Annotated in this window: 84 protein-coding genes and 1 pseudogene (1 of these 85 running past the window's edge); 80 read left to right on the forward strand and 5 right to left on the reverse strand. The window is 44.7% G+C overall.

Annotation, left to right across the window (positions count from 1 at the left end; genetic code table 11):
* The 10 genes and pseudogenes from KHZ77_RS05025 to gndA form a co-directional block, all read left to right on the forward strand.
* A pseudogene (locus tag KHZ77_RS05025) lies at window positions 1–211 on the forward strand (hypothetical protein); the annotation flags it as partial.
* Window positions 212–733: 522 nt separating this feature from the next.
* Window positions 734–3,922, forward strand: coding sequence for an autotransporter outer membrane beta-barrel domain-containing protein (locus KHZ77_RS05030; protein ID WP_295196313.1), 3,189 nt, complete (start codon window positions 734–736; stop codon window positions 3,920–3,922).
* An 817-nt stretch (window positions 3,923–4,739) separates the two neighbouring features.
* Window positions 4,740–8,936 carry an ESPR-type extended signal peptide-containing protein gene (locus KHZ77_RS05035; RefSeq protein ID WP_295196315.1) on the forward strand — a complete coding sequence of 1,399 codons (4,197 nt, stop codon included), beginning with the start codon at window positions 4,740–4,742 and terminating at the stop codon, window positions 8,934–8,936.
* A 1,050-nt stretch (window positions 8,937–9,986) separates the two neighbouring features.
* A complete protein-coding gene (locus KHZ77_RS05040) occupies window positions 9,987–10,448 on the forward strand; it encodes an ESPR domain-containing protein (RefSeq protein WP_295196317.1) in 462 nt (153 codons plus the stop codon).
* Window positions 10,449–10,460: 12 nt separating this feature from the next.
* Window positions 10,461–16,496 (forward strand): hypothetical protein, encoded by a 6,036-nt coding sequence (locus KHZ77_RS05045; protein WP_295196318.1) that lies wholly within the window; start codon window positions 10,461–10,463, stop codon window positions 16,494–16,496.
* Entirely contained in the window at window positions 16,480–19,935 is a 3,456-nt protein-coding gene (locus KHZ77_RS05050; RefSeq protein WP_295196320.1) for a YadA-like family protein, read from the forward strand. Before KHZ77_RS05045 ends, KHZ77_RS05050 begins: the two co-directional genes overlap by 17 nt.
* Window positions 19,936–20,745: 810 nt before the next feature.
* A complete protein-coding gene (locus KHZ77_RS05055) occupies window positions 20,746–25,647 on the forward strand; it encodes an ESPR-type extended signal peptide-containing protein (RefSeq protein WP_295196322.1) in 4,902 nt (1,633 codons plus the stop codon).
* Window positions 25,648–25,936: 289 nt separating this feature from the next.
* Window positions 25,937–27,436 (forward strand): threonine synthase, encoded by a 1,500-nt coding sequence (thrC, locus tag KHZ77_RS05060; RefSeq protein WP_295196324.1) that lies wholly within the window; start codon window positions 25,937–25,939, stop codon window positions 27,434–27,436.
* A 57-nt stretch (window positions 27,437–27,493) separates the two neighbouring features.
* On the forward strand, window positions 27,494–28,348 hold the full coding sequence (locus KHZ77_RS05065; RefSeq protein WP_295196326.1) for a DMT family transporter: 855 nt from the start codon (window positions 27,494–27,496) through the stop codon (window positions 28,346–28,348).
* A 186-nt stretch (window positions 28,349–28,534) separates the two neighbouring features.
* Window positions 28,535–29,965: an NADP-dependent phosphogluconate dehydrogenase gene (gene gndA / locus KHZ77_RS05070; RefSeq protein ID WP_295196328.1), complete on the forward strand. Its 1,431-nt coding sequence runs from the start codon at window positions 28,535–28,537 to the stop codon at window positions 29,963–29,965.
* A gap of 217 nt (window positions 29,966–30,182) precedes the next feature.
* On the opposite strand, the gene KHZ77_RS05075 is transcribed toward gndA, so the two are convergent.
* Together KHZ77_RS05075 and KHZ77_RS05080 are read right to left on the reverse strand one after the other, a co-directional pair.
* Window positions 30,183–31,070, reverse strand: a complete 888-nt coding sequence (locus tag KHZ77_RS05075) for a fumarylacetoacetate hydrolase family protein (RefSeq protein ID WP_295196329.1) — start codon at window positions 31,068–31,070, stop codon at window positions 30,183–30,185.
* A gap of 24 nt (window positions 31,071–31,094) precedes the next feature.
* Window positions 31,095–31,499 carry a hypothetical protein gene (locus KHZ77_RS05080; protein ID WP_295196331.1) on the reverse strand — a complete coding sequence of 135 codons (405 nt, stop codon included), beginning with the start codon at window positions 31,497–31,499 and terminating at the stop codon, window positions 31,095–31,097.
* Between the two features lie 339 nt (window positions 31,500–31,838).
* Here KHZ77_RS05080 and KHZ77_RS05085 point away from each other — a divergent pair, with 339 nt between their 5' ends.
* The 16 genes from KHZ77_RS05085 to KHZ77_RS05160 all read left to right on the forward strand — a co-directional run bounded on the left by KHZ77_RS05085 (window position 31,839) and on the right by KHZ77_RS05160 (window position 50,406).
* Window positions 31,839–32,813, forward strand: a complete 975-nt coding sequence (locus KHZ77_RS05085; RefSeq protein ID WP_295196333.1) for a D-glycerate dehydrogenase — start codon at window positions 31,839–31,841, stop codon at window positions 32,811–32,813.
* Window positions 32,814–33,056: 243 nt separating this feature from the next.
* A complete protein-coding gene (locus tag KHZ77_RS05090) occupies window positions 33,057–34,730 on the forward strand; it encodes a glutamine--tRNA ligase/YqeY domain fusion protein (RefSeq protein ID WP_295196335.1) in 1,674 nt (557 codons plus the stop codon).
* Window positions 34,731–34,758: 28 nt separating this feature from the next.
* Window positions 34,759–35,400, forward strand: coding sequence for a hypothetical protein (locus tag KHZ77_RS05095; RefSeq protein WP_295196337.1), 642 nt, complete (start codon window positions 34,759–34,761; stop codon window positions 35,398–35,400).
* Between the two features lie 89 nt (window positions 35,401–35,489).
* Complete coding sequence (locus tag KHZ77_RS05100) at window positions 35,490–35,906, forward strand: DoxX family protein (protein WP_295196338.1); 417 nt, start codon at window positions 35,490–35,492, stop codon at window positions 35,904–35,906.
* Window positions 35,907–36,117: 211 nt separating this feature from the next.
* The gene (locus KHZ77_RS05105; protein WP_295196340.1) at window positions 36,118–36,714 is read left to right on the forward strand and encodes a DUF805 domain-containing protein; all 597 of its coding nucleotides are present in this window, start codon (window positions 36,118–36,120) and stop codon (window positions 36,712–36,714) included.
* A 287-nt stretch (window positions 36,715–37,001) separates the two neighbouring features.
* Entirely contained in the window at window positions 37,002–38,051 is a 1,050-nt protein-coding gene (gene hemE / locus KHZ77_RS05110) for a uroporphyrinogen decarboxylase (RefSeq protein ID WP_295196341.1), read from the forward strand.
* Window positions 38,052–38,061: 10 nt separating this feature from the next.
* Complete coding sequence (hemH, locus tag KHZ77_RS05115; RefSeq protein WP_295196343.1) at window positions 38,062–39,057, forward strand: ferrochelatase; 996 nt, start codon at window positions 38,062–38,064, stop codon at window positions 39,055–39,057.
* Window positions 39,057–40,430, forward strand: coding sequence for a protoporphyrinogen oxidase (hemG, locus tag KHZ77_RS05120; protein ID WP_295196917.1), 1,374 nt, complete (start codon window positions 39,057–39,059; stop codon window positions 40,428–40,430). The genes hemH and hemG overlap by 1 nt, the downstream gene beginning before the upstream one ends.
* A gap of 134 nt (window positions 40,431–40,564) precedes the next feature.
* Complete coding sequence (gene hemQ, locus KHZ77_RS05125; RefSeq protein WP_295196345.1) at window positions 40,565–41,419, forward strand: hydrogen peroxide-dependent heme synthase; 855 nt, start codon at window positions 40,565–40,567, stop codon at window positions 41,417–41,419.
* A 56-nt stretch (window positions 41,420–41,475) separates the two neighbouring features.
* Window positions 41,476–42,711, forward strand: coding sequence for an AI-2E family transporter (locus KHZ77_RS05130; protein WP_295196347.1), 1,236 nt, complete (start codon window positions 41,476–41,478; stop codon window positions 42,709–42,711).
* 140 nt (window positions 42,712–42,851) lie between these two features.
* Window positions 42,852–43,553 (forward strand): PepSY domain-containing protein, encoded by a 702-nt coding sequence (locus tag KHZ77_RS05135; protein WP_295196348.1) that lies wholly within the window; start codon window positions 42,852–42,854, stop codon window positions 43,551–43,553.
* Between the two features lie 248 nt (window positions 43,554–43,801).
* Window positions 43,802–47,593, forward strand: a complete 3,792-nt coding sequence (gene cydC / locus KHZ77_RS05140; RefSeq protein ID WP_295196350.1) for a thiol reductant ABC exporter subunit CydC — start codon at window positions 43,802–43,804, stop codon at window positions 47,591–47,593.
* Between the two features lie 238 nt (window positions 47,594–47,831).
* Entirely contained in the window at window positions 47,832–48,050 is a 219-nt protein-coding gene (locus KHZ77_RS05145) for a hypothetical protein (RefSeq protein WP_295196352.1), read from the forward strand.
* Window positions 48,051–48,316: 266 nt separating this feature from the next.
* Window positions 48,317–49,507, forward strand: a complete 1,191-nt coding sequence (locus KHZ77_RS05150) for a hypothetical protein (protein WP_295196354.1) — start codon at window positions 48,317–48,319, stop codon at window positions 49,505–49,507.
* 210 nt (window positions 49,508–49,717) lie between these two features.
* Window positions 49,718–50,104 carry a type II toxin-antitoxin system death-on-curing family toxin gene (locus KHZ77_RS05155; RefSeq protein WP_295196356.1) on the forward strand — a complete coding sequence of 129 codons (387 nt, stop codon included), beginning with the start codon at window positions 49,718–49,720 and terminating at the stop codon, window positions 50,102–50,104.
* 146 nt (window positions 50,105–50,250) lie between these two features.
* Window positions 50,251–50,406 (forward strand): YvrJ family protein, encoded by a 156-nt coding sequence (locus tag KHZ77_RS05160; protein ID WP_295196357.1) that lies wholly within the window; start codon window positions 50,251–50,253, stop codon window positions 50,404–50,406.
* Between the two features lie 161 nt (window positions 50,407–50,567).
* Here KHZ77_RS05160 and KHZ77_RS05165 read toward each other — a convergent pair whose 3' ends face one another.
* The 3 genes from KHZ77_RS05165 to KHZ77_RS05175 all read right to left on the reverse strand — a co-directional run bounded on the left by KHZ77_RS05165 (window position 50,568) and on the right by KHZ77_RS05175 (window position 52,697).
* Window positions 50,568–51,125 carry a DUF805 domain-containing protein gene (locus tag KHZ77_RS05165; RefSeq protein WP_295196359.1) on the reverse strand — a complete coding sequence of 186 codons (558 nt, stop codon included), beginning with the start codon at window positions 51,123–51,125 and terminating at the stop codon, window positions 50,568–50,570.
* A 201-nt stretch (window positions 51,126–51,326) separates the two neighbouring features.
* Window positions 51,327–51,836 carry an ECF transporter S component gene (locus KHZ77_RS05170; protein WP_295196361.1) on the reverse strand — a complete coding sequence of 170 codons (510 nt, stop codon included), beginning with the start codon at window positions 51,834–51,836 and terminating at the stop codon, window positions 51,327–51,329.
* 3 nt (window positions 51,837–51,839) lie between these two features.
* A complete protein-coding gene (locus KHZ77_RS05175) occupies window positions 51,840–52,697 on the reverse strand; it encodes a pyridoxamine kinase (RefSeq protein ID WP_295196363.1) in 858 nt (285 codons plus the stop codon).
* 254 nt (window positions 52,698–52,951) lie between these two features.
* On the opposite strand from KHZ77_RS05175, the gene KHZ77_RS05180 reads away from it, so the two are divergent.
* From KHZ77_RS05180 to lpxK, 54 genes are all read left to right on the forward strand, one after another.
* Complete coding sequence (locus KHZ77_RS05180; protein WP_295196365.1) at window positions 52,952–53,884, forward strand: ABC transporter permease; 933 nt, start codon at window positions 52,952–52,954, stop codon at window positions 53,882–53,884.
* On the forward strand, window positions 53,881–54,792 hold the full coding sequence (locus KHZ77_RS05185; protein ID WP_295196367.1) for an ABC transporter permease: 912 nt from the start codon (window positions 53,881–53,883) through the stop codon (window positions 54,790–54,792). Before KHZ77_RS05180 ends, KHZ77_RS05185 begins: the two co-directional genes overlap by 4 nt.
* The gene (locus KHZ77_RS05190) at window positions 54,789–55,925 is read left to right on the forward strand and encodes an ABC transporter ATP-binding protein (RefSeq protein WP_295196369.1); all 1,137 of its coding nucleotides are present in this window, start codon (window positions 54,789–54,791) and stop codon (window positions 55,923–55,925) included. Before KHZ77_RS05185 ends, KHZ77_RS05190 begins: the two co-directional genes overlap by 4 nt.
* A 3-nt stretch (window positions 55,926–55,928) precedes the next feature.
* Window positions 55,929–57,086, forward strand: coding sequence for an oligopeptide/dipeptide ABC transporter ATP-binding protein (locus KHZ77_RS05195; protein ID WP_295196370.1), 1,158 nt, complete (start codon window positions 55,929–55,931; stop codon window positions 57,084–57,086).
* A gap of 21 nt (window positions 57,087–57,107) precedes the next feature.
* Complete coding sequence (locus KHZ77_RS05200) at window positions 57,108–57,947, forward strand: serine hydrolase (protein WP_295196372.1); 840 nt, start codon at window positions 57,108–57,110, stop codon at window positions 57,945–57,947.
* A complete protein-coding gene (locus KHZ77_RS05205; RefSeq protein ID WP_295196374.1) occupies window positions 57,931–59,547 on the forward strand; it encodes a peptide ABC transporter substrate-binding protein in 1,617 nt (538 codons plus the stop codon). Before KHZ77_RS05200 ends, KHZ77_RS05205 begins: the two co-directional genes overlap by 17 nt.
* A 12-nt stretch (window positions 59,548–59,559) precedes the next feature.
* On the forward strand, window positions 59,560–60,489 hold the full coding sequence (locus tag KHZ77_RS05210) for an LD-carboxypeptidase (RefSeq protein ID WP_295196375.1): 930 nt from the start codon (window positions 59,560–59,562) through the stop codon (window positions 60,487–60,489).
* Window positions 60,490–60,642: 153 nt separating this feature from the next.
* Window positions 60,643–61,944, forward strand: coding sequence for a peptidase dimerization domain-containing protein (locus KHZ77_RS05215; RefSeq protein ID WP_295196377.1), 1,302 nt, complete (start codon window positions 60,643–60,645; stop codon window positions 61,942–61,944).
* 349 nt (window positions 61,945–62,293) lie between these two features.
* Window positions 62,294–63,850 (forward strand): ABC-F family ATP-binding cassette domain-containing protein, encoded by a 1,557-nt coding sequence (locus KHZ77_RS05220; RefSeq protein WP_295196378.1) that lies wholly within the window; start codon window positions 62,294–62,296, stop codon window positions 63,848–63,850.
* Between the two features lie 28 nt (window positions 63,851–63,878).
* Window positions 63,879–64,469: a GTP cyclohydrolase I gene (folE, locus tag KHZ77_RS05225; RefSeq protein ID WP_295196380.1), complete on the forward strand. Its 591-nt coding sequence runs from the start codon at window positions 63,879–63,881 to the stop codon at window positions 64,467–64,469.
* A complete protein-coding gene (gene folP / locus KHZ77_RS05230; protein WP_295196382.1) occupies window positions 64,438–65,271 on the forward strand; it encodes a dihydropteroate synthase in 834 nt (277 codons plus the stop codon). The genes folE and folP overlap by 32 nt, the downstream gene beginning before the upstream one ends.
* A gap of 1 nt (window position 65,272) precedes the next feature.
* Window positions 65,273–65,635, forward strand: a complete 363-nt coding sequence (gene folB, locus KHZ77_RS05235) for a dihydroneopterin aldolase (RefSeq protein WP_295196383.1) — start codon at window positions 65,273–65,275, stop codon at window positions 65,633–65,635.
* Window positions 65,635–66,099, forward strand: coding sequence for a 2-amino-4-hydroxy-6-hydroxymethyldihydropteridine diphosphokinase (gene folK, locus KHZ77_RS05240; protein WP_295196385.1), 465 nt, complete (start codon window positions 65,635–65,637; stop codon window positions 66,097–66,099). The genes folB and folK overlap by 1 nt, the downstream gene beginning before the upstream one ends.
* A 172-nt stretch (window positions 66,100–66,271) precedes the next feature.
* Window positions 66,272–66,625 carry a septum formation initiator family protein gene (locus tag KHZ77_RS05245; protein ID WP_295196387.1) on the forward strand — a complete coding sequence of 118 codons (354 nt, stop codon included), beginning with the start codon at window positions 66,272–66,274 and terminating at the stop codon, window positions 66,623–66,625.
* 96 nt (window positions 66,626–66,721) lie between these two features.
* Window positions 66,722–67,207, forward strand: a complete 486-nt coding sequence (locus KHZ77_RS05250) for a S1 domain-containing RNA-binding protein (RefSeq protein ID WP_295196389.1) — start codon at window positions 66,722–66,724, stop codon at window positions 67,205–67,207.
* Window positions 67,208–67,300: 93 nt separating this feature from the next.
* Window positions 67,301–68,185 carry a phosphatase gene (locus tag KHZ77_RS05255; RefSeq protein WP_295196920.1) on the forward strand — a complete coding sequence of 295 codons (885 nt, stop codon included), beginning with the start codon at window positions 67,301–67,303 and terminating at the stop codon, window positions 68,183–68,185.
* An 11-nt stretch (window positions 68,186–68,196) separates the two neighbouring features.
* A complete protein-coding gene (gene tilS / locus KHZ77_RS05260) occupies window positions 68,197–69,708 on the forward strand; it encodes a tRNA lysidine(34) synthetase TilS (protein ID WP_295196391.1) in 1,512 nt (503 codons plus the stop codon).
* The gene (hpt, locus tag KHZ77_RS05265) at window positions 69,705–70,256 is read left to right on the forward strand and encodes a hypoxanthine phosphoribosyltransferase (RefSeq protein ID WP_295196392.1); all 552 of its coding nucleotides are present in this window, start codon (window positions 69,705–69,707) and stop codon (window positions 70,254–70,256) included. The genes tilS and hpt overlap by 4 nt, the downstream gene beginning before the upstream one ends.
* A gap of 119 nt (window positions 70,257–70,375) precedes the next feature.
* A complete protein-coding gene (ftsH, locus tag KHZ77_RS05270) occupies window positions 70,376–72,310 on the forward strand; it encodes an ATP-dependent zinc metalloprotease FtsH (RefSeq protein WP_295196394.1) in 1,935 nt (644 codons plus the stop codon).
* A 101-nt stretch (window positions 72,311–72,411) separates the two neighbouring features.
* The gene (locus KHZ77_RS05275) at window positions 72,412–73,395 is read left to right on the forward strand and encodes a biotin--[acetyl-CoA-carboxylase] ligase (RefSeq protein WP_295196396.1); all 984 of its coding nucleotides are present in this window, start codon (window positions 72,412–72,414) and stop codon (window positions 73,393–73,395) included.
* Between the two features lies 1 nt (window position 73,396).
* The gene (locus tag KHZ77_RS05280) at window positions 73,397–74,164 is read left to right on the forward strand and encodes a type III pantothenate kinase (protein ID WP_295196398.1); all 768 of its coding nucleotides are present in this window, start codon (window positions 73,397–73,399) and stop codon (window positions 74,162–74,164) included.
* Entirely contained in the window at window positions 74,148–75,143 is a 996-nt protein-coding gene (gene dusB / locus KHZ77_RS05285) for a tRNA dihydrouridine synthase DusB (protein ID WP_295196400.1), read from the forward strand. Before KHZ77_RS05280 ends, dusB begins: the two co-directional genes overlap by 17 nt.
* Window positions 75,144–75,818: 675 nt before the next feature.
* On the forward strand, window positions 75,819–76,292 hold the full coding sequence (gene greA / locus KHZ77_RS05290; RefSeq protein WP_295196401.1) for a transcription elongation factor GreA: 474 nt from the start codon (window positions 75,819–75,821) through the stop codon (window positions 76,290–76,292).
* Window positions 76,293–76,327: 35 nt separating this feature from the next.
* A complete protein-coding gene (gene lysS / locus KHZ77_RS05295; protein ID WP_295196403.1) occupies window positions 76,328–77,851 on the forward strand; it encodes a lysine--tRNA ligase in 1,524 nt (507 codons plus the stop codon).
* Window positions 77,852–78,095: 244 nt separating this feature from the next.
* Entirely contained in the window at window positions 78,096–79,376 is a 1,281-nt protein-coding gene (gene serS / locus KHZ77_RS05300; protein ID WP_295196404.1) for a serine--tRNA ligase, read from the forward strand.
* Window positions 79,377–79,591: 215 nt separating this feature from the next.
* Entirely contained in the window at window positions 79,592–80,236 is a 645-nt protein-coding gene (gene fsa, locus KHZ77_RS05305; protein WP_295196406.1) for a fructose-6-phosphate aldolase, read from the forward strand.
* 42 nt (window positions 80,237–80,278) lie between these two features.
* On the forward strand, window positions 80,279–81,244 hold the full coding sequence (gene glpX, locus KHZ77_RS05310) for a class II fructose-bisphosphatase (RefSeq protein WP_295196408.1): 966 nt from the start codon (window positions 80,279–80,281) through the stop codon (window positions 81,242–81,244).
* Window positions 81,245–81,510: 266 nt separating this feature from the next.
* On the forward strand, window positions 81,511–82,770 hold the full coding sequence (murA, locus tag KHZ77_RS05315) for a UDP-N-acetylglucosamine 1-carboxyvinyltransferase (protein WP_295196410.1): 1,260 nt from the start codon (window positions 81,511–81,513) through the stop codon (window positions 82,768–82,770).
* Window positions 82,763–83,920, forward strand: a complete 1,158-nt coding sequence (locus KHZ77_RS05320) for a rod shape-determining protein (protein ID WP_295196412.1) — start codon at window positions 82,763–82,765, stop codon at window positions 83,918–83,920. Before murA ends, KHZ77_RS05320 begins: the two co-directional genes overlap by 8 nt.
* A 423-nt stretch (window positions 83,921–84,343) precedes the next feature.
* Entirely contained in the window at window positions 84,344–85,684 is a 1,341-nt protein-coding gene (locus KHZ77_RS05325; RefSeq protein ID WP_295196413.1) for a phosphodiester glycosidase family protein, read from the forward strand.
* Between the two features lie 73 nt (window positions 85,685–85,757).
* Complete coding sequence (locus KHZ77_RS05330; RefSeq protein WP_295196415.1) at window positions 85,758–86,060, forward strand: biotin-requiring enzyme; 303 nt, start codon at window positions 85,758–85,760, stop codon at window positions 86,058–86,060.
* Between the two features lie 13 nt (window positions 86,061–86,073).
* Window positions 86,074–88,239: a SpoIVB peptidase S55 domain-containing protein gene (locus tag KHZ77_RS05335; protein ID WP_295196417.1), complete on the forward strand. Its 2,166-nt coding sequence runs from the start codon at window positions 86,074–86,076 to the stop codon at window positions 88,237–88,239.
* 487 nt (window positions 88,240–88,726) lie between these two features.
* Complete coding sequence (locus KHZ77_RS05340) at window positions 88,727–89,488, forward strand: ABC transporter permease (protein ID WP_295196418.1); 762 nt, start codon at window positions 88,727–88,729, stop codon at window positions 89,486–89,488.
* Between the two features lie 16 nt (window positions 89,489–89,504).
* A complete protein-coding gene (locus KHZ77_RS05345; protein WP_295196420.1) occupies window positions 89,505–90,263 on the forward strand; it encodes an ABC transporter ATP-binding protein in 759 nt (252 codons plus the stop codon).
* Window positions 90,260–91,564 carry an MlaD family protein gene (locus tag KHZ77_RS05350; protein ID WP_295196422.1) on the forward strand — a complete coding sequence of 435 codons (1,305 nt, stop codon included), beginning with the start codon at window positions 90,260–90,262 and terminating at the stop codon, window positions 91,562–91,564. Before KHZ77_RS05345 ends, KHZ77_RS05350 begins: the two co-directional genes overlap by 4 nt.
* A gap of 15 nt (window positions 91,565–91,579) precedes the next feature.
* A complete protein-coding gene (locus KHZ77_RS05355) occupies window positions 91,580–93,058 on the forward strand; it encodes a TolC family protein (protein ID WP_295196424.1) in 1,479 nt (492 codons plus the stop codon).
* 125 nt (window positions 93,059–93,183) lie between these two features.
* On the forward strand, window positions 93,184–97,494 hold the full coding sequence (locus KHZ77_RS05360; RefSeq protein WP_295196426.1) for a translocation/assembly module TamB domain-containing protein: 4,311 nt from the start codon (window positions 93,184–93,186) through the stop codon (window positions 97,492–97,494).
* A gap of 257 nt (window positions 97,495–97,751) precedes the next feature.
* Window positions 97,752–98,384 (forward strand): sigma-70 family RNA polymerase sigma factor, encoded by a 633-nt coding sequence (locus tag KHZ77_RS05365; RefSeq protein ID WP_295196428.1) that lies wholly within the window; start codon window positions 97,752–97,754, stop codon window positions 98,382–98,384.
* Between the two features lie 258 nt (window positions 98,385–98,642).
* The gene (locus KHZ77_RS05370; RefSeq protein WP_295196430.1) at window positions 98,643–99,317 is read left to right on the forward strand and encodes a hypothetical protein; all 675 of its coding nucleotides are present in this window, start codon (window positions 98,643–98,645) and stop codon (window positions 99,315–99,317) included.
* Window positions 99,318–99,524: 207 nt separating this feature from the next.
* Window positions 99,525–101,678, forward strand: coding sequence for a BamA/TamA family outer membrane protein (locus KHZ77_RS05375; protein WP_295196432.1), 2,154 nt, complete (start codon window positions 99,525–99,527; stop codon window positions 101,676–101,678).
* Between the two features lie 2 nt (window positions 101,679–101,680).
* Complete coding sequence (locus tag KHZ77_RS05380; RefSeq protein WP_295196433.1) at window positions 101,681–102,955, forward strand: hypothetical protein; 1,275 nt, start codon at window positions 101,681–101,683, stop codon at window positions 102,953–102,955.
* 130 nt (window positions 102,956–103,085) lie between these two features.
* Window positions 103,086–103,616, forward strand: a complete 531-nt coding sequence (locus tag KHZ77_RS05385) for an OmpH family outer membrane protein (protein ID WP_295196435.1) — start codon at window positions 103,086–103,088, stop codon at window positions 103,614–103,616.
* Between the two features lie 18 nt (window positions 103,617–103,634).
* The gene (locus KHZ77_RS05390) at window positions 103,635–104,612 is read left to right on the forward strand and encodes a hypothetical protein (protein ID WP_295196437.1); all 978 of its coding nucleotides are present in this window, start codon (window positions 103,635–103,637) and stop codon (window positions 104,610–104,612) included.
* A gap of 16 nt (window positions 104,613–104,628) precedes the next feature.
* The gene (locus tag KHZ77_RS05395) at window positions 104,629–105,147 is read left to right on the forward strand and encodes an OmpH family outer membrane protein (protein WP_295196439.1); all 519 of its coding nucleotides are present in this window, start codon (window positions 104,629–104,631) and stop codon (window positions 105,145–105,147) included.
* 99 nt (window positions 105,148–105,246) lie between these two features.
* Window positions 105,247–106,278 carry a UDP-3-O-(3-hydroxymyristoyl)glucosamine N-acyltransferase gene (lpxD, locus tag KHZ77_RS05400; protein WP_295196441.1) on the forward strand — a complete coding sequence of 344 codons (1,032 nt, stop codon included), beginning with the start codon at window positions 105,247–105,249 and terminating at the stop codon, window positions 106,276–106,278.
* A gap of 8 nt (window positions 106,279–106,286) precedes the next feature.
* On the forward strand, window positions 106,287–107,195 hold the full coding sequence (locus KHZ77_RS05405) for a lysophospholipid acyltransferase family protein (protein WP_295196443.1): 909 nt from the start codon (window positions 106,287–106,289) through the stop codon (window positions 107,193–107,195).
* Window positions 107,196–107,465: 270 nt separating this feature from the next.
* Window positions 107,466–108,299 carry a UDP-3-O-acyl-N-acetylglucosamine deacetylase gene (lpxC, locus tag KHZ77_RS05410; protein ID WP_295196445.1) on the forward strand — a complete coding sequence of 278 codons (834 nt, stop codon included), beginning with the start codon at window positions 107,466–107,468 and terminating at the stop codon, window positions 108,297–108,299.
* A gap of 1 nt (window position 108,300) precedes the next feature.
* Complete coding sequence (gene fabZ / locus KHZ77_RS05415; RefSeq protein ID WP_295196447.1) at window positions 108,301–108,726, forward strand: 3-hydroxyacyl-ACP dehydratase FabZ; 426 nt, start codon at window positions 108,301–108,303, stop codon at window positions 108,724–108,726.
* A 185-nt stretch (window positions 108,727–108,911) separates the two neighbouring features.
* A complete protein-coding gene (gene lpxA, locus KHZ77_RS05420) occupies window positions 108,912–109,724 on the forward strand; it encodes an acyl-ACP--UDP-N-acetylglucosamine O-acyltransferase (RefSeq protein WP_295196449.1) in 813 nt (270 codons plus the stop codon).
* A 183-nt stretch (window positions 109,725–109,907) separates the two neighbouring features.
* Window positions 109,908–110,729 (forward strand): UDP-2,3-diacylglucosamine diphosphatase LpxI, encoded by an 822-nt coding sequence (gene lpxI, locus KHZ77_RS05425; protein WP_295196451.1) that lies wholly within the window; start codon window positions 109,908–109,910, stop codon window positions 110,727–110,729.
* Window positions 110,730–110,756: 27 nt separating this feature from the next.
* Window positions 110,757–111,902, forward strand: coding sequence for a lipid-A-disaccharide synthase (lpxB, locus tag KHZ77_RS05430; protein WP_295196453.1), 1,146 nt, complete (start codon window positions 110,757–110,759; stop codon window positions 111,900–111,902).
* Window positions 111,903–113,630: a lipid A export permease/ATP-binding protein MsbA gene (gene msbA, locus KHZ77_RS05435; protein WP_295196455.1), complete on the forward strand. Its 1,728-nt coding sequence runs from the start codon at window positions 111,903–111,905 to the stop codon at window positions 113,628–113,630. It abuts the gene before it with no gap.
* A gap of 3 nt (window positions 113,631–113,633) precedes the next feature.
* Complete coding sequence (locus tag KHZ77_RS05440; protein WP_295196457.1) at window positions 113,634–114,938, forward strand: 3-deoxy-D-manno-octulosonic acid transferase; 1,305 nt, start codon at window positions 113,634–113,636, stop codon at window positions 114,936–114,938.
* Window positions 114,939–114,982: 44 nt separating this feature from the next.
* A protein-coding gene (lpxK, locus tag KHZ77_RS05445; protein ID WP_295196458.1) for a tetraacyldisaccharide 4'-kinase crosses the window boundary here: on the forward strand, window positions 114,983–115,343 show its start. The gene runs 776 nt beyond the window's last position; only the first 361 of its 1,137 coding nucleotides appear in the window; it begins with the start codon at window positions 114,983–114,985; its stop codon lies off the right edge, out of view.

Here is a 115,343-nt window from a genome sequence, read left to right on the forward strand (position 1 = left end):
AATGGTTAGCGTAGGTACTTCTTACGGCGGTGGCGAAAACATGGTTAACGCCGGTGTAACATTACGTATTGGCGATGGCGAAACTCAGAAATACCCATCCAAGAAAGTAATGGCTCAGAAGATTAACGATTTGGAATCCGTAGTAGCAGACCAAAACAATAAGATTGAAGAGCTTACAAAACTTGTAAACACTTTGATTAACAATAAATAATTAAAGTTTGTATCATAAGTTAGTGCTAGTTCTGATTGATAGATACCATTCCATATGGGAAAAATCAAATAGCCTAATAAAAGAGTCGTGGCGACTATATCGCTGCGACTCTTTTGTTTTTCATAATTCATTAGTTTTAATAAAATAAAAATTTTTGAAATAGACTAATTCATGGGGAGGAAATGCCGACTTTATTGGTGTTTATATATGTCAGAAATTTAATGATTTAATGAAGTCTATAAGCTATAGTAAATGAAAAGAAGATGATTTCTTGATAGATTAATGTAAAATATGATAAAATTATATTGTTTCAAATATATAGATGAGTATTGAGTATACTCGAGAAAAAGGGATTATTACAAATAGCATAACGTAATTTGCTGACTTTTAATTATGAAAGAGTGGTTAAATTATAATGTGCGCTGGTAGATTTGTAATATATTTTTTTAGTCTTTTTATGAAGAAAAAGACGCTTGGGGATAATTTTAAGGGTGTTTGTTGATTAAGGAAAGGATTTAGTGTATGAAGAAAAGTGTTAAGATGACCCTGTTTGCTTTGGGCGTGGGGACGACTTTATTGTATGGTGGAATTGGTTCTGTGTATGCTGTTTATGATGAAGCCACTAATACTGATACGTTAACAAATCAGATGGTTAGTATTACTCGAGGAAACACGGCAATAGGTGATTTTAAATCCTATGATCATTCAGATCGTAATTTGGTAATCAATTGGAATCAAGAATCAAATACTTCTCGAGCAGATGGTGCAGCTATTCGCGACGCGGAAGTGACGGCTAAAAACTTGACGATTGATGCCAGTTTTAGAGGGAATAAATGGACGGATAAAGGGATAATCGGTGGAGATGCAAGACAAAATACCATCATCAATGTGAGCGGAGATATTAATGTTAAAGCCAATAATGATGCGGTGTATACTGAATCCGGAGGAAATGTAACTTTTGAAGGATTCAAAAATTTAAACGTTACATCTACTGGTGGTAATTTCGGTATGGTTGATAATGGACAAGGTATCACCGTTAAGGGGGGCGAAGGTAGTACGGTTAACATATCTGCTTCGTATTATCCGGCAATCGGAAATGGTATACGTGCTTCGTCAAGTTTTTTTGGAACTGAGCTTGGTAAAGGGATTTCTATTTCGGCAAATACTATTAACTTGTCTGCTCAAAATTATTTTTCTATATATGCCGGTAGAGGCACGAATGAAGATAAGTCGTTTAATGTTAATTTAGATGCCGATATCGTTAATTTAACTGGTGGCATTAGTGCAGCCAGAGGTGGGAATGTCGTTGTTAATTCCGAACGAAACGGTGTTGTCAAGATAGATAAAGCCGGCAGCTCTTATAGTATTTATGCAAGATCTGCAGAAGCTGTTAATAATATTACGTCAAAAGTATCAATCGGTGAAAACTCACGAAATACAGTACAGATAACGGGAACAATGCAGGCAACCAGTAAAGGAGCTTCCATTTTAGTTAATGCTATGGAATCTGGTTCCTTTATTCATTCCGGCGAAGAGGCATCTGAAACCGGTGAAGTAACTACGGATGCAATTCAAGCGGTTCAATACGGTGATGTTAGCGTACACTTGGGTGGTGCCGATTCTTATGTTTATGGCAATGTAATGGCAAATACTAATGGTGCGGCTAAAGTTTATATGAGTAATAGTGATTCCTATATAAACGGTAACTTAACAGCGAATAATAATGGGGGTGTGCTAGTTAGTGCATCTGGTAGCGATTCTTATGTAAAAGGAAATATTACTGCAAATAATGCAGGTACTGTAACCTTGGTTATGTCCGGTGATAATGCAAAACTTATCGGAGATATCAACGCAGCCAGAGGTACTGCTACGTATCCTGTACCGAAAGATGGTGCTGATATTTCCGTGAACCTTTCCGGTAACAATGCATCGCATGTAGGTGATATTATCGCAGAAGGGGATAATACGATTGATGCAGCTTATACCGGTAACGGTTCTTCTTTAACCGGTAATGTAGTTAACAGCGGCAATACTAATTTAAGATTTGCCAATAGTTCTACTATGACCGGCGATATCGAAAATACTCTCAAAGTATATACCGGTACAGCGGTTGAGCCGTATGAAGGACAGCTTACCGCAACATTTGAGGAAAAATCCTCTTTGATTGGAGACATCGATAGTACTACAGGTTCGGCCGAAGTTCTTTTCAACGGTAATAGTGCTTGGGCCGGTAACCTTTTTGTTGGTGGTGGTACGACTGCAATCAATTTAGATAACAGCAGCGTATGGAACGGTTCTTCTACGGGTATTGGTAATGTTTCGTTAGATAATGGCTCGCTTTGGAATATTTCGAAGGACAGCAATGCCAATAGTTTGACTTTGAGTGATGATAGTGTAGTGTCCTTGTCCGGTGAAGCTAATCATTTAGATCTCAACAGTCTTAACGGCACAGGTACATTCCTTATGGATGTAAGTTATCAGGGGGATGATGTAACTACCTATCGTGAAGGCGATGCCAGTGATTATATTGCTGCCCATGATGGTGATGGCAGTACACATACTGTAGTATTTAATGTAGATAAAAATGTAAACAGCATGGTTGATAATAGCAAACTTTATTTTGCTACAACGGCAGCTAATACATCTACTTTTGCATTGAATCAGGCAATTGAAATCCAGAACACCGATAAAATCTATAATAAACATTTAATTTTGAAAAACGAAACTGAAACAGGTATAGATGACAGCTATGAAGGCTATAATGATTGGTATTTAACTACTGACAGCTCCAAAGGGACTAACGGTAATACTATAAATCCGAATGGTACTGTACCGGGAGCAGCTTATACTGCAGCCTTTGCGCTTTGGCGTGATGATGATACATTGTTAAAACGTTTGGGTGAACTTCGTTTCGACCAAGCTGAACAGGGCATCTGGGCTCGTTTTATTAATAAACGCTTAGAAAAAGACGGAACTTACGGATTCAGCGGTAACTTCAAAACTATGCAGGTCGGCTATGACAAAATGAGAAAAAATAGCGATGATAGTACTTGGTATTACGGTGCGGCTGTTTCTCATACTTGGGGCGATTCTGATTATACCGGTGGTAACGGTTCTCAGAAGACCAATGACTTGTCATTATATGCCACTAAATTACAGGCAAACGGTAACTACTTAGACTTAGTAGCTCGTGTAGGCCGCATTGACTCCGACTACACAACTTCTTATGGCGATCGTGGCGAATTCGATAACTGGGCAGGCAGCCTAAGTACAGAATTTGGCCGCAAAATGCCGTTACAAAATGGTTGGAGTGTTGAACCGCAAGCTCAATTAACATATAGTTATTTGTGGGGCGACGATTATAATACTGCTAATGGTGCAAAAGTTTCACAAGATAGTGCAGACAGCTTAGTAGGTCGTGTAGGCGTTGTTTTAAGCCGAGACTTTGAAAGCCAGGCAAACAAATTAGGTCGTGTTTACTTTAAAGCGTCCTTATTGCATGACTTCTTGGGCGATGTGGATGGCCGTATAACGGATGATTTCACATTCACGAACTCTTCCGACTTAGGTGATACTTGGCTTACGCTTGGCTTAGGTACAAATCTACAGTTAGGTAAAGATACTAATTTCTACCTTGATGTGGAACGAAACTTTGGGGCAGAAGTTGAAATGGACTATCGCTTCAACACGGGCGTTCGTCTAAACTTCTAAGCCGCAAGTATAGTTGCGTATATATTTAAAACTAAATAGAGCAATATGTTGTGTATCATAGAATGGCACTTTACGTATTTTAATTAAAAGAGACTCAAGGCATCTATAGTGCCGGCTGAGCTGAACTTTTTCCGAGCAACCTGAATAGGTTGCTCGTTTTTTTATGGTGAATCTTTTATTAAACATGAAGCGATCAAAACATGAGGTGCTTATTAAACCACGTAATAGTTAGAACAATCTGGCACATATAATCACTTGTTAGAAATGATAATTAATCGATTAAATCGGAGAAGCTGTAGTTACAGTGTTTATTGTTGAATGTCCTTTGTATGAATACAAAATAGTATTAATAGTATATAGTTCAATTGTATAAGTCTTATTTTAAAATCCACATCCATAAAAGTGATAAAAACTTGATTAAAATATGATTTATGAAAAATTCATATGAAGAATTTATGAAGTTAAAATTTTAAATATTTCGATAAAACAGTAAACAACGGCGTTTTAATGCGATAAAATAAGGAGGATTGACACTGATTAAAATTTTTAGTGACGCCGTCAGTTTATGAATTAATGTTTTCTTCATTGACATTCGAAAAAAATCGATATAGAATGAATTGTGTAAGATGAGTTTGATGTTCGTTCGGAAAGAACATCAGAATAATAAATGATAGATTTTTTATAAATCTTAAAAAGAGATGAATGAAATGAATCTCTGCGCATGTATGTTGCGTAAATGGCTCATGAAATGCTCAGAGAATGAAAAAACAAAAGTGTGTTTTAAGTATTGTGTTTGATTAAAGGAGAGATTCATTATATGAACAAACAGTATAAAGTTATTTGGAGTAAAGTAAAAAATACATACGTAGTAGCGTCCGAATTTGCTAAGTCTAACGGCAAATCTGCATCTTCCAAGAGCAGTGTAGGTCGCAATTTTGGTGTGGCTTTAACTGTAATGGCTTTATCTTTGGGGGCAACCGGTGTTGTAAATGCGGCGGCTAATACAGAAGGTACCGGCGCAGGCGTTGCAGTTGGTACATCTTCCGAAGCAACCACGTATATGGCTGCAGCCATCGGTAATTCGGCGAAAGCAACCGGCTCCGCTTCAACAGCGATTGGCTATAATACTAAAGCGTCTGCTAATAATACAGTAGCTCTCGGCAGTAGTGCGGAGGCATCCAATACTTCGGCTGTTGCTATTGGTAATAGATCTAATGCATCGGGTAGCAGCAGTGTAGCTATTGGACCGAGTGCTGCAGCATCCGCGCGATACAGTACCGCCCTTGGAGCATCTGCGTCCGCAACCGGTGATTACAGCTCTGCTTCCGGTTACCAGGCAAATGCTTCCGGTAATTATGGTCTTGCTAATGGTTATCAGGCACAAGCAACCGCTTACTATACAACGGCTGTCGGCTACCTTTCTAAAGCAACCAGCTCCAGTGCATCCGCTTTCGGTAACGGTGCTACAGCTTCCGGTTCGTACTCTGCAGCTTTGGGCTACAACTCTGCTGCTGCAGGTAGTTCTGCCATTGCTATCGGTAACGCCGCTAACGTTGCTTCTACGGCTTCTAATTCTGTTGCTATCGGTAAAAGTGCAACCGCTACGTCCAGCAACTCTGTTGCCTTAGGTCAGAACTCTTTAGCTGATACTACCGGTGTTGCCACAACAGGTTATTTAACAAACGAAGCATTCTCAGCAAGTAACGGTGTTGTATCTGTAGGTAATGCTGAGTATACTGATGCAAGCGGTAAGACTGTGGCTGAAAACCGTCGTCGTATCACCAATGTTGCAGCCGGTGCTGACGATTACGATGCTGTTAACGTGGCCCAGCTTAAGGCATTGGAAAGCAACGTAAACACTAGCATCACTACCTTGAATACTGATTTAACTTCTAAAATTGATGCAAATAAAATCTCTTATGTTTCTATAAATTCTGCCGCAAGCGGTAATGCAAATAATGACGGCGCAACCGGTTCTAATGCAATCGCAATCGGCCCGACTTCCACAGCATCCGGCACATTAGCTACTGCATTAGGTGCGTCTTCCGCAGCATCTCATAACTATGCAACAGCCTTGGGTACTGCTGCGACAGCTAAAAACGCATCGTCCACAGCTGTAGGTTATAAAGCGACAGCTGAAGCTGTAAATGCGACGGCTGTAGGTAGCGATACCACGGCCAGCGGTTCCAGCTCAGTGGCTCTCGGTGATGAAGCCAGTGCAACCGAAGACTATGCACTTGCTTTAGGCTATAAAGCTGACGGTTCCGGCAACTCTGCTGTAGCAATTGGTCGTTCCTCAACGGCTTCTGCCGATCGTGCGTCTGCATTAGGTTATAGCGCTAAAGCGACCGGCCTTTACTCAACGGCTCTTGGTAACAGCACAACTGCCAGCGCTGAACGTGCGGTAGCTATCGGTAACCAGGCGTCTGCTACCGGTTTGAGTGCGATTTCTATCGGTAACCGTTCTTCCGCTTCCGGCGCTACGGCTATCGCTATCGGTTCTACATCTACAGCAGCTAACGGCGGTGTAGCACTTGGTATTTCTTCTAAAGCAACCGCTTCTTCCTCCATGGCATTAGGTCAAAACTCTTCTGCTACTGAGTACCTTTCTATGGCTCTTGGTAATTTTGCATCTGCATCTGCCAGAAATGCCATTGCTATGGGCTATTATGCAAAAGCGAACAACGTCAGCTCCACAGCTATCGGTAACCGTGCTGAAACAAACGGCATTTACTCCTTAGCTTTCGGTGACCGTGCGTATGTTGGTGCTGAATCCTCCGGTGATGGTTCCAGCTCCGATGTGTCCGTTCCTAACACTCGTAAAAATACGGTAAGTGAAGAACGTATGACAAATCCGCTTGAATCTGATAAATACAGCTTCTCCATGGCTTTGGGTACTGATGCGAAAGCATACGGTTACCAGGATACAGCGATTGGTGGCGGTGCTGAAGCTTACGACACTAACACATTGGCAGTTGGCTTCACAGCGAAAGCAAAAGGTCATTTCTCCAGTGCCATCGGCAGCCAGGCTTCTACAAGCGGTAAATATGCAACAGCAGTGGGCTTCTTGTCCAATGCATCTGCTGAATCTGCCAGCGCGTTAGGCGATCAGACTACAGCTAACATCGCAGGCGGTGTGGCTCTTGGCAGCAAATCCAAAACTAACGTAGCATCCGGTGTAATCGGCTACGATCCAAGTGGTACGATTACTTCCCAGGCTGATATCTTGGGCAGCAACCAGGCTACATATACACAATTACAGTCTGATATTGCAACTGCACAATCTACTGTAGACAGCTTGTCCAGCGAAGTAGTTGCTTTACAGACAGCTAAAAACACAGCAACTGGCGATGATTTGACTTCGATTAACTCTCAAATCACTGCAAAAGAAGCTGAGCTTTCTACAGCACGTGCTACATTGGCAAGCCTTCAGGCTCAGTCCAATGCGCTCATTTCCACATGGCAGTCCACAGGTGCCGCTGTTTCCGTAGGTAACAGTGAAACCGGCTTGACTCGTCAGATCACTAACGTAGCAGCAGGTACTTTAGATACTGATGCCGTTAACGTGGCACAGCTTAAAGCCTTGTCTACACAAGTGGCACAGAGCGTTGAAGCAATCACATTGGATGCCGGTAAAAATATCAATATCGACTCCGGTAATAACATCAACTTAAACGACAAAATTACTTTAAATAATGCAGACGATGCAACTAATCAGGTAACTGTTGACGGTACTACATCCACAATTAGTGCAGGTACTGATGCTAACGAAGTTACCATTAACGGTGGTAATGCAACAATTACAGCCGGTACTGGTGACAACCAGGTTACTATCGACGGCTCTAAAGGCCAGGTAGTTATTGGCGATGCAGCTAACGGCGGTATCGTAATGGGCAACCAGGAAGTGACTACAACTAACGGTTCCACTGAAAGCGGTAAATTCATTACCGGTCTCGACAACACAACTTGGGATCCTAACAACTACGTGGCTGACCGTGCAGCAACTGAAGGTCAGTTGGCTCAAATCGCAGGTAACATCAGCGATATCAACACAAGCATCGATACAATTAACAATGCAAAACGTGGTTTCGTAAGTGATTCCGGTGAAAAGATTGAACTTGGTAAAGATGATGTGTTGAACCTTAAAGGTGGCGCTGACACTTCCAGCTTGACTGATGGCAACATCGGCGTTGTAAACAACGAAGCAGGCAACGGCTTTGACATTAAATTGTCTTCCAAATTGTCCGGCCTTGACAGCGTAGACACTAAGACTTTAACTGCGAGCGAAAAAATTGCTGTAGGCTCCGGCGATACAACAACTTCTATTACCGGTGACACTGTGACAACTTCCTCCGTAGTAACAGGTAACACAACTGTAAATAACAGCGGTGTAACAATTAAAGCAACTGATTCCTCCAAATCTGATATTACACTTACAAACGATTCTATCAGCATGGGCGGCAATCAGGTTCACAACGTAGCAGCCGGTACAGCGGATACTGATGCAGTAAACGTTAGCCAGTTGAACAGTGCTGTAACCAATATTGGTGGCAACATGAACGTTATGAACAACCGAATCAATGATTTGGATAATCGTGTAGACCGTGTAGGTGCCGGTGCAGCAGCCTTGGCAGCATTACATCCATTGGATTACGATCCAACATCCCGTTGGGAAGTAGCTGCCGGTGTAGGTAACTACAAAGGCGCTAACGCCGTAGCAGTTGGTGCGTTCTACCGTCCAAATGGCGACACAATGTTCAGTATCGGTAGCTCTTACGGCGGCGGTGAAAACATGGTTAACGCCGGTGTAACAATGCGTATTGGCGCAGGCCAGACTACAAACTTGGGTTCCCGTTCCGAAATGGCTCGTGAAATCAATGACTTGAAATCGACTGTAGAAAAACAGAAAACTGAAATCAACGAATTGTCCGGCTTGAAATCCGTAGTATCCGAACAACAAGACCGTATCGAACAATTAACTCAACTTGTTAACCAGTTAGTTGCCAGCAAATAATATATACCAATAGTAATTGTTAAATAGTATATTCCCGACGGTACATGCCGATGGTATGTACCAACGGGATCATACTAACTAATAAATGCTAATAAGTACTTACTAAACAGTGAACGTTAAACAGTAAACACTTACTAGTAAATATTTTAATTGGTAAGGGCAGCGTGGTGCAGGGAGAGACATTGTAAGGTAACATATCGTAAGGGGCGATGTGTTGGGGGAGACTAAACGTAGTGATAACAACTAAATATAGTGGTAACAACTAAATATAGTAAACGATTAAATATAGTAGACGACTAAATATAATAGTAAAAACTATATATAGTAAAAGACTAATTATTGTGAAAACGATAATAGTTTGGGGTAAAGCGACAGCAAGTAATCTTGCTGTCGTTTTTTTGTGCCAAAAAGTAAGCAGGAAACATACAGAAATAATTATTACAGAAAAAAATATGAAACAGTCATTACTAAAAAAACATAAAATAATCATTACCGAAAAAACGTGAAATAATTGCAAAAGAAAATATGTAAATGATGAGAATAAAAGAATCGCATTAACAGTTGATAAAAGATGAATAAAATATGAAGCGATATCAAGGAGAGTTTGAAGAAAATATGAAAAAAGTAAAAATAAAATAATACACGTCTTTGAAAATAAAAGCGAAGAAACAAGTAAAATTAAGGAATGTTTGCATATAAATACATTGACATTGAATCGTCTTGATTATAGAATTAATTTAAAGAAAGGATGAAGATACACTGATAATAGACAAGAGCAATCAAAAAAATAAAGACGACTTGTTTGAAGTCGATGTTAAATCAATTAAGTTTTTTAATGCCGGCGATGAAGCTATATTGGCGGCAATTTTAGAATTCTAACAAGTTTTCAAAAGAATTTTGAACATTTTATCAAGAAGTGATAGGAATGATAAGAATGAAAAGAAGATAGAATGTGACAAATCAGTATCGATTCCGCGTTGTTAATTGTAGTGAAGGGAGAATTTTTAGCTTTATGTAAGCTGGAATTGAAAACGCATAGGGGGAAGTCAAATGAATAAGCAATACAAAGTCATTTGGAGTAAAGTAAAAAACAGTTATGTGGTAGTGTCAGAATTGGCAAAACAGAATGGCAAGAGTAGTTCGACACATAGTAAGTTTGGTCAAAAAATTGGTGTGGCATTGGCTGTCCTGGCTCTTTCTATCGGAGCGACAGGTTTGGTTAGTGCGGCCAATAATGCGGATGGTAGTGGCAGTGGTGTGGCCGTGGGGTCTGGATCCTCGGCTTCGGATGCTGCCAGTGTAGCTTTAGGTGATGGGGCGACTGTCAATGTTGCCGGTGGGGTAGCGCTTGGCTCTTCTTCTGTCGCAAATATTAGTTCCAATCAAATTGGTTATATTCCAAGTGCTACGACTTTTGATCGCACTGAAATATTTTCGCCTACATGGCGATCATCTTTAGGTGCTGTATCTGTAGGGTTTCAAACTGCCGGCCAATCGGCTTTAGTGACTTGACAAATTGTTGGCGTGGCTGCCGGTACTCAAGATACGGATGCTGCCAATATAGCACAATTAAAGAAATTAGATACTAAAATTGAAAAACACAGAGTCCATTACTTTGCCGTATCGACTACTGATAAAGACAATGATGAAAATGTTAATGCTTTGGGTACTGATTCTATGGCTATTGGCCCGAGTGCCAGAGCAAACCTTACTAGATCGTTGGCTATCGGTAAATCAGCTGGTGCCTATGTTAATGACGGCGTTGCTTTGGGGGCTAACTCATACAATATTGTAACATCCGGTATACGTGGCTATATCCCTACATCGGTAACGTTAACTGAAGAGCAACAAACTACGCCGACTTGGCGTGCTACTATGGGTGCTGTAGCCATAGGTATTACGGCAGAGGATTCTACAGGTGCGATTACAACAGCAACCGGAACGCGTCAAATTGCGGGCCTGGCTGCCGGTACACAAGATACGGATGCCGTTAACGTGGCTCAATTAAAAGCGCTCAATGACAAAGTTGATGCCAATAAGATAAACTATGTTTCCATAAATACTATTTCCAGCGGAGACAATGATAATAAAGATAATAGTGGTGCTACCGGTGATGATTCTGTGGCCATTGGTGTGTTTGCTGAGGCAACGAAACCTAATGCAACAGCTATGGGGGCTAAAGCTAAAGCAACTAATTATAATACTATTGCTTTAGGGGATTTTGCTAATGCGTCCGGTATAGGTTCTACCGCTGTGGGGGATTATGCTAAAGCGTCCAGTCATTCAACGGTAGCGGTAGGCAGTGATGCCAATGCAACAGGGCTGGAATCAATTGCTGTAGGTCATACAGCAAAAGGTACCGGCTATCAGGCAACCGCTGTTGGGAGTGAAGCTACGGCATCCGGTATTAATGCCTTGTCTGCGGGCTTTGGTTCTAGTGTAAAAGGTCAATTTGGCAGTGCGTTTGGTAGTGCGGCTGCAGCGGATGGAGATTTTGCCACAGCCACCGGTTATGGGGCTAAGGCAACGGCTAACTCGGCAACGGCCTTAGGTGAAAACTCAACGGCTTCTATTGAAGGCGGTGTAGCTCTCGGTAGCTATTCCAAAACAAATGTAAACTCAGGTGTCTTGGGTTACGATCCAAGTGATAAGATTACAACACAAGAAATCTTACTTGGCGATAATAAAGACACCTATGATAATTTGCAATCTGAAATCACTACTGCCCAGAGTAATGTATCATCATTAGCTAAACAAATCCTTGATTTACAAACTGAATACGATACAGCGAATGATACACGTCGAGCTGAAATTGTTAATAAAATAAAAGACCTTAATACACAATTTTTGGCAGCACGTGCGGATTTACAAGACAAAGAATCGGCAGCCAATAAGCTCGTATCTACCTGGCAGGCAACCGGTGCCGCTGTGTCTGTTGGTAATAGCGAAACGGGATTGACACGTCAGATTACTAATGTGGCGGCCGGTACACAGGCTACCGATGCGGTCAACGTAGCACAATTGACGGCCTTGAATGATAAGGTTGATGCTAATAAGATTTCTTATGTATCTATCAATACTAAAAAAGAAGCTAATAAAGATAATGATCAAGCAGGTGTGCCGGATGATAAGTCCAGTCGCGATGCGGCAGTTATTGGTTCAAATGACATTACGACAGGTCTCGGCAATTGGAATCTTGTTGCAACAGGTTTTGGAAATACCATAAAGGATATCTCCTATGATGCTAATACTGATAGCGTAACTGAGAAATTGGTGAATAACACCTATGTATATGGTAATGAAAATATTGCGCGAGAAGGTGTTGTTATTGGTAGAAGAAATATTGTTACCGGTAAAAGCAGCAGTTCTAGTAATGTTGCCATCGGGTTTAATAATAAGAATTACGGTGAACGCAGTATAAATCTTGGCAATTACACGTTAACAAACGGAGTAGATTCAATTGCTGTCGGCTTTAGTGCCAAAGCTCCTAAAACAGATGCTATTGCAATGGGCGGTGCAGCTCAAGCTAATCAAGTCGGTTCGATTGCTATCGGTCAAGGAGCAGTAGCCAATACCGGTGGTTTAGCATTAGGCTATAATAGTTTGGCAGATAGGAGTTCCGGTTCCATCGGTTACTTCACTACATTGGGTTCGACAGACCAAGCGGCTATAGCAGAAAAATTAGGTAAAACCGCTGAGTATAATCAGTTAGTGGACACGATTAACGGCTATTCCGACTTAGCGGCTCAAGAAAGCCAATACCGCGCTTATATTAGTGAACGACAGAATAATGAAGATTTATTAAGTGCTGAAATAGAAAATCTCTATAAGAATCCTGAAGGTAGCGCTGCCTATAATGCTAGTTTAGCTAAAATTAGAGCGTATCAGCAGAAGATTAAGGAAAATAATGATGGTGAAAACTCTTTAAGTAGTATTGTTTCGACAAACAACCCGGATTATGTGAAATTACAGGCGGCTCGTACAGAGTTGAGAAATATGTTTGCTGCATACATGTCGACTGCAGACGCTGTTTCAGTTGGTAATACAGAAAAAGGCATCTATCGTCAGATTACCGGGGTAGCTGCCGGTAGCGAAGATACAGATGCCGTTAACGTAGCCCAGCTAAAAGATGTTGGAACAACCGGCCTTAACTTCAAGGGTGATGATGGCACTACCGTTGTTCATCGTGATTTAGGTGAATCGCTCAATGTTATCGGCGGTAATACCGATGCCGATTCTTTGACGGATAATAACATCGGTGTAGTAGTTGATGCTGCAACAGGTACACTTAACGTTAAATTGGCTAAAAATTTAACCATGGGTGATGGTAGCATTACCTTTGCGCCTACCAGTGCAAAAGATGCTGAAGGCAAGGCTTTGGTCCAAGGGGAAGACGGTAAGTGGTACTCTGATCTATCTGATGCTACCTATGATGCAACGAATAATATCTATACTAAATCTGATGGTACTACTGTAAGTGCGGTAGAAAATCCGGTAATTTCAGCTGTTACGTTGACCAATACCGGTCTCGACAATGGCGGTAATAAGATTACTAATGTAGCTGCCGGTACGGTAGATACAGATATCGTTAATTTAGGTCAACTCAAAGGTAGTACGATTGGATCCAGTAAAGTAGAATACACAGATGCCGGTGCAGGTACTGTGACTTTGACGATGCAAGATGGCAAGGAAGTTAAGATTAACGGTTTGAAAGATACTTATGTTAAAGAAGGAAAACTTGAAAACAACACGTTAACCTTTACCCGCAACGACGACTCATCCTTTGAAGTCGGGAACATTGCGTCTAAGAGCGAAATGGATACAGCCGTTAAGGATGTTAACTTGAAGTTCACCGGTGATAATACGGATGAAGATGCAACAATCACTCGGAAAAATGGTGAAACCCTTAGTGTTCTTGGTGGGGCTAAGGAATTCACGGCGGCTGATAACATCGGTGTCGTAGCTGATACTGATAAGGGTACACTTAACGTTAAATTGGCTAAGAACGTTTCTATGGGTGACGGCAGTATTACCTTTGCTCCTACAGGTGCAAAAGATGCTGAAGGCAATACTTTGGTACAAGGCCAAGATGGCAAGTGGTATTCTGACTTGTCTGATGCTACTTACGATGCAACGAATAATGTTTACACGAAATCCGACGGATCTACTGTAAGTGCGGTAGAAAATCCGGTAGTTTCGGCCGTAACATTAACCAATACCGGTCTCGACAATGGCGGTAATAAGATCACCAACGTAGCTGCCGGTACGGAAGATACAGATATCGTAAACGTGAAACAGCTCAAAGGCAGTACGATTGGATCGAGTAAAGTAGAATACACCGATGCCGGTGCAGGTACTGTAACTTTGACAATGCAAGATGGCAAGGAAGTAAAGGTTAACGGCTTGAAGGATACCTACGTTAAAGAAGGGAAACTTGAAAACAATACCTTGACCTTTACCCGTAACGACGATACCTCCTTCGAAGTGGGCGACATTGCGTCTAAGAGCGAAATGGATACAGCCGTTAAGGATGTTAACTTGAAGTTCACTGGCGATGATACGGGTGAAACTGCTACCCTTACTAAGAAAAACGGAGAAACGCTCAACATATTTGGCGGAGCCAGCAAATTCACAGCGACTGATAACATCGGTGTCGTAAAAGACGGCGAAGCCCTTAAGGTTAAATTGGCTAAGTCTATCTCCATGGGTGACGGTAGTATCACCTTTGCCCCTACTGGTAAAGATGCTGACGGCAATACTTTGGTACAAGGGAAAGACGGCAAGTGGTATTCCGATTTAAGTGACGCTACTTACAATGCAACGAATAATGTTTACACGAAATCTGACGGAACTACTGTAAGTGCGGTAGAAAATCCAGTCGTCTCGTCCGTTACCTTGACGAATACCGGTCTCGATAATGGTGGTAATAAGATTACGAATGTAGCTGCCGGTACGGTAGATACAGATATTGTTAATTTAGGGCAACTCAAAGGTAGTACGATTGGATCCAGTAAAGTAGAATACACAGATGCTGGTGCAGGCACCATTACTTTGACTATGCAGGATGGCAGTAAAGTTACGATTGATAGCTTGAAAGATACCTACGTTAAAGAAGGGAAACTTGATAATAACAAGTTGACCTTTACTCGCAACGACGACACATCCTTTGAAGTCGGGGACATTGCGTCTAAGAGCGAAATGGATACAGCCGTTAAGGATGTTAACTTGAAGTTCACCGGTGATGATACGGATGAAGCTGCGACCCTTACTAAGAAAAATGGCGAAACTCTCAACATATTTGGCGGAGCCAAAGAATTCACAGAGGCTGATAATATCGGTGTCGTAGCTGATACTGATAAGGGTACACTTAATGTTAAATTGGCCAAGAATGTTTCTATGGGTGATGGTAGTATTACCTTTGCTCCTAATGCTAAAGATGCTGAAGGCAATGCCCTGGTTCAAGGTCAAGACGGCAAGTGGTATTCTGATTTGTCCGATGCTACCTACGATGCGACGAATAATGTTTACACGAAAGCTGACGGCACTACTGTAAGTGCGGTAGAAAATCCGGTAGTTTCAGCCGTTAAACTGACCGACAAAGGTCTCGATAATGGCGGTAATAAGATTACTAACGTAGCCGCCGGGACGGAAGATACGGACATTGTAAACGTGAAACAGCTCAAGGGTAGTACAATTAAGTTCAGCGAATTGGAATACACTGATGCAGGTGTAGGTACAATGACGTTGACTATGCAGGATGGCAGTACCGTTGAAATCGGCGGCTTGCAGGATAAATACATTAAGGGAGCTAGCCTAGATGGTAATAAGTTAACCATTACTCGTAATGATGATAAAAAATTTGAAGTAGATAACATTGCGACTACCGCTGATATCGTAGGTGAAAACAGCAAGGTTAATTTAAAATTTACCGGTGATGATACGGATGAATCTGCCACCCTTACTAAGAAAAATGGCGAAACCCTCAACATTCTTGGCGGAGCCAAGGAATTTACGGCAGCCGATAACATCGGTGTCGTAGCTGATACGGATAAAGGGACACTTAACGTTAAGTTGGCTAAGAATATTTCTATGGGCGACGGCAGCGTTACCTTTGCGCCTACTGGTGCCAAAGATGCTGAAGGCAATGCTCTGGTCCAAGGTCAAGACGGCAAGTGGTATTCGGATTTAACCGATGCTACCTATGACGCAACGAATAATATTTACACGAAAGCTGACGGAACTACCGTGAGTGCGGTAGAAAATCCGCTAATTTCAGCTGTTACGTTGACCGATACTGGTCTGGATAATGGTGGCAATAAGATCACTAACGTTGCTGACGGTACAGAGGATACGGACATCGTAAACTTGAAACAACTCAAGGGCAGTACAATTAAGTCCAGCAAATTGGAATACACTGATGCAGGTGTAGGTACAATGACGTTGACGATGCAGGATGGCAGTACCGTTGAAATCGGTGGCTTGCAGGATAAATACATTAAGGGAGCTAGCCTAGACGGTAATAAGTTAACCATTATTCGCAACGATGATAAAAAAATTTGAAGTAGATAATATTGCGACTACTGCTGATATCGTAGGGGAAAATAGCAAGGTTAATTTAAAATTTACCGGTGATAATACGGATGAAGATGCAACAATCACTCGGAAAAATGGTGAAACACTTAGTGTTCTTGGTGGAGCCAGTGAATTTACAGCAACTAATAATATCGGTGTAGTAGCTGATACTGACAAGGGGACACTCAATGTTAAATTGGCTAAGAACGTTTCTATGGGTGACGGCAGTGTTACCTTTGCGCCTACCGGTGCGAAAGACGCTGAAGGCAATACCTTGGTTCAAGGTCAAGATGGCAAGTGGTACTCTGATTTAACGGGTGCTACCTATGATGCAACGAATAATATCTATACTAAATCTGATGGAACTACTGTAAGTGCGGTAGAAAATCCGGTCGTTTCGGCCGTAACATTAACCAATACTGGTCTCGATAATGGTGGCAATAAGATCACTAACGTCGCAGCAGGTACAGAAGATACAGATATCGTCAACCTCGGTCAGCTTAAAGGCGGTCTGATTAAATCCAGTGACGTAACGTATGCGGCTGACGGATCGGGCACGATTAAATTGACGATGCAGGATGACAGTACCGTTGAAATTGGCGATCTGAAGGATACCTACGTTAGCAAAGCGAAATTTGAAAACAACAAGTTGACCTTTACCCGTAACGACGATACCTCCTTTGAAGTCGGAGACATTGCGTCTAAGAGTGAAATGGATACAGCCGTTAAGGATGTTAACCTGAAATTCACCGGTGATGATGTGTCTGAAGATGCAACAATCACTAGGAAAAACGGTGAAACCCTTAGTGTTCTTGGTGGAGCGAGTGAATTCACAGCAGCCAATAACATCGGTGTCGTAGCTGATACGGATAAGGGGACACTCAACGTTAAGTTGGCTAAAAACGTTTCCATGGGTGACGGCAGCATTACCTTTGCGCCTACCGGTGCTAAAGATGCTGAAGGCAAGGCCTTAGTTCAAGGTCAAGACGGCAAGTGGTACTCCGATTTAACTGGTGCTACCTACGATGCGACGAATAATGTCTACACCAAAGCTGACGGGACTACCGTAAGCGCCGTAGAAAATCCGGTTGTTTCGGCCGTTACATTGACCAATACCGGTCTCGACAATGGTGGTAATAAAATCACCAACGTTGCCGCCGGTACGGAAGACACGGATATCGTCAACTTGGGTCAGCTCAAAGGCGGTCTGATTAAATCCAGTGACGTAACCTATGCGGCTGACGGTTCAGGCACGATTAAATTGACGATGCAGGACGGCAGTACCGTTACGATTGACAGCCTGAAGGATACTTACGTTAGCAAAGCGAAATTTGAAAACAACAAGTTGACCTTTACCCGTAATGACGATACCTCCTTTGAAGTCGGGGACATTGCATCTAAGAGCGAAATGGATACAGCGGTTAAGGATGTTAACTTGAAGTTTACCGGTGATGATACATCGGAAGATGCTACAATTACTAAGAAAAACGGTGAAACACTAACTATCTATGGTGGTGTAGCCGCTAAGGATGCTGACGGTAATAGCTTGTTAACCGATGTGAATAATGTTGGTGTTGTAAAAACTGAAAATGGTTTACAGGTTAAATTGGCTAAAAATTTATCCGGTATTGATAGTGCCCGTATTGGTGGTACGGTGAAAGATGGTGCCATTAGCGGTGGTATTTACATTGCTAACCAATCCGTAACCTATACTAAAGATGATAAAGACGGTAAAACCGAAAGTGGATTATACGTCACCGGCCTGACCAATAAAGATTGGAATCCTTCAACGGATGGTATCGTAAGCGGTCGTGCTGCTACGGAAGATCAATTGAAAGCGGCTTATGATGGTCTTTCTTCGACCATCACAGCTAATAAGGTTGTAGCAGGGGATAATATTACCGTAACACCACTGGGAGATGGTTCAGGTACAAAAATTTCTTTAAGTGATAATTTAGCTTTTGGAGATAAAGACGGTAAGAACATAGCAATTAACGGCAATGACGCTATAATCAGTGCCGGCGATGGTGGCTCTAATAAAGTTGTCGTTGATGGAGCTAATTCGACGGTAACGGCTGGCACCGGTGCCAACCAAGTAGCTATTGACGGTACTAAAGCTGCTATTACAGCCGGTTCTGGAGATAATAAAGATGCTGTTGATGGCTCCAAAGGCCAAGTAACGATTGGCGAAGGTAATAGCACTATCGTAATGGGTAACCAAGATGTAGCTGTTACGAATGCTGACGGTACACCTAAAGTTGATGCTAATGGCAATGCTGTAACAGAAAAAGGAAAATTCATCACCGGGCTCGAAAACACGACTTGGAAGCCTGATGAAAACGGCTACGTTCCCGATCGTGCCGCTACAGAAGGTCAGTTAAACGATATCGTTGGCAAAGTGGATGGTAAAATTAATGGTATTAATAAAGATATTGAAACTATCAATAAGGCTAAACGTGGTTTTAACAGTGATACCGGTGAAAAAATTGAACGCGGTAAGGATGATGTATTGGACCTCAAAGGTGGAGCTGATACTACTAAGTTAACGGAAGGTAATATTGGCGTTGTAAATAATGCGGCTAGCAGTGGTTTTGACATTAAATTGTCTAAAACCCTCAAAGACCTTGAGTCTGTAACTTCGAATGCAGTAACGACCAATGAATTAACCGTTTCTGAAAAAGCCAATATTGGCAATGTTTCCATTAGTAACGACAATGTAACCATTGGCACAGGTGACAGTCAGACGGTTATTTCTAATAAGTCTGTTACGACCGGTTCCGTAACGACAGGTAACACAACTGTTAGTGACAGTGGTGTAACGATTAAAGCTACTGATTCTTCGAAATCTGATATTACTCTTACCAATGATGCAATCAGCATGGGCAGTAATAGAGTTCAAAATGTTGCTGATGGTGTAGAAGCAACGGATGCTATTAATAAAGGGCAGTTTGACAGTGCTGTAAATGCAATCGGTAACGGCATGAACCAACTCGGCAATAGTATTAACAAGTTGGATAATCGAGTTAATCGTGTAGGTGCCGGTGCAGCCGCACTCGCAGCTTTACATCCGCTGGAATATGATCCTGAATCGAAATGGGAAATTTCTGCCGGTGTAGGTAATTATAAGAGTGCAAGTGCCTTGGCATTAGGCGCATTCTATCGACCTAATAGTGACACTATGCTCAGCTTCGGTAGTTCCTATGGTGGCGGAGAAAACATGGTTAATGCCGGTGTAACCTTACGTGTAGGTGCCGGGGAAACTCTAAAATACAGCTCTAAACGTGAAATGGCACAGAAGATTAATGATTTAGAAACTGTAGTAGCTGATCAAAAAGGCGAATTAACAGATTTGAAATCAGTAGTGGCAGAACAAAAAGACCGTATTGAAGAGTTGACCAAACTTGTAAATGCTTTAGTTAATAAATAATTAGTGAGTGGTTAGAATAGAAGACGATAGGAACTGACAAGTAAATAATTTTAAATCGACCTCTTGAGGTTAGACGTAAAACGCTAACTTTGGGAGGTCGGTTTTTATATTAGGAAAAATTCTAAAATAGTTAACAATTATAATGCTTTGTTATCTATGCAATATAATTGTTTAAATATAAAAACGATGAAAACGAAGTAAATGAATTTTTATAACGAAGTGTGAAATTTTAATAGTGAGAAAGGAAGGATGATAGAATAAAGAGTATTTGAAATATATTTAATTTAAACGATTAATAATTATAAGAAACTATAATTAAATATAACTTAGTAAAAATTAAAATTAAATGAAGTGAATAGAGCGAAATAATATGAAGTAAATTATATATAATAAGATATCTGTTTTCGTTATGAGAATAGAGAAAATATTAAAATGTAACTCCGGTTTAATGATTAATCACGTTACTATATAAAAGTATCAAAGTAATATCGATAAAATAAGGATAGTTTTAAAAATAGATATTTAACATGGCGTGTAGAAAAAAGTGCTTTGAAAGTTGACATGTTAAAATTTTAAATATAAAATTAAGATGAATGTTAGATTAATTTTAATATGCAGTGATTGGTGAGGCGTGTTGTTGATAGAGGATGTTTAATAAGGAAAACAGGATTATTTATTTTAGAAATTTAGAAAAACTGAATAAGGTAGAAAACTGCAAACTGTAGGATTTAGCAAAAATGGATTCACTTTTTACTTTAACAAGAAATGTTGTTAAAACTTATATTTATTCGAGTTAAGGGAGGCGTTTGAATGAATAAGAATTACAAGGTTATTTGGAGTAAGGTAAAAAATGGTTATGTAGTAGTTTCTGAATTAGCTAAAAATAATGGCAAAGCATCACAGAGCAAAATGGGGCGTAATATAGGCGTAGCTCTATCGGTGCTGGCTTTGTGTGCAGGTATGACAAGTATTGGTTATGCGGCCGATACGGCAACGGGGACGGGATCCGGTGTTGCATATGGGACCAGCTCTGAGGCGACGGCGACTACGAATACTGCAATAGGGCGTTCGGCTAAAGCAACAGGTAGAGAACAGGCAGTTGCTGTTGGTAATACTGCGACTGCATCTGATGCATATACCACTGCTATTGGTAATGGAGCTAATGCAACAGCTTCTTTTGCTACCGCTCTTGGTTACAAAGCAGCGGCAACCGGTTCTTCAGGTACAGCGATTGGTAATCAAGCTGAAGCAGGGTATTTGGCTACGGCTCTTGGTAAAGGAGCTAAAGCAACTGGGAGTACAAGTATAGCTGTTAGTGATGAAGCTGAGGCATCCGGGAAGACTAGCATGGCTATTGGGAATAAGGCTAAGGCTTCCGGTAGTAATAGTATAGCTATCGGGGTGGGGGCAAATTCTTCAATTTCCAATGCTATTGCGATAGGGTTATCAACGGTGGCATCCGGTAGCAATGGCGTTGCAGTAGGGAATAAAACTGAAGCTACGGGTGGTTCTTCATCTGCTTTTGGTGTTGAGTCTAAGGCAACTGCTTCGGAATCAACTGCCATAGGTTTTAAGTCTACGACGGCATCTCGAGAATCACTTAGTATGGGACGTGGAGCTGTAATTGGTTCAAATGCTGACCGTGCTTTAGCCGTGGGGTACAATGCGTACATCGGTGATGAAGTTACGCCGAGTACGGCGGTTCATGATAATGGGGTAGCTGTAAGCGGTACAACAAAAGATACGGCACAGAACTATACTAGACTTAAAGACACTATTGCTATCGGGTCAGAGGCTAAAGCCTATGGTTACCAGAATATTGCGATGGGAGCCGGTGCTAATGCGTTTAATAATCAAACGGTGGCAATCGGTAGAAGTGCAGAAGCTCGAGGGGAGTATTCTTCTGTACTCGGTTATAAAGCTGCAGCCGATGGTAGAGCTGCCACTGCCTTGGGATTCGGGGCCCGTGCCTATGGTCGAGGTGCAGTAGCTATCGGTCAAGAAGCCATTACAAATACATTGGACGATTCCGCTGAGGTAGAATACAGTGTTGCTATTGGTAATAGCGCCCGTGCTGCCTCTAATTATTCCGTTGCCCTAGGTTCGCTTTCGTTAGCTATTATTGAAGACGATGTGGCGACAAAAGCATATTTGACTGATGAAAAGTTTTCAAAAAACAACGGTGTTGTTTCTGTCGGCAATAAAGCCTATACTTTAGGCACCCATGAATTTGAAGCAAATCATCGCCGTATTACTAATGTAGCCGGTGGTGCTGATGATTATGATGCGGTTAACGTGGCACAGCTTAGAAAAGTGTATGATAAAGCTACGGATAATGAAACCAAGATATCTAAATTATCAAATGGTTGGACGCTGGCTGTAGATAAAGGACCGGACGTTAAACAGGCTGCAGATGCCACTGCAGAAGGTGTATCGTATGATGTTACTGCCGATGAATTCGTTACTTTGCAGGCCGGTAAAGGTATCAAGTTAAAGCAAGATGGAGCTGATGTGCAAATCGGACTTAAATTTATCGACGTGTATGCGGGTGGCTATCCTGTTAATGATGCTAAAGCAACCGGTGCTGCTGCGTTGGCGGTAGGTCAAAACAGTGTTGCTGATGGGATGCAAAGCACAGCCGTTGGTTTTGATACTTATGCCGGTCAGTATTCTTTTGCTGGTGGTAATCAGGCAGAGGCCGATATGGGATCGGTTGCTATTGGTGCCTATGCGAAGGCAAAGACTGAGCACTCTATTGCTATTGGTATAGCTGATGAATTTGATGATGGTAGTGGTACAAAGGTTCGTAAAAAAGTTGATAGTAATTCTGCCATGGCCGTTGGTAGTTATTCCTATGTAGGTGAAAACTCTAAGGAATCTAATGCTATCGGTTTTGAAACAGAAATCACTAATTCGGTGAATTCAACAGCCGTCGGCAGTTATGCCAATATAGCTGATTCTACAGGTGCTAATGCTTTTGGGTATCTTGCAAAAGTAACTGGTTCAGATTATGGCACAGCATTCGGTAATTATGCGACTGTGACTAATGCCAAAAATGCTGTTGCCATCGGCGTATCTTCAAAGGTCGACGGGATTGAAAGTGGCGTTGCCTTAGGTGGATTCTCTGTGGCTGACCGAAGTGCCAGAGAATTTGGTTACGATCCATCGACAGGCACGACGTTTGTATTAACTCAGGAGATGCAAACTGCCTATACGGCATGGCAGGAAGCTTCAAAAGCATCCGTAGCTGATCCAGATAATGCAGATAAACTTAAAGCAGCTGAAGAAGCAGCGAAAGCATATCGAACCCTTGTCGGTGCTTGGGAATCTCACTTAGGCGCTGTTTCTGTCGGTGACAGTTCGCTTGGCGTTACTCGTCAGATTACGAATGTAGCTGCCGGTACATTGGATACTGATGCTGTTAACGTAGCTCAGTTGAAAGCAGTAAACAGTAAAGTTGACGCCAATAAAATTAGTTTCTTTAGCGTAAACCCTGAAGGCTTTGTTGTAACAAGCAATGAAGACAATAAGGGCGCTACCGGTGCTCATGCAATGGCAATTGGTGTAGATGCTTCGTCTAGTGGAATTCAAAGTATAGCGCTTGGTAAAGGTGCTGCAGCAAGTAGCGGGGATGCCATTTCTATTGGTACTCAAAGTAAAGCATCAGGTGGCACATCTACTGCTATAGGGGAACGAGCAGAGGCCACAAGTTCAAATACAATAGCACTTGGTTCAGGTTCTAAAGCAACCGATAATTATGGTATTGCTATAGGCGCGGTTTCGCAGGCAACAGATTTACAAACTATTGCAATAGGACCGTTTGCATCGGCTTTAGAGGAAGAGAGCATTGCTATTGGTTACTTCGCCACGGCATCAGAGGGGGCCTATGGTGGTGTTGCAGTTGGGCGTGGTGCCGGTGTTACGTCCGCAAATGGGTTGGCTCTTGGACGAAACGCTGTTGCTACAATGGCAAATGGAATTGCGTTAGGCTCATATTCTGTTACAGATCGTGATGGAAATTATCTTGGCTATGATCCGAATGTGGGTGGAGATTTCGTTTTTACTTCAGAAATGCAAGCTGCAATGGACGCTGCGAATGAAGCCATTTACAATCGTAATCAAAATCCAACGCCGGAAAATGATCAAAAAGCTCTAGAGGCTATGAAAAAATATCGTTTGGCTGTGGCTCCATGGGTATCCGGTACAAGTGCTGTATCTATTGGTAATAAAGAAGAAGGTCTTACTCGTCAGATTACCAATGTGGCAGCCGGCTCTAATGATACGGACGCAGTGAACGTGGCTCAGCTTAAAGCGTTAGATGCTAAAGTGACGAAGGCAGCTGCTGATAGTGCGCTAACAGCCGGTAAAAACATTCGAATCGACTCCACAACCGATGACAACGGTGTTAAGACTAACACTATCAACTTAGAAGATAAAATTACCTTAGGTGATACTACTGACACCGCTAAACAGGTAACCATTGATGGTAATGCAGCAACTATTACCGCAGGTTCTGGAGATAATCAAGTCGTTGTTAATGGATCTGAAGGCCAAGTGACAATCGGTGCCGAAGGTAGTCAACTTGTTATTGGGAAACAAGCCGATACGGCTACCGATAAAGATGGTAATTTGATTAATCCGAATAAGACAGGCAACTATATTACCGGTCTCGACAATACAACTTGGGATCCTGAAAAGAATGGTGTCGTTAGAGATCGTGCCGCTACTGAAGGTCAGTTGAGTGACATCGCAGGTACAGTCGGCGAGATTAGTGAAGGTATTAAAAACGCTACGAGAACAATTACTGGTGACGGTGACACAAAAGTTGTACTCGGTAAAGATGATGCTTTAAGTCTCACCGGTGGCGCCGACACAAGTTCATTAACAAACAATAATATCGGTGTAGTTAATAACGGCGAAAAAGGTTTTAGCGTTAAGTTATCCTCCAAACTTACCGGCCTTGAAAGTGTATCCACAAAGACATTAACGGCCAGCGACAGTATTACGGTAGGCTCCGGTGATGCGACGACGGTTATCAGCGGTAATACAGTAACTACCGGTTCAGTAACTGCAGGCGATACGACAGTTAACAGTGATGGCCTGACGATTAAAGATGGCCCATCCATTACGAAAGACGGTATTGATGCAGGTGGTAAAACTATTTCCAATATTGGCGAAGCTAAGAGTCCGACTGATGCAATCAATAAGAGCACGTTCGACAATACAGTTTCGAATATTGGTTCCGGCATGAATCAGTTAGGCAACCAAATCAACAAACTGGACAACCGCCTAGATCGCGTCGGTGCCGGTGCAGCAGCTCTCGCAGCGTTACATCCACTGGACTACAATCCAACGACACGTTGGGAATTTGCAGCCGGCGTTGGTAACTACAAAGGGGCTAATGCGGTAGCGGTTGGTGCGTTCTATCGTCCGCATAGTGATTTGATGTTCAGTATCGGCAGTTCCTACGGCGGCGGTGAGAACATGGTTAATGCCGGTGTAACATGGCGTGTTGGTGCCGGTCAAACTGTGAACTATTCATCTAACCAGGCTATGGCTCAGGAAATTACCAGCTTACGCGGCGTAGTAGACAGCCAGCAGTCCATGCTCAAGTCACAGAATGAAAAAATTGAAGCACAAAGCGTTCAATTGGAAGAGCAAAAACAACAGATTCAACAATTGCTGGAAGCTGTTGCGGAGTTAAGAAAATAATCTGAGAAATTAGTTCAAGCCGATGAGTTAGTATAATAAGTTAATAAGATGGTTTAACGAGAGACGTTACCGTAAAGGGCAGTAGCAAATACTGACCAATCAGTTGAGGCCGGGGCTTATGCTCCGGTCTCAATTATTTTTAAATATCAACTTGAATCGAGGCGGTAATGGGTAGCGAAAAACGAATATTTTCGGTATAATTAACTGAAAGCATAGTATAGATAAAGTGTATTACCAAGAGACTTTATTTGATCTGTGATTTCAGTTTAAGAGATATGAGGGTGGAGAGATGAAATATAGAAGTACACGAAGTGAAGAAACCGTAAATGAAACGTATGCTTTGCTCCATGGCTTGGCCGCTGACGGCGGTTTGTATGTGCCTGCGAGATTTCCTGAACGTTGTATCACCTATGATATGGTGGCGGATAAGTCTTATGAGGACATTGCGTATATGGTACTGCAGTATTTCTTCTCTGATTTTAGCGAAGCGGAATTGCGTTCTATGATTGCATCGGCCTACAGTAAGGCGAATTTTGCAACACCGGATATTGCGCCGCTTCATTCTATTTTAGAGAGAGTATCTGTGTTGGAATTGTTCCATGGACGCACTCAAGCGTTTAAAGACATGGCGTTGTCCTTGTTCCCGTATTTGTTGACCGCTGCGAAAGAGGCGGAAGGGGATACGAAGGAAACCTTGATTTTGACAGCTACGTCCGGTGACACGGGCAAAGCGGCCTTGGAAGGTTTCAAAGATGTAAAGGGCACGCACATTCAGGTGTTCTATCCTACTGACGGCGTAAGTCCAATGCAGCAGGAGCAGATGCAGAAGCAGGCCGGCGACAATGTAAATGTAACAGCGATTCGCGGTAATTTTGATGACGCGCAGCAATTTTTAAAACGCCTGTTCGTTGATGCGGATATGGCTGAGAAAGTGGCTGAAAAAGGTGTGGCATTCTCCAGTGCCAACTCCATTAATATTGGTCGCTTGACACCGCAGGTTGTGTACTATGTGGCAGCCTATGCGGAATTGGTAAATCAAGGGGCCATTCATCGTGATGAAGCGTTTAATGTGGTGGTGCCAACCGGCAACTTCGGTAATATTCTGGCGGCGTATTTTGCGAAAAAGATGGGCGTGCCAATCGGCAAGTTGATTTGTGCATCGAACCGCAATAATGTGCTTACTGATTTCTTTAAATCCGGTACATACGATATGAACCGTGATTTTTATACAACCATTTCACCATCCATGGATATTTTGGAAAGTTCCAACTTCGAACGATTCCTGTACTATGTGAGTGGTGAAGACTACGAACTTACGGCGCAGCGCATGAAGGACTTGAAGAGCACCGGCTCTATGAGCGTTTCTGACGAAGAGTTACAACGTGTACAGCAGAATTTCACCGGTCAATTCGTATCTGACGAAGAGACTAAGGCTGTTATCGAGCAAGTATATAATTCCTATGGATACTTGATGGATCCGCACACAGCGGTGGCCATGGGAGCCTATATGAAAGAACTTCAGGCTCATCCGGAAGACGGAGCACGCCACACGGTGATTGCCGCTACGGCACATCCGTTCAAGTTTCCTATGCCGATTTGCGAGGCGTTGGACATTCAGACGGGCAAGACGCCTTATGAAAGTCTTGAGCACATCAGTGCCGTTACGGGCGTAGCATTCCCGAAAGAACTGGCCGGACTGGAAGCGAAGGAGCTTCGTTTTACGAAGGTCATTGATAAAGAGTTGATGGGGAAAGAAATTCTTGATTTTGTCGACACATTTGGAAAATAATAGGTAGGAAGGATACTATTAGGCATTCGTTCCTATCATCTAGAAAGTAGTGACATAGTGAAGAAAGCTTTTTTCTATGCCATATCATCAGCGTTGGCATTTAGTATTATGAACGTGTTTGTAAAAATGTTGGGGCAGGGCATGCCGGCTTCGGAAATTACTTTTTTCCGCGGTCTCATCGGCACGGTAGCCGTGCTCGGCTACATGTGGGCGAAGAAAATTCCGTTCTCCACGGAGCATCGCGGCATGTTGACCATTCGCGGTATTTTCGGCGGTGTTGGTACATTACTGAACTTTATCGCATTGGCCTACATGAATCTGGCCGATGCGTCCATTTTGTTCCAACTGTCCGGTATTTTCGTATTCATTTTCAGTACCCTTGTACTGCATGAATCAATTCCGAAAGGTGCCGGTATATGGTTATTGGCGATTTTCGTGGCCGTTGTCATCATGGTTCGTCCATGGTCGTTCAATGATTTCCACTGGTATTCGTTGTACGCTATCGGCGGTGCCGCCTTTGCGGCCGCTGCCTATACGACGATTCGAAAATTAAGCCTCACCGGGGCACACAGCAGTTACGAAATTATGTTTTATTTCCTCGTAACGACCATGCTGGTGGGCGGAGCACTGATGTGGCAGAACTTTGTATGGCCTGACACACGTCAGTGGATCATCATCGCCATCATCGGCGGTATATCCGTGTTTGCCCAATTTTTCATGACCGGTGCGTTCATTGTTACCAACGCCGTTGTGGCACAGTTTTTACAATATATCGGCGTCTTCTTTAACGCCATGTGGGGCTTCCTCATTTTCGGGGAAACACTTACATGGATTACCGTAAGTGCCGGTGTGATTATGTTTTTAGCATCTGTCATGATTGCCCGATTAAAAGAGCAACATGCGGGGCAGTAGTTTTAACTTTGTACGGATTGCCCGGTCGAAGGCGCGGCAAGTTTGCATAGCGAACTTACCCGGTTGTAAGGGCAAATACAAAGCAATGATGTTTTTAAAGTATTTATAAGATTTTAAAACATTGAAAAGTAGTTGTAGCGGGCAGTGCCGTGGTGCGCTGTCAGGTTATGACGGAGGAGATGAATTATGGAAAACAAGAAGTATGAATTTGGTTTAGTCGGTTTGGCAGTTATGGGTCAGAACTTGGCTCGTAATGTGGCACATAAAGGTTTCAGCATTGCTGTTTACAACCGTACGCCTAAGAAAACTGATGAATTTTTAGAAAAATACGGTCATGAAGGAACTATCGGCGGTGCACACACCCCTGAAGAGTTCGTAAACATGCTCGAAAAACCTCGTAAGATCATGTTCCTCGTAAAAGCAGGTCAGCCTGTAGACGATATGATTGCCGCTTTCTTGCCATTCTTGGACAAAGGCGACATTTTAATCGATGGCGGTAACTCCTACTTTAAGGACACTCGTCGTCGCAGCCAGGAATTGGAAGCTAAAGGTTTCCGTTTCTTAGGCGTAGGCGTTTCCGGTGGTGAAGAAGGGGCTCTTAACGGTCCAAGCTTGATGCCGGGCGGTAACGAATCTTCCTACAAAGAAGTGGAAAAAATCTACACAGCTATTGCGGCACAGGTAGCAGACGGCCCTTGCTGCAGCTATGTAGGCGATGACGGTGCCGGCCACTATGTAAAAATGGTGCACAACGGCATCGAATACGGTGATATGCAGTTAATTTCCGAAGCATACTTCATGATGAAAGAATTACTTCACATGAGCGCTGAAGAAATGGCTGACGTGTTCACTGAATGGAATAAAGGCGTGTTGGACTCCTATTTAATCGAAATTACGTCTAAGATTTTACGCGTACGCGACAAAGAAACCGGCGAAGCCTTATTGGAAAAAATCCTCGACAAAGCAGGTCAAAAAGGTACCGGTAAATGGACCAGTCAGGAAGCGCTTGATTTGGGCGTGCCAATTCCTACAATTGCTGAAGCAGTATTTGCACGCGGCATGTCTGCTTACAAAGACGAACGCGTTGAAGCGGCTAAACAGCTTAAAGGACCTGAAGGCGAATACAAAGGCGACAAGAAAGCATTTATCGATGCGATTCACTCCGCTTTATACGCTTCCAAAATTTGTTCTTACGCACAGGGCTTTGCATTGATTAAAGCGGCTGCTAAAGAATACAACTGGAACATCAACTTCGGTGACATGGCGCTCTTATGGCGCGGCGGCTGTATCATTCGTGCCGTATTCTTGGAAGATATCAAGAAAGCTTTCGAACGCAATCCTGAATTGTCCAACCTCTTGTTGGATCCATTCTTCATCCAGGCGATTGAAGAACATCAGGCAAAATGGCGTGAAGCGATTATCGAAGCAAAACGTTTCGGTATCCCAACACCTGCATTCTCCGCATCCTTGGATTACTACGACAGCTACCGTCGCGGCAGCTTACCTGCCAATATGATCCAGGCACAGCGCGACTTCTTCGGTGCTCATACTTACGAACGCACTGACAAAGAAGGCACATTCCACACTGAATGGGAAGCTGAATTGGAAAGCAAATAATAAAATAAAAAGCTAAAAAGAAAACCGGCTCGAATATTTCACTTTACCCAAAAACGGATAGAGCGGAATGATACGAGCCGGGATGACATAGCTTATAATTAAAATCCCCCTCGCGGTATTCCGCAAGGGGGATTGTTTTTGTTATTAAGCTGTTACTATGTTCAAATCTTGCTGTGATACTGCTCCAGCATTATTTACGATTAAGCTTTTAACTTCATTAGCGAACCGGATTTTCCAAGGTTCCGATTTCAGGGATGGTGATGGACACCAAATCGTCTTCTTCGAGGAAGCGTTCCGGATTGAAGCCGATACCAACGCCGGCCGGTGTGCCGGTGGAGATGATGTCGCCCGGTTCCAACGTGATGCCTTGGCTGATTGTGTGAATCAGTTTAGGGATGGAGAAGATTAAATCTTCCGTGGAAGCAGATTGACGAAGTTCACCATTTACGTAGGTGCGCAATTCGAAGTGTTTCGGCTGTTTGTCACCAATGAGGATGGCCGGCCCCATAGGGCAGAAACCGTCGAGGCTCTTGCCTAAGAACCACTGTTGATGGCGGCGCTGTAAGTCGCGGGCTGTTACATCGTTCACGATGGTGTAGCCGAAGATATGTTCAAACGCTTCATCTTCAGGAATTTGAGAACCTCGTTTGCCGATTACGATAGCTAATTCGCCTTCGTAGTCTACTTTCGAGGTGGCATTGCGATGGAGTGGAATCGGTTGTTTAGGTCCGATTACGGTGCTTGGCATTTTCGTAAAGAAAATTGGCACTTCCGGTTCAACCGCTGTTTTGTCGTACTCAACAACATGGTCGTGATAGTTTTTGCCGACGCAAATAATATTGCGGCTTGGACGGAGTGGAGCATCCAACACAACTTCATCCAGATGGTACGGAATGGCAACCGGTGTTTCACGATGTTTTTCCAGCGCCGTAGCCAAGGCTAAGATGCCTTCGTCGCCGAAGCTGATTAATTCTTCGATTGTTTCCGGTAAAAATGTGAAGTACGCTTCTTCTAAATCGGCACTGCCGAGGATTGTTTGTGACTCATCATCGATTACGCCCCATTGTTTGAAGCCGCTGGGAGCGGTAAAACTTGCAATTTTCATGATGTCCTCCTTAATTCCCAAACCTTACTTTTCCAGTAATTTAATTTTTTTACTTAACCATTTAACACAACTTTCGCGGTCGTTAAAAAAACGTAAATCCCGTTCCAGGTTGAAATCAATGTAAAGACCATATACAAAAGGAATCGGTGTGTTTTCGGCAATGTTAAAGGTATCGATGGCGATATACGTGCCTGGCTCTTTCGTAGACTCCAAATTGCTGAAAGGGATTTCTTTGATAGAAAAGGCTTCTCCGTTGGAACGGCGGCGCATGCGTTTAGGCACTAGAGAAAAGGTTTTCTTAGTGCCGTCTTCTGTGATCGTAATCATCACAGGATTATTCATATTGTAGTCCGCCATAATCTTATTCAGCGCAGATTTGAATTCTCTCAGAGTTACCTCTTTTTCGGGTAATGTATCGATGATTGCCATAATAGATCCTCTTTTCAAAGTACAATGTTCTGTTATAAGTATAAATATAACAATAGGGATTGTTGAATTCCGACTATTATTTAATTCAACTATAACATAAAAAATAAAAATGATAAAGTAATACATTGAATTGAGAATAATAATACATGAGGTTACAAGATACAATTTATTCGTCGTTGGAGAATTGAATATTATATCTTATAACAAAGGAAATAATGTTATAATACTAAAATAGAGAATAATCAGATTTGGAACATGTTTTTTATCTGAAATTCGCTTTTCGAAGTTGGTTATCTATAGAATGGGGCAGGGCTCCGTTCAGAACCGGGAGGAATTAAAATGAGTAAACCAGTTGTTGTTGTACCGGGATTTGCAAGAAAAGATGCTTTGGCTTATTTAGGGGAGCATGTGACGATAAAACAATGGCAGGAACCGGGCGTAATGCCACGTGACTTGTTAAAGGAATGGTTGAAAGATGCAGACGCATTGTGGAGTGTAAACGGTGTTTCCGTTGATGCGGATTTGGTAGCTAATGCGCCAAACTTGAAGGTTATTGCTCAGTCTTCCGTCGGTTATGATAATGTAAATATTGCCGATTTGACAGCTGCCAAGATTCCTTATGGTAATACACCTGACGTTTTAACTGAAACAGTTGCAGAATTGGCATTCACATTGGTGGCAACGGCAAGCCGTCGCATTTTAGAAAACTACGAATTTGTAACATCCGGTCGTTGGGGCAATGGTGAGGCTCCAATTAAAGGCCGCGACTTAAGCCGCACTACATTGGGGATTATCGGCATGGGCAGCATCGGTGTGTCCATTTCCCGCCGTGCCCGCGCATTCGGCATGACTGTTATTTACAACAACCGTCATCCACGCAAGGACGATCATTTATATGTAACAACCTATAAGCCATTGGACGAATTGCTGGAAACCAGTGACGTAGTTCTCGTCATGGCACCGCTTACAGACGAAACCTATCATATGATTAATAAAGAAGCATTTATGAAAATGAAGAAGACCGCTCTTTTCGTAAACGTAGGCCGTGGCAAGATTGTTGATACGGACGCACTTGTATGGGCTCTTAACAATGGCGAAATCGAGTACGCTGCGTTGGACGTTACCGATCCTGAACCATTACCTGGCGACCATCCATTATTGAAAACCGGTAAAGCCTTAGTGGTGCCACATATCGGTTCTTACACTGACCGCACCCGTCGCGACATGGCATTCCTTACGGCGGATAACATTTTACTCGGTTTACAAGAAAAACCATTGAAGACTTGTGTAAATCCTGAAGTCAATTACAAATAGATTGCGTCTGTAGAAAATATAAACGATCATTGCTGTAAATACATGAAACTATCTATGACTATGAAGCTATCTATTACTGAAAAATTATAAAACTATTATTGTTATATATTGCTATAGAAGCGTAAAGCTATCTATAAAAATTAAAGCTTATTTATAAAAACATAAAGCTATCTATGGCTGTAAAAAAACGTGAAACTATGGTAAAATTATTTGATAGATTACTTATAGAAAGGATGATGGTTCGTGGAAGCACCAACTAATGAAAGTGTTAATTTTATAGAGGCGATTATTAATAAAGATAATGAAGAAGGAGTGTACGGCAATCGTGTACACACTCGTTTCCCGCCTGAACCGAACGGCTATTTGCACATTGGACACGCTAAGTCCATTTGCCTGAACTTTGGCCTCGGTGAAACGTATAAAGGCCTGACGAATCTTCGTTTTGATGATACAAACCCTGTTAAGGAAGATGTGGAATATGTTAATTCCATAGAAAATGATGTGAAGTGGCTCGGCTTCGACTGGGAAGACCGCGAATATTTCGCATCCGACTATTTCGACACCATGTATGACTACGCCGTGGAATTGATTAAAAAAGGCCGCGCTTATGTGGATGATCAGACACCGGAACAGATTAAGGAAAATCGTGGCGATTTCTCCAAACCGGGCGTAAACAGCCCATTCCGCGACCGCTCCGTTGAAGAAAACTTGCGTCTTTTCGAAGAAATGAAGGAAGGCAAGTATAAGGACGGGGAAAAAGTACTCCGCGCTAAGATCGACATGGCTTCGCCTAACATTGTAATGCGCGACCCTGTATTATATCGTATTTTACATGCATCCCATCATCGCACGGGCGACAAATGGTGCATTTATCCGATGTACGACTACGCACATCCGGTAGAAGATGCGATTGAACGCATTACGCACTCCGTATGTACGTTGGAATTCGAAGTGCATCGCCCGCTATACAACTGGGTTCTTGAAGAATGGCCTGACAAGGAAAAACCACAGCAGATTGAATTTGCCCGTTTGAATATTACTAACATGGTAATGAGTAAACGTAAGCTTCGTCAGTTGGTTGAACAAAACCTCGTAAGCGGCTGGGACGATCCTCGTATGCCTACCATTTCCGGTTTGCGCCGTCGCGGCTATACGCCGGCAGCGATTCGTGACTTCTGTCAGCGCATCGGCGTGGCAAAAGCGGACAGCGTGGTAGATATTGCGCTCTTGGAATTCTGTATCCGCGAAGACTTGAAATTGAAAGCACCTCGTCAGATGGCTGTAGTAAATCCGGTGAAAGTGGTTATTACTAACTATCCGGAAGGCCAGATTGAAATGGTGACTATCGAAAATAACCCTGAAAATGAAGAAATGGGCACTCGTGAAGTTCCATTCGGTCGTGAAATTTACATCGAACAGGACGACTTCATGGAAGTACCTGTGAAGAAATTCTTCCGCATGACGCCTGGTAAAGAAGTTCGTTTAAAAGGCGCTTACATCGTTATGTGCGATGAAGTGATTAAGAACGAAGACGGCTCCATTAAGGAAATTCATTGTACCTATGATCCTGAAACGAAGAGCGGCAGCGGCAGTCAGCGCAAAGTAAAAGGCACGCTTCACTGGGTAGAAGCATCCACGGCAGTGGATATGGAACTTCGTTTATATGATTACTTGCTCAAAACTGATGATGAAGAAGTGGACAGCAAGGACTTCTTGGCGCAGCTTAATCCAAACTCCCTTACTGTAATGCATGGTAAAGGGGAACCGGCTTTTAAAACAACAAAACCGGGCGATCATTTCCAATTCTTGCGTCAGGGCTACTTTGTAACTGACTTGGACAGCACAGAAGATCATATCGTGATGAACCGCATTGTGGGTCTTCGCGACAGCTGGGCTAAAATGCAGAAAAAAGGATGATTTCGTATAACCAAAGAGGAGTTAAGGTATGAAAATTAAGTTGTGGGGAACGGCGCTATTGCTGTCCTTGGCACTCAGTGTTTCCGCTGTAAGCTTTGCGGCGAGCAACAAGGTTGTTGATATACATTCCGTGAAAGTGCCTGCAGGTGTGACGCTTCAAAAAGGAGCGCAAACATCTCTGTTAACCAATAAACAAGATATTAATACGTATTTATTGGGCTGGGGCGTATTGGATACGGAAGTGTATCAGTTGCGTTACAAGCAGAACAACGAGTTTCGCTATGGCGTAATTGCTGATATTCGCTTGGGGGCTACAGGTTTGCAGTTCTTTGGTATTGACGGTACCATGCCTGTTATTTCCATAAAAGGCCAAAAAGATAACGATGCGAAGTATGTAGCGGAAGTGGCTGAATACATTAATGACAATGGCGATAATCCGACTCGTCCTTATACGGTAGTTACGCCGCTTACAAAGCAGAAAAACGGTTCTTATGCAGGGACTGTACGCGTAGATACGTATGAAGATTTGAAGACGTACTCGGATACATTGCATGTAGTTGTATATGATAACTTGTATTTCGGTACGAGCATCCGCGTTATCGGCTTGAACAGCGGTGACGACAGCGACTTGTGGCCGCGTTTGGCAGACTTTGCAAAAGTATATAAATAAGTATTATAATTGCCATAGCAGCGCTTTGTTGCTATGGCAGTTTTTTACTGAAAAACTGCATACAGGTTTTTGAGAAAGGACTTATCGTAATGAACATTTTATTTCATAATTTATTCCGCCATCAGGATGCAGGCTTGTTCTTCTATCGCATCGTGTTCGGCCTTTCTATGATTGCTCATGGGTATTTTAAATTTGCCGGCGGCAGCAAAGTTTTATACTCCGTAGGATCTGCTATGGCTCAGTTCGGTGTACCGGACGGATTTTTACTCCTTGGCACCTTGGCGGCAGCCCTCGAAATTATCGGCGGCATCTTAGTCATTTTTGGCTTCCTCACACGACTCGGCGCCCTCATGATTGCCGGCACCTTGCTCGTGGCCACCTTGGTAAAATTGGACAGCGGTTTCTTCGCGTGGGACTATCCATCTCAGATGATGTTCGGTGCCATCATGTTGTTTATCGCAGGCCCTGGCCGTTATAGCGTTGATGCTATGTTTGTGAAACGATAAAAAACTGAATATTTTCGTATTTATGAGACTATACTTGCTGTATAAAATGTAGCAAGTATAGTCTTTTTATGTATCTTGATTAAAATCTAATTTATCGATAAAATGGATATATATGAATTTAAAATGAATAGGGGATTATCCTGAATCCAACAAATGGGGACCACCTTCAGAGTAGTTAAGTTGAGTATAAGATTTTTCAAAAGGAGTAATTATGTTTTGTGAAAATTGTGGACAAAAATTAAAAGATGACGCTCGCTTCTGTAGTAAATGCGGAACTCAGGTAAGCTCTATTGGAGAAGCAAATCCTAATCCGAACATTACGCCTAATCCCAATGTGGCAAATCCCAATGCTAACGCAGCTAATGCGACCACGACTGAAGCACAATCTGAAGAAAGTTTCAGCTGGACGGATTTGTTTAAGGATATTCCGGGCCGTTATAATCGAAGTGAGTATTGGTGGCGTGCGTTAGGATATTTTTTAATTTTCGCTATTGGTTTGTTGTTAATAGCCGATATGACTGATCGGGAAATAAAACGCAGTCTTGGGACTATCGGTTATTATATCGTGTTGATTGGTCTCTTGGCTGTTCTATGGGGCTTTGCAAGATGTGTCGTTAAGAGATTCCACGATGCGAACTATTCAGGCTATTATTTGGGTGGCTATTATCTAGTTGCTAAATTAGCGACCAATTTATTTGATATAGAGTCTACCGCTGCTTGGATATTTCTTTATACCTTACTTCCTTATATTATAGGATTGGTTTTGCCAACCCATGGAGCCTCTAATGAATGGGGCGATCCAAAATAAAATTTACTTACTGTAGATAAGCAGTGGCTGTTATATATTAGCGTTTAAATTCCGAGTTGGTGCACGTTAGGTTTTTAATTCCGAGTAATCTGAATGGTTGCTCGGAATTTTTTATACCCTTAAGGAGAGAGTGCAACTGTCAAAAAAATCAATCCCAAAAGAATGGCAGGGGGTATTCTTTTTTATATAATTAATGGGGCAAAACACATAAAGATATTTTATTTTATGCGCATAAAATGGTAAACTTAATTATATGACCGTAATCTAATAGAAAGAAGACATAATTAATGAATTTGACATATTTAAAAACTATCCAAGGGGAGAACACTACGCACTGTCCGGTGTGGTTTATGCGCCAGGCGGGCCGTAGTCAAGCTGAATATCGCCGAATTAAAGAGAAGTATTCTTTGTTCGAGATTACACAACAACCGGAACTTTGCGCGTATATAACGAGGCTTCCTGTTGAGGAATACAATGTGGACGCCGCTATTTTATATAAGGATATTATGACGCCGCTGTTGCCTATCGGGGTGAATGTGGAACTCAAGTCCGGCATCGGGCCGGTAATCGACAATCCGATTCGCACGGATGCTGATGTGGAGGCACTTCGTCCGCTCGTTCCGGAAGAATCATTGCCGCATATTTTAGAAACCATTCGATTATTAACCGAAGAGCAGCTCAATGTGCCGCTTATTGGTTTCTGTGGTGCCCCATTTACTTTGGCCAGCTACATGATCGAAGGAGGCCCTTCGAAAAACTATCAGAAAACACGTCAGATGTTGGTATCCCGTCCTGAACTGTGGGATGCGCTGATGGAAACATTGACCGACATGAGCATCGTTTATTTAGATGCGCAAATTAATGCCGGTGCGAAGGCCGTTCAAATTTTCGACTCCTGGGTAGGTGCCGTAAGTGCTTTGGAATATGAAGCGCGCATTTATCCATTTATGAATCAATTGGTAAGTACTTTAAAAGCGAAGCATCCGGAGGTGCCGGTAACAATGTTTGGCGTAGGTACGTACCATTTATTGCCGCAATGGAAAACATTGCCTCTTGATGTGGTGGGCCTCGACTGGCGTTCGCCGATTTCCGATGCTACTAACATGGGGATTACGCAAACAGTGCAGGGCAATCTTGACCCGGCCTATTTATTTGCGGACTGGTCAATCATTAAAACGCAGATTGATCGCATTCTTGAAGAAGGTCGTCGCCATAGCGTCGCTGTAGGTCGCGAAGGCGCTCATATATTTAACTTGGGGCACGGTGTTGTGCCGGAAGCAAATCCTGATGTGTTGAAGCGGATTGTGGACTATGTTCACAGTGTGACCGCACGATAGGCGGGGCTATATGAAACGAAGAGTAGGATTGTTGGTTATGTCCTATGGCACGCCTCGCAAGGAATCAGATATTTTGCCTTACTATACACATATTCGCCGCGGTTATCCGCCTACCGAAGAAGAGGTGGAGAATCTCAAGCAGCGATATGCGGCCATCGGCGGCTTGTCGCCCTTGGCAAAATTAACGGAAATTCAGGCTCGTGAGCTGGAGCGTCAATTAAATGAAAGTGCGCAAGATGTGGAGTATGAGCTGTTTATCGGCAACAAACACATTGAGCCCACCATTGAAGACGCAGTGACTCAAATGCATGAGGCGGGTATTACGGAAGCGGTGGCGATTGTCATGGCACCGTATTTTTCCATGTTTGCCACGGCCTCCTATTTTGAGCGCGCCCGTCGGCGAGCTAACCGATATGATTTGAAACTTTACGAAGTACCTGCGTGGAACGATGAACCGGAGTTTATCGACTACTGGGCAGGTGCGTTAACGAATGCTCTGCATGAAGCGGCGCAAGGGAACAATGCAGCTCGTGAGCAGCTAGAGACTGTGTCTGAACCGCAAGGGAACAATGCGCCACCTTTGCGGGGGGAGCAAATTGGAGTTGTGTTTACCGCTCACAGTTTGCCTTACCATGTAATTCACATGGGCGATACATATCCGCAGATTGTGGAAGAGACCGCTCATACCATTGCACGCAAGGTAGGAATTGATTCTTATAAAATGGCCTGGCAAAGCGCCGGTGTACGTGGTGACTGGCTCACGCCGGATGTGTTGGACGTGACGAAGGAATTCAGCGATACGGTGACGAAACTTATTTATGTGCCTATCGGCTTTGTGTGTGACCATTTGGAAATTTTATACGATAATGACAAGGTCTGTAAGGATCTTTGTGATACACTGGGACTCGCGTACAAACGAGTTCCAATGCCTAACGGGGACGGGCTTTTCGTAAAAGCCATGGCCCAGGCGGTTAGGCGGCAAATGAACAGTAACGAGGTGAAATGATGAGGAGAGTAGCGATTATCGGCGGAGGATTGACCGGTTTGTCAACGGCCCATTACCTCAGCCAGGCGCAACCGAATTGGCAGATTCATTTATACGAAAAAGACAGCCGTTTTGGCGGTAAACTCAAGACAAAGCGCGTGGACGGCTATGTGGTGGAAGTAGGTCCTGACTCTTATTTGGCGCGCAAGACGGCCATGACCGACTTAATTAACGAGTTGGGCTTAGGCGATACGATTGTAACCAATGCGACCGGTCAGGCTTATATTTACAATGAAAACCGCATGTTCCCGATTCCGGGCGGCTCTATCGTAGGGATTCCTACAGAGTTTATTCCGTTTGCAAAGTCCACTTTGCTTTCGTGGCCTGCTAAAATCAGAGCCGGTCAGGATTTCTTCAAGAGCCCGTATCCAACGGATGGCGACGTGTCTATCGGGGAATTTTTCAAATACCATCTGGGTAGTGAAATGATGGATAAGTTGATCGAACCGCTCTTGTCGGGGATTTATGGTGGCAATATTTACGAATTGAGCCTTGATGCCACGTTCCCTGAGTTTCATGCCATGGAACGAAAATACGGCAACATGGTAAAAGGTATGTTGGCGGCCCGTAAACAGCGCGGTACGTCAGGAACTAAGCCGAGCGGCCAGTTCCGTCAGCTTACCGGCGGTTTGGAATCGATTATCGATGCTTTAGTGGCACAGATGCCGGCCAATGTGACATTATATAAAAATACGGATGTAACAAGTATTGAGAAGACTGATGCAGGCTATGTGTTGGGCGGTACGGCTAAAACTCCGTATGACGAATTGATTATTACGACGCCGCCGCAAAGCTATGCACCATGGTTCCGCCATGATGCGGCGTTTAACGAATTGATCGATATGGATTTATCGTCCTGCGCCATCGCTATTATGGGCTTTGACAAGGCCACCTTTGACGCCAAACTGGACGGCACGGGCTTTGTTATTACCCGTAAATGCGACACGCCGCTTACGGCCTGCACATATATTAGTGCGAAATGGCCGCAGACGACGCCGGATAATCGCGTAGTGCTCCGCGTGTTCATGGGCAAGCCGGGCGATGATACGGTGCAGCGCTTGGATGAGGAAGGTTTGAAAGTATTGGCCTTGGAAGAAATCCAGAAAATCATGGGCTTTACGGCAAAACCTTTGTGGGTGGAATTAACCCGACTCAACAAGAGCATGCCGCAATATAAGGTAGGACATCGTGACATGATTGAACGAGTTACTACCTATGCAGCGAAAGCCTACCCGGGTCTTCACATGATCGGTACACCGTTTGACGGCGTCGGTATGCCGGACGGAGTACGTCAAGCAAAAGCCTTAGTTGATAAACACTTTTTAAAACGATAATGTTAAAAGCAAGTTAAAGCGTTAAAATTGTTAAAACTGTTACAATTGTAAATGCTATTAAAGCGAATAACGCTATAAACTGTTAAAGCTATTTATGCTATTCAAACCCATAAAACGATAAAGGAGGAAGTCCGATGGAAGAACAAAAGATTCATCACGGTATGGGAATTCACAATTCAAATTTGGCAGATGCAGGCCACGCACATAAAGGCGGTCATGGTCACGGACATGGTCATGGTCAGGAAGACGGCGAAGTAAAATCTCCGGCTGTTCTTACTTACGAAGGCTGGTTCAGCATTCATGCTACGTACCGCATTGATTTTCAGGCTTGGAAATCCTGGGAAGCTACAAAACAGGCGGCTGCACTGAGCGAATTCAAAGCGTTCATTGCAGAATTGGAAAAAGGTCATGAAGCAGAAACTTCAAGCTATGCCTTATATAATGTGGCCGGTCAAAAAGGCGATTTACTGGTATGGTTCTTAGAGCCTACATTGGAAGAAGTAACGGCTCGTGAAACTCAGCTTCGCAAATTGGCTATCGGCGCCGTGTTGATTCCAACAGCATCCTTCGTGTCCGTAATTGAAGTAAGTAACTATTTTAAAGCCGACATTAATCATCCGAAAGTACAGGCTCGCCTGTATCCGAAAGTTCCTCGTTTAAAATACATGTGCTTCTATCCTATGAGCAAACAGCGTCATTTGACAGATAACTGGTACATGACACCGCGTGAAGAACGTGGCCGTATGATGCGTTCTCATGGTCAAATCGGCAAGAAATACGAAGACACCATTAAAGAATTCACTACCGGCGCTTGCGGTCTTGATGATTGGGAATGGGGTATTACACTCACGTCCGATGATCCGGTTCAGTTCAAAAAAATCGTAAACGAAATGCGCTTTGACGAAGTAAGTGCCCGATTCGGTATTTTCGGACCATTTACAGTAGGCACCATTTTAGATGAGGCTTCATTAGATCATTTATTTGCATAAAAGTAGTTTCGTATCCTTTGTAAGAGGAGTACGCTAGAAAAAAGAGTGACATAAGTATGAATCCATTAAAAGAATATAAACACATTGTAACGTTAATTATTTTGGCGGGCATTGTTTTCCTCATTGCCATCCGATTTGACTCATTACTGGTTATATTGCGCACCGGCGTTAACGCGGTTATGCCGCTTGTGTGGGGCGTTTTAATTGCTTTTATACTCAATATCATAGTAAAACGTTTTGAACAAATCTATGCACCGAAGAGTACCAATAAATGGGTCGTTGAATCACGTCGTCCCGTATGTATTATATTGGCGATTTTAGCCGTATTGCTGGCAATCATCATTGTTGGCTGGATGGCGATTCCACAGCTGGTACATTCCTTGAGCATTATCGTACAGGCTATTCCGGGACTGTATAACGATAGTATGAAGTATATTAACAACTTCATCAGCAACACACCGGCGTTGACATCGTCCGGCGTAATGAATACGATTGCACCGGAAAATTACGCAGATAATCTTCGTAAATTCGGCGCCGACAGCGGTCGTTATATTGTGCAGACCATGAGCGATACGGTGGAAATGGTGTTCAACTTCGTAATTGGTCTTATTTTTGCCATTTATGTATTGTTGGACAAAGAAAAACTTCGTTCCCAATTGGGCCGTTTATTCAGAGCCTACGGAAGAGAATATCGAGTTGGTCAGTTGTCTCATATTTGGCGCACGGCCAGTCAGGTATTCAGCAGTTTCTTCATCGGTCAGTTTTTAGATGCTCTCATCCTGGGCGTTATGGTTGGCGCAGGTCTTGCCGTTTTCTCCGTACCATATGCATTGACTATCGGTTGCGTAATCGGTTTGACTGCATTGGTTCCGTTATTGGGCGCCTATATTGGCGGTGCCATGGGCCTTATCATGCTCTTGTCCGTGAGTCCGATGGATGCGTTGATTTTTATCATTGTTCTCGTAGTGATGCAGCAATTGGAAGGTAACTTCATTTACCCTAAAATTGTGGGCAGCTCCGTGGGATTGCCGGGCATCTGGGTATTTGCGGCTATCACCATTGGTGGTACTTTGTACGGTGTACCGGGCATTTTACTCAGCGTGCCAATTGTGGCTACGGTGTATAAATTGGTGCGCGAAGATGTGGACGAACGTTTGCAGCACAAGGCGCAGCATGATGAATACGTAGAACAGCGTAAAAAAGAACGTCAGAAAGCTGAATCTAAAATTGAGGTTCAACAGGTGGAAGTGAAAATTGTTGAAACCCCAGCGGCGGATAGTGATAAAAAATAAACTGCAGGGAGATACTGTTTAACGTAAATCAAAAATTGTATTAAAACTGATGTTATATGCGATATACATATAAAATGTCTCATTGAGAACCAATACTCTATGTGATATACTAAAGTATATTTGTATATAGGAGGTCTATAATGAATAAACGAGTAATGTCTCTGGCAGTTGCCGGAGTTATGGCTGTAAGCGCTTTTTCGCTTAGCACCATGGGTACTGTATCTGCAGCTGATGCAACGAAGTCCAACGGTGTAGCTATTGATATAAAATCTGATGCACCGGCACAGACTAACACGAACACAGTGCAGTTGACTAACCGTGAAAACAATCAGTCCATGGTTCTCAGCATGCGCGAAGTAGCCGGTATCTTCTTGGCAAAATATCCAAATTCCGCCATTCACTCCATTTCTTTGCAACCTGCAAAAGGTCGTTTCTATTATGAAGTAGTGGGCTATACGGTTAAAAATACATACAAATTACAGATTGATGTTATTACATCTAAAATTATTAAAGAAACTGTAGAGCGCAAGGAAAAAGATATTCCTAACCGCATTTTCAATCCATTGAATGTAATGGATCCTAAGAAAGCGGAATCGATTGCTGTTGCTAAGATTGGTCAGGACGCTCTTAGCAAAGGTTGGATTTTATCCACTGAAAATGGCGAAACTACTTATGTAGTGGCTGTATATCGCAATGGCGAAAAAGTTGATATTACGCTGAATGCCATGACCGGTGAAATCACCTCCGTAAGCGATCCTGTACCGATGATCATCAGCGATGACGGTGCAGATGCTGAAGTAAGTGATGAAGATACTTGGTTCGTACCACAAATGTTCAGATAAGCAAAATTAAAGCACATGCGCCGCATGTGCTTTTTTTGTGATATAACGCATTTTGTTAGATTTTGTACTTACCATAGTTTGTATTTGCTATGATTTGTATTTATCATAATTTGCATTTACCTTTTTTATTTACTATAATTTTTATTTACCATAGTTTTTTATCATAGGAGGCCTATGTGATAGTTAAAACTGCTCGGGATGAGCTAATTCGTTTAAAGGGAAAGGCTATAAAGCTAGGGAGTTTTAGCTTGTTAGGAACGTTGGCAATTGTAGGCCAGGCCTGGTTCTTTGCCAATTTAATTAATGAGACCTTCTTTGAAGGGAAGAGTCTGGCGGATGTGCAGGCTACAATACTTTGTTTGTTAGTAGCCATTGCGGTACGCCTCGGAGCTACGTACCTGCAGGAGCAGGTAGCGCAGGATTTGGCCGGTGAAGCTAAAGAAGAACTGCGTCATCGAATTTGGACACATCTGATGCGGCTTGGACCGTTTACAGGGGAACGGCATGGTGATGTAGTTCACTTGATGACGGACGGACTGGAAAATGTGGAGGCGTACATTGCGCGGTATGTGCCGCAAATGCTCTACGCCGTTATGATTCCTATCGTGATGGCCATTGCCATTATTGATGCGGCGCCATGGGTGTCCATTATTTTATTAGTTACGTTCCCGCTCATTCCGTTCTTTATGATTCTAATCGGTCGTAAAGCGGAGTCCATGAATAAAGAGCAGTGGGAGCGTATGAGTTTCTTGAGCGGTCACTTCCTCGATGTGCTGCAGGGAATTGTAACTCTTAAATTGTTCGGCCGTTCAGAAGAACAGGTCAGCGTCATTGAGCGTTTGTCTGCAGAGTTTAGAGATTCCACACTTCGTGTACTGCGCGTGGCCTTTTTGTCCGCTTTGGTGCTGGAACTTATCAGTACAATCAGTACCGCACTAATCGCGGTGTACATGGGCGTAGCGTTGCTATACGGACAGGAAATATTCCTGCCTGCCTTCTTCGTTCTTTTATTGGCGCCGGAATTTTACGCGCCGCTCCGTCAGTTGGGCGCAGCCTTCCATACAGGCATGGCCGGACAGGTCAGCCTGGCAAAAGTAGACGAATTCCTCGCACTACCTGTGCAGGAACCGGTTTCGGGCTCTTTTATGCCTGAAAACCTGATAGAAAAAGTGGAGTTTGATGCTGTAACCTATGATTATGGAGCAGCTAATTCTAATAAGACTATATCGTCCAACTCTGAAAAAACTGCATCGTCTAACTCTGAAACGATTGCAAAAGATAATGGTAAAGAGAATGTAGGGGTTAATTCTAAACATGTTGTGGCGTCTGACGCTAACAAGGACTTATTGGAAATCAATGAACATGCTGATTTTCTTCTTCAAAATATTTCCTTTACCTTGGCACGCGGTCACGTAACTATGCTGGTAGGGCAGAGCGGTGCGGGCAAGAGTACGATTGCTCACTTACTGCTGCGTCTCATGGCTCCAACGAAAGGCCGTATTTTAGTAGACAGTACTGATTTGCTGGACGTAAACGCGAGCCGTTGGCGTCAATTGGTTACCTTCGTGCCGCAGCAACCTCATTTGTTCCAAGGTACGCTTCGCGACAACATTAAAATGTCTTCAGATGCCGATGATGAGGCTATTTATGAAGCCTTACGCCAGGTGGAAGCGGAATCTTTCGTGAGAGAACTTCCGAAAGGTTTGGATACGGTAGTTGGTGAAGGTGGTCTGGGATTGTCGGGCGGTCAGAAACAGCGTATTGCATTGGCTAGAGCATTCTTAAAACAGGCGCCTATTCTTGTACTCGATGAAATTACGGCTCACCTCGATGTGGCAACGGAACAGAGTTTGGCGAAAGCCTTACAGAATTTGATGAAGGACCGCATTGTTTTGATGATTGGTCATCGTCTGCAAACTATGCGTTGGGCCGATCAGCTGTTAGTTATGCAGAACGGTATTATCGTAGAACGAGGAAATTTTGACGAGCTGGTGCAAAAGGGCGGCTATTTCAGCCACCTTGTAGCGGCCGGCATGGGACAGCCGCTTGAGGCTGTTCGCGAAGAAGTAACTACATCTATGGCGCATCGTTCTGACGAAACGAATGCGGCTTATGTAGTGAATGAGGCACGCGCTGAAGTTACAATTGGAAGCGCAACCGAAATTACAGCTGAAACTTCAACTGAAACTACAGCTGTTGGAAACATTATTACAGCTGACGGAACTTCCGCAGCAGGAGATATTAAAAGTCAGCAATTTACAAGTGGTGTGAAGAAAGAACACTCCACAGGCGAATTGTTAAGTCGCTTGTTTGCCGTATTAGGGCCGGCACGCAATTCGTTATGGCTCAGCTTATTGTTCTCGTTCCTCACCGTGTTTATGAACGTAGGCTTGTTGACTGCATCGGCCTGGTTGATTACAGAGGCCGCGCTGCAACCTGAATTGGCTGCGTTGAGTTTGGCTATCGTAGGGGTTCGCTTCTTCGGTATCAGCCGCGCCGTGTGCCGATATATTGAACGATATGTGTCGCATCACATGGCATTCCAAGGGTTATATGGCCTTCGCGTATGGTTTTATAAAAAGCTGGAACCGTTGGCTCCGGCCGTATTTAACCGTTACAGTACAGGCGAAATGCTGGGCCGCATCATGGCGGATATTGAAACATTACAGTTCTTCTACTTGCGCGTAATTATTCCGCCCGCAGGGGCTGTATTATTGACCATTATTGGCGTGTACTTCTTAGGACAGTTCTCTATGCATTTAGTATGGCTGTTGCTCCTGGCATTTTTCTTAGGTGCTGTAGCGATTCCTTACAGCGTGTATTTACATAATCGGGTGGCTATTGACGAATCGCTGATGCGCCGCAGTGCGGTGAAGAATACGATTGTAGAAAGCCTGGCCGGTATTATGGATATTCTGACTTATCAGCAGGAGCGTAATGTAAGTACATATGTAAACGGTCAGTTCAAACAGTTGAGCCGGGCACAGCATGTGGTAGAGCGCGGTGTTAACCTGGGCGATACCATGCTGTTAGGTCTTACACAACTGACGATGGTAGCGGGGGCACTCATCATGGTGCCGCTGACCCATAATCAGCAGGAAGGCGTATTCATTGCTGTTGTGGCCATTTCCCTGCAGTCCTATTTTGAAGCCTTAGGCCCATTGGCGGTCGCTTGGTATCACGGTCGTGAAAGCAAGGCTGCGATTCGTCGCTTAGTGGACTTGGCAGAGCAACCGGTGGCCGTTGAAGATTTGGCGGCGGAGAAAGCGGCTGTGAATGGTGAGGTATCATCAAATATTGATGTAAATCCGGCACCGGTGGGGATTGCGTTTAAAAACGTAAGCTTTGCCTATGATGCGAAGCCGGTGTATGAGAATTTATCGGTTGCCATTAAACCGAAAGAGAAGGTGGCGTTAGTTGGTCCGAGCGGATCCGGTAAAACCACATTACTTACGTTATTGGAGCGTTTTTACTCCTATGAAGGTTCCATTTTCTTAGGCAATCATGAGTTGCGTGACATTACGATTAGCCAAGCCCGAGATTTTTATGGCAGCTTAACGCAGGATACGTATTTATTCCATGCATCCATTGAAGATAATATTCGATTGGCAAAGCCGCGAGCAACTGCTGAAGAGCTTGAGAGTGCGTTGAAGTTTGCCAAGCTTGATGAATGGGTAAACGGCTTGCCTAAAGGGCTTAAAACGATTATCGGCAGCGGCGGTATGGGCGTGAGCGGCGGTCAACGCCAGCGTATTGCCTTGGCCCGTTTGTGGCTTCGCAACAGTCCTATACTCTTGTTGGATGAACCGTTGGAAGGCCTCGATCAGGTAGTGCGTCAGGAGATTCAGAACTCCCTGTACAGCCTGATGGAAGATAAGACAGTTATCTGTGTAACACATCATTTAGGCGGTTTAGAAAATATGGACCGCATTTTGTTCATGGATAAAGGACGCATTATAGAAGACGGTACTTACGAAGAGTTGATGGCGAAGAAGGGGTCCTTCTACGCTTATCGCAAACTGTCTATGGAAACGCTGTAGTTTTACAAACTCTCCATGGAAAGGCTATAGTTTTGCAAACTCTCCATGGAAAGGCTGTAGTTTTGTAAATTCTCCATGGAAATGCTGTAGCTTAAAGATTCCGTAAGGCTTTAGTAAAGCTTTTGTAGGTCCTATTGCATTTTGACATGATTCAGTTACAATAAAATTAAGAAGGGAAGCGCCGTTATAGGGTAGTTGCAAGCGAGGCAACACTCTTCTGACGGCGTTTTTCCATAAATTGAATGATTCAAACTTTTTACTGGGCTGCTACAAAGGCAGAAAGGAATCGGTGAACGGTATGATGAAAAAGGCAAATTTGGGTATGATGGCAATGCGTGGTTCAGAAAGACGCTTAAGAGCGACCGGCTGTACACAAGTAAACGCAGTTGTTCACGATACCCCGATTCGAGCCTTTGAAACGAAAGCTATGCGCTTTAAACTGAAGGATCCGATATAACTGTGTCATTTATGTTCGTATAATATGGTGCAGGCACTTTTCCGGTAATTCGCAAACCAAGCTTTTTGAATAAGCACTTACACTCATACAGATAGACTCATGCAAATAGACTCATGTAGTCCTCCTAACCTTGCGGATTCCGAATACCCGGCAATACAACTTCATAGGCACATACTGACCTGACCGAAAAGGTGCAGTATTTGAAAATAAATCCTTCTGTGGTATAATTGCAATATTAAGAACATATTAAATCCATAGGGGGATTTATGAGTAATATAGTAACACGTTTATTGGAGTTAGCAGAGAATGTAACCGCTAAGACTCGTAAACATGCGTTACCGGCAGTGGCTCCTGAGGAAGCAGATATTGAGACAATCGAATGCAACTCGGAGGCCAATAACTTATACGATCATCGTATCATCAGTGTGGAAGAGGATGCGATTAATCGCATAATCAAGGCGCAATTACGAAATCACTGGTTATTTTACTCTGTTACTTTTGAGTTTGAACCTAATAATAAAGTATATTTAGGCATAATTACCACGTTGGGCAATGTTATCAACATCGAGTATTCTATTGAAGACTTATGGTTTGACGACTATGCAACGGGTTTTTCTATAAAATTAAATATGTCAGATGTGGATATGGGCGGTTTTATCTTAAACACCATAGTTCACCTCTTAGGCAATTGGAGCTTAAGCTTATTGGGCACCTTCTTCAATCCTTTTGAAATTGGTGACGACGGCTCCACTGTGCGATTTGAGAAAAAGGGGATTATTCGCTTCGACCTGGCACCGGACAGTCAGATTCGCCGCCTCATTCCTTGGCCGGCCCGTTCTCCGGAAGCCAAAGGTCCTGCGTTGTTGATTAATGCGAAAACCGAGCAATCTGCCCTTCAGTTGGAGTACTATGCATTCCGCGACGAGGTGGAGACTCATAATCTTACAGATATTCCGGTAAAAACAAGCTGGGTTCGTTCCGTTGATATGGCGGCCGTATTGCTGTTGCCTATCGGCGTATGGATCAGTTTCGTAATTTTACATCACTATTTACCGACGGAAACGATTGAATTCTCGTTCTCCACGTACTTCTTAATTTCTCTGGGCATTTTGTGCATCAGTTTTATTGTCATGAACATACCGCGCTATATTTATATGTATTTTGACTCTCGTAAAAAGTGGCAAAGTGCATTTGTTCATAACAACATTAAGATTCAGATGCGTAAATTGCAGCGCCGTATTACCATTCAACAGGCATCGCTGAAAAAAGACGGCATGACCATGGATGAAAAATGTCAGGCCAGCATTCGTGACCTGCTTCTGCAGATTCGTGATAAGCGCTTCCTGGCACAGCGTTTGCGCATTGCCGACGAAGATCGGGACCGCAAACAGAAAGTTAAGTTTATCATTGCCTACATCGTATGTACCTTGTTGGAATGGATTTTGTTAATTAGATAATAAACGGCTTCTTAAAATAATCTAATTAAGAAGTTCGAAAAAATATTAAGAAAGGATGCTCTATATGTCGAAAAGAAACAATTCAGACAACAATCAGGAAAAAGTTATAATTACATCTAAAAACTCTGAAGATTTGGCTAAACGAATGAAGGCTTTATCGGCAGAAATCCTTAAGAGAAACCAAAATTTGTATAAAAGATTGGAAAATAGATGAATAAAATCATACATTTATTGATCGATGACATTATACAGTTTCATAAGGATTTAGAAGCATCGTCAGTTATGAAATCAGGTATTCATGACTTAAATTTATTGGAATCAGCTGTTAATACGCCATTTCAGACATTTGGCGGTGAAGATTTATACCCTACCATTTATGATAAGGCGGCACAACTTTGCTATGGATTAGCAAAAAATCATGCATTTACTGATGGAAATAAGCGAATAGCTTTTCATTCGATGCAGATATATTTAGCGTTGGAAGAGATTAATTTGTCTTATTCGGATGATGAAGCGGAAGCGTTAATTATTGGGGTAGCAGATAATTCAGTATCAGTGAGTAAGCTGAAAGAATGGCTTATTAGTCATTCGGTTTAGTCAATGAATTATAAAATGACAAATTATATATTGTTGAGACTTCAGGCCTCTTTATAGAAGACAATTCTGTAAAGAGGCTTTTGTGTTGGCTGAAATTGGTTGACATACTCACTTTTTCGTAATGTATAGTAATGAGGAGGTGGAGTATGGATGATGTGTTGACGGCCGCTGCGAATTACGGCTTTCCTATGGTAGTAGCGTCTTACTTGTTGTTGCGCCTGGAGCACAAGATGGACTCTTTGAGCGCGTCCATAACGGAGCTTGTTATTACCTTGCGAAACAGTAATCAGAGCCGGTCTTGAATGTATGTAAAACCATATGCGACAATTAAATTCCCCATGTAAAAAGAACCCTTTGAAATGATTGTGTTTCAAAGGGTTCTTTTTGTTTATTAGTTCCTATTTATTACATCATGTGTAATATTTTTTTTATTTTTTTATTTTTTTATTTTATTGACGTTGTATTATCCCTGCATGGATCGTTCAGAACGACGAGTTCTTGCACTTCGAGATTTTTTACTGCTTGATGATTTAGGCCAGTTAGGCGGAAGTCCGTACGGATTGGCTGTGGTTTTGCCCGGAATGAAGAGGAGTAAGCCGTTCACTGTCCACGCAATTAAGAGAAAGAAAAAGTTCCATGATTTTATATTGGTGTATGGATAGGTGAAGGCCATGAAAAGGCACCACAGGATACCGAATAATCCGTGAATGGACATGTCCTGAAAGCGTCGCGCATAGAGCACATAGAAGAAAGATAATAAAATGCTGTGTCCCGTAAAGGCGAAGAATCGAATGGCCCAATAGGCGACCAGTACGACTACTTTTTCGGTAAGCAGTGCAATGAGGTTATCAAACAGGCTCGATATGAGGGTGAGCCCGATGAGACCGATTAAAAACTGCAAGCGGTTAAGACGGCCCTGAACCTGCAGAATTTTAATGTTATTAGTATGGGCCCAACGCGTAATGGAGAAGGCTACAATCCCCATGAGAAGCGCTACGCCTATATTATACAAGATGTCCATACTATCGTCCTTTTCTAGTAAACTTTTTAATTTAATTATTATAGCACAAAAACGATGGGATTTAAAGGGAACGGGGACGAACCGCAAGAAAGGCCTGAAAAATAACGTTTTAAATGCAGTTTATTCCTCGAATAGAAGGTTATTGGGGAATAAAAAACGACTTGAGATAGTACAGTCTCAAGTCGTTTGTTTGTATTCATATTATTTTCTAATGTTCCGCAATGCAGGAATGAGGAACATGGCAATAAGAAGACCGACGCCGCTGGTAATGAAGCTGGCCGGTAAACGAACGATTGCCATATCATAGCTGTTCAATACATTTGCCCAAGCTACGAAGTAACCGGCTGCTGTCCAGATAGCGCCTACGATAATGGCCATAAATACACGGCCCATGGAAACTTCACGGAGTTTCTGACGATTTGGCCAAAGACCAATTACCATATAGCCTACCATAAGGCCGCAAAGCCCTTTGATAATGATAGAGTAAACGGTATAAACATAGTTGCCGGACAACATGTCGAAAATGGCTGAGCCGAGCGCTGCGGACAAGCCGCCGTAAACGCCGCCGAATAAAGAGGAAATGGTGAAGAGGGCGGCGGAGCCCAGATGCGCCATAGCACCGGCCGGCAATGGAACGAAAATAAAGGTAGCCAATACCATAATGGCCGATAACATGCCGATGTAAACAATGTCGCGAATAGAGAATTTCATTTGTTACGCCCCCCGTTTTACGAGTTTAGTCAACTCCCCAAGGAGTGGCTCAAACAATAAACCATTGCGCATGGAGCCGATTGTGTCATGCGTAAATTTAACCGCGTCAGTTGTAAAATGTGCAGCTAACGAAGCACTTTCATAAGTGGAATAGCCCTGCAATAAGCAGCCGGTCAACACGGCGGTGAAAATATCGCCTGTGCCGTGGGCTTTTACAGGAACAAGTTTCGTCTTAATCATCTGCAAGGATTGGTCTTCGCCGTCATAAATGGCTACAACCGCATTTTCAGGATCAGGCACGCCGGACATGATAACGTGGCGAGGGCCCATTTTGTGAAGCTCTTCGCAGATTTGTTGTACTTTGTCAGGTGTTACATTTTCCGGTTCATATGGTAAATCCAACAGGAAGGTTGCTTCCGTGTAGTTAGGTTTAATAATATGAGCGTGGCCCAACAAGGTGCGCATTTCTTCAATCATTTTCTGATTGTATACGGAGTATAAATGACCGTCGTCCGCCATGGCCGGGTCAACGATAATCGGTGTATTTTCAGTTCCGAAACGTTTGATTGCTTCGATAACGATGTGAATTTGTTCAGGTGATGCGAGGAAACCGCTTTGAATTGCATCGAAGGTAATGTCATTTTTTACCCAGCATTTCATGAATGGATCCAAATGGTCGGAGAAGTCCACCATTTCGTAGTGCTCATATTCCAAGTGGTTGCAAAGCAACGCTGTTGGCAATGGAGCGGCCTGCGAGCCGAGAGCGCTGATGATCGGCACTGCTACTGTGAGGGAACAGCGTCCGATGGAGCTCATATCTTGAATCGATAAAATAGTCGGTACAGGATTAACAGGTTTCATAAGTAAGCCTCTTTTCTAATATTTTTTCTAAGAGTATTGTAAGAAATATCCTGTCATGTGTAAATGTACAGAAATATAAAAATGAATAGGACAGTTTGAATTATGAGTCAGTTTCAGTTGAATGTTAACATAATGTATTTTCATGTATTATGTATTCTCGTTGTTTTCAGGGGCAAAATATGCTGTAAATAAAAATCTTTCATGTATAATAAGGTTATGAGTTTTTTCATTTTCCACAAAGGAGTGTGACGAGTGTGACACAGTATATTATAAAGCGTCTCTTAGGCGCCGCTGTCGTGATGTGGGCTATTATAACCATAACATTTTTGCTTATGCGGGCCATTCCGGGCGGACCGTTTACAGAGGAGAAAAAGTTGCCTCCACAGATTAAGGCGACCATAGAGAGCACATATCATTTGAATGATCCCTTGTGGAAGCAGTATACGGATTATATGAGTCATGTAGCGAAGCTTGACTTAGGGCCGTCCTATAAGTACATCGGCCGCAGTGTAAATGAAATTATCGGCGAATCGTTCCCCGTGTCCGCGCAATTGGGCCTGGGGGCTTTAGCATTCGCATTGGTAGGTGGCATCATTGCCGGCGTGGGCAGTGCACTTCGTCCTAACACATGGCTGGACTATCTCATTACCATCGGATCCACTATCGGCATTTCAGTGCCTACCTTTATCATCGGCGCCGTGCTGGTGTACTGGCTGGGCTTCGTGTGGCCTATTTTCCCGGTAGCCCTGTGGAAGGGGCCGGCTTACATGGTGTTGCCTATTTTAACTTTGGGCGCACAGCCGATGGCCTTCATTGCCCGTTTAACACGTACCACTATGATTGAAGTGTTACAGCAGGAGTATATTAAAACGGCGCGAGCCAAAGGGCTTTCTAAGTTTCAGATTATCGTAAAACATGCGCTGCGCAATGCTGTATTGCCGGTGCTGACTTATATTGGACCGCTGGCGGCGGCGCTGTTAACAGGCAGTTTCATTGTGGAAACGATTTTTGCCATTCCCGGATTGGGGAAATTTTTTGTTACGTCTATTTACAACCGCGACTACACGGTTATTTTAGGGGTGACTATATTTTATAGTGCCCTTGTAGTTGCGTTTAACTTGCTGATCGATATTTTATATCCTTTAATCGATCCGCGCATTACGATGGAAGAGGAGGATGACCTATGAGACAGGTAAGACAGGCAGATGATTTTTTACCGCTCATCGACCGGGCGTCCGCACAAGTTGAAGTGTATATTAAACGGCCGTCCGCATGGGCTCGTTTAAAAGAAAATAAATTGGCTCTCTTAGGGCTTTGTATTATTGTATGTATGATTGTGTTGGCCATTGTGGGGCCGTGGCTCTCGCCCTACACCTATGCAGATCAGAATTTAACGCAGGCCAATCAAGCACCGTCCGCTGCGCATTGGTTCGGAACCGATACGCTGGGGCGCGACTTATATGTTCGCGTTGTATATGGTGCGCGTATATCCTTGGTCGTTGGGTTTGTAGCGGCGGCCATTAACCTGGTTATCGGCGTTGTGTACGGCAGTATTGCTGGCTACATGGGCGGCAAAGTGGACCGACTTATGATGGGCTTTGTAGATATTTTGTACGGTATTCCTTTATTGTTATATGTTATTTTACTCATGGTTATTTTATCGCCGGGCCTTACATCCATTTTCCTGGCCTTGGGGATTGCCTATTGGCTGACCATGGCTCGTATTGTGCGCAGTCAGATTATGGCCCTTAAAAATGAGGAATATGTGCTGGCCGCTCGTTCTATGGGCGTGCCTAGCTGGCGAATTTTATTCCGCCACATGTTACCGAACTGTGTAGGCCCTATTGTAATTACCATGACATTGGCTATTCCGGAAGCTATTTTCACGGAAGCCTTTCTCAGCTTTATCGGTCTTGGTGTAAGTGCACCTATGGCCAGCTGGGGCGTGTTGGCTGCGGAAGGGATTAACTCCATGCGATCTTATCCGTTCCAGCTCATTGCACCGGCCGTGGCGATTGGCGTTACCATGTTGGGCTTCACCTTTTTTGGAGACGGTTTGCGCAATGCATTGGACCCTAAGGAGAATGTGAAATGATGGAATCTATGAATACAAAGACTGCCGGTCATGCGCCGCAGGTGCTGTTGCAACTGGAGAATCTGTCCGTAACATTTAATACATTTTCCGGTCCTGCCAAAGCCGTGCGCGGTGTGTCTTTGCAGTTAAACGAAGGCGATGTGCTCGGACTGGTAGGCGAGTCGGGGTGCGGCAAATCCGTAACACTCCAGTCCCTCATGGGCCTGTTGCCGAAACAGTATGCTACGGTGCAGTTGGATTCGTTGAAAATTGAAAGTCAGGAATTGAAGGACGCATCCGAGGAAACTTGGCAGCAATTGCGAGGCACTACAGTGGCCATGGTCTTTCAGGACCCTATGACCGCATTGAATCCGCTGCTTACCGTGGGAACGCAGTTGAAAGAATCTGTAGAGCTTTATAAAGCGCGTTATGGTGCGACAGGGACCGCCAGAGCCGGTTCTGATGTGTCCGCATCTAATCCGTCAGCTGTGGATGGGGCAGGTAAATTGAACTCTGATGCGGAGGCATCCGGTGCGTCCGGTTCGCCGGCAATCGTTGATACGGATGCGGAGTGTGTAGAGCTACTTCGCAAGGTGGGCATTGCCGATCCGGAGCGGCGTTTGAAGCAATATCCTCATGAGCTCAGCGGCGGTATGCGTCAGCGTGTTGTTATCGCCATGGCCTTGGCCGGACGTCCTCGCATTTTATTGGCCGACGAACCGACTACCGCATTGGACGTAACGACGGAAGCACAGATTTTACTATTATTAAAAGAGCTTGTAGCGAAAGAGCGTATGAGCATGATCATAATTTCTCACAACTTGCGCGTTATTGCCCAAGTTTGTGAACGGGTATCTGTTATGTACGCAGGGCAGATTGTGGAATCGGGCACGGTGGAAGAGTTGATTAATACGCCGCAGCATCCGTATTTGAAAGGACTGCTCGCTTCGCTGCCTACGAAGGATAAGAAAGAACTGCAGGCCATTGGTGGACAGCCACCGAATACATTGAGCCTGCCTGATGGTTGTGCCTTCTATCCTCGTTGCTCTCAGGCCATGAATATTTGTACCCGCGAAGTACCGGACCTGACTGTACAGAACGGACGGGCTTTGCGTTGCTGGCTTTTTGCAGCCGGTGAAGGAAAGGAGGCCTGACACATGAGTGAATCTGGTAATCATCATTTACAAAGTGAAACTTCTAATAGCAAATCCGTGACAAACAGCGAAGTGAAAAGTAGCGAAGTGAAAAAAAGCGAAGTGAAAAGTGGCGAAGTGCAAAGTAATAAAGTAAAAAGTAGCACAGTGAATAGCAACGTAATGCCCGGCAGTTCAATGATTAGTGAGTCCGCATATGACAGGACTGCTCAATATATTTGGGAAACGGAAAAGCTGTCTAAATATTTTCCGGTGAAGAAGCACTTTTTTGACCGCACACCGCATCGGGTGCGCGCATTGCAACAGGTGAGTCTTCGTCAGAAGCCCGGAGAAACTCTCGGTATCGTAGGGGAGTCGGGCTGTGGGAAATCCACATTCGGACGTACGTTGATGGGCCTCTATCCTAAGAGTGAAGGGCGCATTTGGGTGACCGGCAAGGAAATAACATCGCCTGCCGATAATGCTCATGTGCTGAAACATATTCAAATGGTGTTTCAGGATCCTTACGCATCTTTAAATCCTCGCATGACGGTGCGGCAGATTTTAAGTGAGCCGCTCACATTGCACAAAGAATTAAGCCGTGCAGAAGCGGCAGAGCGCGTAGAAGCTACGCTGGCACAAATCGGCCTTACAAAGGCGCAGGGCGAATCGTACCCACACGAATTCAGCGGCGGGCAACGTCAGCGTATCGGCATCGGTCGCGCGATTATTAGCGAACCGCAATGCATAATCTGCGACGAACCGATTTCCGCTTTGGACGTATCCATTCAAGTACAGATTATAAAATTGTTACAACAATTGCAGGCGGAGAAACAAATCGGTTATGTGTTTATCTCCCATGATTTGAATATGGTGCGCTACATGAGTCAATCCATGGCCGTTATGTACTTAGGTCATGTGGTGGAAGAAGGGCGCACGCAGGATGTGTATAACAATCCGCAGCACCCATATACGCAGGCGCTCATCAAGTTAAATGCACCGTTGGCGGCGCCAATGTCTATCGGTCCGGTGTTGACCGGCGAAGTGCCGAGCCCGCTCGATGAGATTAAAGGCTGTCCATTTGTAGGACGTTGTCCGGAAGTACAGCCTGTGTGCAGGGAAAAGATGCCTGACTTGAAAGATACCGGAGCGCAGCGTGTAGCTTGTTGGCAACGTATGTAGTATCCGGGAAGAGGAGTGGCTATGGAACAGAGTTGGAATGAACGAAACCTTGAATATCAGCTCTTGCAGCTGATTCAGTCAATGGCTCCGGCCGGAGAAGTTTCGTATATAGTAGTAAAATTGAATGAAGAAGGTGGATTTACGCCTATCCTTTCGCATAATGAAAATATGGTCCACGCTTCGGCCAGCATGATTAAAGTGCTCATTATGGCTACTTTATTTCACGAGGCGCGGCTGGGCTACAAGGACCTTACGGAAAAAATCGATCTGTGGTCCATGCCGCCGGTTATGGGTGGCGGTGCGCTGCAGGAATTGATAGAACCGCATCATTTTACCTGCCTGGAATTATGCCGGCTCATGATGGTGCTCAGCGATAACTGGGCGACTAATCTGTTGATTCAGCATCTGGGCTTTGACGCCATTAATGGCTATTCGAAGAGTATCGGCATGGAACATACAGAGTTGAAGCGGTTTATGATGGATAGCGAAGCCCGCAAGGAGGGCCGTGAAAATCTGATGACCGTATCCGACTTGATGAAGTTGTATGAAGCACTTTATATACAGCGCCATGATGAACGAATCGGGCAGGAAATGTGGAATATTCTCGGTCGTCAGCAATTTCGTGATAAATTGCCGTTCTACTGGGGGGAAGATACACGATTTTATCATAAAACCGGATCGCTTGAAGATGTGGAACATGACGGCGGTCTCTTGCCTCTCGGTGATGAAATGTTCGGCATTGGCGTATTTATTTCGAAGGTACCAAATCCTGTGGGGATTGCTATGGGCGCTACCATGGGTGAACGTATAAAAGCATTCTTGGAGGATAGAAGGGGGCCGGCACATGGAAACAGACACTAAAATGCACAAAGTCCTTCGTTGGATTGTGGCATTACTCATAATCAGTCTGGCGCTCTTGGGCCTGTTCGGCTGTACGCGCAGCGACTCTACGCCGCCAAATACATTGCGCCTGGCTCTTGAGCAGGAGCCGTCTTCGCTGGATCCGGCCAAGTCGACAACCTTGCCGGAGTCTATCGTGGAACTGGCTATCTTTGACGGCTTAACCCGTTTGAATGATAAGGACTTGCCGGAACCGGCCGTGGCGCAGTCTTGGGATATCTCTCAAGACGGACTTACTTATGTGTTCCATTTGCGACCTGATGCAAAGTGGTCCGATGGAAAACCGGTCCGTGCGCAGGATTTTGAATATGCGTGGAAGCGCGTGTTGAATCCGAAAGTGGCGGCCGGCAATGCGTACATGCTCTACGTCATTAAAAATGGCGAAGCTTATAATACGGATAAGGCGACAGCTGATGAAGTAGGTGTTAAGGCTTTGGATGACCATACGTTGCAAGTCGTGCTGGAATCACCGGCTCCTTATTTCTTAGGGCTTACGGCGTTCCATGCATACTATCCGGTGCGTGAAGATATTGTAGAAAAGGCGCCTGATACATGGGCCACCAAGGCTGAAACATTAATCGGCAACGGTCCGTTCGTGCTTACCAAATGGATTCACAGCGGTGAATTGAATTTTGTGAAAAATGAAAAATATTGGGATGCCGGCGCAGTAAATTTGGAAGCCATGTATTGGCCTATCAGTGAATCGCAGAGTACGCGTCTTACCTTGGCTGAAGGCGGCGCGGTGGACATGATGGTAGAACCGCCTGTACTGGATCAGAAGCGGCTCACTGAACAGGGTAACTTTAAAGTGGCGCCGTCCTTGGGCACCTACTATTATGTATTTAACGTAACGGCACCGCCATTTGACGATCCCCGTGTGCGCAAAGCATTTTCCTTGGTTATAGACCGAAAGGTGATTGTAGATACTATCGTTCATGGCGGTAAAACACCGGCATATGCCTTCGTACCGCCCGGATTGATTGACGAACAGAGCAAAGCAGATTTCCGTGCTACCGGCGGTGACCTGGTAGCGTACAATGTGGCGGAAGCGCAGGAACTTCTGAAAGAAGCGGGTTACGGTCCTGATAAACCACTACCGAAGGTAACGATTTTGTATAATACAAATGAACTTCATAAGGCCATTGCGGAAGCGATTCAGGCTATTTGGAAGGAAACACTTCATGCGGACGTGGAATTGCAGAATCAGGAAACGAAGGTATTCATGGCGAACCGTGAAGCCGGTCACTACCAGGTGGCGCGTGCGTCCTGGGTTGGGGACTACGTAGATCCGCAAACATTCCTGGACGTGTTCTTTGATGAAACGAATGACGCGCAGTATCACAGCGCCCGTTATAACGAAGTGATGACTGCCGTTCACAATACAACGAATCCGCAGGAACGCTTGGCGCTTATGCACGAAGCGGAACAGATTCTCTTTGACGACAGCGTAGTGATTCCGATTTACTTCACTACAACACCATATGTGGTGAACGATGCAATCGGCGGCTACTTCTGGTCAAGCTTGGGCATTGTGGATTTTAAATCTGCTTATAGAAAGTAAGGAGTAATGGCTGTGGAATGGATAAAACCGAATCGAATTGAGCCGGGCATGACCTTAGGTTTTCTTGCCCCCGCATCAAGTACGAAAGAGTCGCTGGAGCGCATCGAGAAGATTGCTACGCAACGCGGCTATAAGGTACTGTTTGCCCCTTCCTGTTATCGCCAAGGCCTTTACGGCGGTACGCCTCAGGAGCAGGCGGCGGAGTTTAACGATCTCATGACCAATAACAGTTGTGATGCGGTTATCGCTTTGCGCGGCGGCTACGGTTGCGCCCGCTATGTAGATTTACTCGATTATGAGGGCATTCGCAAGGCTCACAAACCATTTGTGGGGTACAGTGACTGTACGGCCTTGCATTTAGCTATTCAGCGATACAGTCGACTCATAACCTATCATGGACCGATGGGCGTGGATTGGGTGAAGCCGGACCGCGAAACAGATTTGGACCATCTCTTCGAATTGTTGGAAGGCCGCGCTACAGTGGTGGAACCGTTACCGGAGCCGCCACGCGGCTTTATCGGCGCACAAATGGAAGAGGGGCGTTTATTGGGTGGCAATTTGGCTATTCTTTGCAGCTTGGCGGGCACTCCGTACACGTTGGAATCCTCCGACTGGGATGATGCTATATTGTTTATTGAAGATGTAGGCGAGCCTCCTTATAAATTAGACCGCATGTTGCAGCAATTGCGCTTGCAGGGAATTTTAAAAAAAGTAAAAGGGGTAGCTCTTGGCAATTTCCTCAACTGTGAAGACGAAGATGAGCCGGATTATGATATCGGCGTAGCTGTGTTGGACTATATGCAACAGGGCCGCGACTCAAGCAGATCGGAGCCGTTTGTGTGCTATGTGCCTACCGGTCATGGCGCGCCTCATTGGGCATTGCCGTTGGGGCAATATGTAAGCTTCAGAGCCATATCCAACACACTGGTTATATTGGACTAGTGGCTTGATTACGTAGATACACAATCTAATTTGAATGGATAGATAAAGATTCTGATTAGATTGAGTAGATAAGCAATCAAATCAGAATGATAGGTTACATCACCTGATTCAATCGAATAGAAGTAAAATTTTGTGTAAGTAGAAAGGTTTGTAATGACGGAAGAAATAAAGTTGCAGATTGAACGGGCTCATAAGGCCATTGATGATGCGGCTTCAGATTTAGTAAATACAGCGATATATTTGCATGACCATCCGGAAACAGGCCTTCAGGAAGTACAGGCAGTGGCGTGTATCAGTGAGGTCATGAAAGCGTATGGATTTGCGGTGCAACAGGATGTGAGCGACGGTAACATTGCGGAATTGAAAACGTCCTTGCGAGCGGATAGAGATCCTGCAGGTGACGTGACTTCTGAACATAATAAAGTGGTTCGGATTCATGAGGACGGCGAAGTGCAGCATCATAAGAGCAGTGAAATGCCGACTCATGAGAACGGTGAAGTGCAGAATCAACTGCAAGGGCAAGTTCCTTTTAAAATGGCTTTCCTCGGTGAATACGATGCACTGCCGGAGCTCGGTCACGGCTGCGGTCATAATCTGATTGCGCCTATGAGTATGGGCGCGGCTATCGGCTTTGCGGCAGCTCGGCCTGATGCGGTAACTACGTTCTTCGGCTGTCCGGCTGAGGAAACTGTAGGGGGCAAGGTGTACATGGCGGAAAGCGGCGTCTTTGCGGGGTATAATGGCGCTTTGCTCACACATCCGGGCGATGCTAATGAACTGGGTGGTTCGTCCTTGGCCAGCCATCCGCTGGAAGTGGTGTTCCACGGCAAGGCGGCACACATTGCGGCGCCTAAGGGGAGCGGCATTAATGCACTGGATTGCCTGGTGACCTACTACGGACGAGTGAAGGCACTATTGGACACTTGGGGCGACGAGGCGCTCATCGGCATTATGATTACGGAAGGGGGCGCGGCACCGAATATTATTCCGGAAAGGGCGGCCCTTCATATGACGGTGCGCGCAAAGCATGTGGAGTTTTTAGAAAACACAATGCTTCCGGCGTTGCGTCAAACGGCACAGGCGTGTGCTGAACAATATGGAGCCACCGTTACCTGCCGCCATTATGAGCCGCTGTTTAAAGATTTGCGGGAAGACAAAACCTTGCAGTATATTGCATTTCAGGTAATGACGAAATATGGTGAAATGCCTCAAATCTTACCGGATGATATGGCGGAAGGCAGTACAGACATGGGCAATGTGTCTCATGAGATTCCTACGTTACAGCTGACCTTGCAAATCGGACAGGACTTAGGCCTTCACACACCTGCGTTTGTAGCGGCGGCCAAATCGGACAAAGCGCTGCAGCAGGTGATTAAGGGTGCCAAGATGATGGCGGAGATCGCCATTCTCTACGGAGCTTGTGAGGCTGATGGGGCGCGTATTAACAAAGCTTAACAGGTTAAGTGTGCTATGTTGCAGTACGCGTTAGATCTATGGCGAGATGCTAATTCAGTAAAGCGTAAAGTCCATGAAAATTATGTTTAAAAATTGAGATTTTTCGTAGAAAAGTGCAGTTTTTGACATACTTTTAAAATAAATGTAAAATATAATCGTTAAAGCGAAGCCGTCTTTAAAGACGGCTTTTCCATTATGTAGAAAGAGACCGGGCTGTATATGGAAGAATGCCAATACATATGGGCACTGCGAGGTACCGTTGTATAAAGGGTACAACAGCGAAACCGGTGAACGGATAGGAACGGCTTAGGTATAGGCCGTCACATTGTTTAAGGCTGGGAGATGACGAATGAGCGTATTAACTGTGTCGCATGTAACGCATGGATTTGGAGCGCGTCAAATACTGGATGACGCTTCATTCCGCCTGTTAAAGGGTGAGCATGTAGGTTTAATCGGGGCGAACGGAGAAGGGAAGTCTACCTTCTTAAATATCATTATCGGCAAAATTTTACCCGATGAAGGTACGGTAGCGTGGTCTAACAAGGGCACGGTAGGCTATCTGGATCAGCACAGCGTACTCGCCGAAGGGCAGACTATTCGCGATGTATTGCGCGATGCGTTCAGCGACCTCTTTGCCATGGAAACGCAGCTGCAGGATGCGTATAATGAAATGACGAGCTGCACGGAAGAGCGGATGAACGAATTGTTGGAGTTGACCGGCGAATGGCAGGAAGAGCTGGAACAGCGCGGATTCTATGAAATCGATGCCACTATTGAGCGTACCGCGCAGGGCCTGGGCCTTGTGGATATCGGTTTGGATCGTTTGGTAAATGAGCTCAGCGGCGGTCAACGTACGAAAGTATTGCTTACAAAGCTCTTGTTACAGAAACCGACCATTCTGTTATTGGACGAACCGACCAACTATTTGGACGTGGAACATATTGATTGGCTCAAAAATTATTTACAGAACTATGAAAACGCCTTTATCCTCATTTCCCATGATATGGAGTTTTTGAATTCTGTAGTCAATGTAATTTATCACATCGAGCAGGCAAAGCTGACCCGATATACAGGCAACTATGAACAGTTCCTGGCCGCCTATGAAGTGCAGCGTCAACAGGCGATTAAAGCCTATGAGCGCCAGCAACAGGAAATCGGCCGCATGGAAGATTTCATTGCCCGCAACAAGGCGCGCGTAGCGACGCGGGGCATGGCGAACTCCCGTGCGAAGCGCTTGGAAAAGATGGAGCTCCTGGAAAAACCGAAGGTGCATTTGAAACCGTCTTTCGGCTTCAAAGAAGGACGTACGCCGAGCCGCTTTATCGTGGAGGCGGAAGATTTGGTGTTGGGCTACAATGAGGCGCTCACCAAACCGGTTAAAGTTGTATTGGAACGTGGTCAGAAAGTGGCGGTTCGCGGCGTGAACGGCCTTGGTAAAACGACCTTGCTCAAGACGTTGCTGGGCATGATTCCCGCATTTTCCGGAAAAGTGGAGCGCGGCGATTTCTTACAGGTTGGCTATTTTGCCCAGGAAGATGTGGCCAATAACGACATGACCGCTCTCGATTACATTTGGAATGCCTATCCGTCCATGACGAATAGCGAAGTGCGTGCCGCGTTGGCTCGCTGCGGTTTGACAAATGAGCATATTACCAGCCAGATGCGCGTGTTATCCGGTGGTGAAAATGCGAAGGTACGCCTGTGTAAATTGATGCAGGAACAGTACAATGTGCTCGTATTGGACGAACCGACAAATCATTTAGATGTGGACGCAAAAGAAGAATTAAGTGAAGCTTTGCGCCGTTTTAAAGGAACAATCTTACTTGTAAGCCATGAGCCGGAATTTTACCGCTCCTGGATTACAGAAGAATGGAATGTAGAATCCTGGACGACCAAGATTGTATAAACCTTAAAGATTGTATAGGAGATAAGTTATGAAGGAAAAGGCTCAAGCGGGGATTGCTCAATTTCTCGACGCATTGGGGGTTGACCCAACATCGGACGTGATGAGCAAAACGCCGGAGCGCGTAGCTTCGTTGTTTGCCGATTTTTTTTCCGGCGTCAATAAAACAACGGCAGACGTGTGGGGCGAAACATTTACATCGGAATACGAAGGGCTCGTGGCGGTTACCGGCATTGCCTACCATTCCGTATGTGAACATCATCTGATGCCTTTTTTCGGAACGGTGGATATTATTTATCAGCCCCACAAGGGGCGCGTCGCCGGCATCAGTAAGTTCGGCGATGTCATAGATATTTTAGCTCATCGGCCGCAGATTCAGGAGCGATTGACGAAGCAAATTGCGGATGCAATCGAACAGGAACTGGGCGCCGACGGCGTATTGGTCAGAATTCGAGGCACTCACATGTGTATGCTGGTGAAGGGTGAGTTTCCTCAGGGCACCGTTGTGCAGACATTGGAATGTCGCGGTGTGCTGGGTGAAAGCGGCCCCCTTCGCGAGGAAGCCTTGACGATGTTAGGAGGAATAACAGATGCTCAAACGGCGCAGCTATCAGTGGAGTGACGGTAAGCGATTGGAGCTTCGCAACCGAACCTTGATTATGGGAATTTTAAACGGCACACCGGATTCATTTTCCGACGGCGGCAAATACAACACACCGGAGACGGCGGCCGCATGGGCGCGCGACATGGTAAATCATGGCGCGGATGTTATCGACTTGGGCGTAGAGTCTACTCGTCCCGGTCATACGCAGATTTCCGTAGCGGAAGAAATCAGCCGCATGGAATTGTTGCTTCCGGCCGTGTTGGAAGCGTCTTCTGTGCCTGTATCGATTGATACGTATCGGGCGGAGACAGCGGATTACGCATTGAGTCACGGTGCTCACATTTTGAACGACATTTGGGGCCTTCGCTATGATCCTGATATGGCGGCCGTAGCGGCGAAGCACAATGTGCCGGTTATCATCATGCACAATCAGGAAGGCACGGAATATGGCGATATTATTGAAGATATGAAAGCCTTTTTCTTCTCCTCCGTGGACTTGGCTCTGCGGGAAGGTGTAAAACCGCAAAATATCTGGCTTGATCCGGGCATCGGCTTCGGCAAGACCGGTGAGCAGAATATTGAAGTTATGCAGCGCCTTGGTGAGATTATGGCATATGAGTATCCTGTACTTCTCGCCGCCAGTCGCAAGCGATTCATCGGCACCATTTTAAACGGCGTGCCACCGGAAGAACGCGACGAAGGAACTGTGGCCGCTTGTATTACCGGCGTATTGCAGGGCATCGACATGGTGCGCGTGCACAATGTGGATATGCATAAGAAAGCATTGGCTGTAGCGGATGCATTATTACGAGGAGAGTAAGATGGATAAGATCGTACTAAAAAATATGGGCTTTTATGGCTATCATGGTAATTTGGCATCTGAAAATGAATTGGGTCAACGCTTTTTCGTAGATGTGACGGTGTTAACTGATTTAACGAAGGCCGGTCAGTCTGATTTATTGGAAGATTCCATTAACTATGTGGAAATTTATAATACAGTGCAGGCCATTGTGACCGGTGAAGGTCAAAAACTTTTGGAACGAGTGGGCACCTTGATTGCGGACGAGCTGTGGAATAAGTATCGCGGCATTGTCGGGTTAGCTGTGGCTGTTCGTAAACCGGCCGTACCGATTCCGGGCATGCTCGACTATGTGGAAGTGACAATTACGCGAGGACAAATCTAGTGTATACGTATTATTTGAGTGTAGGGTCCAATATGGGCGACCGTGCGGCTTATCTGAATCAGGCAGTGCTGCGCTTAAAAGAGCATCCCCGCATCGCGGCGGTGCAGGCCTCTGCATGGCTCGAAACAGAGCCGTGGGGCAATACAGATCAAGATGCTTTTTTAAATGGAGCGCTGAAGCTGACGACGGATTTGAAGCCGGAAGAGCTGCTTGACTATATGCAGCAGCTGGAGCAGGAAGCCGGCCGTGAGCGAAAAATTCACTGGGGACCGCGCACGTTGGATCTGGATATTATTTGGTGGGAAGAGGAAGACGGCCAATGCCTCACCTTCTTTTCCAATCGTGTAACCATTCCTCATCCGTACTTTTGGGAGCGCAATTTCGTGCTTTTACCGTTAAAGGAATTGTATCCGCAATTTACCTATAATGGTGAATCAATTGATGAGCGTCTTAAAAAAATATAAATATATGAGCCGGTTCTTATAATAAGGGCTGGCTCTTCTTCTATGTAACAGGTATAATATTAGTAACAAGAATTTTTTATGTAAAAATATAAGCGGAGTACACATAGGACGGTTATTTATAGTCGTCCTATTAAAATCGCCGCTATACAATGTTTATAGTGAGGCAGTTCGTATGGGACAGGAACAAAAACGCAGACGCAGCGGGCGCAGCCCGGAAAGCGAAACGCAACATAGGTCTAACAGCGCCGGTAAGAAGCAGGGGAACGATACCTTTGTGGTTGTTCTGCGATGGATAAAGATTATCGTCGTAGTCATCGGCGTATATGCGCTTATTCATGCCGCTTATGACTGGTGGGCTATTTCGCAACAACAAAAACAGTTACAAATTCAAATTGAAGAACTGCAGAAGAAGAACGAACAGTTAGAAGAAGAAAAGAAGCAATTGCAAGATCCTAAGGCCATTGAACAGGTGGCCCGCGATGAGCTCGGATTAGTAAAACCGGGCGAAGTTCCTTATGTTAAATAAGTGTTGACAAGGCTTTTTATAGTTATTTATAATTAACTGTGTATGTTAAATTAATGCATTTCAGTATTAGAAAAATTAGGAGGACATCGGGTTAGCATGGCCATCGAAGTAGGTAGTGTTCTTGAAGGGACAGTTACGGGTATCACAAAATTTGGAGCCTTTGTAGATTTAGGCAACAAACAGACGGGATTAGTTCATATTTCCGAAGTAGCTAATGAATATGTTGAAAATATTCAGGATTTTCTTAAAGAACAAGATACGGTTAAGGTAAAGGTTTTAAGTATTGATGAAAAAGGTAAGATCAGCTTATCTATAAAGCAGACGCAGCCGAAAGCGCCTAGCGCTGCACGAGCACCAAAGACGGAAGCTCGTGAACAGAGAGAAATGCGTCCGCGCAACAATGACAACTTTAATCGAAATTCATTTGATGGTAATCGTCGTAATTCAGCAGGCCGCAAAAATAATGGTCTCTCCTTTGAAGATAAGATGAGCCGTTTCTTGAAAGACAGCGAAGAACGGTTGACCAGTTTAAAACGCAATACAGAATCTAAACGAGGCGGTCGTGGAGGTCGCAGAGATTAATTGCTGAGATGATGCGAAGCCCGCATCATCTTTTTTATTTTTTCCTATGATTTAGGAGGATTTAGAGTGAGTAATTCAGCAGAGCCTATGGGCTTGAAGGTAGCGATTGTAGATATGGGATCGAATTCATTTCGATTGTTGATGGGCGAGTATACGAACGGAGCCTGGCATAATGAGCCTAAAATTTTGTGGCGAACCCGCTTGGGTGCACGAGACAGTGCAGGGCTAATTACAGACAGTTCCTGGCAATTGGGGATGGATGCACTCCGGGAAATTCGTCAGAAGATTGAGGCCTATGGAGCTACTGTCGTATTGGGCCTGGCTACCAGCGCGATTCGAGAAGCGGGCAATGGGAACGATTTCATGGAAGCGGCCCAGTCTGTTTGCCCTATGGAAGGCCGCATTTTATCCGGTGAAGAAGAAGCCTTATACGGGTTTCAAGGTGCCGCCGGCGAGTATTTGGCTGATGGCCGCCATTATGCGATTATTGATATCGGCGGTGGCAGTACGGAGCTGGCTCTAGGCGACAAGGATTCCGTATATTGGAGCCGGTCCTATCCGATTGGGGCGGTTCGTCTGCAGGAGCGCTCCGATGAAGATCCACAGGCCGTGTGGGAAGAAACGACGCCGTGGTTCCAAGAGTTGCCGATTGCAGGTCCTTTCGGTGAATTTATCGCCATCGGCGGTACGGCGACCACCTTGGCGTCCATTGATTTAAAAATGGAAACTTATGATGCGTCCCGCATCCAAAATCACAAGCTTACCCGTGAAGCGGTGGAAGTGATGATTATGGATATGCGTCAAATGACGCTTGAAGAGCGCCGCCAAGTGCGTGGCTTGGAACCTAACCGGGCCGATATCATCGTGGCCGGCGCGGAGATTCTCACGTCGATTATGGATTATTATCAAATCCCTTATGTCGTTGTCAGTGAACGGGACGGCATGGAAGGTATGGAGGCAACCCTGACGTTGTCATAAAGGAGTTTAGTATGGATGTACAGCATGTGCAGGATGATTCTGCGAAGACGCCGCAAACTGTGGCGGCCTTTGTAAAAAAAGTGAAGGCCTATGAACGAAGTCATAAGACGATTGGACGGAACAGCAGCGTTCTGGTGGCCTGTTCCGGCGGTCCCGATTCGGTGGGCTTATTGTTCTGGCTGGCCCGGTATAAAAATCGGGAACCTCGTATGAATCTTCGCCTGGGCATTGCTATTATCGATCATTCCCTGCGCGTGGAAAGTAAGGCTGAAGTGGAGCTGGTAAAATCTTACGGCGTTCAGTTGAACATTCCTGTGTATGTGAAGGTAATCGATGCAAATAAGGAAGCACAGCTGCACAAGAAATCCGTAGAAACTATAAGCCGGGAATTGCGCTATGCATTTTTTCACGAAGTAATGGCCAAGGAAGGATACGAATATTTGGCCACCGCTCATCATTTGGACGACCAGGCGGAAACGATTCTGGCTCATTTGCTGCGCGGCACCGGCACGAAAGGATTGACCGGTATGTATCCGCTTGTCGATTATAAGTGGCGCCCTTTTTTGGGGGTTACGAAGCAGGAAATTTTTGAATTTGTAAGTGCTCTGAATTTGGAAGTAGCCTTCGATAAGACCAATGAAGAACCTACGTACAGCCGCAATCGTTTGCGGTTGGAAGCCATTCCTTATCTGCGGGATTACAATCCTAATATTACTAACGGCCTGGCTCGATTGGGCGAAGCCATGCAGGACGATGAAGATTATCTGACAGAACAGGCCATGAAGGCGTTGGCGGACATTACCGTCATGTCACCGTATGATGAAGAAGCAACAGCAGCCGGTAATCATAAAAATAACGCAGCCGGTTCACCGGTCACTCAGGAGCATGGCGAGTGGGTGTTGCAGCGCGAAGCGTTTCACAAATTGCCAAATGCTTTATATTTCCGCATTTGGAGGCATATCATGTCGGACCTGAATGTAGGTGGCACGTTCAGTATGGCGCGGGTTAAACAACTGCGTTCTGTAACAGGCGGTAAAAAAAGTAAACAATTTCACCTTGCACAGGTGAAGGTTATAGCACAATATGGTATAATACGAGTTGGACGTTTTACGTCAGAGATAACATCGCCTACAGATGCTGAACTTAAGAACATTGTTTATCGTATAGATCAGCAGCGATTAGTAACTTGGCATGGACCTGAGGAAACGGTACCGTTGCAGCCCGGTGAGTGCATTTTAATTCCTCGTGAATCAGCACCGTCAGGACCGGTTTTACGGAAGCGACTGGCGGGAGACCGCATAGCCCTGCGCGACGGGAACGGCAAGATTTGGGGCCATAAGAAGTTAAAAGATTGGCTCATTGATCGTAAAATTCCGCAAGAACAACGAGATGATTTGTGGTTTTGCTGCGCTGAGCAGCTCGTATTCGCTCCGGTGGATACGATGAAACACAAGCCCCTCATTGTATGGGACGAACAGGCTGATACGTATTGGGCCTGCTCAATTAAGGAGGAATTCGTATGATAGACTCGACAACTATTAAAGAAGTATTAATTTCTGAGGAACAACTTCAGCAGCGTGTAAAGGAACTGGCTAAGCAAATTTCAGATGACTATAAAGGCGAAGAAGTAGTATTGGTTTGCGTATTAAAAGGGGCCGTAATGTTTTTTGCCGATTTGGCCCGCTATGTTGAAGGGGATGTTTCATTAGACTTTATTTCATGCTCCAGTTATGGAAGCAGCACTGTAAGTAGTGGTGTGGTTCGCATTATGAAGGACCTTGATAAGCCGGTAGAAGGCAAGCATGTAGTAGTGGTGGAAGATATTGTGGATACAGGCAATACCCTTCATTACTTATTGGAAAATCTCAAGTCCCGCAATGCGAAGAGTGTGCGCCTCGTGGCGCTTTTGAACAAACCTGATCGTCGTACGGCAGAAGTAAAAGTTGACTATCAGGGCTTTGAAATTCCCGACTACTTTGTAGTAGGATATGGGCTTGATTTCGCAGAAAAATATCGTAATTTACCGTTTGTAGGAATTTTGAACGAAAAAGTGTATCAGGATAAAGTATAATCATTGTATATAATGTAATTTTGTGATAATATGTTTGTCAGATATATTTTTATAAGTTTCGATATAATGTTAATTAATTCATACATTATAAGTTAATAAGACTTGAAAGGGGTAAGAGATTGGGCCGATTTATGAAAAACGCGCTGTTGTACGTGCTGATCATTGTAGCCGCGGTTACAGTAATTAACTCGTTCTCCAGTTCGAATTCAACAAGATCAGAAATCAGCTATACTGGTTTTTTACAACAAGTAAATACTGATAAGGTAGCTAAAGTTACCATTACAGATAACCATGCTATTGTAGGTGTGTTGAAAAATGGTACTGAGTTCAGTACATATGCACCGACCGACCCTACATTAATGACCAATTTGCTTCAAAAGAATGTGGAAATTACTGCAAAACCACCTGAACAACCTTCCTGGTGGATGCAATTGTTAAGCTCCATTTTACCGATCTTCTTATTGATCGGCGTGTGGTTCTTCATTATGCAGCAGACTCAGGGCAGCGGCGGCCGCGTTATGAACTTCGGCAAAAGCCGTGCTAAGATGCAAGGTGAAGGCAAAGTAAACGTAAGCTTTAAAGACGTTGCCGGTGCAGATGAAGCTAAACAGGAATTGGAAGAAGTAGTAGAATTCTTGCGCAATCCTGCAAAATTCAATGCTATCGGTGCGAAGATTCCGAAAGGGGTATTACTCTTCGGCCCTCCGGGTACAGGTAAAACTTTATTGGCCCGTGCGGTTGCAGGGGAAGCGAAAGTTCCTTTCTTCAGCATCAGTGGTTCCGACTTCGTAGAAATGTTCGTCGGCGTTGGTGCGTCCCGTGTGCGTGACTTATTCGGTCAGGCTAAGAAAAATGCGCCTTGTATCATTTTCATCGACGAAATTGATGCGGTAGGTCGTCAACGTGGTGCCGGTCTCGGCGGCGGTCACGATGAACGTGAACAGACATTGAACCAGTTACTCGTTGAAATGGATGGCTTCGGTGCTAACGAAGGCATTATTACGATTGCTGCAACTAACCGTCCTGACATTTTGGACCCTGCTTTATTGCGTCCGGGTCGTTTTGACCGTCAGGTAACCGTAGATAAACCGGATTTCCGCGGTCGTGAAGCAATCTTGAAAGTTCATGCGCGCAACAAACCGTTGGCGGATGACGTTAATTTACAGATTATTGCCAAGAAAACACCTGGTTTCACCGGTGCGGACTTGAGCAACTTATTAAACGAAGCTGCTTTATTGGCTGCTCGTCAAAACCGCAAGAAAGTATCTATGGCGGATTTGGAAGAAGCCAGCGAAAAGGTAAGCTACGGTCCGGAACGCCGCAGCCATGTAGTGAGCGACAAAGAACGCCGCTTGACTGCGTATCACGAATCGGGCCATGCCATCGTGGCACACTTATTGCCTGATGCAGATCCTGTACATAAGGTAACAATTATTCCGCGCGGTCGCGCCGGCGGTTATACAATGATGCTCCCTGTAGAAGAGCAGAACTATATGACTCGCAGTCAGTTGTTATCCCGTATTCGCGTTGCCTTGGGCGGCCGTTGTGCGGAAGCTCTGGTTCTTAAAGAAATCAGTAGCGGTGCATCCGGCGACTTGCAACAGGTTACGAATATTGTACGTCACATGATTACTCGTCTCGGTATGAGTGATGAATTGGGACCATTGGTATTCGGCGAACATCAGGAACAGGTATTCTTGGGCCGCAGCCTTGGCCATGAACGCAACTATGGCGAAGCTGTAGCAGCTAAGATTGATGCGGAAATGCATAAAATTGTTTCTGAAGCTTACAACGACGTTATGCAGTTGTTGGCTGATAACGAACAGTTCCTTCACAATATGGCGAACGCTTTGTTGGAAGAAGAAACTATCGATCATGCTCAGATTGAAAACCTTTACAAATATGGCACTTTGACTGATCCTACTGAAGGTGAAGGCGAAGATGGTGCTAAAAGTGAAGTGAAAAGTGCATTGGAAGCTGCCGGAATCATTGTTCCGGACTCCATTCACGGAAATGAAGCAAAATCAGTTGATCCAGATACTGATAAAAAATAATACTGATAGAAAAACGTCAGTATAAAGTCATCGGTATAGGCCGATTGGCATAGAGCCGCCGGTAAGGCGGCTCTTTTTCTTAAAAGGAGGCGGTAGTCCCGATGCGAGATGCCATTTTAGAGTTGCTCAAAGAGCATAAAGGGGATTTTGTATCAGGCCAAATGATGTCTGATACATGTAATGTGTCGCGCACGGCTATATGGAAACATATTGAAGTGTTGCGCCGCTATGGATACAAAATTGAATCATTTACAAAGAAAGGATATCGGCTTGTCAGTGAGCCGGATCTGGTGAGCCCGCTGGAAGTGGAACCGTTTTTGAAAACGAAGACTTTCGGCCGTCGTTATGAATATGTAGACTCCTTGGCGTCAACCAATTCCAAAGGTCGTGAATTGGCGTTGGAAGGTGCGCCTGAAGGGACTTTGATAGTAGCGGAAGAACAGAATGCCGGACGGGGACGCATCAATCGCGGTTGGTACTCTCCTTACGGTAAAGGGCTGTGGTTCAGTTTAATCTTAAGACCGTCTTTCTTGCCGGTGGAAGCGTCGAAGTGCACGCTTATGGCCGCTGTAGCTCTGATTAAAGCATTTCGCAAGTTAGGACTGAATACGGCAGGTATAAAATGGCCGAACGATATTTTAGTGGGACAGCGCAAGCTGGTAGGGATTCTCACTGAAATGAGCGGCACCATAGAAGAGATTTCTTATATCGTTATGGGCATCGGTATTAATATCAGCACTACGGCTGATGAAATGCCTGAGTATCTTCAGGGTGTGGCAACCTCGCTTGCCATTGAAGGCATCAAAGTGGATCGCCGCAAAGCCTTTGCAGTCATTTTAAAAAGCTTGGAAGAGCAATATGAAAAGGTGTTGAAGGAAGGTTTCGACAGCACTTTGGAAGAGTGGAAAGAGTTCAGCATTACGCTGAATCAGGATGTGCTGGTTAAAGCACCGGGAGAAAGTTACAACGGCAGAGCTATCGATATTGATAGGGATGGAAATTTATTGGTAGAGCGGCCGAATGGTCAGGTTGAGAGAATTATGGCGGGCGACATTTCGATTCGTCCGGCTAAAATTGGAGGATAAAATGTTATTAGTTATTGATGTGGGAAACACCAATATCGTACTGGGCGTGTATGACGGACAGAATTTAGTTGGTCATTGGCGCATTTCAACGGATAAAGGACGTACAACCGACGAATACGGCGTGTTGATTATGAACTTGTTCTTCCACGACTATAAGGTGGAGGCGAAGCATATTGACGCCATTATTATTTCATCCGTAGTGCCGCCGTTGATGCCTACATTGGAGCGCGTATGCTTGCGCTATTTCAATGTAAAACCGATTATTGTAGGGCCCGGCACTAAGACCGGCATGGCCATTAAATATGATAATCCTCGCGAAGTAGGGGCGGACCGTATTGTAAATGCGGTGGCTGCTTATGATAAATATGGCGGACCGGCGATTATTATCGACTTCGGTACAGCCACTACATACTGCGTTATTTTAGAAAACGGCGATTACATCGGCGGCGCTATTGCACCGGGGATTCAGATTTCCGCGGAAGCCTTGTTCCAGCGCGCTGCCAAATTGCCGCGTATTGAAGTGAAAAATCCGGGCCAGGTAATTTGCCGTACAACGGTAAGCTCCATGCAGTCCGGTGTATTATTCGGTTATGTAGGTCAAGTGGAAGGTATTGTAAAACGAATGAAGGAAGAACTGCCTAAGGAAACCAAGGTTATCGCCACAGGCGGCCTGGCACCGTTAATCAGTTCTGAAACGTCTGTAATCGACCATATTGAACCTATGTTGACCCTAGAAGGATTACGACTATTATATGAAAGAAACAAATAAAATCTGGCATATAGGGAAGGTAGTTATAGAGGGACAGGCTATTTTAGCGCCTATGGCGGGCGTGAGCGATATTGCGTATCGTCTGCTGGCCAAGGAGCAGGGAGCCGCTTTGGTGTGCACGGAGATGGTGAGTGCCATGGGCATTCAGTACAAGAACGAGCGCACGGCGGATATGCTCTTCATGGAGGCGGTGGAACATCCTGTATCCATGCAGATTTTCGGATCCAAGCCGGATGCCATGGCAAACGCGGCACGCGTAGTGGAGGAAGCCGGTGCGGATATTGTGGATATTAATATGGGCTGTCCCGTGAAGAAAGTTGTTTCTTCAGGGGACGGCTCCGCCTTAATGAAGACCCCTGACCTGGCCATGGAAGTGGCCAAGGCGGCCGTAGAGGCTGTTCAGGTGCCGGTAACGGTGAAGATGCGCCTCGGCTGGGACGACAATTCCATTAATGTACTGGACTTTGCGAAGCGCATGGAGTCTGTGGGCGTTGCGGCCATTGCAGTGCACGGGCGCACACGGGAGCAGATGTACATGGGCAAGGCGGATTGGTCTTATATTAAAGCTGTTAAGGACAGTGTGTCCATTCCGGTAATCGGCAATGGAGACATTACGACGGCGGAAGATGCAAAGGCTATGATCGATGCCACCGGATGCGACGCGGTTATGATTGGCCGCGGAGCACAGGGCAATCCATGGATTTTCGGTGAAGTGAATCATTACCTGAGCACCGGCGAACTGCGCCCTCGTCCGTCAGCCATCGAACGGTTGCGTATGTTGAAACGTCACTTTGATCTGCTTTGCAAATATAAGGGAGCAGGCACAGGTGTGCGCGAAATTCGCACGCACGCCGGCTGGTACATTAAAGGCCTCCCTGAATCGGCCCGTTGGCGCAGCCGTATTAACGTGCTCCATACCGTCGGATCGTTCAGTGAGCTCTTGGATGAGTATGAGCAGGAATTGTTGCAGTACGAGTAGGGTGTTGCAGTTACTGTGCAGTAAAATGTAACCTGAAGAGACCGGGGCATTTTTGAAGTGGCACAGGTAGTACAGGTTCTCTGTTTTTATGTAAGTAGTCGCGTAATGCATACGAGAAGTTGAATGAACGTGAAACTTGAAAAAACACGAAATGTGTAAACTTCGTATAAAATTACAATTTACGAACAAATTACAAAGTGAGTTTTCAAGAGAAAACGGGAGATTACGGCGTCGATAAAATGTAAAATCAGCACGAACATGTGTGCACGGCGGTTCAAATATGATGAACTGATGAAATAAATGGCAAAAAATCGATTATAAAGCGTTTGATTGCTATTCATCGGACTTGAATAAAATAGGAATGTCTGCACAGCAAAAATACCTGTGTTTTTGAATTTGACATTATGAATTCTTATTGTTATAATACTGTAAACAATCAGAAGAGATACAGCTGAATAATAAGACTTGGAAGGTGTCAGTTATTGGCACTTTTCTTTATAGGCAGTAAAAATAATAAGACAAATTTGGTTGTTTTTAGTTATTAACATTTCAAGGAAATATAACTTGAAATACAATACTATGTTTGTAAATCTAATTATTCGAAAAATGAATTCCAACACCATTTATTTATTTGAATAATTAGAGTACAATATTAATTAAAGGGGTTAAGTATTAATGGCAGAAGTTAAAGAAACTTTATTGACCGAAGAAGGTCTGAAAAAGCTGGAGGAAGAATTAGCTTACTTCAAATCTGTAAGAAGGATTGAAGTGGCTGAACGCATCAAGATTGCGATTGAATACGGAGATATCAGTGAAAACTCCGAATACGATGATGCGAAAAACGAACAGGCCTTTATTGAAGGTCATATTATTGAATTAGAGAATAAGATTAATACAGCAAAAATTATCGATAAAAATACCCGTAAAAATGTTGTTTCAGTTGGTAGCGAAGTCAAGTTACTAGACACGGAATTCGATGAAGAAGTGGATTACGTAATTGTTGGCTCTTCAGAAGCCGATCCATTTAATAACCGCATCTCTAACGAATCTCCATTGGGCAGCGCCATTATCGGCAAGAAAAAAGGTGCCAGTGTCGAAGTAAATACACCTGACGGGGTAGCGACTTATAAAATTTTAGCTATCAATTAAACATAAACGCTTGTATTATGTTAGGAGGAAACGTTATGAGTGAAGAAAGAGTTTTAACAACACAAGAGCAAGAAAGAGAGTTAAACAGTCAGATGTTGGCCCGACGAGAAAAATTGGCTCAATACGAAGCTGATGGTATTTATCCATTTGGTCAACGCTTTGTAGTTCAGTACCATGCTGAAGACATCAAAAATGATTTCAAGAATTTTGACGGACAGCCTGTAACAATTGCCGGTCGTTTGATGACAATTCGTTCCCATGGTAAGACTGCATTCGCTAACCTTCGCGACCTTTCCGGCGATATCCAAGTATATTTCCGTGAAGATGAATTAGGTGCTGACGATTATAAACATGTTCAAATGTTGGATATGGGTGATATCGTAGGTATCGAAGGTCATGTATTCCGTACCCACATGGGTGAAATTACTGTTAAGGTTAATAAGCTCACTCTTCTTTCTAAATCACTTCGTCCTCTACCTGAAAAATGGCATGGTTTAAAAGATACAGAACTTCGTTACCGTCAACGTTACGTAGATCTTATCGTAAACCCTGAAGTACGTGAAACCTTCATAAAACGAGCTAAGATCGTTTCCAAAATGCGCGAATATTTAACAAATAACCACTTCATGGAAGTTGAAACTCCAATGCTTCATGCTATTCCTGGTGGTGCCGCAGCTCGTCCATTCATTACGCATCACAATGCTCTTGATATGGATATCTACCTTCGTATCTCCCCTGAATTACACTTAAAACGCCTTATCGTAGGTGGTTTGGAACGCGTATTCGAAATTAACCGTTCCTTCCGTAATGAAGGTGTAGATAACCGTCATAACCCTGAATTCACTATGATGGAATCTTACCAGGCTTATGGTAACGTAAACGATGCTATCGAACTTACTGAAAATATCATCGCTTACTGTGCTCAAGAAGTACTTGGTACTACTAAAGTTAACTACCAAGGCACTGAAATCGAATTCCGTCCACCATGGAATCGTATGACTCTTCAAGAAGGTATTAAAAAATACACAGGCGAAGATTTCGACGCTATCGATACTATCGAAGAAGCACGCGCTATTGCTGACCGCTTGAACATTGAATATCAACCTGCAGACGGCATCGGCAAAATTATCAACTACTGCTTCGAAGAATATGTAGAAAAGAACTTAATCGAACCAACTATCATCTATGGTCATCCTGTAGAAATTTCCCCATTGGCAAAACAGAACCGCGAAAAACCATTAACTACTGAACGTTTCGAAGCGTTCGTATATGGTCGTGAAATTGCCAACGGTTATTCCGAATTAAATGACCCTATCGATCAGTTGCAACGTTTCGAAAACCAATTGAAAGAACGTGAAGCAGGCGACGATGAAGCACATCGTATGGACCATGACTTCGTAAACGCTCTTGAATATGGTTTACCACCAACAGCCGGTCTTGGTATCGGTATCGACCGCATGGTAATGTTCTTAACAGATACTCCATCCATCCGCGACGTATTGTTCTTCCCATTGATGAGACCTGAAGACGGCTCTGCAAGCAATAACGACGAAGAATAATTAAGACTCACGGTGACGAGTTATTAAGTACTCAAAATAGTAATTAATGCTCAAGGTGAAGAATAATTAAGTACTCAAAGTACTATATAAAGACTGAGGACCCCGGTCCTCAGTCTTTTTTTGTACGCCCCCTATGGTAATCGTGGTAAAAATTTACTATATGTGGTATGATGAGGTGTAAATAAAAGTAGAATTTCCTAGATTTTATTATTTTCTAAGTAAGATTATGTAAGAGGTTATAATTATGTTAGATTTACGATTTGTACGAGAAAATTTAGACTTGGTACAGCAAAATCTTGATAATCGCCACACCAGCGGTGATTTGAAGGAATTTGCCACTCTTTATGATGCGCGTAAAGAGTTGATTCAGGAAGTAGAACAGCTAAAAGCAGAGCGCAATGCGGTAACAGCTGAAATCAGCGTGTTAAAACGCAACAAAGAAAATGCAGATGATAAAATTGCGGAAATGAAAAAAGTAGGCGACAAAATCGCCGAATTGGATAATCAGGTGCGCGACACTGAAGCAAAATTGGAAGGTATCGCTTTGATGCTCCCAAATATGTGTGACGCGTCTGTACCTGTTGGGGCTGACGAAAACGACAACCCTGAACAACGTCGCTGGGGGAAACCACGTGAATTCGATTTCCCTATTCAAGCTCACTGGGACTTGGGCGAAAGCTTGGGGATCCTTGAATGGGAACGCGCCGCTAAGGAAAGTGGTGCGCGCTTCACAATTTATCGCGGCTTAGGTGCTCGCCTTGAACGTGCTCTCATCAACTTCATGCTCGATTTGCACTGTGATAAACAGGGCTACACTGAAATGATGACACCATACTTGGTAACTCGTCAGACTATGACCAACACCGGACAACTTCCAAAATTTGCGGAAGATATGTACAAGGTGGAAGGGGAAGACTACTACTTGATCCCTACAGCGGAAGTAACATTGACGAACCTTCACAGCGGTGAAATTTTAAGTGCCGATGAACTTCCTAAATACTATACAGCGTTTACGGCTTGCTTCCGTGCCGAAGCCGGTTCCGCCGGTCGCGACACACGCGGTCTTATTCGCCAACATCAGTTCAACAAAGTTGAAATGGTTAAATTCGCAAACCCTGATACATCCTTCGATGAATTGGAAAAATTGACTGACAATGCGGAAGAAGTATTGCGCTTGTTAGAACTTCCTCATCGTGTCATTACTTTATGTACCGGTGATATCGGATTCGGTTCCGCTAAAACTTACGACGTAGAAGTATGGATGCCTGGTCAAGGCTGCTACCGTGAAATTTCGTCCTGCTCCAATATGACAGATTTCCAGGCACGCCGCGGTAACATTAAATTCCGTCGTGACGCGAAGAGCAAACCTGAATTCGTACATACATTGAACGGTTCCGGTTTGGCTGTAGGCCGTACAGTAGCCGCTATCCTCGAAAACAATCAGGAAGCTGACGGCTCCGTACGCATTCCTAAAGTATTACAACCTTACATGGGCGGCGTAGAAGTAATTACGCCTGTAAAATAGGTTATTTTCACGAGGCACTATTTCTGCAGACAGATGTAGAGGTCTAATCCGGTGTTCTGACATTTCGGTGTCGGGGCGGGAGAACCCTGGTGCATCTGACGCAGGAAGAGGCTGATGTGTTAAAATATACATAGAGATTTAATCCGACTCCCTGCATTTGCGGGGAGTACGGTTTGAATAGTGTTAACAACGTTTAAAGGTTGAAAGGAGATTCTATGAAAATCTTTATTGACACTGCTAATTTTGATGAAATTAAAGCAGCTTATGAAATGGGCTTTATTGCCGGTGTAACAACCAACCCTTCTTTAATTGTTAAAGAAAAACGCGATTTGAAAGAAGTTATTAAACAAATCGCCGCATTAGTAGACGGCCCTGTAAGCGCTGAAGTTATTGCTACTACTGCACCTGAAATGATTGCAGAAGCACATGAACTCGTTAAACTCGGTTCCAATGTAGTAATCAAAGTTCCTATGACGGAAGAAGGCTTGAAAGCCGTAGCCGCTCTTGCAAAAGAAGGCATTAAAACTAACGTAACTTTGATTTTCAATGCTAACCAGGCATTGTTGGCTGCCCGCGCCGGTGCATCTTTCGTAAGTCCTTTCGTAGGCCGTATTGATGACATGAGCATGGACGGTATTACATTGATCGAAGACATCGCTGAAATCTTCATGATTCACGATATTAAGGCTGAAATCATTGCCGCCAGCGTACGTACACCAATGCACATGATTCAATGTGCTAAAGCCGGTGCACACATCGCTACTGTACCTTACAAAGTGTTGACTGCCTCACTTAAACATCCATTGACGGATGCTGGCCTTGCTAAATTCTTAGCTGACTGGGAAGCTGCCAATAAATAAGACTCATTATAACAATCCCATCATTTTAAGGAGGAACAAACAGTGGATAGAACATTAGCCTTGGAATTCGTACGTGTAACAGAAGCGGCGGCTCTTCGCAGCGGTCGTTTACTTGGTCGCGGTGAAAAAGACGGAGCCGATCAGTTGGCCGTTGACGCTATGCGCCAAACTTTTGATACAGTGCCAATTTCCGGAACAGTTGTAATCGGGGAAGGTGAAATCGATGAAGCACCAATGCTTTACATCGGTGAAGAAGTAGGAGCCGGCGGAGAACCGGTAGACATTGCAGTCGATCCTATTGAAGGGACTAACCTTATTGCAAAAGGGCAAAATGGTGCTATTGCCGTACTTGCCATCGCTCCTAAGGGCGGTTTATTGCACGCTCCTGACATGTACATGCAGAAGCTTTGCGTAGGCCCTCGTGCGAAAGGCGTTATCGATTTGAATGCAAGCGTAGCTGAAAACCTTCGTCGCGTAGCTGAAAAAATGGAACGCGGTATTGACGATTTAACCATCGTAATGCTTGACCGTCCGCGCCATGAAGAAATTATGCGCGAATGTCGTGAAGCAGGTGCCCGTATCCGTCTTATCACCGACGGCGACGTAAATCCGGCCATGGAATGTGGCTTGGAAGGTTCCGGTGTTCACATGGTTATCGGTACCGGCGGTGCGCCTGAAGGCGTATTGGCTGCCGCTGCATTAAAATGTACAGGCGGCGATATGCAGGCACGTTTACTTCCTGGAAATGAAGAAGAAGTTCGTCGTTGTCATGCTATGGGCATTACTGATTTGAACAAAGTATTGACTATTGATGACTTGGTACATGGGGAAGACGTAATTTTCTCCGCTACAGCCATTACAGAAGGTAATATCCTCAATGGCATTAAATATTTTGCCGGCGGCGCCCGTACACAGTCCGTTGTAATGCGTTACAAAACAGGTACTGTACGTTTCGTAGATACAATCCATCGCTTAGATCGCAAATTAAAATCTATGAAGGCAAAATAATCGCAACAATGAGGGGTTGAACAACTCTTCTTAATAAAGTGAACTGTTTCCTATATATATGTATATATAATAGGAAGCAGTTCATTTTTTGTTCTGCAGAAGTATATCATATGGGCTTTTTACGGTTTATGCGGAGAAAAATAATATCTATCCCCGGTGGTGAGTACTTGAAGTCATATACTGACTTATAGTATATTATAGAGTAGGATTTATATATGCTATTGAAGATTCAGTCTTTTAAATAGATTGCAGTTGGAGGGAATATTTTGGAAAAGCTCATCATTAACGGGAAGAAGCCGTTGAATGGTCGCGTTCGTGTAAGTAGCGCTAAAAATGCGGTGCTGCCTATTATTGCAGCCACCATGTTGGCATCTACGCCAAGTCGTTTAGTGGAAGTTCCACATTTGGAAGATGTGCATACAATTTGTGATGTTATTGCTTCTTTGGGGGTGAAAGTAACTCACGAAGGTACCGATGAAATCGTTTTTGATGCGGCAACAATTACGGCTACCGAAGCCCCTTATGAACTGGTTCGCCGTATGAGAGCGTCGTTCCTCGTAATGGGTCCTTTATTGGCTCGTCGCGGCGAAGCGCGCATTTCCCTGCCTGGCGGTTGCGCTATCGGCAGCCGTCCTATCGATTTGCACTTAAAAGCGTTCGAAGCATTAGGGGCTGTTATTGAAATGGGCGACGGTTATGTGCAGGCCACTGCACCTAACGGTTTGAAAGGCACTCAGATTTACCTCGATTTCCCAAGCGTAGGTGCTACGGAAAACATCATCATGGCGGCGTCCATGGCGGAAGGTAAAACTGTAATTGAAAACGTGGCTCGTGAGCCTGAAATCGTTGATTTAGTAACATACTTGAACAGTATGGGTGCCGATATTCGCGGTGCCGGTACTAACGTAATCCGCATTCAAGGGGTAAAAGAATTAAAAGGTGCTACACACACCGTAATTCCTGACCGCATTGAAGCGGGTACATACTTGATCGCAGCGGCTATGGCCGGCGGCGATGTATATGTAGAAAACGCTTTATCGGAACATTTAAAACCGGTTGTGGCTAAGTTGAAAGAAGCGGGCGTTGCGGTTTACGAAGACGTAGACGGCATCCGTGTCGTATCTGACGGCCAGGTAAAAGCCGTAGACATTAAAACATTACCATATCCGGGATTCCCTACAGACATGCAGGCGCAGTTCATGGCATTGACAACGATTGCCAAAGGAACCAGCACTGTAATGGAAACTGTATTCGAAAATCGCTTCATGCATGTGGACGAATTGAAGAAAATGGGCGCTGAAATTCGCATTGAAGAGCGTCGTGCCATTATTGACGGCGTAGCTTCCTTAAAAGGCGCCAAAGTGCGCGCCACTGACCTTCGCGCCGGTGCAGCTCTCGTTTGTGCGGGCCTGGCGGCGGAAGGAACTACGGAAGTTACCCAATTGTCTCACATCGATCGAGGCTATGATAATCTCGTAGGCAAATTAAAAAGGCTAGGTGCTGATATTGTTCGGGTGGATGAATAAGAAAACAGTTAATCGTGCGGAAGTAAGAAAGAAGCGCGAAGAACGTCGTAAAAAAAGTACACAGCCTATTGCGACTACAACACCGACGAAAGCACAGAAACGCAGCAGCGCAGGCATTTCACTCTTTGAACGCCTCGCATTGTGGTGGGCGTATGACATCGGTATTGATCTTGGCACAGCCAACGTATTGATTTACGTGAAAGGCAAGGGCGTCGTTCTGGATGAACCGGGCTATGTGGCGTGGAATTCCAGAACTCATGAGGTTGTAGCCGTAGGTGACGATGCGCGCATTATGTTGGGGCGCACACCGGAAGAAATTGAAGTCATCCGGCCGTTGCAGGACGGTGTTATTACCAATTACGACATGACCGAATTTATGCTTCGCTATTACATTCGCAGCGTGATTCCATCGTCATCACTCTTTAAACCACGCATTGTAGTATGTGTGCCATCCGGTATTACACCGGTGGAAAAGCGTGCCGTAATCGAAGCGGTCTTACAGACCGGGGCGCGCAAAACAGTACTCATTGAAGAACCGTTGGCGGCTGCGCTGGGCACAGGCCTTGATAAGGCTAAATCAGCCGGTGCTATTGTAGTCGATATTGGCGGCGGTACTACGGATATTGCCGTATTGTCCAATACAGGCATCGTAGTAAGTAAGTCGCTCCGCATGGGCGGCGATAAGTTCGACGAAGCGATTATTAACTATATTAAGCGCCGTCGTAAAATGCTTATCGGCCATCGCACAGCGGAAGAAATTAAGATTGCGGTAGGTACAGTTGACCGCAAGGCGGCGGTTGAGGAAATTAAAGTGCGCGGTCGCGATATGGTGTCCGGCTTGCCTCAGACCATTACGGTTACGTCTAAAGAAGTGCAGTTGGCGTTGGAAAAACCGATTAACAGCATATTAGAAGGCATTAAAGATATTTTAGAAAAAACGCCGCCGGAACTGGTGGCGGAAATTGCAGACCACGGCATTCTTTTAACCGGTGGTGGCGCATTGATCAGCGGGTTGGAACGACTCGTAACCCGTTCCATCGGCGTTGCGGCCTACCTGGTAGACAATCCGAGGTACTCCGTAATCCTGGGCACAGGACGGGCCTTGCAGGAAATGGATAAACTCCAGGACAGTTTGGAAGAACTGCAATAAACTTGAAAGCGTTGCAATAAGCTTGACAGAACTGCAAGTAACTTGAACTGCAAGTAACTTGGCAGAAGGGCCATAAACTCAACAGAATTGCAATGAGTTTAGGAAGACTTGCAATACATACAAACTACAAATCATACCATGAGCATGTTATTCGCTTATAAACTAAGGGATAACAATTTGCTCATGGTATTTTTATTTTTAAAATGATAAGTCATGTTATAATAAAAATAATAGATGATAATAGATTGGTAAATATTGAGCCGGTTACTGTTGATATGCCATCAACATTTGTATTCCCTTTAACTTTGACATTCAGATGTTAAACTCTTTTTAAAATCACAGGGATTGGGCTTGATATTAATTTGAAATTTGATAATATTAAATATTGAAACATGATGGTTTGTAGTTAAGTAAGGAGGCCCTATGACAGGAAAATTTAAAGCAATAACACTGGTGCTTGCAGGACTGGCAATGCAACTTACCGCTGCCGAGGCGGCAGATGTGACGAGCTTACGGGCACTCAATGAAGCGGGGCATACGCGTGTAGTATTTGATATGAAGGGACTCCCCGACGGGTGGAGCTCCATTTACAATAATAAAAATGAGCAGGTAAAGCTTCACTTGCCGGGAACGACGAATGTAATGACCGGGCCGGTAGATTATAACCGCCGCGATACAGGCGTACTTCGCGGTGTGGAGCTGCAAAGTAAGGGCGACGATTTGGACGTAACCTTGACGGTGAACCAGAGCGTGCGTCACCACATCTTTTCCCTTACCAACCCGGACCGACTTGTAGTGGATCTGTTTACCGATTATAATCAGAAAACGACCCGTACCGTTGGGGAAGGAGTTACTTTTTCCAAATGGGATACGAGCAGTGAAAACGGCCGTGTAAAGGCATATGTGATGGAGGCTAATCCAAATGTGCCGATGCGTATCGGTGATGCGGGTACGGTAGGCAAAAGTTTGGCCAATGTGCAGCCGCCGTTCATCAGTGCTATCGGCCTGGAAAAAGGACAGTCGAAAACAACGAATGCTTTGGCGGCCGGTGCTTCTAATACGTCCTATAAGCAATGGGAACCACAGGCCCTTTTGAAATACGTACCGGAAAAAGGATACAGTATCAGCTTTGCTTTGCCGCGGTTGGAAGTGAATGAAGGCAATGACACCTTGGCAGTAAGCGGTGTTAATCGGGAACGATTAAGCGACGAATTGATTTTATACACTCGCAGTTTCGGCAACTCCACACGCACCAATGTGTACGGTCAGGAAGTTACCATTAAAGACAACGTAGTGGTGAGCAAGAAGAACAATAATTCGCCACTCACTGCGGATTCCATTGTGCTTTCCGGTCACGGAACAATGGCTAAGAAGTTGGAAGCGTTGAAGGTGGGCGACACTGTTCGCTTAACGGCAAAACCGGATGTGGTAAAAATCAGCAATAACGCAGCCGTTGTTTATTCCGGCGGACAACAGATTCTGGCGCAGGGTACTGTGATGGGCCAAAATGACGGCATTCTTACAGGGCGCACGTTTATCGGCGTCGACAGTTCGGGACGCCTCATCGTATTGGCTATTGACGGCAGTCAGGGCGTGTCCGTGGGCGCTACCACATCGGATGGCGCAAATATGTTAAAATCCTTAGGTGCAACCGACGGCATCGAGCTCACAGGACAGGGCGCCGCCGATATGTACAGCAACACATATCTCCATACAGGACAGAAGGATCCAAGTTTATATCAAAAAAATTTAGTCTTAGGGTAAGCAGAATTGGTTAATTCATGTTATAATGTACTTACACCCTCAAGGCAGGGTATAAACCTAAGGAGGTATGAATATGAAAAATTATATGAAATATACATTGATGTCTATGCTGACAGTCGTTATGATGGTGGGCGCTGTATTCACAGCAAATGCCGCCAACGTTGATCAGGCGTCGGTATTGACCGGTAAAGTAGTATCTACCGTAGCTGTAGGAACTTTGGTAAAACAGGGTGACGTACTCGTAAGCGTACAATCCCTTACAGGTCCTATGCCGGCAGCTCGTGCAACTGTGGACGGGGTCGTTTCAGCTGTGAATGTACATGAAGGGGATCAGGTGAAACAGGCTCAGGTCGTAGCTGTAGTTAACGGTAAATAGAAGGGAGATATGAATGAAATTATTTCGTTCATCGCGCCGGTATAAGAAAAGTGTACTGGCGCTTTTCTTATGCAGCGCAATGATGGCGCTGCCTTATGGCGGCAAGGCAATCGATTTCTTGCCCGTATCTGATGTACACACAGGCATGGAAGGCCATGCGGACACTGTTGTGGAAGGAAATGACATCAGCAGTTTTAATGTAAAAGTGTTAGGGGTTATGCGTGACCGCGGTCCATCCGGCGATTTGATACTGGCCAAATTCTCAGGCCCTGTTATCGATGAGACCGGCGGCATTGTTCACGGCATGAGCGGCAGCCCGGTTTATATTAACAATAAACTGGTTGGCGCTGTAGCGTACGGCTGGGGCTTTGCGGACGGCACAATCGGTATGATTACACCGATTGAAGACATGGTAAAACTTTGGAACATTCCGTACGAAAGTTCTGTGAGCAATCCGTGGAAAGACAGCCGTTTGATTCCGTTAGGTACACCTCTTATGGCGTACGGTTTTGACGGCAGCGCCCTTTCCTATATGAAAGACAAGTTACCGGAATATCAGTACAGCACCTATGCGACGGCGGCAGCTGACGGCGATGATACACCGCGTCCATTACAAGCGGGCGGCTCGGTAGCCGCACTTCTCGTTGACGGCGATTTAAAATTGGGCGCTATCGGTACGGTTACTTACGTGGATCAGGACCATGTGGTGGCATTCGGTCATCCGTTCCTGAAACGCGGATCCGTAGGCTACTTCATGCATAATGCGTCTATCTTTACGGTAGTGCGCAGTGTGGATTCCGGCTTTAAACTGGGCTCCATGGGCGCTGAAGTGGGCGCCGTAACAGAAGACCGCGGTGCCGGTATTGCCGGTAAATCCGGTCAGATTATGAGCGGCATTCCTATGGGCATTACGATTCGCGACTTGGATATGAATAAATCCAAAGTGGCATCTGTTAAAATTGTAGATGCTAACGAATTGAGTCCAACCTTGGCGGCTACATCTGTGTACAGCTTCCTCAACAAAACATTGGATCGCAGCGGTGAAGGTACCTCGACGGTGGCAATTAAGATTCAGCCTCGTGACGGTTCCATTCCACCATTAGAACGAACTAATATGTTCTATTCCTCCGAGTCCATCGGTGTGAAGAGTGTGGACGAATTCTACAATATTGTTGACGCCCTTATGAACAACCGCTTTATCAATTATGAAATTGCGGGCATTCAGGTAGAAACAGATGTAACGAAGACGCCTAAGACGGCACTGATTAAAGATGCAACGTTGACACCGGGCATTGCGTCACCGGGCGATACGATTGTTATCGAAGTGCGTTTGCAGCCGTTCAGAGGCGAAGAAGTGACAAAAGAAATTTTCTATACTATTCTGAAAGACCAACCGCTCGGCAAGGCAACCCTTGAAGTGCGCGGCGGCGGAGTAGTGCCACTTCCTTACTTGTTGGAAAAACAGAAATACAACTTAACCGATGAAATTATTCGTCGATTAAAAACATATAAGAGCTTCGACGAATTCTACAAAGAATTGCGCAAAGCTGACACGAACAATCAGATTGTTGTAGAAATTCTGGAAGACGGCATCAGCATGGTTGATTCCGGTGACGGCGATACAACGAAGAAGGCTAAGATTGAAAACGTGGAAGAAAATCCAATTCCGGGTACAGTATCCAAGCCTAAATCGAAGGGCAGCTTGCCGGGCGTAGATCCTGAAGATGACGAAAAAGAACATTACACGGCCAAGATTGATACGGAATATGTAATCCGCGGCGACGGCCAGTTCATTTTAGACATTAAATCACCGGCTGAACGAGACAAGGCGAAAGCTAAGTTGGCAAAGGCACAGGCGAAAGCACAGAAAGAAAAAGCTAAAGAAGCTGATGACACCAAGAAAACTGATGAGGCGGCAAAGACTGACGAAGCAAATAAGTCCGGCGACGCCAATAAAACAGACGACGTGAATAAAGCCGATGATGCGAATAAAACGAATGATGCAAACAAAGCGGACGATGCCAATAAGTCTAACGATGCCAACAAATCTAATGACGTGAACAAAACAGATGATGCCAATAAGGCTAATGATGCGAATCAGTCAAAAGATGCTAACAACAACACTCAGGATGCTAATGGCAACAACACCAATAATTCCGACTCTGCAGCTAACGAGTAATTCGTAGTTCGCAGATATAGGTGACGAGTTGGTGTAATGATTGAAATCAATTATGACAATAATCGACAATTAGACTGTTTTTACACGTATTGATTAAAAAAATTAAACACTCACAAAACCTTACTTTATGTATTTCATGAAGTAAGGTTTTTTTCATAAAAAAAGCTTATAATATAAGGTGGTACTGATGACAACGAATGTGGTTTTATGCTAGAATGAAATGTAGTATTTATGGATAATGGAACTCAATTTAAAAGATAACTCAAAGAATCATGCACAGATTGATTTCTAATGAGGGTGAGTGTAAATTTTTTTGAAGAAACGTATCTTTATTTTTTAAAGAAGCGTATCTTTACATTGACGTTAAGATACAATAGATACACAAACACATTGCACTTTGTAATGGAGAGACGAATAAATAGTAAGAATTTAGCGTTAAAGAAAAAAGTAGACAGTAGAAAGTAGAAAGTAAGAAGGAGGAACGCCTTTGCATTGGTTAGAAGCAATTGGGCGCTTTGTTATACTCAGTTTGGAACGATGTGGCGAAGCGGTAATCCTGATATGGCAGACGATTAAGCAATTAAAAGATGCGAACTGGCGTCATGTCATATATCAGATGGCCCATTTGGGGGTTGATTCATTGCCGATTATCAGTCTGACTTTGCTCTTTGCCGGAGCGGTTATGACGTTACAGATAACGGATATTTTGATTCGCTACGGTGCGCAGGGTACAGTAGGCGGCATTATGGCCATTGCCATGGGCCGTGAATTGGGACCTGTTCTCGTAGGCGTTGTGTTGGCGGGGCGCGTAGGCGCCGCTATTACCGCCGAGTTGGGAACCATGAAGGTAACAGAGCAGATTGACGCTTTACGTGTTATGGCGGTTAATCCAATCGGTTATCTGGTAGTGCCGCGTGTGTTGGCCTGCATGATTATGGTTCCGATTTTGGCGCTTTATGGTGTGCTCATCGGCATCGGTGGCGGCTATGTGGTGGCCACAGTTGTAAAGAGTTTGGCAGGATCCACCTATACGGATTCGATTCAGTTATTTGCAGTAACTACCGATTTAACATATGGTCTCATTAAGGCCAGTGTGTTCGGCGCAGTTATCGCCTTGGTAGGCTCTTACAAGGGCATGTACACCAAGATGGGCGCCGCAGCGGTAGGTAATTCTACAACGAGTTCAGTTGTGACGAGTATTATTTTAGTCTTTGTATTAAATTACTTCTTGTCCGTTTTATTATATTAAGTTTGAGGAAGAATGGATGATAGAATTAAAAGATGTGGTAGTTGCATACGATGACCGCGTCATTCTGGACCATGTAGACTTGACGATTGAAGATGGTGAAACCTTAGTTGTCCTCGGGGGCAGCGGGGCCGGGAAAAGTACGATTTTACGACTTATCATCGGCCTGCAGGAACCGAACAGCGGGCAGATCCTTGTAGACGGCGTCGATGTAGTCGGTATGGGGGAAAATGAGTTTAATAAAGTGCGTGAAAAAATGGGCATGGTGTTCCAGTATTCCGCCTTGTTTGACTCCATGACAGTCGGTGAAAACGTAGCTTTCGGGTTGCGGCAACATACAAATCTCAGATCCGGAGAAATCCGGGATGTAGTAGCTGAAAAGTTACAGCTTGTAGGCCTTCCGGGCATTGAACACTACATGCCGAACGAGTTATCCGGCGGTATGAAGAAACGTATCAGCCTGGCGAGAGCCATTGCGTTAAATCCGTGCATCGTTCTCTATGACGAACCGACATCGGGGCTTGATCCCATTACATCGGGCACCATCAGTCGTTTAATCCGGGACATGCAACGTCACTTAAAATGCACATCAATAGTAGTAACCCATGATATGCAGTCCGCCTTTTATGTGGCAGACCGCATCGCATTATTAGATAAAGGAAAATTTGTAGAGATTTCTTCTGCGGAAGAATTTAGAAAGTCCAAGAATCCCCTGGTCCAACAATTTATTCATGGCGGGGCGGACATGGATGAATCGAATAGGGGGTCGGTAGGATGAAATGGAGTACAGAGGCCAAGGTAGGCTTATTTACCGTACTGGGCATACTCCTTTTTACCGCCTGTGTTATGTTCTTGGGGCGCATGGAATTATTTGAGCCCCCGCAAATGAAGATCACGGGCGAATTTCAATCAGTAACAGGTTTGAAAACAGGTAATCAGATAAAATATTCCGGCGTGGCCGTAGGTCATGTAACCGGTATGCAGGTTACGTCGAAGGGCGTAACATTGACGATGGAAATTAATAAGGCAACAGAAATTCCAGATGATTCGGAATTCGCCTTGGCCAACGACGGTATTCTGGGTGATAAGTTCATTCAGGTTACACCGGGGAAATCTAAAAAGTTCCTCAAGGATGGCGACCGCGTTTACGGCGATGGACAGAGTGAAATCGACAAGACTATGAAGCAGGCGACAGAGCTTATGGCGGAAGCAAATAAAACATTGGAGTCCATCAACGGTATTATCGGCGATCAGCAGACGCAGAATTCATTGAAGAATGCGCTCCGCACTACGGAAGTAATCGCTAACAATACAGCGGCACTGACTGCTAATATGAATGATTTATTGGCATCCAATCAGGATAATCTTCACACCATCACAAACAACATGGTGGATATTACAAACAATATGAACGGTATTACGGCGCAACTTGATTCTTCGCTGGCACAGTTTAACAGCGACGGACAGGCGGGCAATGATATGCGTGCTATTGTAGATAATTTGAAAACAACAACAGAAAGCATTAATCGAATGGCTACCTCTATGGAAGGTGTAGTAACTGATCCGCAGAGCAGTCAGGACTTGAAACAAACACTGCACAATACGGCGCAGCTTACTACGAAGTTAAATCGTCTGACCGGAGGAGACGTGGAAGGCGGTGAATCCGGAAAAAAGCTCCCTTTTAAGGTAGACTCAGGCTTTGAGCTGCTTTATAATACAACTAACAAGGATATTGCCGTGAACGGTGATGTGCGCTTTCGGGCGGGGCGTCATGCCCTTAACATAGGCGCCACACAACTCGGTGATGGCAGTCATTTAGAACTGACTTACGGACAGGAAGTGGCCAATCGCTTCTTGTTGCGTGGCGGTCTTTTTGACGGTGATATAGGCCTGGGGGTTGATTACGGACTGGGTGGTCCATTCTCCTTATCGGCAGCTATTATGGACGTTAACGATTATCGCTATCGTATCCGCAGCGAACTGCGCTTGACGGATGATACATATGTAATTGCACAATTTATAAGACCTATGGATGCGGAGCATGGTGGTAATTACTTCGGCATCAGACAGGCATTTTAATCTGGAGGTATAGTCATGGTAAATAAAAAAGCACTTTCTTTGGCAGTAGTATTGGCCTTAACCACAACCGGTGTATGGGCGGCAAATGCCAATGACGACGCAAAACTTACAAAATTTCAACAGGCCGCATTGGTAACAACTCAGCAGACAGTGGCTAATAAAATCGCCAACGATCAGGAAGTAGGTACCCGCGTATCCTTGAACTTGCCTCGTACAATTGAACTGGCATTGATGAATAACCGTACTGTAAAACAGTCTGAATGGCAATATGAAGCGGCCCGAGCACAGGTAAGTGTAGCAGCGGCGGCTAAGAATCCGACCATAAGCTATGCATATTCCGGTGGCCGTGGCAGTGCTACAACTCAAACAGGCGGTACTAATATCAGCGACTCTGCCAGCAATACGTTCAGCCTTTCTGTGCCTATTTATACAGGTGGCAAAGCGGAAGCGGCTATTGAATCGGCTCGTTACTCCCGTGAAGGCTACAATGCAGCTTTAGAAGAAGCGCGTCAGACAGCGAAGCTTGAATCGGCTGAATATTACTATAAATTAATTATGGCTCGTAATAAGGTGGATATTGCGGAACAGTCCGTACGTGATTATGACGGTCATTTAACAAATGTTAACCAACAGTTCAATGTAGGTATCGTGGCGAAGTCCGACGTATTGGCTTCTGAAACATCCTTAGCCAATGCTCGTACCTCCTTGGTGGAAGCACAAAATGCTGCTGATTTGGCAGAAGCTACATTGAACAACTATATCGGCTTACCTGTAACAACACAGGTGGCGACTGCCGACTCTTCTTTGGGGTATACGCCATACAATGTAACTCTTCAGGAAGCACAGGCATACGCTTTATTACATCGTGCTGAAATTGTTCAGAGCACTATGAATGTAAAGGCTGCGGAAGAAGCTATAAAATCTGCTAAATCCGGTTACATGCCTACATTAAGTGCCAGTGCTACGCAGGCTTGGTCCGGCAGTGACTGGGGCGGTACATCCGATGATAACTGGAGAATTGGTGCAGCCGTATCCTGGAGCTTGTGGGATGGCGGTGCTACACGTGAAAATATTAAAGTAGCAGAAGCTAACTTGGAACGATATAAAGAAGCCAACTATCAGGTGATTGAATCTGTAAACTTGGCAGTTCGTCAGGCGTACTTGAACATGAAGTCTGCTGAACAGACAATCGACAGCACACGTACAGCTGTGGCTTCCGGTCAGGAAAGCTTCCGTATTGCCACTCTTCGTTATCGTGCAGGTGTGGGTACTAACCTTGATGTACTTGATGCGGAAACAAGCCTTGAAACAGCACGTAACAACTATGTAGATGCATTGTTCAACTACAACATTGCCGTGGCTACATTGGAAAACGCTATGGGCGTTCCATTGGAAACTCCAATCGGCGGTGCAGCCGCATTAGTTAACGAAGCACAGTCCGGTGCACAGTTGGCTAACTTGGTGCAGGCAGAAGCAAATACTTCCAATAAATAATATATATACTAATAAATATAAATACATTGATGTTGTGTAGACCGAAGTTATGATCTATAAACGTATGAAACTATTTTGTGTGTATACATTGAGGGCGTATATCAGGGGAGGAGTTGACGTGGCACATGAAAAAAGGGCAGCGTAGAGGCTTAGTCGCAATTGCAGTAGCAGCGACCCTTTTTGGCGGCGCGCAGTTGCTGCGTCCTGTAGGCGAAGCATATGTGGGACCTATGGTGCAGGAGCAATTGAATACGGCAATTAACGGCTCTGCCACGTATAACAACTTCCAAATCGACTGGGACGGTACAGTGCGAATTAAAGATTTATCCATCAAAGATAAATCCGGTTCGACCGTAGCCGATGTACCTGAAACGGAAGTGGCATTGGATATTGTAGAAGCGGTTAAAATGCCATTTACCAATACATCGGCGCTTCGACTCATTCGCAGTGTGACGTTGAAAAACCCTACGATTAATGCTGTAGAAAACGAAAATAAAAACTGGAATATTACCTCGCTTATAAAAGAAAAAGAATCAGACAGTGAGATGGATTTCCGTGGTTATGTAACTGTGGAAAATGGTACGGCTCATTTAGCTTGGCTCAATGGGCGTAAAACCGAAATCAGTGCAATCGACGGTACTGTGAAATTAAGTGATTACCCTACACTGGACGGTGCTGTTACGGCTAACTTAGACGGACAGGCCGTCACTTTGAGGGGTTCCTATACCAATGACAGTACGGCGGACTTCAACCTCTATGTGGGTGCTGACAAGTTGTCGCTCTTATATGGCAATGATTTAATACCTGCCGATGTACATGCGAAGATTGAACAGGGCTATGTGAAAAATGTAGGCCTTACTATCAAGCGTACGGGCGGACAATACTCCTTTGAAGGGGGCTTTGACATTGCTGATTTGGGCGCTACGTATGAAAACAGCTCCATCGGAGAATCGCCATATGTAGTCCGCAATGGGGCAGCGCATGTGACCATGGCGGATACGAATATTTCTATTATGGATGGCAAAGTGGCGATTAATGATCAGCAGTTCTTTGCCTTCGGTTCGGTCAATGTGGCGGATATGAAGAATCCGGATTTGAATTTGACCGTATCCGGTACGCAGCTTGACGTGCAGGCATTGGCTCCGGTTGATGTGACCGGCGTGGCAGGCGGTACTGTTCATGTGGAAGGTCCTGTAGATAACTTGAGTGCCACCGGTAACTTGGAAGCGCGCAATCTTACATACAATGGTGTTGTAGTGGAAGAGGCAAGCACATCCTTTACCTTTGCGGACAAGAAGTTAAATCTGCCGGACATCAGTGTAGCTCTTAGCGGCGGTTCCGCCGTAGGGCACGCATTCTATGATATAAATACAAAAGATTATGAAGCGGCCTTCGAAGGCAAAGCAATTCCTCTGGGCCTTATCGGACAGGCTATAGATAAGCCGTTATATGGTAAAATCGATGGTCAGGCACAGATTCGAGGCAATGCAGATACTAATTCGCCGAGTGTTGTTGCTGTATTTGACGGCACCAATGTGGGCTATGACGGTATTGAACTGGATACAGTGAGCGGCCAGATTAACGGCGCCAATGGCGTGTATGCAGTAAACTATCTGAACGGCACCATGGGTGACGGACGGTTCACTGCAAATGGTGTTGTAACAACTGATGAAGTGGCTCTCAATGTAAGTGGTGAAAATATACCGCTCAGCATGATTGGTTCGTACTTAGGTCAGCCAATGACCGGTACAGCTACTGTTACAGGTCAGATTCAAGGCCCAATCAGCAATCCGAACGCCCAATTGGTTGTGGCTTCTGACGGCGGTACAGTGAATAAATTCCGCTTTGACACGACCTATTTAAACGTAACGCTTGCTAATCAGGTGGCTACAATTAATAGGGGCTTCGTACAGGACGGTCATGGCTATTATGAAGTGGCCGGTACGGCTCAGTTAGACGGCAATAAAGCGTTAGACATCGGCATTAATATTGAGACGGTGCGCATTGAAAATGTGGCGCAGGCAGTTACAGATACACCGATTACAGGCTGGCTCTCCATGCGCGGTCATGTGACCGGCACTATGGATAATCCGGTAGTGCGCGGCTTTGTTCATGCGTGGGACGGTTCTGTAAGCGGCAAATTATACAGTGATGTACACTTCGGATTCCGCTATGCGAAAGATTTTATCGGCATACGTGATTTTGTGGCCAAAGCTTATGGCGCCACTTTCTACGGAGACGGTAAAATGGTAAATAACACCCTCGATTTTAACTTTATGGGGGATACGATTTACCTGGAACCATGGCTTAAAGATTACGCCGATGTGTCCGGCTACATGACTGTAGAAGGCACATTGAAGGGTACACTGGATAAACCGATTGTAGAAGGCAATATCGGCTCAAATGCAGTGGTTATTAACGGCATGGCCTTTAAAAACGTACAGGGCAGCATTTATGCAGACCCTACGGTAATTAATCTTCGCAAAGTAAGCTTTGATGAAGGGGATACCGGTCATTTCATGATCGACGGCGGTATGACGCTCCACGGGGAACAACGCCTCTTCGGTTATGCTACTATCGAAAATGGAGACATGACCAACTTCCTGAAGTTGGCCAAAGTGCCCGTAGATAATATGACGGGGGCCATTAACGGCCGACTCGACTTGGGCGGTACGTTGAAGAACCCGGATGTAACATTAAAAGGTACTATCGATAACATTGCCGTAGGCGATACGCCTTGGGGCACTGCGAAAGTGGATGTAACTTTATCGGATAGAAAATTAACCATCAAGCAGGGTGAATTACCAATCGGAGACGGTATGATTGCCGCCGCCGGTACAGCTGACCTAGATGGTGATTCAGATATTCAAATTGCAGGCAATAATGTAGCCATTCCGGCACTTATGGCAGTGGCTAACACAGACATGGCCGCCGGCGGTAATTTACATTTTATTGCCAACGTAAACGGCAAAACATTGAACCCTCATGTGGAATTATCTGCGGAAGTGGTCAATGCAAGCTTTAACGGTGTAGGCTTGGACCGCGTTTACGCCATGGCCACTATGGATGACAAGGTAATTCACATCCAGCAGCTCGTGGGACAGCGTGGACAATATAAATTGAAGCTCAGTGGCGATATGCCGTTGGCTGCCATTTATACATCCGGCTACTTACCACCGGGCGATAAATCGGCTATGGATTTAACCATCGATGCCAATGAGGCCGACTTGGCCGTATTGCCGTTGATGACACCGATGATTACAGAAGGTGTAGGGCCTCTGGAAGGGGCTATTCACATTACGGGCACATACGATAAACCGCAGATTAACGGTATGATCAGTGTGAAAAACGGTACGATCCATTTTGCCGACGTGAAGAAAGACCTTACTGATGTATTTACTCAGCTGATTTTCAAAGGGGAAAGTCTGGAACTCATCGGCGGTGCCAATATGGGTAAAGGTAATGTGGGTATTTCCGGTCAGGCAAGTTGGCATGGCATGAATATTACAGGATACAATGCGGTGGCACAGTTCAACGCTCTTGAACTGGACAGCACCTATTTTAAAGGACCGTTAAACGGTGAAATCGGCATTCTCGAACGAGAAGGCTTACCAACCATCGCCGGTGAAATCAACCTGGAAAATAATACGATTGCTATTCCGTTAACTCTTACCTCCTCTGAAGGAGGCAGTCCGCTCGGGCTTGATGTTACCGTTAATGTAGGCAAGAAAGTAAATCTCTACAGCAGCGGCCTCTATGATATTATGCTGGGTGGCGGTATTCACGCAGGCGGCACTACATTACGACCTCATATTGAAGGGGGCTTTGAAGTACTGGAAGGTACTATTAAATACCTGAATAATACATTTAAGATTCGCAATGGTAAGGCGGACTTTGTGCCGGGCAGTTTCTTGCCGATACTCCAGGTAGAAGCGGATGCACGCGTTCAGTCCTATAACATTAAGTTACAGGTGGATGGACCGGTTGAACAGATGAACTTGAAGCTTACATCGGATCCGCACTTGGAAGAACGTCAGATTATTTCGCTCTTAACCTTCGGTTACAGTAACGGTAACGATAGCAGCTTGTCATCGGATGATGCGAGTGCCTTGTTGGCAGCCGGCGTTCGTTCGGCACTGTCAGGCTATATTGAAGGTACATTGAAGAACACATTGGGACTGGATAGAATTAATATTACGTCCGGCTCGTTGGATCCGAATGAATCGGCTACGACAGCGGAAACAGCCGGCTATTACAATATTGAAATCGGTAAGTATTTGTTGCCTGATTTGATGGTAACTTATAGCCAAGGTCTAAATAATGATATTCAGGCGTATGGTATTCAGTACGATATTAATACCCACTTCAGTGTAAATGGCTGGATGAACAGCAATGATCACTCCTACATGGGTGCTCAATGGCGTTCAGAATTCTAGTTTCTAATTTTTGTACGTTCAGAGTTTTAGCTTCAAGTCTTTGTGCATTCAGAATTCCGGACTTCATGTTAGGCTAATTATAAACAGCCATAATTACGAACGGTAACAAGTGCACACAGCGATAATTGCACATAGTGATAAGTGCGCACAGCGATAATTGTGAACAGCGATTGTTGTAAGCAGAAATAAGGACAAGTAGAAAAACTACACGTATAGATAATTACATGCGAAGAGATGAGTAGAAAGGAGGGATGTACATGCTGGAATCATATTTATCGGAATTAGATAAGATTGAGCTTCTCAGTGTAGAAGAAGAACGACGCTTATGGGAAGCCTATCGCGTTGAAGACGATGAGTCGGCGCGTACAGCCCTCATCGAACATTATCAGCCGCTCGTGTTTCGTGAAGCGATGAATTACAGAAACGCAGTGCCTGATGTAATGGACTGTGTTCAGGAAGGAACCGTCGGTCTTATCGAGTCCGTAGAGCGCTTCGATTACACGAAGGGCGTTGCGTTCTCTCTGTACGCGGTGCATCGCATTCGCGGCCGTATTCTCGATTATCTCCGCAAAGAAGGTAAGGGCGGCGTGCTCTGGTCCGGATCGGCGGAAGAAGAAGAGGATTGGTGGGAACAACTTCCTGACGAAGGTCCGTCCATCGAAAATCGCGTGGAAGAAGAGGCCTTTAACATGGTAGTTAATGAAGCCATCGAACGACTGCCGAGTAATGAACGTCATGTAATGAAGCAGGTCTATTTGGCGGATCGCAGCATTGCTTCCGTGGCGGGGGAATTGTGTACCAGTAACAGCTATATACATCGCCTCCATCGTCAGGGCATCAAGCGATTGCGCGGTATGCTGAGCCGCACACGAAAAATCTGGCAAGAATAAAATATAAAACCTTTCTGTAGTAAGCGAAAGTGATTTTGCATCATAATCGTTTACGGCGGAAAGGTTTTTTGCTTTTATAAGAAGAAATTTTTATGTTTCGTTAAATTTTTGTTAAATAAGCCTTGAATTTCCATACAAACTGAAACAAATTTTTAATAAAAAATTGTCCATATGCTATAATAATATCGATTTAGTTATGTAAATGAGTTCACAATTTGCTCCTTTCTAACGATTATATAGTTAAGAAAGGAGGCCGTTATGAATCAAACAAGCAAATCAATGGAGAAAAAGATTCGATCTGTGAAGACATGGCTCGATCGGGCCGAGCAGGCCTATGCGGATGATTCCACCGCCAAAGGGCAGTTACAGCTCATGTTGGCGAAGGCGGAAATGAAGCATTTGGACGAGCAGCAAGCCAAGCGGAAGTCATACTTGCGGTATGCCATGTATGCGCTAACCTTGAGCCTTACGTTGTTGGCTTTGTATTTCGCCTTGAATCGTCCAAGTCATGTACCGAAGCCTGTAAACGACGGAAAACCGGCTGTTACTGATACAGTAAACAGCACGACGAATTCGTCCGCAACGGGAAATGCAACGGAACAGGGCAAGGCGGTAACTACAACGAATGGCGCAGCGAACAGCAATTCAGGGGCGTCACAGTCAGGCTCTGCCACATCGAATGCGGCACCGGCCACAACCGGTACGGCAGATGTGAACAACAGCGCCGCCAATGCGTCAGGCGATGCAGGCAATGTGGGCACAGCGTCTACGAATGAATCTACCGTTGATGAATCGCAAACGTCCGGTCAAAATTCAGTGACTGAAACGGTCTCCGCTAATCAAGAAGAGAGAGGTAGCAGTGAACCCGTGATCAGCAATACGCAGATACAGGAGGCTGTGCGTGAAGGGGGACGAAGCTTGCGAGGGCAATAAAGAAGGCAATACATGGTATACATAGATAAAAAATCAGATATAATATGTATAACGTTTGACAATTTATATAACAAAAAATTCGTATATGACGTATTATTCATATATACTTTATAATTAATGGATATTTAGTTTTTGTTTAGTAATATACGTGGCATTATGCTTACGTAGAGTAAAATAGTACTAAAAGTATCTGGGAGGATTTATTAAATGACGAATAATCGAGCCTGTAAGAAGTTTTTGGCTGTAGCCGTATTGGCAGCCATAAGCGGTTCCACGGTTTGGGCCGCTGACGAAGTTTCAACGACTGCCAATATTTCACCTGCTTCAACAGCAGTAAGCACAACGGCTGATTCAACAGCTACAGCAACGGCCGTATCTGCAGAAGATGCAGCGGCTCAAGAGGCGATCAGTGCAGCCCGTGGCGGGATTGAAGAAGCACAGAAATCCGACGCGATGGAAGCAAAGCGTGTGGAACTTGATAACTCTTCACTAGCTACTAAAGACCGCGATGTATTGATGGTTGCCAATGCGGAAGGTTCCAAACTCCAGGAACAACAGGCCGCAGGTATGCAACAGGCGGTTAATACTGCAGATGCACGTTACTACTCCGGTGTAACTGACGAAGAGTTACAACCATATGTAGGCAAAGTAATGACCGGCTTCACCATTGAAGGTTTACCGGCCGATGTGCAGGACGAATATTTGGCATTGTTAAAGAGCCATGTAGGCGATACACTCACTATTAATGCAATCAGAACAGACATTGCCGCTTTGGGCGCTACAGGTTTCTTGTCGGAAGTTAATCCGGTAATCACAGTGGTTCCTGAAGGGGTAAAGGTTGCGTACAAAGTAACGATTAACCCGGTTGTAAAATCTGTACAATTCTCGGGCAACACTGTTTACAGCAGCGAAATGTTGACAAACTACTTAAACGTTCAACCGGGCTCCGTATTGAACACAGTACAGGTGGGCGAACGTATTCAGGGTATTAATGCGGCATACAGCCGTGACGGCTATATTTTAGCCCATGTAAATGACCTGAACGTTGATGAAAACGGCGTACTTCACATTTCCATTACAGAAGGTATTGTTGAAGACATCGTGCCACATGGCAATAAGAAGACTAAAGATTATGTAATTCTTCGTGAATTCAATCAGAAGAAAGGTCAACCTTTCAATAAATTCTTAGTTCGTCGTTCCGTAGAAAAAGTTTACAACTTAGGCTACTTCGATGACGTTAACGTACGTCTTTTGGAAGGGTCCACACCTGACCAGGTAGTTATCGAAATCGACGTATTGGAACATAAAACAGGTACTATTACTCTTGGTGCCGGTTATTCCGACTCCGACGGCTTCGTTGGTATCATTGAAGTAGGGGAAGACAACCTCCGCGGTACCGGTGACAAAGTTAAGGTTCACTGGGAATTCGGCGGCACAGCAGGATATAAGAACTACTCCGTATCCTACTTGCGTCCATGGATTGACGATAAAGGTACATCCCTCGGCGTAACAATCTTCGACCGTGAAGACACTTACACGGACTACAACTCCGATGGCGATGAAATTTCCCAATACGTAAAAACACAAAAAGGTCTTAACGTGTCCTTAGGTCGTCAAACCGGCGAATACACACGTGACTACTTAACATTGGAAAGTCGTAAAGACGGCTGGAAATTCGATGAAGACGAAAACAGCGGTTACAACTATGCTGAAAATGCCGGCCCAGGCTATGATCCTGAAAAATATGGCGACTATCAATGGGATAATGGAAAATATAACTTTAAAGATGCTAACTATATTGAAAACAACTTCGGTCGTACAAACAGTGTAACTTGGCAGAAGGTATATGACTCCCGCGATAACATTTATGACCCTAAACGCGGTAAACGTTTCTCCACATCCATTCAGTGGGCCGGTCATGGCTTAGGCGGCGACTTCGACTTCTACAAATTTACAGGCGAATATCGTAGCTACAAACGCGTATTCAGCGATCACGTAATCGCATTCCGCGCACGTGTGGGCTGGGCTCAGGGCGATGTACCTTACAGCATGCTCTACACATTAGGTGGCGCTGACACCTTGCGTGGTTTCGAAGACGATCAGTTCCGCGGTAAGAAAATGTACAATGCTACATTAGAATATCGTGTACCTATCTTCAATAAAGTAACAGGCGTTGTATTTACTGATATGGGTGATGCTTGGGATGCACCAAACGTAACCTGGTACGAAGATGATAAATCCTTTAACATCTCCGTCGGTGCCGGTGTTCGTATCAGCACACCAATCGGACCAATCCGTCTTGATTACGGTGTAAGTAAAGATGACAGCAAATTCCACTTCAGCTTTGGTGGACAATTCTAACCATGAAACGATTAGAGCTCAAGTTAGGGGCGGCTATGTGTATAGCCGCCATGACTTTGTCAGTGGCCTCGGCTGAAACGATTGAAAACGTTAATGTATCATTAACCGGTACATCGTACGCATTGCCACCTGCCTTAGCTCGGCGTATGAGCGCAGCCATCGAGGTGGCGGCGGAAAAAATCTATATCGGTACGGACAGTGAAACTGTTGCGGCCAATCGGGACACATACGATAAGGTAACGCGCGATATTATCGACCGTATTTTATACGGCTATACTGTATCGTCCATATCTATCAATCCCGGTGCTACCAGTGAATTGAATGTGTCACTGCGGCCGTACGGACCGGTAGTAAAGCATGTGGAGACGTCCATTTCTTACGGAAATTTAACACCTGTGGCACAGGAACTGGTGGCTAAAGACGCAGCTTTCGTACAAAACCGCATTGAACAGGTTCTGCTGGGAGCGCCTTTGGATTCTCTGGATTGGGCCAATGCCATTACGGGACAAGTGGTGCGCAATGAACTGGAAGCCGTGTTGCCGGAGTTTATTCCACAAGTGGATATTCGCCCGGGCGAAACTACGAAAGCCACAATTTACCTGATTCCTCAGGGGGCGGTGGTGCGGCACAGTACAACGGAGATTTCCTCCGATACGCTGCCTACATCCGTATTTTTCTCCACGAAAACATATTTTGATGAATACTTAGCCAATTTTGAAGGCGTGCCTGTATCCTTTATCGGAAGGCACGAAAAGGAAATATTGGCCAATATACAAGAACGACTGGATCAGAGCCGTGCATCCACGCGATTTAACATTGGCATGACACCGAAACTGCAGCTTGGCACAGATTTAGTCTTGCAGATTCAGGCCGACTCGTCGCGTTACATTATGCGTGGTGAAGGCTATTTGGATACGGGTCACAAACGGGACCACAATGTGGGTTTCAAGTTCTTTACCGGTATTAAACAAGGCCGTTCGGATTGGTATTTAGAAACAAATTTCTATCCTGATAATTACGAATGGGCGTTTTACCCATCCTATGCGTATCACATAACGGCGGATACAACGGTAGGATATCAGTACAATGTATCTGATTCTTTCAGCCGTTTATGGGTGCGTCAGACGATTGCCGACAAATGGCATTTGCGAGCACAACGGGAATTTCCGGACGACCGCAATGAATTTGGTTTGGCTTATGACGTAAACAACTATTTGGCGGTAGAATATGTAGTGGACGATGATAATCGATGGATTCGATTAATCGGTTACTTATAACTGAACGGTCATCATGTATAATGAAAGTTAAATAGTCGATGGGACCGGGGAATATCTAAGGAGGTCCTGGAAAAAACCGACTGTTTATGACAAAATAATAATTAAAAATAAGAAAGAAGGTAATTTTATTATGATGCGATTTATCAATAATAAAAAGAATGTTAAGATTGTTTCCTTAGTTGTAGCTGTGATTTTCTTGTTAGGTATCGGCGCTATCGCTTACCAGCAGATGGCGGTGCCTACAATGGCCGCAGCAAGTAGCAACATCGGTGTAGTAGATACGCATAAGATTGCGGACCAGAACACACCTGCCGTTGCAGCCGCTATGAAGGAAGATCAGGAATTCCGTGCACAGTTACAGAAAGATTACGCTGCACAATCTGCTAATATGGATGATCAACAGAAAGCGCAGTTACAGATCGAATTCCAGAAAAAAGCACAAGATAAATCCATGGAAATTCAGGAAAAATTACAAAAAGCTCTTAGCGATGCAGCTCAATCCGTAGCAGATGCTAAAGGTCTTTCCGTAGTTCTTAACAAAGAAGCTGTAATTTACGGCGGTGTAGATATTACCGACCAAGTTAAAAAGAAATTAAATGAAGGTGCTCCAACTACAGACACCAATGCAAGCCAGACTAACAAAACTGACGCTCAGAAATAGTAGAAAGGAAGCGGTACAATGAAGCTAACATATCGCTGGATTTCCCTAGCCGTAGTTGTTGCCGTTGCCGTAGCAGTTGGTTATTTGGTAATGACTCATTTAAAAAGTCCTGACACAGGGACTACTTCAAACGCGCCTAAGATTGGCTATGTAAATATGGAAAATATTGTCAAACTGAATCCGTCCTACCAACAGTACAAACAGTTGGAAAAGGAATACAAGGCGATGCAGGATGAATATTTGAATGAGCAGAAAACCTTGACGTTTAAAGCGGAAGAACAGCAGAAATCACTGCAGATGCTGAACAATGATCAGGAAATTACTAATCTGTTAAACATTGAGTTGGTAAGTCGAATTAAGGCGAAAGAGCAGGAGCTCAACATGGAGCTGCAAAAACAGCGCATCGCCTTGATCAATAAATACCGTGGTGAAATAAAAACGACCCCAAGCGAAGCGGACTTGCGCATCGTTAACTTACAATTGGAATTGAGTGCGGCTGAACCGATTGCCTATACAGAAGACCAGAAGGCTATCATCAGTGCGGACCGTGCCGCTAAAGAAGCGGAACTGAAGCAACTGTTGGAACAGCGCGGTGACAATGTACAGGGTAATTTAAACGGCCTGGAACAGAAAGTGGACAGCGAACTGGCACCGATTCGTGCGCGTGGACAGCAAGAACTGGAAGCATATGCAGCCGGTGTACAGAAAGAATTGCTCGCCCGTCGCGACGAACTGATGAAATCCAAGGCGGAAGCGATTATGGCTTCCAGCAATCTGCCGAAACCGGCTGATTGGAACAGCGCTTGGAACAGCAAGTTGAGCGCGAAGAAGAGTGAAATGGATGCACTTCATGACGCCATCCTGGAAGATGTGCGCATGCGTGCCGCTGTAGTAGCTCAAGAAAAAGGGCTCGATTTAATTGTAGTTAATAAAATGGCAAGTACCGATGCAGTCGATGTGACCGATGCCATCATTGCTTCGTACGGTTCAAAATAAAGGAGTTTTTTCCAGAATGACTAAAAAAACAAAGCGTATTTTTGCCGGGTTGGCCCTTATGTTATCCGTAACAGTATTGGCCGGCTGTGGCACACAAGATAAAGTAGGTTATGTAAATCAGACTCGTATAGTACAGGAAACACAGAAAGGCTTCGAGGTTTCTAACAAGTTCCAGGAAAAACGTACTGAAATTATGCAGCGTTTACAACAGGCATCCCAGTCCGGGGATCAAAGCGCATTCTTGAAGGCACAGGCGGAAGCACAGCAGGAAATGCAAGTGTTCCAGCAGGCGTTGGAAAGCGACTTTGAAAGCAGCATTCAGGCCAGTGCCGGTGCAGTAGCTCAGGAAAAAGGCTTGACTGTAGTTACTAAGAATGGTGTAGTTGTAGGTAATGGCGTAGACATTACTGATGAAGTAATTGAAAAAATGGGTAAGGTAGATCCGAAAGCAAAAGCTGATGCGGAAGCGAAAGCCAGCCAGGCGGCAGCACAGGCCGGCGCACAGAATTCCGGTACGCAGGAAAGCGGACAATAATTGAAGACGGCATTAGCCGCTATAACTGTTCCTCGTGGATTTTTCACGAGGATACAGTGCTATATACCCTTTATTCAAAATTGAGAGGAGACTTTCGTAGTGAAGTATACAGTTGAGGAACTGGCCCAAAAAGTAGGAGGCAAACTCGTTGGTGATGGGCAAGTTGTGATAGAAGAAACACGCAGTTTGGAGCATGGTGCACCACAGGCGATTTCATTTGCCATTGGCGATTATTGTGAATTTGTGGGGCAGAGCAAAGCCGGTGCGGTTATCGTGGAAGCGCCTATTGAAGGCGTAATCATTCCGCAAATCGTGGTGGAAAACGCGAAGGTGGCTTTTTCCGAAGTATTGGCCTTATTCCATCCACCGGTAGTTGTGCCGCGCACAATCCATGAAACCGCCATTATCGGTAAAAACGTTACCTTGGGGGAAAATATCAGTGTAGGCCCTTATTGCGTGATTTGCGACAACGCGGTTATTGGTGATAATGTAGTATTACATCCTTATGTATACATCGGTCACAACACTAAAATCGGTGAAGATTCGGCGATTTATGCAGGCGCCATCGTTCATGAAAACTGTATTCTCGGCAAACGTGTAGTACTTCGTGCGAAAGCGGTTATCGGCGGTGAAGGTTTTGGTTTCGCCACTGAAAATGGTGTACATACACACATTCCTCAAGTAGGTAATGTAATTCTTGAAGATGACGTGGAAGTAGGTTCCTGCTCCACCATTGATAATGCTACGATGGGCTCCACCTTGGTGCGCCGTGGTACTAAGATTGACAATTTGGTTCACTTGGGCCATAATGTGGAAATCGGCGAAGATTGTTTCCTTATCGCACAAGTTGGTATTGCAGGCAGTACCAAGTGCGGCAATCACGTTATTTTCGCCGGTCAGACCGGCTGTACCGGTCACATCACCATCGGTGATAATGTAACCTTTGCAGGTAAAACAGGCATTACAGGCAATGTGCCTTCCAACGGCACATATGCAGGTTATCCGATGCGCCCTCATAGAGAGTGGTTAAAATTGGCCGCCTATGAAACACGTTTACCTGAAATGGCGAAAACAATTAAGAAGTTAGAAAAGGAACTGGCTAATTTAAAGGCTCAGTTAAACGATAAATAGGAGCGACTATGTATAGGTTTATGAAACTTTTTAGTGCCTTCATATGTGCATTGCCGAAAAGCTTGCAATATGGCATCGGGGCATTATTAGGTGAACTTTTTTGGCTGTTGCTGCCGCCGAAACGACGGAAGCTGGCAATAGGACAGATATTATTCTGTAACATTACCGGCGACCCGAAAGAGGCAAGACGCATTGCCAAACGCAGTACGACCCGTTTTGGCCGTATGATGATTGACGTACTCCGTTATCCGGAGATTAAAGACGGCAAATATAAAGAAATGTTCGAGTTTGTGGACCGGAAGTATCTGGATGATGCCAAAGAGGACGGGAAAGGTGCGGTGCTCATGGCAATTCACAGCGGCAACTGGGAACTTTTGGGCGGTATTTTAGCGTCCGAAGGCTATCCGCTTATCTCTGTGGCGATGAAACAGAATGGTGACTCCGATCGATTCATCAACGAATACCGTGAAATGATGCATCAGCATGTAACCTATAAAACGGGCGTTCGTGAAATGATTCGCGAACTGACCAACGGCGCCATGATCGGTCTTATTATGGACCAGGATCCGGGCGACCAGGGACAGTTGGCACCATTATTCGGTTATGAAACGCTGACCCCTGTAGGTCCCGCCGTTATGGCGCGCATGCGCAATGTGCCGATTATTCCTGTAATGATTCATTACGATGAATACAAGGACAAGCATATTATCACTGCATATAAACCGTTCTATGCGGAGCATACGGACGATAAACGCCGTGATACGGCTGTTACGCTGACTCGTCTCAATGAATTCATTGAAGACTACATCAGACGTTATCCGGAAGACTGGTTCTGGCTGCACAATCGTTGGAAATGGACCCGCCGTTATTATGCGGGCAAGATTGAAGTACCGCCGGATCCTATGAAATCAAAGTAATATAGATAATAAACGAGTATTAAATTATATATAAAATATATTTATGGCGTATTCCGGACGATGACGGATGCATATATATGTATGGCTATAAATTAGTTTATAGAAGGGGATTTCCCTGATTTTAATGCAAAAGCATCATGGTCGCTTCGACGTCATGATGCTTTTTCCTTGTATTAAAATTACATGTTTGCTAATTTTTAGAATATTATTATATAATTAAATATGGTGTGTAAGAATATATGAATTAATAGAATGGAAAGGAGGAGGCTAATGGTACTCAAACAAAAGACTTTGTTAAAACCGATTCAGTATAAAGGCACAGGCCTGCACAGCGGCCTGCCGGTAACGATGACCTTGCGCCCCGCGGAAGCAGGCACAGGAATTGTATTTATTCGTACTGATTTGCCGGGAGCGCCTTCAGTAAAAGCTATCGCCGCTAACGTAACAAGTACCAATCGCGCCACAACTTTGGAAGATGGGGAAGCGAAAGTATTTACTGTAGAGCATTTATTAGCAGCCTTTTACGGATTACAAATAGATAACTGTTATGTAGAATTGGATTCGCCTGAACCTCCGGTTGGTGACGGCAGCGCCGCTGTTTTCACAGACCTTATGAAAGAAGCAGGCATCGAGGAATTGGATGCGGACAGAGCGGTATATGCCGTGAAGCGGTCCCATGCGATTTATGATAAAGACCGCTATATACTCATTGTTCCTTATGATGGCTTGCGTGTAACCTTTACATCTGTTAATAGTCATCCTTTATTGGGAACGCAACAGGTGGATATTCTATTGAATTCCGAAAATTTTGAAACGGATATTGCGCCGGCTCGAACCATCGGCTTTATGAGCGAGTTGAAACAACTCCAGGAGATGGGACTCGCCAAGGGCGGCAGTCTTGAAAACGTGTTGGTTTATGATGAAACCACCTGCCTGTCGGTGCCGCGCTTTGATGATGAACTGGTGCGTCATAAAATATTGGACGTATTAGGTGATTTGTTCTTATTAGGACCTATCAAGGGCCATATTATAGCTTTAAAATCCAGTCATGAATTAAACTCACGCTTAGCACGTGAAATATTAGCAGAAATGAAGGAGAACTAATATGATTCTTACAGTTGAAGACATTATGGAAATTTTACCTCATCGTTATCCATTATTATTGGTGGACCGTATTATCGAATTGGATCCGATGAAACGTGCCGTAGGCATTAAAAATGCAACTATGAACGAATTATTCTTCCAAGGTCATTTCCCTGGAAACCCTGTAATGCCGGGTGTATTGCTTACTGAAGCCATCGCTCAGGTAGGCGGCATCGCATTATTGTATCCGGAAGAAAACCGTGGTCTTACACCAATGTTTACAGGTATTGATAAAGTACGTTTCCGTCATCCTGTAAGACCTGGCGATCAGGTTCGTATGGAAGTGGAAATTGTTAAAATTAAAGGCCGCATGGGCAAAGTAGAAGGTAAAGCCTTTGTGGATGATAAATTAGTGGCTAGCGGCGAATACATGTTTGCACTTGTATAATAGCGGAAACACGCAATAATTAAAGGAAAAATGCTAAATATTGCAATACACTGCAATAAAAACCTAAAAATCTCTTATTGAGGTTGAATATTTCTGAAATATGGTTGTTCATTTTTAGTAAATGAAAACGATTATATAAGTAACAAGAAAAAGTCCCAATCTCAATGGAGTAAGGAGTGACATAGATGATAGTAGTAGGCATGGAAAACGCTGCCTCCAATATACATAGTACCGCTGTTGTACACCCTGACGCAAAAATAGGTGAAGGCGTAATTATCGGCCCCGGAGCCGTTATTGGGGAAAATGTAACTATTGGTGACGGTACACAAATCGGCGCCAATGTAGTGGTGGGCGGTTGGACCACCATTGGAGCACGTTGTGAGATTTACCCCGGTGCAGCTGTAGGGCTGGAACCACAAGATTTAAAATTTAAAGGCGAAAAAAGCTTTTGTAATATTGGCGATGAAACAGTTATCCGCGAATGTGTAACCATCAGCCGCGCTACCGGTGAAGGGGAAGAAACTCGTATCGGTAATAACTGTCTCTTCCAGGCTTGTACACACGTAGCACATAACTGCGTAGTAGGTAACAATGTTATCATGAGTAACTGTGCCGGCTTGGCCGGTCACGTAACCGTTGAAGATCGCGTTGTTATCGGCGGTATCGCCGGCATTCACCAGTTTGTAAAAATTGGTCGCAATGCCATGGTAGGCGGCATGGCCAAGGTTGTACAAGATGTACCGCCGTACATCATTGCGGACGGTCAACCGGCTCGCGTAATCGGACTTAACTCCGTGGGCTTGTCCCGTGCCGGCGTGTCCGAAGAAGTACGTCATGATTTGAAACAGGCGTACCGCATTATTTTCCGCTCCGGATACTCCTTATCCCGAGCCATTAAAGAAATGGAATTACAATTAAATTCATCAGTTGAGATCGAAAACTTGTTGCGTTTCTTGCGCAATGCGGATCGTGGCATTATGCGTCCGCGTCGCGACTGATAAGAAGAGCCTTCACTTTGTTGGTCACCTTTTGGGGAGGACGGGGTTGAAAGGCTCTTTTTCGTTCCTAAATTGCAATTAATTCTATGTAAATACACGTTAAAACATGTAATTACAGAGGGAAATTTGATATAATATAGGGTAGTCGTTTTTATTCGTAATGTTTCCGGTTAGGAGGATTAGATGGGAAAAGTTGGTTTGTTGGCCGGCATTGGTAAATTACCGGTAGAATTTATGCGGGCCGCTCAATCACAGGGATACGAAGTCGTAGTTATTGCCGTCATTCCTAACACAGAGCCTGCGCTTCAACAAGAAGCAAATGCGTTTTATGACATTAACGTGGCTAAAATAGACAAGATATTTAAGACTCTTCACAAGGAAGGCATCACTGAAGTGACCATGCTGGGCAAGGTAACGAAAGAAGTGCTTTTCAAGGGCTTGAGTTTTCCTGACCTGCGGGCCATTAAAATGCTTACCAAGTTGAAAGACCGCAAGGATGACACCATTATGTTGTCCATCGTGGAAGAGCTTGAGAAAGAAGGCATTCATGTAGTAGACCAGACTGTTTACATGAAGCCCCTTATGCCGAAGGAAGGCATTTTGACGAAGAAAAAACCATCCAAGGAACAAGTTGCCGATATTATGTTCGGCTTTGAAGTAGCCAAGCAGATGGGCGGTCTCGACATCGGCCAGACCGTAGTAGTGAAGAATTTGGCTGTTATGGCTATCGAAGCCATCGAAGGGACCGACGCGTGCATTAAGCGTGGCGGACAATTGGGCCGCGGTGAAGCTGTGGTTGTAAAAACAGCCAAGCCTCGTCAGGACGTGCGCTTTGACGTGCCGGCCGTAGGGCTTACCACCTTGCAGTCCATGATCGACAGCGGCTGTAATGTGCTCGCCATCGAAGCGGAGCGAACTATTTTTGTAGAGCAGGACGAAGTATTGGACTTGGCCAATAAGAAGGGCATCATTATTTGTGCCATCGCAGGTCCTGATGAAGAGTAATTGCGTTTGATTTCATAGGAGGTACTGATGAAAATAATGTTTTCTGCCGGAGAGGCATCCGGGGATGTACATGCAGCCAGCGTAGCAAAGGCATTAAAGCAGGCGTATCCTGATGTTGATATGTTCGGCATGGGCGGTACCCTTATGGAAGAAGCAGGCGTGTCCATTGTGTACGATATTAAGAAACTCGGCTATATCGGCATCGTGGAAATCGTAAAACACTTGCCCAGCTTTTTCAAACTGCGCAGTTATTTGAAAGAACTAATGATCCGGGAGAAACCGGATGTACTGGTTTGTGTAGATTATCCCGGATTTAACATGCGCCTCGCTAAAGTGGCGAAGGAGCTGGGAATCCCTGTTGTATATTACATTGCCCCAACAATTTGGGCATGGCATAGAAGTCGTGGCAAAGACATTGCCAAAACAGTTACGAAAGTAGCCTCCATATTCCCGTTCGAAGCGAAAGCGTATGAAGAATTCGGCGTGGATGTGGAATTCGTAGGTAATCCGCTCATAGATATTGTGAAACCGACCATGACTTACGAAGAAGGCGTGTCGTACTTCAATATGCCGGAAGGAACAAAGCGTATTTTGCTTTTGCCGGGAAGTCGCAAGCAGGAAATTATGAGCTTACTGGACATGATGCTTCAAGGTGCCGAATTGGCATTGAAAGAACATCCGGAGTTAGTATTCTACCTGCCTCGGGCTCATACAATTGATCGTTCCGATTTGGAAGCGATTATTGCCAAGTATAATGTGCCAGTAACTATTACAGAAGGCAATACATTCGACTTGATGCAATGTTCCGATGCGGCGGTGGCCGCGTCCGGTACCGTAACTTTGGAAGCGGCCCTCATGGGACTGCCAACACTGTTGCTTTATCGGTTATCGCCGATTACATTTACGTTGGGCAAATTATTAGTTAATTTAACACATGTAGGGTTGCCGAATATTGTGGCGGGCCGGGAAGTCATTCCGGAGCTGCTGCAAAATGATGTAACGCCTGAGAATATAAAGAATCAATTGGAATCGCTAGTATATGATGCACCTCGACGCGCTCAAATGATAGCAGATTTAAAAACTGTAAAAGCTGATTTAGGTGCACCGGGAGCCGTTGCGCGTGTAGCGCAGGTTATCGGCTCTGTGGCCTTAGACCACAAGCGGAGGAAATAGATGGGAAGTTATAAGCGTTTATTAGTATATGTAAGGCCTTATGCGGGACGCATGGTATTCGGCCTGATTTGTATGATCATTGCAGCGGCCGCCTACCTCGTAGTGCCGTGGCTCATTAAAAATGTGGTGGACGAAGTATTACAGGCCAAGGATTTGGGCATGTTGAACCTGGTGGCATTCGCCATTTTAGCAGTATTCCTCATTCGCGGTTTCGCCACATACGGACAGACATATACGATGAGTTATATTGGCCAGCGAGTGATTATCGACATTCGCCAGGCTTTGTTTAAACATTTACAGCGTCTTGACCAGGCGTACTTTGACCGCCGCAAGACGGGGCAGATTATGAGTAATCTTACCAATGACGTGAGCGCGTTGCAGACGGCCATTGTAGATAATCTCATCTCCCTCATTACGGAAGGTGTTACCTTAATCGGTTCCTTGATTTCCATGATCCTCATCGACTGGAAACTCACCTTGGTAACCTTGATTATCGTGCCGGTTGTACTGGGCCTCGTAAATGTATTCGGCAAGAAGCTGCGCCGTGCAGGTCACGAAGTGCAGGGACGTATTGCTGATATTACAGCGCTTTTGCAGGAAGTTATTTCCAGCATCCGCATCGTTCGCTCCTTCGCCCGTGAAAAATACGAAATTAAGAAATTTGAACACGAAAACCAACGTAACTTTGCTGCGGCTATGAAGGCTACTAAATTATCCAGCCTTTTGAGCCCGTTGGTAGAGTTTTCCGCCGCTATTGCGGTTACTGTTATCCTCTGGTATGGCGGTTATAATGTAGTAACAGGCGTCATTTCCGCCGGTTCCCTCATTGCGTTCTTAATCTACGCCATCAACTTGTCGAATCCGGTAAAACGTCTCAGCCAGGTATACAGTAACATTCAGAAATCCATGGCAGCGGGCGACCGCGTTTTCGAAATTTTAGATACAGAACCGGAAGTTAAGGAAAAAGAAAATGCCATTGAGTTACCGGCTATTAAGGGCTATGTAGACTTCAATGATGTATCTTTCTCCTATGACGGTGAAAAGAAAGCATTGGACTCCTTATCGCTCCATGTACCGGCAGGCCGCATCGTGGCCGTAGTCGGTCCATCCGGTGCAGGTAAGACAACCATTGCCAATTTGTTGCCTCGGTTTTATGATGTAAGTGAAGGGGCTGTTTGCATCGACGGCGTGGACGTACGGGATGTATCCTTTAAGTCCTTGCGCGAGCAGATCGGTCTGGTGCCGCAGGAAACCATGTTGTTTAATGCGACAATCAAAGAAAATATTTTATATGGCCGTTTAGACGGTACAGATGAAGAAGTATATGCGGCGGCTAAAGCGGCCAACGCATTGGAGTTTATTGAGAAAATGCCGGATGGCATGGACACTATGGTCGGCGAACGGGGCAGTTCCTTATCGGGGGGCCAGCGTCAACGTATTTCTATAGCACGCGCTATTTTGAAGAATCCTCGCATTCTGATCTTGGACGAAGCAACGTCGGCGCTTGATACGGAAAGTGAAAAGCTGGTACAGGAAGCTCTGGAGCGTTTGATGGAAAATCGAACCGCTTTTGTAATCGCACATCGTTTGAGTACGATTAAAAATGCGGACCAAATTATTGTGTTAAGACAGGGACGCATCGTCGAGTCAGGTACCCATGACGAGTTATTGGCTCAGGATGGCTTATATAAGAACTTGTACTCGGTGCAATTTAACAGTAAAGGATAAGAGATGTATTTAATCTATAATTTTCTGCTCATACTCTACTGGATAGGACTGATACCTGTTATCCTCTATCGTTTAGCCTTTGAAGAAGGATTCTATGAACGTATACGGCAAAGTGCCGGATATATGCCGGATTCACTGATGAAGAAGATAGAGGGACGGCGCGCTATCTGGGTGCATGCAGCATCTGTAGGGGAGATTGTGGCTACGAGCCCTATCGTAAAAGACATAAAAAAGAAATTTCCTGACGCAGTAGTAGTTGTGTCAGTTGTAACCGCGACGGGCCACGCCATGGCGCATCGCATCATACCGGAAGCGGAAGGGATTATTTTCTTCCCTTTAGATTTGCCGTTCTTAACACGTCGAATTTTACAGATTATTAAACCGATTGCCATTTTACTGGTGGAAACGGAGATCTGGCCGAACTTCCTGCGCATCGCGGAGGATGAAAAGATTCCGGTTATGATGGTGAACGGACGCATCAGTGACCGCAGTATGAAACGGTACATGATGATTCGTTCCTTTACCCGTGAAATGCTGGGATCCATCGAATATTTCTGTATGCAGTCCAAGTTGGATGCAAAGTACATTGAAGTACTGGGCGCCAAGCATGACCGCATTACGATTACAGGGAATACGAAATACGATCAGACATACGCCAGCGTAACGCCGGAAGAAAAAATTGCGCTCCAGGACGAATTCGGTTTCGGCCGCAATCATCCAATCATCGTGGCGGGCAGCACGCACCGCGGTGAAGAAGAACTGGTGTTGGCGTCGTTTAAAAAGATTTTGGAAGCTTATCCGGAAGCGAGACTGCTTATTGCACCGCGAGAAATTATGCGCGGTAACGATGTGAAGCATTTGGCGGAACGAAATGGCCTGAAGGCAATTTGCCGCAGTGCCATGACAGGTCCTGTACATACGAAGACACCGGTGGTGGTGCTCGATACTATCGGCGAATTAGGGCGCCTTTATAGTTTAGGAGATATTATCTTCGTTGGCGGATCACTGGTAAAAACAGGAGGTCACAACATTTTGGAACCGGCCGCACATGGCAAGCCGATTCTCGTAGGACCTCACATGTTTAACTTTAAAGAAATATACGCGTTGCTCAGTTCCCGTGATGCATGCCTTATGGTGCGTGACGGCAACGAGCTGACAAGTACATTATTAGAACTTTGTGCAAATAAAGAACGTCGTGAAGAGATGGGGCAGCACTGCTTAGAGGTTATGATTGAAAATCACGGTGCCACTCAGCGCAATACGGAGGAAATGCGCGCGCTCTTTACGAAACATCATATTATTCCATAAGATGGTACAGGTATTTAGGTGAAGCAAGATGGAGGAGGGGCAACATGAAAGGCGAAGCTATATTTAAGCGAATAATAAGTGGACAAACAAAAGATCCTCTCACTGCAGCAGCACGAGGTGGATTGGGATTACTTAGCAAACTCTATGAAGCCGGCGTTAATCGCCGCAATGATAAATTTGATTCTGAAGAAGGCGTAACACATGCGGCCGTTCCGGTTATCAGTGTAGGTAACATTACGGCAGGCGGCACAGGTAAAACACCGATGGTGCGTTATGTGTGTGAATATTTGGAACAGGCCGGTTATCAGCCGTCCATTTTGAGTCGCGGCTATAAGGCGGCTTACAATGCGCAGCCGATTGTAGTATCCGGTAAAGGACAGGTTCTGGTGACACCGAAGGTGAGTG

This window comes from Veillonella sp. (assembly GCF_018364065.1).
Lineage (GTDB): Bacteria > Bacillota > Negativicutes > Veillonellales > Veillonellaceae > Veillonella_A.

Excerpts from the sequence above, each read along its gene's own strand:
- lpxI (WP_295196451.1), top strand. The coding sequence starts at position 109,908 with ATGGGAAAAGTTGGTTTGTTGGCCGGCATTGGTAAATTACCGGTAGAA.
- KHZ77_RS05175 (WP_295196363.1), bottom strand. The coding sequence starts at position 52,697 with ATGAAACCTGTTAATCCTGTACCGACTATTTTATCGATTCAAGATATG.
- KHZ77_RS05365 (WP_295196428.1), top strand. The coding sequence starts at position 97,752 with ATGCTGGAATCATATTTATCGGAATTAGATAAGATTGAGCTTCTCAGT.
- KHZ77_RS05215 (WP_295196377.1), top strand. The coding sequence starts at position 60,643 with ATGACGGAAGAAATAAAGTTGCAGATTGAACGGGCTCATAAGGCCATT.
- KHZ77_RS05165 (WP_295196359.1), bottom strand. The coding sequence starts at position 51,125 with ATGGACATCTTGTATAATATAGGCGTAGCGCTTCTCATGGGGATTGTA.
- tilS (WP_295196391.1), top strand. The coding sequence starts at position 68,197 with ATGGATGTACAGCATGTGCAGGATGATTCTGCGAAGACGCCGCAAACT.
- KHZ77_RS05195 (WP_295196370.1), top strand. The coding sequence starts at position 55,929 with ATGAGTGAATCTGGTAATCATCATTTACAAAGTGAAACTTCTAATAGC.
- msbA (WP_295196455.1), top strand. The coding sequence starts at position 111,903 with ATGGGAAGTTATAAGCGTTTATTAGTATATGTAAGGCCTTATGCGGGA.
- folE (WP_295196380.1), top strand. The coding sequence starts at position 63,879 with ATGAAGGAAAAGGCTCAAGCGGGGATTGCTCAATTTCTCGACGCATTG.
- fsa (WP_295196406.1), top strand. The coding sequence starts at position 79,592 with ATGAAAATCTTTATTGACACTGCTAATTTTGATGAAATTAAAGCAGCT.
- hemH (WP_295196343.1), top strand. The coding sequence starts at position 38,062 with ATGAAACGAAGAGTAGGATTGTTGGTTATGTCCTATGGCACGCCTCGC.
- KHZ77_RS05190 (WP_295196369.1), top strand. The coding sequence starts at position 54,789 with ATGATGGAATCTATGAATACAAAGACTGCCGGTCATGCGCCGCAGGTG.
- KHZ77_RS05205 (WP_295196374.1), top strand. The coding sequence starts at position 57,931 with ATGGAAACAGACACTAAAATGCACAAAGTCCTTCGTTGGATTGTGGCA.
- KHZ77_RS05250 (WP_295196389.1), top strand. The coding sequence starts at position 66,722 with ATGGCCATCGAAGTAGGTAGTGTTCTTGAAGGGACAGTTACGGGTATC.
- folB (WP_295196383.1), top strand. The coding sequence starts at position 65,273 with ATGGATAAGATCGTACTAAAAAATATGGGCTTTTATGGCTATCATGGT.
- greA (WP_295196401.1), top strand. The coding sequence starts at position 75,819 with ATGGCAGAAGTTAAAGAAACTTTATTGACCGAAGAAGGTCTGAAAAAG.
- KHZ77_RS05440 (WP_295196457.1), top strand. The coding sequence starts at position 113,634 with ATGTATTTAATCTATAATTTTCTGCTCATACTCTACTGGATAGGACTG.
- KHZ77_RS05335 (WP_295196417.1), top strand. The coding sequence starts at position 86,074 with ATGAAATTATTTCGTTCATCGCGCCGGTATAAGAAAAGTGTACTGGCG.
- KHZ77_RS05330 (WP_295196415.1), top strand. The coding sequence starts at position 85,758 with ATGAAAAATTATATGAAATATACATTGATGTCTATGCTGACAGTCGTT.
- KHZ77_RS05325 (WP_295196413.1), top strand. The coding sequence starts at position 84,344 with ATGACAGGAAAATTTAAAGCAATAACACTGGTGCTTGCAGGACTGGCA.
- KHZ77_RS05280 (WP_295196398.1), top strand. The coding sequence starts at position 73,397 with ATGTTATTAGTTATTGATGTGGGAAACACCAATATCGTACTGGGCGTG.
- KHZ77_RS05155 (WP_295196356.1), top strand. The coding sequence starts at position 49,718 with ATGAATAAAATCATACATTTATTGATCGATGACATTATACAGTTTCAT.
- lpxA (WP_295196449.1), top strand. The coding sequence starts at position 108,912 with ATGATAGTAGTAGGCATGGAAAACGCTGCCTCCAATATACATAGTACC.
- lpxB (WP_295196453.1), top strand. The coding sequence starts at position 110,757 with ATGAAAATAATGTTTTCTGCCGGAGAGGCATCCGGGGATGTACATGCA.
- KHZ77_RS05050 (WP_295196320.1), top strand. The coding sequence starts at position 16,480 with ATGATAAAAAAATTTGAAGTAGATAATATTGCGACTACTGCTGATATC.
- KHZ77_RS05320 (WP_295196412.1), top strand. The coding sequence starts at position 82,763 with ATGAATAAGAAAACAGTTAATCGTGCGGAAGTAAGAAAGAAGCGCGAA.
- KHZ77_RS05055 (WP_295196322.1), top strand. The coding sequence starts at position 20,746 with ATGAATAAGAATTACAAGGTTATTTGGAGTAAGGTAAAAAATGGTTAT.
- KHZ77_RS05385 (WP_295196435.1), top strand. The coding sequence starts at position 103,086 with ATGATGCGATTTATCAATAATAAAAAGAATGTTAAGATTGTTTCCTTA.
- gndA (WP_295196328.1), top strand. The coding sequence starts at position 28,535 with ATGGAAAACAAGAAGTATGAATTTGGTTTAGTCGGTTTGGCAGTTATG.
- thrC (WP_295196324.1), top strand. The coding sequence starts at position 25,937 with ATGAAATATAGAAGTACACGAAGTGAAGAAACCGTAAATGAAACGTAT.
- dusB (WP_295196400.1), top strand. The coding sequence starts at position 74,148 with ATGAAAGAAACAAATAAAATCTGGCATATAGGGAAGGTAGTTATAGAG.
- serS (WP_295196404.1), top strand. The coding sequence starts at position 78,096 with ATGTTAGATTTACGATTTGTACGAGAAAATTTAGACTTGGTACAGCAA.
- hemE (WP_295196341.1), top strand. The coding sequence starts at position 37,002 with ATGAATTTGACATATTTAAAAACTATCCAAGGGGAGAACACTACGCAC.
- KHZ77_RS05075 (WP_295196329.1), bottom strand. The coding sequence starts at position 31,070 with ATGAAAATTGCAAGTTTTACCGCTCCCAGCGGCTTCAAACAATGGGGC.
- KHZ77_RS05135 (WP_295196348.1), top strand. The coding sequence starts at position 42,852 with ATGAATAAACGAGTAATGTCTCTGGCAGTTGCCGGAGTTATGGCTGTA.
- hemG (WP_295196917.1), top strand. The coding sequence starts at position 39,057 with ATGAGGAGAGTAGCGATTATCGGCGGAGGATTGACCGGTTTGTCAACG.
- lpxC (WP_295196445.1), top strand. The coding sequence starts at position 107,466 with ATGGTACTCAAACAAAAGACTTTGTTAAAACCGATTCAGTATAAAGGC.
- KHZ77_RS05390 (WP_295196437.1), top strand. The coding sequence starts at position 103,635 with ATGAAGCTAACATATCGCTGGATTTCCCTAGCCGTAGTTGTTGCCGTT.
- KHZ77_RS05130 (WP_295196347.1), top strand. The coding sequence starts at position 41,476 with ATGAATCCATTAAAAGAATATAAACACATTGTAACGTTAATTATTTTG.
- KHZ77_RS05370 (WP_295196430.1), top strand. The coding sequence starts at position 98,643 with ATGAATCAAACAAGCAAATCAATGGAGAAAAAGATTCGATCTGTGAAG.
- KHZ77_RS05030 (WP_295196313.1), top strand. The coding sequence starts at position 734 with ATGAAGAAAAGTGTTAAGATGACCCTGTTTGCTTTGGGCGTGGGGACG.
- KHZ77_RS05345 (WP_295196420.1), top strand. The coding sequence starts at position 89,505 with ATGATAGAATTAAAAGATGTGGTAGTTGCATACGATGACCGCGTCATT.
- KHZ77_RS05100 (WP_295196338.1), top strand. The coding sequence starts at position 35,490 with ATGAACATTTTATTTCATAATTTATTCCGCCATCAGGATGCAGGCTTG.
- KHZ77_RS05170 (WP_295196361.1), bottom strand. The coding sequence starts at position 51,836 with ATGAAATTCTCTATTCGCGACATTGTTTACATCGGCATGTTATCGGCC.
- KHZ77_RS05085 (WP_295196333.1), top strand. The coding sequence starts at position 31,839 with ATGAGTAAACCAGTTGTTGTTGTACCGGGATTTGCAAGAAAAGATGCT.
- folP (WP_295196382.1), top strand. The coding sequence starts at position 64,438 with ATGCTCAAACGGCGCAGCTATCAGTGGAGTGACGGTAAGCGATTGGAG.
- KHZ77_RS05080 (WP_295196331.1), bottom strand. The coding sequence starts at position 31,499 with ATGGCAATCATCGATACATTACCCGAAAAAGAGGTAACTCTGAGAGAA.
- KHZ77_RS05395 (WP_295196439.1), top strand. The coding sequence starts at position 104,629 with ATGACTAAAAAAACAAAGCGTATTTTTGCCGGGTTGGCCCTTATGTTA.
- KHZ77_RS05040 (WP_295196317.1), top strand. The coding sequence starts at position 9,987 with ATGAATAAGCAATACAAAGTCATTTGGAGTAAAGTAAAAAACAGTTAT.
- KHZ77_RS05095 (WP_295196337.1), top strand. The coding sequence starts at position 34,759 with ATGAAAATTAAGTTGTGGGGAACGGCGCTATTGCTGTCCTTGGCACTC.
- KHZ77_RS05200 (WP_295196372.1), top strand. The coding sequence starts at position 57,108 with ATGGAACAGAGTTGGAATGAACGAAACCTTGAATATCAGCTCTTGCAG.
- KHZ77_RS05405 (WP_295196443.1), top strand. The coding sequence starts at position 106,287 with ATGTATAGGTTTATGAAACTTTTTAGTGCCTTCATATGTGCATTGCCG.
- KHZ77_RS05160 (WP_295196357.1), top strand. The coding sequence starts at position 50,251 with ATGGATGATGTGTTGACGGCCGCTGCGAATTACGGCTTTCCTATGGTA.
- KHZ77_RS05245 (WP_295196387.1), top strand. The coding sequence starts at position 66,272 with ATGGGACAGGAACAAAAACGCAGACGCAGCGGGCGCAGCCCGGAAAGC.
- KHZ77_RS05360 (WP_295196426.1), top strand. The coding sequence starts at position 93,184 with ATGAAAAAAGGGCAGCGTAGAGGCTTAGTCGCAATTGCAGTAGCAGCG.
- KHZ77_RS05275 (WP_295196396.1), top strand. The coding sequence starts at position 72,412 with ATGCGAGATGCCATTTTAGAGTTGCTCAAAGAGCATAAAGGGGATTTT.
- KHZ77_RS05375 (WP_295196432.1), top strand. The coding sequence starts at position 99,525 with ATGACGAATAATCGAGCCTGTAAGAAGTTTTTGGCTGTAGCCGTATTG.
- KHZ77_RS05355 (WP_295196424.1), top strand. The coding sequence starts at position 91,580 with ATGGTAAATAAAAAAGCACTTTCTTTGGCAGTAGTATTGGCCTTAACC.
- KHZ77_RS05105 (WP_295196340.1), top strand. The coding sequence starts at position 36,118 with ATGTTTTGTGAAAATTGTGGACAAAAATTAAAAGATGACGCTCGCTTC.
- KHZ77_RS05185 (WP_295196367.1), top strand. The coding sequence starts at position 53,881 with ATGAGACAGGTAAGACAGGCAGATGATTTTTTACCGCTCATCGACCGG.
- KHZ77_RS05220 (WP_295196378.1), top strand. The coding sequence starts at position 62,294 with ATGAGCGTATTAACTGTGTCGCATGTAACGCATGGATTTGGAGCGCGT.
- KHZ77_RS05150 (WP_295196354.1), top strand. The coding sequence starts at position 48,317 with ATGAGTAATATAGTAACACGTTTATTGGAGTTAGCAGAGAATGTAACC.
- hemQ (WP_295196345.1), top strand. The coding sequence starts at position 40,565 with ATGGAAGAACAAAAGATTCATCACGGTATGGGAATTCACAATTCAAAT.
- lysS (WP_295196403.1), top strand. The coding sequence starts at position 76,328 with ATGAGTGAAGAAAGAGTTTTAACAACACAAGAGCAAGAAAGAGAGTTA.
- fabZ (WP_295196447.1), top strand. The coding sequence starts at position 108,301 with ATGATTCTTACAGTTGAAGACATTATGGAAATTTTACCTCATCGTTAT.
- KHZ77_RS05035 (WP_295196315.1), top strand. The coding sequence starts at position 4,740 with ATGAACAAACAGTATAAAGTTATTTGGAGTAAAGTAAAAAATACATAC.
- hpt (WP_295196392.1), top strand. The coding sequence starts at position 69,705 with ATGATAGACTCGACAACTATTAAAGAAGTATTAATTTCTGAGGAACAA.
- KHZ77_RS05350 (WP_295196422.1), top strand. The coding sequence starts at position 90,260 with ATGAAATGGAGTACAGAGGCCAAGGTAGGCTTATTTACCGTACTGGGC.
- KHZ77_RS05380 (WP_295196433.1), top strand. The coding sequence starts at position 101,681 with ATGAAACGATTAGAGCTCAAGTTAGGGGCGGCTATGTGTATAGCCGCC.